Genomic DNA, 113926 nt, shown 5'->3' on the forward strand with positions numbered 1-113926 from the left:
ATTGGCGGAGACGGTTCGCGACGTCAGTAGGTTGAAGTGCTGAAAGATCATACCAATACCGTGACGCGCTTTGTTTAAGGCGTCGCGAGACAGTTGAGTCAGTTCTTGACTGTCAACTGTGACGGTACCCGTTGTTGGGCGTTCCAGTAGATTGACGCAGCGGATCAGCGTTGATTTTCCCGCACCAGATAAACCGATTACGCCATGGATCTGGCCTTTAGGCACATGAAGGCTAGTCGCCTTGAGTGCTTCAACAGGCGCACCTTTTTTTGATTCGTAAGTTTTAGAAACGTTATGCAGTTCTATCATTCGGGCCACCAAAATGGCGCCTGGTTAGCTGCGGGCATGTGCTGGGCTGTCATAGAGGGAATTGGCTTGTTGAAAAGCCACCTCAAGAAAGGGTGGCCGTTATGCAAGACACACCCGTTTAGCTGCACTTCACACGCAGAAATATCAGCGTGCTGGCGCCCGCAATCTGGGGGTCAAATCGGCGCCGACAAAAGAGGTCGACAAGCCTAGGGTTCAGGGGCGAGCTTGTCAATTATAACCGCCATAACGTACATGTTTTGTAGGGGAAAACGTGGCCGGCGACTATTTATACCGTTATCTATTCAGCCGTTTCACTCAACGCTAGACTGGATACATGCCTCACAGCTCTCTAAACTATCAGCATATTAGTTAATTATTAAGTTATCGCTAATTTTACCGTTAACAGATGACGCTTAGCAGGTACTCTGTTAGGCAAACAGGAGAACAACGCATGTTTACCGGCATTGTGCAGGGCACCGCTGAACTCGTCACAATTAATGAAGCCGATGCTTTTCGCACCCATGTGCTGGCGTTGCCAGGCGCGATGCGCGATGGGCTCGAGGTCGGTGCGTCAGTCGCTCATAACGGTGTTTGCTTAACCGTAACGCACATTGACGGCGAGCACGTCAGCTTTGATTTGATGCGTGAAACCTTGCGTGTCACCAATCTAGGGGCGCTTGGCGTTGGTGATAAGGTGAATATTGAGCGGGCGGCGCGCTTTGGTGATGAAATTGGCGGTCACGCCATGTCAGGGCATGTAATGGCGATGGCTGAGCTGATTGAGATTGATGCGGCACCGAATAATCGTCGTATATGGTTCAGGCTACCTGCAGAGCTAAGGCGTTTTGTGTTTGCCAAGGGGTACATCGGTGTGGATGGCGCGAGTTTAACAATTGGTGCAGTAAGAGAGTCTGAATCGAACCAGAGTGGCCAACAGGGGTTAGAGTTTTGTGTCGACCTGATACCAGAAACTCTGGCGCGTACCATAATGGCGGAGCGAGGCGTGGGGGAGCAGGTCAATATCGAAATTGACCCGCAAACCCAGGCAATCGTCGAGACTGTCGAACGTGTCATGGTCGCTCAGCGTCACGAGTAAAAAAGCCCCGCTAATGCACACTGTGAAGATGCCAACAGTCACGTCATCCGGTACCATGTGCGGCTTTCTCGCCTTTGGGTTTCCTTTCGCCTACGCAGGAACGACCTCATGCTGAATCGCCTGTTTGAGAAGCACTTTAAGCTTACCGAGCACGGGACTGACGTTAAAACAGAAGTTATCGCCGGTATTACCACTTTTCTTACCATGGCCTACATCATTTTCATCAACCCGAGTATTCTCTCGAAGTCGGGAATGGATTACGGCGCGGTATTTGTGGCGACTTGTCTGGCAGCAGCCATTGGGTGTTTGGTGATGGGGATTTATGCCAACTACCCCATTGCTCAGGCACCAGGCATGGGCCTGAATGTATTCTTCACGTACAGCGTAGTGTTAGGAATGGGCTATAGTTGGGAAACGGCGCTAGGTGCGGTGTTTCTGTCGGGCTTTACCTTCTTTCTTTTGAGTATCTTTCGCATTCGTGAATGGATCATCAATTCAATTCCGATGTCGCTGCGGCTGGGAATCGCTGCGGGTATTGGTTTGTTTCTGGGCATGATTGCGCTTAAAAATGGCGGTATTATTGTTCAGCATCCTGCTACCTATGTGGCGCTTGGTGATATGACCCAGCCTGCAGCGCTGTATTCGCTGGCGGGGTTTTTCGTGATTACGGCGTTGTCGTACCTACGGGTTACTGGTGCGGTGATGATAGGAATTCTCGGTGTTACCGTGGTTGCCATTATCTTGGGCCATAACACCTTTGGCGGCTTGGTATCGATGCCACCATCCATCATGCCCACACTGCTTAAGTTAGACCTAGCAGGTGCGTTTGATGTGGCGATGCTTAGCGTTATTTTTGCGTTCTTGTTTGTCGATTTATTTGATACCTCTGGCACATTAATTGGTGTTGCCCACCGAGGAGGCCTGCTCGACAAAGACGGTAAATTACCGCGTATTGGGCGTGCCATGATGGCAGACAGCACTGCTTCCATGGCCGGGGCTGCATTAGGTACGTCAACGACAACAAGTTATGTCGAGTCGACGGCAGGTATTGCTTCTGGCGGAAGAACAGGGCTTACCGCGGTTGTTGTTGCGATCCTGTTCCTGCTCAGTTTGTTTTTTGCGCCGCTGGCTGGTTCGGTTCCCGCCTACGCGACCGCTGGTGCATTGTTGTATATCGCGGTGCTGATGGCGGGTAGTTTGGCTCATGTCGACTGGAATGACCCCACGGAAGCGGCGCCAGTGCTAGTTGCGGCACTGGCGATGCCGTTAACGTTTTCTATTGCTGAAGGCATTGCACTGGGTTTTATCAGTTTTGTGGCGATTAAAACGTTATCTGGCCGTTTTCGCGACCTCAATCCTGCGATTGTTATTCTGGCCCTTTTGTTTGCTGCCAAGTTTTTGATGTTTAATTAATCTTTGATCGTTGCGGAAAGGATTCGAAAGCTCGATGAGTATCTACGGTGATTATATTAAATCAGTGATTCGTACCGTACCCGACTGGCCGCAGTCGGGTGTGAATTTTCGCGATATCACACCACTTTTGCAGAACAGCTCTGCTTTTCGCAAACTGATTGATGGTTTTGTGCATCGCTATCAGGAGATGAATCTTGATGCGATTGCCGCTATTGATGCGCGTGGCTTTATTGTTGGTGCGCCGTTGGCTTACGAGCTGAACTGTAGCTTTGTGCCGGTGCGCAAAAAAGGTAAGTTGCCATTTTCTACCATCAGCGAGACTTACACGCTGGAGTATGGAGAGGCGGAAGTTGAGTTACATGCTGATGCCTTTAAAAAAGGCGATCGCATCTTGGTCATGGATGACCTGATTGCTACGGGTGGCACCATGTTGGCTGCTGCCAAACTGATCACCCGTAGTGGTGGCCTGGTGGTAGAAACCGCCACAATTATTGACCTGCCGGAGCTCGGCGGTTCCAAACGCATTCGCGAAGAAGGCTATGATGTTTTCGCGGTGTGTTCCTTTAACGAAGACGAGTAACTCGCCCATGACCAGCCAACGCTATCACCAGCATTTCATCGTTTCCTGGGATCAGCTCCAGCGCGATGTTCGTGAACTGTGCCATCAACTGGTAGAGCGCGACTTCAAGGGCATTGCGGCCATCGCTCGCGGGGGGTTAATTCCGGCCGCTCTGATTGCTCGTGAGCTGAATGTACGCCTGATCGACACCGTATGTATTAAAAGCTATGACCGCATGGATCAAAGCAGCCTTGAGGTGCTTAAAGGGGTTGAGCATGACGGAGAAGGCTGGCTACTGGTGGATGACCTGGTGGATACCGGAAAAACAGCGCTTAAAGTCCGTGAAATGATGCCTAAAGCACATTTTGTGACGATCTATGCCAAGCCGGACGGAAGACCTTTGGTGGATCAGTACTTGACCGAAGTGGCTCAAGACTGCTGGATTCGTTTTCCGTGGGACATGGGCGTGGCTTATGTTGAGCCGCTGGTTGACCAAGTTCGGCGCTAAGTGATGAGCTATCTTCTGCCTGCTAGCTGGCAAGCACATTTAGGCGCCGAGTTTACGGCACCTTATATGCAGCAATTACGTGAATTTCTGGCGCACGAGAAGGCCGCTCACAAGGTGATTTATCCGCACTCCAGTGAGTGGTTTCGTGCTTTTGAGTTGACACCACTGGATGATGTTCGCGTCGTTATTCTTGGTCAGGACCCGTACCATGGGCCGAACCAGGCTCACGGGTTATGCTTCTCGGTGCGCCCGGGGCAGCGTGTTCCGCCATCCCTGGTCAATATCTATAAAGAGCTGAATAACGACTTGGGTATTCCGCCCGTGAAACATGGTTGTTTGGAGAGTTGGGCGCGTCAGGGGGTGTTGCTGCTTAACACGGTGTTGACGGTGGAGCAGGGGAAGGCGGCTTCGCACCGTGGCCAAGGGTGGGAAACATTGACTGATTGCGCTATTGCGGCGGTAAATGCTGAAGCTAAGCCGTCGGTGTTTCTGCTGTGGGGCGGTCATGCGCGGCAAAAGAAAGCGCTGATTGATACCCGCCGCCATCTCGTGTTGGAGTCACCTCATCCTTCGCCGTTATCGGCTTATCGTGGTTTCTTTGGTAATCACCACTTCTCTCAGGCGAATGCCTTTTTGCAACAGCATGGGCGTAGGCCTGTTGATTGGCAGCTACCGGACTCACCCTGAGCCGCACGATTTTTGGCTTGGTTGTTTGTGAGTCTTGGTATCTGGCGATTGTTCGTTCTACACCTCAAGGCAGTATACGGTTAATATATCGCGCCAGAAGCGGGTCGCTGCTGTCAGGCAGTGCCCGTGGTTCTGTCAGACTGTCTATTGCCCTGTCTTCCGCGAGGTTTTTTTATGAGCGTTCACTCTATTCAACACCCACTGGTTCAACACAAGCTGGGATTGATGCGTAAGGCTGGTATCAGTACCAAAATATTTCGCGAACTGGCGGGTGAAGTCGCCAAGCTGCTGACTTACGAAGCTACCAGTGATTTACAGTTGGAAGATACAAGTATTGATGGCTGGAGTGGTAAGCCGATTGCCGTTCAGCAGCTTAAAGGTAAAAAGGTGACAGTGGTGCCAATTTTGCGTGCCGGGCTCGGTATGCTGGATGGTGTCACGGATTTAGTGCCTAGCGCGCGCATTAGTGTGGTTGGGCTTTATCGTGATGAGGAAACGCTACAGCCGGTGCCTTATTTTTCGAAGTTGGCAGGGGATATGTCCGAACGCCTGGCCATTGTGATTGACCCGATGTTGGCTACCGGCGGCTCCATGCTTGCTACGCTCGATATGCTGCGCGATAGCGGTTGTACTCAAATGAAAGTGATTGTGCTGGTTGCGGCGCCTGAAGGTATCGCTCTGGTGCAGAAGTCTTACCCAGACATTGAGATTTATACTGCGTCAGTGGACGAGGGGCTGGATGAAAACAGCTATATCGTCCCTGGGCTGGGAGACGCTGGCGATAAAATTTTTGGTACGCGCTGAATTGAGCAGGTACTAGTCTGTGGTGCCTGGCGCTGTGATGCCTAGTGCTGAGCTATTTTACGTCATGTTACTTGACCCGGCCTGGAGTTACTTATGTCTCTAAAAACAGGTGCTTCACGCGCCACTGGTGAATCTCCGCTGCATACGTTGCTAACTGGCGCGCAGATGCTGTTTGTGGCTTTCGGCGCTTTGGTGCTGGTGCCTTTACTGACGGGGCTTGACCCTAATGTTGCGCTGTTTACTGCTGGCGTTGGCACGTTGGTATTTCATGCCGTTACTGGCGTTAGCGTGCCGGTATTTCTGGCATCGTCATTTGCTTTTATCGCGCCGATTCAAAGTTCGGTGGCCAATTTTGGTATTCCTGCCACCATGGGGGCATTAATGGCGGCAGGCGTGGTTTATGTCTTGCTGTCGCAGTTGATTCGTGTGCGTGGTACCGCATTACTGCATCGTCTGTTGCCTCCCGTGGTGGTCGGGCCAGTGATCATGGTAATTGGCCTAGCCTTAGCGCCTACAGCGGTAAGTATGGCGGTGGGTGAAACCAGTGAGCATATAACGACAGGGGCAGCCATGCTGTTGTCGATGTCGAGCCTTTTAGTCACCCTGGTGTTAGCGGTGTTTGGCCGTGGGCTGCTTCGGCTGGTGCCAATTATGGGCGGTATCGTTAGCGGTTATGTGTTGGCTATGCTGATGGGGGTTATAGACTACTCGTCAATTCAACAGGCTGACTGGTTTGCATGGCCAGACTTTGTTGCTCCTAGCTTCAACTGGGCAGCGGTACTATTCATGATTCCCGTGGCGATTGCGCCAGCCGTTGAGCATATCGGCGATATGGTGGCCATTGGTTCGGTAACGCGTAAAAACTACCTGGAAACGCCGGGGTTACATCGCACGCTGCTGGGTGATGGTTTGGCGACTTGCACGGCGTCGCTGTTTGGTGGGCCGCCTAATACGACCTATTCTGAAGTGACTGGTGCGGTGACACTGACTCGGGCCTTTAACCCGTGGATTATGATAATTACCGCGGTCATCGCGATCTTGGCATCGTTTGTCGGCAAGCTTGGCAGCTTGCTGCAAACTATCCCGGGGCCTGTGATGGGTGGCATTATGACCCTGCTATTTGGTTCGATTGCCGTGGTGGGTATGAACACCCTGGTGCGTGCAGGAAAGCCACTGACCTCGCCGCGCAACCTGGTTGTTGTGTCGCTGATTCTGGTATTCGGCATTGGCGGAATGCAGGTCGGCGGCGGTCAGTTTACCTTACAAGGCGTCGGCTTGGCCGCCGTTGTTGGTATCGTCCTTAACTTCGTATTGCCACGCAGCGAAGAAGACTGAATATCGGCGCTGTGGGCAGTATTTATGCTGGTTTGCTGTCAGGGTCGTGCCCATGGTGTAACCCTTCTCCGCCGTCAGAAAATGAGGGTGGTGTATTGGCGCTGACAATGACAGCCTCCGTATTGCCTGTATTGCGAAAACGGTGGGGCAAGCGCGAATCAAAGTAGTAGGCATCGCCGGTGCTGAGTGTTGCGACCTCACCGTTGACGGTGACTTCGATTTCACCGGCGATGACAACGCCGCCTTCCTCGCCGTCGTGTTCTAGCATATCGGCTCCGCTATCCGCCCCTGGCGGATAGCGTTCGTGAAGCACTGACATACGTCTGTCGGGCCGGCCCGCAGCGACCAGTCGCCACGAGAGATTGCCGTCGCCAATCTCGGTTAGCTGACTGGCTCGGTAGAAAGGGCTGGGGTGGCTGGTTTCTTCACCTGCAAAGAAAGCGCTGATGGAAACCGACATGGCATCCAAGATTTTTTTCAGCGAACTAACAGATGGGCTGACACTGTTCTGTTCGATCAATGAAATGCTGCTGTTAGTCACGCCTGCACGTTTGGCAAGCTCACGCTGAGATATATCACGTTCTTGGCGTAGTAAACGTAGCTGGGTGCCGACATTGAATCCTTCACTCATGAGTCTGTCCGTAGAGAATAGTTGACACATCATACCGCTTGAGAGGGGTTGAGATAACGCCCAATTGTTAACTCTCCTCGATGATGTCATGGCGAGTCGTGTTTGTATGAGGCATTATATATTTAAAAATACAACGCTTTAACGTCATAAGTCGTAGCGAGGCAAGCAGCACTCATGCAGCAAGATTCAGTCAGCCGATTAGCGCTAGGCTTAGATTCGCCACAAGCAGTCACTGGCTTGGTTCTGGCAGGCGGCCGTGGGCAACGCTTAGGCGGGAAAGACAAGGGGTTGGTTAACCTCAATGGCTGGCCGATGGTGAGTTACGCCATGGCTGTTCTTAGCGGGCATGTGGCTGAAGTGCTCATTAGTGCCAATCGTAACCTCACAGAATATGACGCATTGGGTGGCCGAGTCGTGCGTGATGCCGAGCCCGGCTACCCTGGGCCATTGGCCGGCTTGCTGGCAGGGCTTGAGGCAGCTCACACGCCGTGGCTTGCCGTGGTGCCTTGTGACACACCTTTGCTTCCACACTCCTTGTTACCAAGGCTGGCAACGACTATCGGCGATGCAGATATTGCTGTGGCCCATGACGGTGAGCGCCTGCATCCGGTTATTGCGCTGATGAGAACCGCCCTGGCAGATGATCTTGGCCAATATCTGGCGTCCGGTAGGCACAAAGTCCGTGACTGGCACCAACGCCACCGTTGTGTGACGGTCGATTTTTCTGACTGTTATGACGCGTTTGCCAACCTCAATGCTGAGCAAGACCATACTCGCATTAACGCACAGCTCAATGCAGTAAGTGCTAAGAAGCACCAATAACCGTGGGGTCAATTACATTATGCATGAAATCGCAGCCCACACCGTAGCAGGTGCGCTTGACTGGGACGGTATGCCACCGTTACTCGGTATCGCTGCCTGGAGTGGCACCGGTAAGACGACGCTGCTTGAGCAACTGTTGCCTCGGCTTCGAGCACAGGGTCTGAAAGTGGCCGTCATCAAACATGCTCATCACGATTTTGATATTGATATTCCTGGAAAAGACAGCTATCGGCTGCGTGAGGCAGGCGCCGTGCCGATGTTGATCGCGTCTCGCGCACGCGTTGCAATGATGATTGAAACGCCGGGTAACAACGAGGCTGATTTACCTGAGCTGCTGGCAATGGTACGTCCGCATCAGCCTGACCTGATATTGGTAGAAGGCTTTAAACACTGGCCGTTGCCTAAGCTTGAAGTGTATCGGCCATCAGTGGGCAAGCCGCTGAGTGCAGAGTCCGATCGCTGGGTTGTGGCGGTTGCCAGTGATGTAGAGCTTGAGTTGCCCGTTGAGCTGGAGCAGCTTGATCTGAATGATATTGATGCCCTGAGTCAGTGGGTTGCCGCGTGGCCGATGCGCTGGGCCGCCGGTTTGCAGACAAAGGCAATGCCATGAGTCGGAACCTGAACTGTGTTGAGTCGCCGTCGAATGTTAACGCCCACTGTTGCTTAGCTGAAACGGACGGCCTGCTGTCTCCACAAGAAGCCCGAGAGCGCTTACTTTCGCTGATTACTGGGCCACTTGAGGCCGAGTCGGTTGCGCTTGAGGCTCTGCATGGGCGCGTGCTGTCAGCGCCGGTTATTTCTCCTATGGCGGTCCCCAGGCATACCAATTCAGCCATGGACGGTATTGCACTGGCTTGGCCGGAGGCTGGTACAGGCAACATTGATGAGGGGTGGTTATGCGTGGGCAGGCAGTTGGCGGGAATGCCGTTGCCGCACGCTATCGGCCATGGCGAGTGCATCAAAATTACCACCGGCGCGCCGCTGCCCTCTGGTGTTGATACCGTTATCATGCAAGAGCGCCTGCAATGGCAGGGTGACCGAGTGTACGTTCAACAGCCGCAGAGTGTGCGTCAAGGTCAGAATGTAAGGCAGGCAGGTGAAGATATTACGGTTGGCAGTAAGGTGCTGAATGCTGGAACACGCCTTAATGCTGCACAGCTGGGTATTTTGGCCTCGCTGGGGCTAACCAGGTGTGACGTACACCGCCGCCCTCAGGTGGCGGTGTTCTCCACCGGCAATGAAGTGACAGCACCAGGTCAGCCGTTGGGTGAATCAGGTATCTACGATGCGAATCGTTATGCATTAATGGCGCTGGTTCGTGAGCACGGTGGTGACGTGCTTGACTTGGGCATTCTTCCTGATCGCCAGCAGGATATCCGTGATGCTCTATGTCAGGCAGCTGAGCAAGCCGACTTGGTGCTGACCAGTGGTGGTGTGTCGGAGGGTGACGCGGATATGACCCAGCGAGCCTTGCGCGCTGAGGGGCAGATGGCTTTTTGGCAGCTCGCCATGAAGCCTGGAAAACCCATGGCTTGTGGGTACCTTGGGTCACGGCGTGCGGTATTTCTTGGCTTGCCTGGTAACCCTGTGGCGGCCATGGTGACGTTCCTGCAGTTTGCGGCACCGTTGCTGGCACGGTTAGAAGGGCAGTTGGCACACCAAGGGCTTCCAGTATGTCGTACAGCGGTGAGTGACCAAGTCATTAACAGCCGCTTGGGACGAACAGATTTTTTGCGTGGCTGTCACTATAGTGATACGGCAGGGCAGTTATGGGTTCGCGAAGCTGGGCCGCAAGGGTCAGGCATTTTGTCATCTATGGCATTAGCCGACTGTTTGATTGAGGTTGGCCCGCAGCAAGACCGAATAGATATCGGTACGCCAGTGACCATTCAATTACTTAAACGCTATTCATAAGGTGCTTAACATGAGCCTGACACACCTTGACGCCCGTGGTGCGGCCCATATGGTTGATGTGGCTGACAAGCCGGAAAGTCGCCGTGAGGCCAGTGCATCTGGTTATATCCGTATGCGTCCTGCCACGTTGGCACTGTTGGCAGAAGAAGGGTTGCCCAAGGGGGATGTGTTGGCGACGGCGCGTATCGCAGGTATTCAGGCAGCTAAACGCACTCATGAGCTGATTCCCCTGTGTCATGCACTGGCGTTGTCAAAAGTTAGTGTCGATTTCGAACTTGATAGTGTCACATCCTGTGTACGTGTGACGGCTAATTGTCGCCTTAACGGCCGTACTGGGGTGGAAATGGAGGCGTTGACGGCTGTTTCGGTCGCCTGCTTAACACTCTACGATATGTGTAAGGCGGTCGATAAAGATATGCAGATTGGAGATATTCATCTCGATAGCAAACGCGGTGGCGTATCGGGTGACTATAATCGCGCAGACACGTATACCGAGCAGCCGACACCGATTGTTGCTGCCAGTGCTGAAGCCGGGCGGGTGCCATTGGCGCTGGAAGGGGAGCGAACGCCCAGTGTTCGGGTCAAATGCTTGGCTGAGTTACGCGAGCGCTTTGGGGTGAGTGAATTGTCAGTACCTTTTCATGAGCTGGCGAGCGCCAATGTAGCGGGGCTTAAGCTAGCATTGAAGAATCAATATGAGCGTTTCATTGATATTGATGACCAACGGCTGCTGTGCGCGGTAAATCAAAGCATGGCCAATGATGACACGCCGTTAACCCATGATGATGAAGTGGCTTTCTTTCCCCCAGTGACAGGAGGTTGAGCATGATTGATGTGCAATATGAAACCTTCGATGTTGGCGCTGAGCAGCGTGCCATGTTGGCAGGGCGGTGCGATATCGGTGCGGTGGTCAGTTTTACGGGGCTGGTTCGTGACATCAATGAGCGACCCGATGTTCAAGGGCTGATTCTTGAACACTACTCAGGCATGACGGAAAAAGCGCTAAACAATATTGTGTGTGAAGCGAAAGCCCGCTGGCCGCTGCAAGCCGTCCGTATCATTCACCGTATTGGGCATCTTGTTCCTAGTGATCCTATTGTGTTGGTAATGGTGGCTAGCGCTCATCGTCGCGATGCTTTTCTGGCCTGTGATTTCCTGATGGACTACCTCAAAACCCGAGCACCATTTTGGAAAAAAGAGCAGACCGCTAGTGGCGATTATTGGGTAGCTGAGCGTGATTCAGATCAGCAAGATGCCAAGCGTTGGCTTGGGCAGCCACAGGCAGGTCCGTGTCAGGAGAGCACGGTATGACGGAACAGCTCATCGATACCTTTGGTCGTCGGGTTGACTATGTCCGTTTATCAGTGACCGATCGCTGTGATTTTCGTTGTGTTTACTGCATGAGCGAAGACATGACGTTTCTGCCACGAAGCGAGGTTCTTACGCTTGAAGAGATCGGCCTGGTAGCCCGAGCTTTTACTGAACTCGGCGTTAAGAAGTTGCGCTTAACGGGTGGAGAGCCGTTGGTGAGGCGTGATATTACCCGGCTAGTTTCACACATTGGCCAACTTCCAGGACTTAATGACTTTGCTATGACGACGAATGGTGCCAGTTTGCGAAAGTTAGCACCTGAGTTGGTAGCAGGAGGGCTTCAGCGCCTTAATATCAGCCTCGACTCGTTGGATGCAGAGCTGTTTCGGCAACTCACTCGAACCGGAAATCTCGATAAAGTCATTGATGGCATTCGTGCTGCTCGTGATGCTGGGTTTCAGCGCATTAAACTTAATGCCGTCATTCTCAAAGGGCGTAATGACAATGAGGTGTTGCCGCTGGTTGAGTTTGCGATAGCTGAAGGTCTCGATATTAGTTTTATTGAGGAAATGCCGCTGGGTGATGTGAGCGATCACTGCCGTAGTGAAACGTACTGTTCCAGTGATGACGTCAAAGAGCGTATTGAATCACGTTATCGGCTGACCGAGAGTGCTGAGACCACGCCGGGACCATCGCGCTATTTTTCTTTGGAGAACAGCCCTACGCGGATTGGTTTTATTTCACCGCACAGTCATAATTTCTGTGGTACCTGTAATCGTGTCAGAGTCACTGTAGAAGGACGCTTATTACTCTGTCTGGGAAATGAGCATTCGGTTGATCTGCGGGCTGTGCTACGTAGCTACCCTGGTAATATTGAACGGCTTAAGCAAGCTATTCTTAATGCCATGCCACTCAAGCCAGAGCGCCATCACTTCACGACAGATGGTGATGTGCAGGTGGTGCGCTTTATGAATATGACTGGTGGCTAATGCGCTGGGCTTTGCTTTAGTAATAGTGTGGTAATGTTATTTTGGTGACTCAGTATTTTAAATACACGCTCTTTTATTTTTTCTTGCCAGCTCATTAAGTAGCATATATCTTGTGGGAATTAAATGTCGATAAAGTAATGGGTGACTAGTTACCTGTATTTGGAGATGTGGCGATGTCTAGTGAAGCGTTAGAGCGTATAGCTCGCAATAAAAATGTTGCTCGCGCAGCCGCACGGCAGCTTAGTGTTGAGCAACTGACTAAACTGATTGAAGTCATCGGTGAGGTTATTGAACAGAAACATGAAGATGAGCGTCAGCGTCAGGCAGAGAATAGTGAAAAGGCCCGCAAGCTTGAAGCGATTCGTGAACAGCTTGAAGAAGCCGGTTTGTCTGTTGACGATCTAGTGCCACAAGAACCAAGTCGAAAGCGTGGTCGTCCGCCGAAGAAGAAAAACCAGTAACGAAAGATACCCCAACACGTACGTCCCACTTTCCGGCAAGCTTCCAGCCTGTCATTGCGTAATAAATGGGTCCCCAATACCGCGCGACTAACGCGGCTATTGCGGCTCTCCAGGTCAACTGTTGGGTGGGGCTTTTGTCTCGGAAGCCAGTAACTGTAAATGAACACTGGGCATGCGCCGAAGATGCTGATTTAGCCAATACAGCAGGCGTGGTGTGAGCGCGTGACGCAGCTCGGCGAGTGTGTCGGTATGGATCTCCTCAAGGCATTGGTCGATCCAGTCGGCAAAGGCAGATTCATCTAGGGGTGAGGTGAGGCTGCCGTCCGTCAGTAGTTGGCCGATGCGTATCCAGCCATCTCCGCTGGCGCTAATGGTTAGTGCGATAAACAGCTCGCCATGGCGTTGAGCGCCTTCGCCTTCAAGCCCCGCTAAGGCGGCAACTTCATCTTGGCGTATAATGCGCGGCGTTTGTGGGTGGCGTGCTTCGAGAGTCAGCCCTTGGTGGTCGAGGCAAATCAGGTCGCCATTGCGTGGAATGATAGGCACGTCGATACCCATCTTTTTCGCCAACTGCTGATGCGCTTGTTGGTGGCGCGGCTCGCCGTGGACAGGAATTAACTGCTTAGGGCAAACCCATCCATACAGTGTAGTAAGCTCTTCCTGAGCGGGGTGACCTGACGCATGTAATTCGGGGTGTTGAATATCATCCATCAGGTTGACACCAAGGCTGGACAGCCCGCGCTTAACCCGTTCAATTAAGCGTTCATTGCCAGGAATGGCGCGGGACGAAAAGATAACACTATCGCCACTGGTAAGCTCCATATGCGGATGACGGCCTTGGGCCAGTCGCGATAATGCTGCGCGAGGCTCTCCCTGGCTGCCGGTGGCGATGACCAATACCTCCTCTGGCGGCAAATAGCCAAGATCTCGTGTAGGTACCAGAGGTGGCATATCGTCAAGGTAACCAAGGCCGCGAGCGACACTAACCATGCGCTCCATGGATCGCCCCATGAGACTGACACGCCGTCCGGATTTCTCGGCGGCTTGGCTGATCGCCAGTATACGCGCTAAATTGCTAGCAAAGCAGCTGACAATGACTCGGCCCTTACAGCGGCCAATGGCCGACATCAGTGCCTGAGCGACAACCCCTTCACTACGTGAATGGCCGGGTTGTAATGCATTGGTTGAGTCACCGACGACTAGGTCAAGGGGGGCCAACGCTTGATACAGCTGGGGGTCTACCGCCGGCTCGATCAGCGGTTCAGGATCGAGTTTCCAGTCGCCGGTATGCAGAATTCGGTAACCGCCGGCAGACAGCAATAGTGCACAGCTTTCAGGGATGGAGTGGGTCATCGGCAGATAACGCAGGGCGAAGGGGCCAAGATCCAGCGCTTCCCCGGGCTCAATGACATGAATGGCTTGCGGAGAGAGTCCGCGCTCGGCAAATTTTGCACGAAGCAGCCCCGCAGCCAATGGCGTGGCATAGATTGGGCATCCCCACTTTGGCCACAACCAAGCAGCGGCGCCGATGTGATCTTCATGGCCGTGGGTAATCACTAACGCGGCAGGTCGGATACCTAACGTTTCCAGCGTGCTTAGGTCAGGAACCTGCAGTGGACTGTCGGGTAGGTCCTGGCGAATCATCATGCCGCAATCTAGGGCTAGCCAGTGGTCGTCATAACCATACAAATTCAGGTTCATGCCAATTTCGCCTGAACCACCCAGCGGCAGAAAATGCAGCGGTGAGCGTCGGCGAGGGCGAATCTGAATGCGTGGTTGTGACATAAGCGTAGGTCGTATCCAAAAGAAGTTTGTAGAATACTATACAGCATGAGCCTGCCAGTCCGAATCGAAGCATTCAGGGCATCTCATTATGAATTCCCGCCAAGCGCGAGGCGTTCTTCGTTATAATCGTGCTTGCGCCGAGAGCTGCCGCCGTCCTTGGCCTGCTTTCATTTATTCACTCTAGGAATTTTCACAGAAGCTTTCGATGTCACATTCTTATCGTTTGGTTGTTTCCTGCCCCGACAATGTCGGGATCGTTGCCCGCGTGTCAGGATTTATCGCTGAGCATGGTGGCTCTATCACCGAAGCCAGCCAACACTCTGACCTGGATGCTGGTCGCTTTTTTATGCGTTATGAGATCAGCGCCGACTCGCTGGATGTAACTAGTGAGCAGTTGAGTGCATCGTTTAAGCCGATTGCTGAATCATTCAACATGAACTGGACGCTTTCTGATTCGAGCATTAAGCAGCGAGTTGTGCTGATGGTTAGCAAAGAAAGCCATTGCTTGGCCGACCTACTATACCGCTGGCGCTCGGGTGAGCTGGACTGCGATATTGTCGGTGTAATATCGAACCATGATGAAATGCGCGCTGTGACTGAATGGCATGATATTCCCTATTATCACGTGCCGGTAGATCCTGAAAATAAAGCGCCAGCCTTTGGTGAGGTGCAGCGTCTGGTGGATGAGCTGCGTGCCGACTGTGTTGTGCTAGCACGCTATATGCAGATTTTGCCGCCAGATGTATGCGAGCGATATTCGGGGCGTGTCATCAATATTCATCACAGTTTTCTGCCGTCTTTTGCGGGCGCCAGACCCTATCATCAGGCCTACCAGCGTGGTGTGAAACTGATTGGGGCGACATGTCATTATGTGACCGAGGCACTCGACGCCGGTCCGATTATTGAGCAAGACATCCATCGTGTTAGCCACTGTCATGCCCCGCAAGATCTGGTGCGTTTTGGCCGCGATGTGGAGAAGGCTGTGTTGGCCAGAGGCTTACGCTGGCATCTGGAAGACCGCGTGATCGTACATGGCAATAAAACGGTTGTTTTTGCCTAATAAACGCGTCGATGCAGCAAACGGAGAGTTTCATGACGTTTTCTGACCCCGTACTTGCTCCGTGGCTATTAGGGCTGTGCTTCGCTGTGTCTGCCGTGTTTTTAGGGGTGGCGCTAAGCCGTCGGCCGTGGCGAGTTCTGCTTGATGATAATCGCCTTCAACACCGCTGGCTCGCAGCAACTGTTGTTGTCATGTTGATGTGGCAGTTGCGTGCTCAGGCAGTGGATTGGCTGACGCTGCACCTGATGTTTACAGCATTGTTGACGCTGATATTTAAAGCACCTTTGGCGCTGATCACTGTAACGTTAATTAATCTAGCCATGGCAACCATAGGTCGCAGTGACTGGAGCCTGGTTGGCATCAATGTTTTTGTGACTGGTGTTATGCCGGCACTGACAATCAGTATTACTTGGCGACTCGTCGACCGTTTTTTGGCAGATAACTTGATGGTGTTTATTTTTATCTGCGGTTTCTTTGGTTCGGCATTATCTTCGCTATTTGCTGGCTTGAGCGCCGTAGGGCTTGTGCTAATAGGTGCCTCTGACCCTGACGTTGTGCGAAACGCCATCGAGTATGCACGCTTCTTGCCGCTCCTGATGCCATCAGAGGCGTTTATTACCGGCATGCTGCTCAGCATTCTGGTGGTATATCATCCTGAGTGGGTTGCTACCTTCAGCGAGCACCGCTACATCGATACTAAGTAACCGACATGGCGTGGTGGCGCTGTCAGCAGGACTTCGGGTGGCATCATCTCATGGTGGGGGCTGCCCAACCTCATTCTGCAGTAAACCCTGCGTGCCCAGAAGGCCGCGTTTGATCATAGTTTCTACCTAGTCACAGCGAGGAATAATATGGCGGGACGCATAACATCACCTTGTGTTGGGGTCTGTTCAACCACCGTTGGAGATAATGTGTGCCGCGGATGCCAGCGGACCAGTGACGAGATTCTTGACTGGTTTGGTATGACTGCCATGCAGCGTGAGCAGCGAATGGAGCAGCTTGATGCGATGCGCGAGCATGTGGCAGGGCGTTTTTTTTCAGTTGTTAATAGTGAGTTGCTCAATGAGCAGCTTAAACGTCATAGGATACGGGTTCGTCAGAATCAGCCACCGCTTTCGTGTGTTGTTGAGCTGTTGAGAACAGGGCGTCAGCAAATGCGCGACCTTTCTTGTTATGGCCTGGTTGCCCACCAGAGCGGCAGTATTGTGTTTTTGTATGAGCAGTTGTGCGTGGCGTTAGCTGATGCGGCAGACGCGCGCTGCCGTGCGGCTGAAAATCATTTTAATCTGTGAGTTGCTAATGACATCATCACTTGCTGTTTCATCGGTTGAGTCTTTATTGCCTGATGGGCTGCTGGCGTTTCTGGGGTGCTCTACGCCAGACTCTTGGGTAGAGGCCGCTCTGGCGAATCCGGAGCTACTGCTGATCGATCATGCCCAGTGTGAGAAAAAAGCCGCGTCTACTGCCATGAGCTTGTTGTATCGCTATGTGGATTTTCCTGAGCTGCTTAAGTGCATGGCACAGTTAGCGCGAGAGGAGCTGCTACATTTCGAGCAGGTGCTCAAAATCATGGAAGAGCGGGGTATTGTGTATCGTCATTTAACGGCATCACGTTACGCCGAAGGCCTGCGTCGTCATGTGCGTGCTAAGGAGCCTGAGCGGTTGGTGGATATTCTGATAATTGGTGCCTTTATCGAAGCGCGTAGTTGTGAGCGCTTTGCGGCATTGATCCCGCATCTGGATGCTTCGCTGGCAAGATTCTACCGTGGCTTAGTTAAGTCAGAGGGCCGACATTACGAAGACTATTTGATGCTTGCTCGACAGGCATGTGGTGAAGCAGACAGTCAAGCTTTTGCGTCGAGGCTGGCTTTTTTTGCCGCTCGTGAAGCTGAGCTGATCAATACACGGGATCCTGAATTCCGCTTTCATAGTGGTGTGCCAGCCTGAGGGTATTTGCAGTCTGGCAGCCTGTAGGGTGACGTCATGATGGGCGATAACGCGAAAGGCGTGCTGGACCAGAGCAAAGGTTGTCTCACGTTGCTAGGTAGCTTCTCTCTAAGTTTGGGAGGGAATAAGCTGACCCAGTTCAGCTATGACAAGGTTAAGGCCCTGCTGGTTTATCTGTTGTTGCATGATCAACCGGTGAGTCGTCTCACGCTAGCGGAGTTGCTGTGGCCAAACCAGGGTGCCGCTGGGCGTGCTAATTTACGCCATGCGCTGCACTCTCTACGCCAGTCGCTAGGCGAGCATGCTGATCAGTTGTTGTGGGCCTCACGCCACTCTATTGGTTTTGTTAGGCGGGACGACTGGCTGTTTGACCTGCATGACCTTCAGAAATTGCTGGAAGAGCCTCCGTCGCCCGAGGCATGTGAAGCGGTACTGGACTGCTATCGCGGTGACTTAGTCGAGGAGTTGCAGCTTACCGAATGTAACGACTACCAGTGCTGGTTAGTGCAAGTGCGTAACGAATGGCGACATCGGGTGATTCGCTTTACAGAGCAAGTGCTGGATGCCAAGGGCAGTCAGCCGCTAGATGATCATATGATGATGTCGTTGGTTAACCGTTTTTCAAGCTATGGGCCCTTTCGTGAGCGGTTGGTTCGCCAGCTTGTGGATAGTGGGCAGCTAGCAGCGGCGCATGAGCAGCATAGCCGTTATTTGCAACTGCTGGCCTTGACGGGGCAGCAGCCAACCTCTTCGTTTTTACAGCTAGCACATCACTGGTCTCAGCGCTCTCCTGAGTCATCTCAAACTCACAGCACAAGCATTCGTCGTACGCTGGCTGTTGGTAGTGCGCCACTGAAAGAAGAAGAGATTGAGCAGCGGCAACTGTCGGTGATGGCTATTCGCTTGTCGTTAAAGGCTGATCTATCGACACGGGTGTCGGCTCGGGCGGTGCTGTCTCTTCAAACAGGGCTTATGCATTGGCTAGAGCTTCAGTGCCAGCATTTAGGAGGCTTCTGGCTGGCTGGTGCAACGGGAGGCGTTGGTCTGGCCTGTTTTGGGACGAATGGGCCAGCTCATCAGTTAGCCGAGCTGGTGGCTTTGTATGAACATTGCCGAATGCATTTGACAGACGAGTGCTTACGCCACTGGGATCAAGAGAGTGCACCGCCTCGTATTACCTTCGCGGCAGGCCTCAATAGTGGGCAAGTGCTGTATTTGCCGGAGCGCAACATCGTTGATCCACTGGGTCAGGTTATGCAGGAATCCCTGGCTCTGATGGATGCTGCTGAAGGTTGTGAGTTGGTGATATCCCGGCAAGCTAGCGAGCATATGCCGCCAGCGCTTGATTTGCAGCCTCGCCTGTCGTCACGACAGGTGAGTCATGACGGTCGTATTCGCTTACAGGCGCTGGTGCTTATCTCGGCGTCTGGCAGTGGCGAAATGGCTAAGCCAAACCTAGTGGGTCGTGAAGTGGCACTGCGTACGTTAAGGGATGCGCATGCCAGAGCCAGCATTGGCCTATTGCAGAGTGTGTTGGTGAGTGGCCCATCAGGTATTGGGAAATCCGCGTTGCTAGTTGGTTTGCGTCAGTTAGAGCAGGGTCAGCAAACGGCGATCTGTTGGCAACCCGCCACGCGGTTATCAAGTCTTGAACCGTATGCAATGGTGCGCAAAATGTTGCGCTGGCACTTAGCGGGATCCATCGTCGCCTCGGCGGTGATGGAGCTCATGGGGTGGCGTGGTGTTGAGGCTGATGAGCCCCCTGCAGCGAATAATAATACGGCCTCGCACCGTTTGCTTTATGACGCGCTAGGTCTTCGCGATACTGATGAGTCGTTTGCTATTAGCCAGAACAGCGAGGCGCTGGCGCTGGTTGTGGAGTTGCTGCATCGCTTGGTGTTACGCATCACAGCAACGCGCACACTCGTTTTGATGATTGATGACTTGCAGTGGTTAGATGAGCCGTCGCTGAATGTGCTGGCAGAGCTGCAAGCTCGATTGGCAATTAACAGTCCTTTCCTGCTTGTCGCTAGCCACCATGGCCGTGACGCATTACCCGGGCGGATTAACTGGGATCAGCAAATTACGCTACAGCGGTTAGATGATAAGCAATCGTTGCGGTTGCTGAACCATTTGATTAGTCATTATCAGTTGAAGCTAACGCCACTGCTTAAGCAGCAAATCACGGAGCGTTGTGATGGGGTGCCGCTATATCATCAGGAAATCTGTCGGCGTATTGCCCTTGAGCAGCGAGAAGGGCGGCCTGTCAATTTAGATGACCTGCCTAAAGGGTTGCTGGGGTTGCTGGGTAGTCGCATTGACCAGCTGGGAGGTGATCGGCATGTGGCTCAGGTTGCGGCCGTGTTAGGGCGGCGCTTTCGGCTGGATTTTCTGGCGGAGTGCAGTGGCGTTAATGGCGCTGAGCTGGAAAACGCGTTAGCGCATATGGAACGCTTGGAGATTATCGAGCCAGTTAGTCAAGGGCATGAAATACGTGAATATCAATTTACACATCAGCTGCTGCAGGAAGCGGCTTATCTATCATGCCCAAAAGACATTCGGGCTGCCTTGCATACCCAGTTTATTGCCTTGATTGAGCAGCGTTTTCCTGTGTGGATCAGCCGTCGTTCCGGCGAGTTTGCCAGCCACCTTCGGCGCAGCGGCCAATACGTTCGCGCTGCTCGTTATTTTGAGCTAACGGCGAGAGAAGCCATGAATGTGAGTGCTAATCGTACGGCGTTGCGCATGGCTGATGCTGGCCTTGCGAGCCTGCGAGATGCGGATGGTCAATCTGAGCGGGAAATCAGCTTGCATAATGTGAGGGGGCAGGCGGCTTTTGCACTTGAAGGGCATGGCTCACCCACCGCTCACGAGAGCTTTACGCATGCACGCAATCTTTTAAAAAGAGAGCGTGGTGATACGTCAATGGATGTTGGATATTACGAGCAAGTGTTTTTGGTGAAATGGGGCTTGTGGGTAGGCTGCAGCCAGCGTCATGCTCACGGGGAAGCTTTTCAGCTGGCAGAGCGTCTTGCTGAAATTGCAGGCAAGCTTAGCGATGTGCGCTATGGCCGGCTGGCTGATTTTGCGCGAGCTAGCTGCGATTACTGGTCGGGTCGAATCGCCACGGCTGGTCAGCGCTTGGATGCGCTCGACCCGCTCAACTCGCCGATGATGATTAATTCATTGTCATATTCCGAACATCCTCAGGTCACGGCAGCGTGTTATCAGGCGTGGGCGATGTGTCTGCGCGGTGATTATCGCCGGGCGAGTGTACAGATCGAAGCAGCGATTCGTCTCGCCGAGCGAATTAATCACCCAGGTAGCTTAGCCATGGCCTTGTTGTATGCTGCGGCTCAATACCGCCAGTTGGGACATGTTCAATTGGCCGCGCAGCGCGTTGAGCGTGCCTACCACTTAGCAGACTCACCAGATCTGCAGTTATGGCAGATTGCGGCCCGCACTATGCTGGGTTGGCAGTCGGCGCTGAGCGGTGATCCTGCAGGGCTGGAGCGCATGGACTCAGCTCAGCAAGAGCTGGCAGAAACGACTGGACGTGATCCGTACGAATACCCCATTTTGGCGTTGGTTGATGCGCTGTTAGCACTGGAGGAGTTGCCGCGCGCTGAAGGCTATCTGGATCGTTGCCTGGGCATTGCTCGCCAATGTTTGCCACTATTTGTGCCAGAGCTGGCGACTCAATTGGCTCGGGTGCGCAAACAGCGCGGGAGTTGTGCTGTGGAGGTATCTCGGCTGATTCAGCTGGCGCTTGAACAGGCATGTGATGATGGCAACGTGCACCAGCAGTTGTGTGCCCTGGAAGCTTGGCTGACGTTAGTTGACCCTGGTGATATTGAGATGAGAAGCGATTTTCGCCGTCTGCTTGGCGAAGTTAGCTATAGCGATGCACCGATTCTGATTCGTTGGCGAGCCTTGCTTGATCAGATTGAGCCGACGAATTCAGGGGGATGACAACCGATAGGTCAGAAGCCGTTATCAGGTAGCAATCTCTAGTGCGTTAATGCGCTCTAATGCCTCTAGGCGATCGTTGCCACATAGTGCGTTATCGAACAAGAAACGTTCGCAGACTTGTGGGCGACGCGGGTCGTTAAAGAGTCGGCAAAGATTGTTATCGTCGAGCTGAATGCACCGTTGGCCGGCGGGTTTGCCATTAGGCATGCCGGGAATTGCTGAGCTGATTGATGGGGCAATACAACAAGCACCACAGCCAGCGCGGCATGTGGCGTCGAGCTGCGAGGAGGGTGTGTTGCTGGCAAAGCTAATAAGAGCGGGCATGAGCGGAGGCTTTGTAAGTCGCTGTACAGGGGGAAATAGCAAGGCCGCTAGATTAGCGAAATGGATGTCTTGTGGCCAGCACCTTCGCCAGTTGGTAGAATCTCGCGCCTTTCCTTATTCGTGTCGATTTGTGGTGTGGCCTGTACTTTGCCGTGAGGGTGTACCGTAAGGGTTTAGTACACGCACTACGCCGATCGCACCATCGTCCTGACAACGGTGAATATTTCATGAAAGCTCCAGAGCTTCTCTCGCCTGCCGGCACTTTTAAAAATATGCGTTATGCGTTTGCTTATGGCGCCGATGCCGTCTATGCCGGCCAGCCGCGCTATTCATTACGCGTACGTAATAACGATTTCAAGATCGACAACCTGCACCGTGGCATTGCCTATGCCCATGAGCGGGGTAAGCAATTTTATGTGGCGTCGAATATCGCTCCGCATAACAGCAAACTTAAAACGTATCTGCGTGATATGGAGCCGGTTATTGAGGCGGGCCCTGATGCGTTAATTATGTCTGATCCTGGGTTGATCATGATGGTGCGCGAGCAGTGGCCGGAACAGGTGATTCACTTGTCGGTGCAGTCCAACGTCGTTAACTATGCGGCTGCGCGATTCTGGCAGCAGCAGGGAATCAGCCGGATTATTTTGTCGCGGGAGCTGTCGCTGCGTGAGATTGGTGAGATTCGTGCTGAGTGTCCAGACCTTGAGATCGAAACCTTTGTTCATGGCGCGCTCTGCATTGCCTACTCTGGTCGCTGCCTACTGTCAGGTTACTTCAATCATCGTGACCCTAATCAGGGGACCTGCACCAATGCGTGTCGCTGGAAGTACAATACTGTGGCGGCAGCGCAGGATGAAACGGGGGACTTAGTGCCGGCCAACTCAGCGCGTGCACATGCAGCGAGCGGTGTATGGACGCCGGATCAAGGACAGCCGAGCAGCTTGATTGCTTCTGGTGGAGGGAGTGCTGAGTTTGAAAGTAGTGCTACCGCAGGCGGGGTTGAGGGGCAGGGCGAGCTTTCTGCGCTGATTGAAGACCGGACTCGTCCCGGCGAGTTAATGCCGGTGTTCGAAGATGAACACGGCACCTACATTATGAACTCTAAAGATCTGCGTGCTGTGCAGCATGTACCACAGTTGACAGAGATGGGCGTTAGTTCACTCAAAATCGAAGGGCGGACCAAGTCGCATTACTACGTGGCCCGGACGGCGCAAGTGTATCGCCGTGCTATCGATGACGCCGTCGCTGGAAGACCGTTTGATATGCGTCTTATGAACGAGCTAGATAATCTCGCTAATCGTGGCTATACCGAAGGCTTTTACCGCCGCCATGTGCATGATGAGTATCAGAACTATGAGCAGGGCAATTCGATCGGGGTGCAGCAGCAATTTGTGGGTGAAGTTGTTGATTACGACCCACAACAAGGCTGGTTGACGATTGAGGTTAAAAATCGTTTTGAGGTGGGTGACGGTATGGAGCTGATGCTGCCTGGTGGAAATCGTCGCTTCACGCTTGAATATATTGAAAACAAACACGGTGAATCAACCGGCGCGGCTCCGGGGTCAGGCCATGTGGTGCGAATCCCCATTCCAGGAGAGCCGATTGCTGAGGAGCGCATCGCGTATGCACTGCTGATGCGCGACCTGAGTTGATAGCTTACATTGATACCTTAACAAGGCCAGCTGCTCAACAGTGTCGTTAGTTCAACGGCAGTGTTGTGGTTAGCTTAGGGGAAATTCACGCAGGACGGGCTGCTGGTGCGGGCCAATCTCGATTTCCCAACCTTTGCCTGGCTGCCAGTCGCCCAGCACCAGCCGTTGCGCAGGCTGACCATTGACGTCAAGTTCATGTACGGCTGGGCGATGAGTGTGGCCGTGAATCATCGTGGTGACATTGTGCGCTGCCATGGCATCAATGACTGCTTGGGGTGTGACGTCCATGATGTCCTCGGCTTTGTTGGTATTCGCCTCGCCAGATTTTTCGCGCAACTGGTGAGCGAGTGCCAGCCGGTCAGGAATCGGCATAGACAGTATCTGCGCTTGCCAGCGTGGGTCGCGAGCTTGGCTGCGAAACGCCATGTAAGCATCATCTTGAGTGCACAAGCTGTCACCATGCATCAGCAATACACGCTGGTTTCCCCACTCGACCACGCTGGGGTCGCTAAGTAGTGTTGCACCAGCCTGGCGTGCAAACTCTTCCCCCAGTAAAAAGTCGCGGTTGCCGTGCATTAAATAAATCGCGGTGCCAGCAGTGGCGCGTGCCTTCAATGCCTGGGCAATGCGAAGGGCCAGCGTGGCACTGCCTGTGGGGTCAGCCTTGCCAAGGGTAAGCAGGTCGTCACCAATCCAGGCTTCGAAAAAATCGCCGAGAATATATATGGCTTCAGCATCACAGGCGCGACGTTCTAACCAGTCAATAAAACCTTCTGTAATGGCGGGTGCGCCAGGATGCAGGTGCAAATCAGAGATGAGCAGGGTAGACATGACAAAACTCGGTGATGGCAAATGAAAAAAGAAAACCCACCGGTGTAGCGAAACGTACAAAGGGCGGCAGACAAAGTGACATGCTCGCCCTTGTGCAGACCACGGGCTTTTTCTGCTGGGTGTTTATTTGACGTAGGCGCGTTTAATGACGACGTCGTCAGCAGGCACATCAGCGTGCATGTCGCGGCGGGTTGTTGCTACGCCCTTAATGCGGTTGACTACGTCCATGCCATCAACAACTTCGCCAAACACGGTGTATCCCCAGCCCTGAAGGTTCTTGCCGCGATGATTCAGGAAGTCGTTATCGCCGACATTGATGAAAAACTGTGCGGTAGCAGAGTGAGGATCTTGGGTGCGAGCCATGGCCAGCGTGCCGATGGTATTAGCTAGGCCGTTATCGGCTTCGTTTTCAATGGGCTCGCGGGTTGCTTTCTGCTCGAATTTTTCATCAAACCCACCGCCTTGTACCATGAAGCCGTCAATAACACGGTGGAACAGGGTTCCGTCGTAGAATCCGTCACGTACATATTGCTCGAAGTTGGCGGCTGTTTTTGGGGCCTTGTCGTGATTCAGCTCAATGGTGATGTCGCCAAAATTGGTTTCTAGAACGATCATGGGGTCTTCCTGTTTGAAAGAGTAGGTCACGCCCAGTGTATTGATGTGAAGCGCTGCTGGCGCGACGTGGCATCGCTGGGTCTCGAAGCGCTATAATAGCCGCTTTGTGTCGATGCGCGAACCCGTCGTGAAATACAATTGTTAAGCACAGCGGCTACGCTCGAGTAGCCAGCGTTCAATCAGAGGTTGTCGAACCAACATGAGTAGTGAGATCACCAACGCACCGAATTTTATTCGTAACCAGATCAACGAAGAGCTTGAGACGGGCCGTCAAAGCAAGGTTGTGACGCGCTTCCCGCCTGAGCCCAACGGCTTTCTTCATGTTGGCCATGCGAAGTCCATCTGTTTAAATTTCGGGCTGGCTGAGCAGTTTAATGGCGATTGCCATTTGCGTTTCGACGATACCAATCCGGCTAAGGAAGAGCAGCAATACGTCGACTCGATCAAAGAAGATATTCATTGGCTCGGTTTTCAATGGGCCGGTGAGGTGTGCTATGCCTCGGATTATTTCGAACAGCTATATGCCTGGGCTCAGCACTTGATTCGTGAAGGAAAGGCGTATGTTGATGATCTTTCACCAGATGAGATTCGTGAGTACCGTGGGACGTTGACAGAACCGGGACGGCCTAGTCCTTACCGCGAGCGCGGCGTTGAAGAAAATCTTGAGTTACTTGAACAGATGCGCGCTGGCAATGTTGCAGAAGGTAAGAAAGTGCTGCGTGCCAAGATCGATATGTCATCCCCCAATATCAATCTGCGTGACCCGATTCTGTATCGGGTGCGTCATGCTGAGCACCATCAAACCGGCAATACGTGGAAAATTTACCCGTCCTATGACTTTACACACGGGCAGTCTGATGCCATTGAGGGCATCACGCATTCGATCTGTACGCTAGAGTTTGAGGACCATCGGCCACTCTATGAATGGTTCCTGAGTCATCTACCCGTACCCGCTAAGCCGCGCCAAATTGAGTTTGCGCGCCTCAAATTGGGTTATACCTTAACCTCCAAGCGCAAGCTCAAGCTGTTGGTTGATGAAAATATCGTTGATGGCTGGGATGACCCGCGCATGCCAACGATTTCTGGGCTACGTCGCCGTGGTTATACGCCGGCGGCAATTCGCAAGTTTTGCGAGATGATCGGTGTGACCCGTGCTGATAGTGGTGTGGTGGATATCGCCATGCTGACGCATGCGATTCGTTCCGATCTTGAAGATAACGCTCCGCGTGCGATGTGCGTGCTTGACCCCATAAAGGTCGTGTTGACCAACGTTGCTGAAGGGCATCAGGAAGTCTACGAAGTGCCCGGTCACCCAGCACGTGAAGATATGGGGCTGAGACAGGTGCCGTTTGGTCGTGAGTTGTACATCGACCGTGAGGATTTCATGGAGGACGCGCCAAAGAAATTCTTCCGTCTGGCACCGGGCAAAGAAGTACGTTTGCGCAACTCATATGTCATTCGCTGTGATGAGGTCATCAAGGGTAGCAGTGGTGAGATTAGTGAGCTGCACTGTTCTGTGGATTTCGACACCTTGGGCAAGAATCCAGAAGGGCGGAAGGTAAAAGGGGTTATTCACTGGGTAAGTGCTGAGCAGGCGTTACCGATTGAAGTTCGCCTTTATGACAACCTATTTACCGTAGAACAGCCTGATCGTGATAAAGACGCTGATTTTTTTGATCACCTCAACCCTGAGTCGTTAGTGATCGTTCAGGGCATGGCCGAGCCAAGTTTGGCGAAGGCGCAACCCGAGAGCCGCTACCAGTTCGAGCGCTTAGGTTATTTCTGTGCGGACCGTCATGCGTGTATTGATGGAAAACTAGTATTTAACCGTACGGTAGGGCTGCGTGACAGCTGGGCGAAGATCAAGAAAAAGGGGTGATGGGTGAGAATAAAAATTTATAACACGATGACGCGACGTAAAGAGCCCTTGACTCCGCTGGAGCCTGGTAAGGTGCGCTTGTATGTTTGCGGCATGACGGTGTACGACTACTGCCACTTAGGGCATGCGCGGGTGATGGTTGCTTTCGATGTTATTAGTCGTTATCTGCGTGAGCGTGGCTACGACGTGACGTATGTGCGCAACATTACCGATATTGACGATAAGATTCTTAAGCGTGCTGAAGAAAATGGCGAAGCGATTGATGCTCTGACAGGCCGCATGATTGATGCCATGCATGAAGATGAGGCGCGTTTGAGTGTGTTGCCTCCGGACCAAGAGCCGCGTGCCACCCATCATATGGCTGAAATAATCGCTATGATCGAGACGCTAATTGCCAAGGGCTATGCCTATGCAGCAGGCAATGGTGACGTGTATTACCGTGTGCGTCAGTTCGAAGGGTATGGAAAGCTCAATAATCGCGATCTTGATGAAATGCGCTCAGGGGCTCGTATCGACGTTGATGAGCATAAAGAAGACCCGTTGGATTTTGTCTTATGGAAAGCCGCAAAACCTGGAGAGACGCGTTGGCCGTCGCCATGGGGTGAAGGGCGACCAGGTTGGCATATCGAATGCTCAGCAATGTCCAAGTGCTGCCTGGGGGACACCTTTGATATTCATGGTGGAGGGCCAGACTTGACCTTTCCGCACCATGAAAATGAAATTGCTCAGTCCGAAGCGGCGAATGGCAAACCATTTGTGAATACTTGGATGCATGCTGGTGCCGTGCGTGTGGATCAGGAAAAGATGTCCAAGTCGTTGGGTAACTTTTTTACGATTCGCGAAGTGTTGGAGCACCACGCACCGGAAGTGGTGCGTTATCTGTTGGTTGCCAGTCATTACCGCAGTGCAATCAATTACTCTGCTGAGTCCTTGGTGGGTGCGCGAAAGTCATTGGAGCGTTTTTATAGTGCGCTGGAAGGCATTGAACTGCCGACATCCGAAAGCGTGGATGAGAGTGGCGAAACCTTGCCTGAGATAGCGAGCTATGCTGAGCGCTTTTATGCGGCCATGGATGATGATTTCAACACACCGGGTGCACTTTCGGTGCTGTTTGACTTAACGCGCGAGCTTAATCGTGCCAAGACGTCGTCGCCAGATGTCGTGCCTAGGTTGGCGGTAGAATTGAAAAGATTGGGTGGTGTCTTGGGGCTGTTGCAGCAATCGGAGGCATTTTTCAACACTCACGTCTCAGAGTTGCCGCTGTCAGAAGAGGCGATTCAGGAAAAAATCGCGGCACGTGACGCGGCAAAAAAAGCAAAACATTTTGCCGAGGCGGACAATATTCGCGACGAGCTGGCCGCTCTGGGAATCGTGCTCAAAGACTCTCGGGAAGGGACTCGCTGGACCTTCGAACCGTCTTGATTGCTAAGAGGGTTCGATAGAAAAACGTCGTTGATGAAGCACTCAGGTTTTATCCGTATCGAGCAGCACGCTTAGTTGGTGTAACACGTGCTGCCGATAGATGTCTCCACCCAGCTTGGAGGCGCTCATAGAGCGCTTGATAGCGGCCCAGCGTTTGCTTGGGTGTTGCGGCAAGCGGCGCAAGTGAGTATCTATCCAGATCAGCTTGTTGTCGTTTGCCACTAACAAATTGTTGTAGTGCAAGTCGCGAAGCGTATAGCCATGACGAACGATCTGAGCAATGTCTTGGCATAACGTGTTCAGAAATGCTAGGCGTTGTTGATGGTCTAATGTCGCAAATACTTCACTGCTTGGGCGAGCATGCTGGAGATGTTCCATGAGTAATAGGGAGGCATTGGGATTGAATGGGTTCAGCGAGACTCCCCATCCGTAATATTGCGGAGTGGAAAGGCCTAGGCGTTGCAGTATCCGGCCACAGTGGTACTCTTTTCGCGCATCAAACTGGAATAACCAGCGCTTTTCCATATAATCCCGCCCAAGCCACTTGAGTGTCTGATGGGTGCGGTTAAACTTGTCTGGAACGACTTTAGCTAATATTTTATTGTTTTTAGAGAGAAAAAATCGGCTACTGGCGACAGACTCGAAAACGTCGGTAGTCGACGTCGCGCTCAGCTCTAGCGAACCCGACAATTCGTGATCGTGGGCCAATAAGTAACGACAATGCGTCCCATCCAGCGACAGGTTAAGCAGTTTCAAGCACAGGCTCCTATGTGTAACTTTTATGACAACTGCAAAGGTTAGCATAGCGCAATACTCAGTGGCAGAGCGCTAGCCTGGCTAACAAGAGGTGTTGGGTCTTTTGTTGTTCTTATGCAGACGGTAGTGCCCGTGTGAGAGGGTCAAGCATGTTGGGGGTCAGCGCAGCGTCAAGCGCGGAAATACGTAATAGGCGCCCCAGCTCAGGATGTGCTGCTTTGGCGATCAGCCGGCCTGCATTGAGCATGTCGCGGTGGACTTGGTCAGCCAGTTCGGCGCTGGGCAGGCGAAGGGCAACAAAGTTTGTGGCACTGGGCAGCACGTCTGCGCCAAGGTCCGCCAGCTGAGAGGCAAGAGTGTCTCGGCGTTGTTGCACCGCCAAGATATGCGCGCGGGTTTCATCAGGATGATCAAGCACTATTTCGGCGGCAGCTTGGGAGAGTGTAGAAACCGCATAATGAATGCGCACTTTCATCAGTGCTGCCAATACTTCTGGCGAAGCAATGGCATAGCCGACACGTAGCCCAGCCAGGCCATGGGCCTTAGAGAGAGTGCGGCAGCGGATCACTCCAGTAATGGGTTGGTTCGCGCTGGGGCGCTCGGCATCAAGGCGAAAATCATTGTAAGCCTCATCGAGTAATAGCCAGCAGTTGTCGGGTAGCTCAGTGCGTAGCTGGCTGATCGCCGCGTCACTGTGAAGGTGACCACTTGGGTTGTCTGGATTGGCTACGTATACCAAGCGTGCCTTGTGGCGATTTGCTTCGTGTGCAAGCGCCGCTAAATCGGGGGCCAGCCCAGGATGATTCGTATCGTTTGGTTGGGGGGTGGTCTGGTCATAGCCGGTTTCTATTAATCGGCACCCTTGGCCACGTGCAAAGTAGGCGAATGTGGGGTAGGTGCCGGCTGTGGCAATGACACAGTCACCAAGGCTGCAAGTGGCACGAAGTACCAGTGCCAGCAAGCTGTCGCAGCCAGCATCAACCAGTAGTTCATCGCACCTGAAACCGTATCGCTTGGCTAGCCGCTGGCGGATGCCTAGTGCCTCGCTGTCTCCGTAAGAGTAGACATGTTTGACCATATCGTCACCAAAATGGCGTCGCAGGGCGCTATGTGGCATGTCCAGCCCTTCATTGGACCCTAGCTGATGTGGAATAGCATGACCAAGCTGGCGCTCCAGGACACGAACTCCAGGGAATGGGTTGTTGGGCCCAGGAGAGCTAAGGTGTTCGTTGAAACGCGGCATGCAGGCTCCGTAAATTTATGTGTATTGGAAGGCAAATACAGGAAATTCCTGCTGTCTGGAAGAGTGAATACAGGTCGATGCAAAAGCGAGTTATCGCTATGATATCTGGGCATAAGATAGCACTATGTCATATCGATTGTCTGTGGCTGGGCGGATAGCCCCAGACGCTTGATAACACGATAGAACTATTCCGACGATATATGAATACTCACACTTTGGAGGTGTAGGATGGCCCGAGAGATCATCGTTCTTGGCGCTGGTATGGTTGGCGTTTCAGCAGCCTGGCATCTGGCTCGCCGAGGGCACTCGGTAACGCTGATAGACCGCAGAGAGCCAGGGCGTGAAACCTCGTTTGGTAATGCCGGGATCATCCAGCGCGAAGCGGTCGAGCCCTATGCTTTTCCGCAGGACCTGCGCACCATGCTGCGCGTTTTGCCAAATCGCGAGATTGATATTCGTTATCGCGTTAAAGGTATGTTTAAGGCGGCTGTTCCTTTGCTCAAGTACTGGCATAACTCAGGCGGTAGCCGCTACGCAAAAATTGTTGAAGAGTGGGCGACGCTGATCCAGATGTCCTTGGATGCCCATGCGCCGATGATTGAGGCAGCCGATGCAGAGACTCTGGTGCGTCGTGATGGTTGGCTAGAGCTTTATCGCACTCAGGCAAAGTTAGCTGAGCGTGTGAAGAAGGCGGAGATTCTCCGTGAGCGTTACGGTGTAGAGTTTGCCGTGCTGGATGCTAACGCCCTGTCTGAAAAAGAACCGCACCTTGATACAGCCTTGGTGGGAGCCATTCATTGGCAAAACTCCTGGACGGTAGAAAGTCCTGGTGACTTAGTGTTGGCATACGCGCAAGCCTTCGAAAAAGAAGGTGGCAAGGTGATGCAGGCAGAGATTCTTGGGCTAAACGAAGAAGATAATGGCTGGAAAGTCACCACTGACCAAGATGAGTTACATGCCGATGATGTCGTGTTGGCCATGGGGCCTTGGTCCAAACGCTGGCTAGAGCCGCTAGGCTATTCGGTACCGCTGTTTGCCAAGCGCGGTTATCACATGCATTACGGCAGCCAGCAGGGAGCGGTGCTCAATCACTGGATCATGGACGCTGAGACAGGCTTTTTGCTGGCGCCCATGAAGTCAGGCATTCGCCTGACAACAGGGGCCGAGCTTGAGCAGCAGGAGGCACCGCCGCATCTACGTCAGCTGGCTGCTGCGGAAGCTAAGGCGCGTACCCTCTACCCGTTGGCAGAGCCGCTTGATGTGGAGGCTTGGAAAGGTGCTCGGCCTTGTCTTCCGGATATGAAGCCAGTTATTGGCCCAGCGACCAAACACAAGGGCTTGTGGTGTGCTTTTGGCCATGGTCATCAGGGCTTTACGCTTGGGCCGGCCACAGGGCGCTTGTTGGGGCAAATGATAGATGAAGAAACCCCGGAAGTGGACATGCAACCGTTCCGTCTTGATCGCTTCTGATTGCTCGTGATTCAGGCTCGGTACGAGCTGGGCCTGAATGTTTCGGTTGTTTTGTCAGCGGTGCAGCGCGCTACAGAGTGAAAAAAGAAACAGCGATATTGTCGGCGCGCTTAAGATTTCGAAGAAGAAGGTGTTGAAGAAGACACGGTGTGTACGGCCAGTTTAAACAGCAGGGTAACGACAAAGACCAGCCAACCTGCGGTAGCTAGTACGCAGAATAAGAGCATTTTGTTAACGCCTTCAACGGGAAAGAGCAAATAGTCGACAAGTACGGCGAGTAAAAAGGCAAGGGTGATAGGCAGGGCAAGAATATGCATCCACATTTCGGTGCGGCGTTTACGAACGTGATATCTGCCTAGCATGATACGAGCAGGTCGATAGATACTGCTGAAAAGCGTCGCAGTGGCGACGATAAGAAAAGCGATTAGTGCTGGCTCTATGCGGCCATAGGATACGGAATACCAGACTGACCAGTAGAGTACTATCCACATAAGACCAGCTAGACTGGTTACGCTGTCAGCATATTGACGTACCTTTGGCATGTTGTCTCCGCGTATGATTAATCCGGCGATGATACGTCAAACATATGGTACCTGACGAGTGCCTGTGCTGAGGTGTTGACGCAATAAGGTATACTGTGACGGCGAACCCACCGCTGATACAGGATCCGTCGTGAACTTGATTACTCTGACCCGCCCTGATGACTGGCACCTTCACTTGCGTGACGATGACGCGCTTGCGGTAGTCGCTGAAGCGACAGCGCGCCAAATGGGGCGTGCGATTGTTATGCCAAACCTAACACCTCCAGTAACTCACGCCGCGCAAGCGCTGAGCTATCGCGAGCGAATTCTTGCGGTGCTGCCTGAGTCGGTTAACTTTGAACCGTTGATGACATTGTATTTGACCGATCACACCACGGCAGAAAACATTGAGGAGGCGCATAGAACGGGATTGGTCAAGGCGGTGAAGTTGTATCCGGCTGGTGCAACCACCAACTCGGACTCGGGGGTGACGGATATTACGCGATGTGACGAGGCAATAGCGGCCCTGGCTAAGCTTGGTATGCCGTTGCTTGTACATGGGGAAGTGACGGATGCGCACATTGATATCTTCGACCGCGAAGCCGTTTTTATTGAGCGAGTGCTTAAGCCCCTGTTAGAGCGACACCCTACGCTTAACGTTGTCTTTGAGCACATCACGACAGCGGATGCGGTGAGCTTTGTCGGCCAAGCGCCGGCTAATGTGGCTGCTACGATTACGGCTCACCACTTGTTGTATAACCGTAATCATATGTTAGTCGGTGGTATTAAGCCGCATTACTACTGCTTGCCGATTCTTAAGCGTGAGCGTCATCGTCAAGCATTGCTTGAAGCGGCCACGGCAGGTTCTGCTAAGTTTTTCTTGGGTACTGACAGTGCGCCGCATGGGCAGGGTGCCAAGGAAAGTGCTTGTGGCTGTGCAGGTGCTTATACAGCGCCAGCGGCTATCGAGCTATATGCCGAAGCATTTGACAGTGTGGGTGCTATCGATAAGCTTGAACACTTCGCCAGCCATGCAGGTCCCGACTTTTATGGCTTGGCTCGTAATCGTGACACTATCACTCTTGAGCGTAAAGCTTGGACGATGCCAGCAGATCTCCCCTACATCGGTAATGAGCGAATCATTCCGCTGCGAGCGGGCGAGCAGGTTGCGTGGACGATTACGTCAGTGTTGTGACGCCGATGTGTTGTGTGAGGTTACCAGCAGGCCTAGCGGCCTGCATCGTGTAACACATTGCTCACTTGCGAAAGCCTTGCCGATGGCAGGTTTTTTATAGCCAGCGACTCCATTTATCCATTAATTGGCGCTAAGGTGCTGAATCATGGCGCAGACCATGCGGGTTGAGTGGTCTGCGGCTACCTCTAAGAACGCTTCAAATGAAAGGTGGTTGTCTTCATTGCCCGCGATGTCTGAAAGCGCACGGGTGATCACAAAAGGACAGTCATACAAGTGGCATACTTGTGCGATAGCGGCAGCTTCCATTTCGGCAGCAATCATCTTGGGGAACAGTGCGCGTGTTTGAGCGACGCGCTCTGGGCAGGCCATGAACACATCGCCTGTGGCAATTAGGCCTTCTGCTACGTGCACTTCACCAAGTTCCTGAATGCATTTGCGCGCAGCGTCGACCAGTCGGGCATCGGGCAAAAAGGCTTCGGGCATCTGTGGCACTTGCCCGTGAGCATAGCCAAAAACGGTGGCATCAACGTCGTGGTGGCGCACTTCGCTAGAGATGACGACATCGCCAATACTCAGCCCTGCACCGAAGCCGCCGGCTGAGCCCGTGTTAATAATTGCCTCGGGCTGAAACCTTTCCAGCATCAAGGTTGCGCCTACTGCCGCATTGACCTTGCCAATACCTGACTGCAACACCATAACGTCGGCGCCAAATAGCTGACCCTGATGAAAGGTAGAGCCTGCGTGAACCACGCGTGAGCTGTCTTCTAGCATGCCAGCAAGCGACTCAACCTCCTGGGGCATGGCACCGATAATACCGATACGTTTCATTAGGACGGCTCGCCGAAAATCAAGTGCCACTCATCGCGCCTGTTAAGAAAACCTTGAGCAATTTCTTTGGCGCCCTCTAGGCTGTGGCTTGCTGCCCAGCCGCACTGCATTTCGTTGCATGCAGGCACTTCAGTCGCTATTAGTACGTCTTCCAGGGTGTTTTGGACAAGGCCGAGTACCGCGTCGTAGTCGTCGTGGTTAAGTAGGGCAATATAGAAACCTGTTTGGCAACCCATGGGGCTGATATCAACGATTTTATCGGTGTGATTGCGTGAAAGCTCGGCCATTAGGTGCTCTAGCGAGTGCAGTGCTGGCATTTGCATATGGTCTTTGTTTGGCTGGCAGATGCGCATGTCGTATTTGTGAATGACATCGCCGTGCTCGCCTGTTTTGACATCAGCCAAGCGAATGTAGGGGGCTTTCACCTTGGTGTGATCAAGGTTGAAGCTTTCAACGTTCATTTTGTTGCTCATGGCAGTGCCTCATGAATTCAGTGAAAAGCGATAGGGTGCAAACATATTAATTGGCAGTATAACTGAGCCTATGACAAGTAGGCTGCTGAGCTAGTTCATCACATAGCGTTTGATTCGGCGTCTTGAACTTCAGCAGCCCACAGGGTGTTTTCCAGCAAAGATGCGACTGTCATCGGACCCACGCCGCCAGGTACCGGTGTGATATAGCTGGCGCGCTGGGCAGCTGGTGCAAACTCTACATCACCAACTAGGCTGCCATCAGCTTGCCGGTTAATGCCAACGTCGATAACGATGGCGCCTTCGCGAACCCACTCGCCTTTGACAAGCCCTGGTTTTCCCACAGCCACAACCAAAAGTTCTGCGCGGCGTACGTGCTCTTCAAGATCATGGGTAAAGCGATGGCAAACCGTTGTCGTACACCCTGCTAAAACCAGCTCCAAAGCCATGGGGCGACCGACAATGTTGGAAGCGCCTACTACTGTGGCGTTGAGCCCACGAAGCGTTAAGCCCGTATGTTGTAGCAGCGTAATTACGCCTTTGGGCGTGCAGGGGCGGAGTAGGGGGAGGCGCTGTGCTAGGCGACCTAGGTTGTATGGGTGGAAGCCGTCGACATCTTTCTTTGGCGAAATGCGTTCTAAGATAGGGCGCTCGTCCAGGTGTTCGGGTAGGGGGAGTTGAACGAGAATGCCGTGAACATCAGGGGCGTTGTTAAGTGTGTCGACTAGAGATTCAAGCGCTTGCTGAGTGGTGTCAGCGGGCAAGCGGTGCATGAATGAGTTAATGCCCGCCTGTTCGCAAGCGCTTTGCTTGTGGCGTACATAGACAGCGGAGGCGGGGTCGTTACCAACCAACACAACAGCTAGCCCAGGCGTGTGCCCGCCGGCGTCGCCGCGAGCCTGTACTTGACGTTTTACTTGCTGGCGAACTTGGGCGGCAATCGATTTGCCATCGATTAGTTGGGCGGTCATTAGACTTCCTCTAGTGGGCGTTGCTGACGCTGGACGAAAAAATGAAAGTAGCAGTCAAGCATCTTAAAGGTGGTGATTTTCGCATGCTGTACGCATAAGGCAAAGAGCTATGCTTTGAGGAGTGGCCTAATGAGGGCCTTGAATTTTGAATTAAGTGCGCTGGCTTGGCATGGAATTTGGCATGGAAGAAGCGATTGCCAGGGGCTTTGCTCGAGGAAATTACATGGTAAGTGGAAATAGGGGTTGACGTATGAAATCAAACACGTAGAATACGCATCGCTTGGCAAGGCTCCTGTGAAACGGACGCTTTGGTGTAGTGCAGAAGCCGTCGGGGTGTAGCGCAGTCTGGTAGCGCGCCTGCTTTGGGAGCAGGATGTCGGGGGTTCGAATCCCTCCACCCCGACCACAAGCACATAGCAAGAATTAGCTTTATCTCTTGGTAGTGCTTGTTAAGCGGTGGTAGATAGGCTGAGGCCTGATGCGCGCCCATAGCTCAACCGGATAGAGCAACGGCCTTCTAAGCCGTAGGTTGCAGGTTCGAGTCCTGCTGGGCGTGCCATATTATTTGCAGCCCAAGTGGTTCGTTGAATCTAACGTCTGATGAAAAGCGTTTCAGTCAGGCAGCTCGTTTTCGAGCAAGATCAAGTGTCAAAATCAGCATAACTGCGTTGTTATGGTGGGTGTAGCTCAGTGGTAGAGCCCCGGATTGTGGTTCCGGTTGTCGTGGGTTCGATCCCCATCATCCAACACAAAACTGATATTGCTGAATTTTCCCGCATACTTGCATCTCCTTTTTCTTGTGGTGGGTGTAGCTCAGTGGTAGAGCCCCGGATTGTGGTTCCGGTTGTCGTGGGTTCGATCCCCATCATCCACCCCATTTCTTGATATGTCAGTTTTTATTTATGTTGTGAATTTTGCGCTTCCAACTGGTTAGTTGATGGCGTACTTTTTTGCGCGTAGATTTTTTTGGTCAAGCAAGTGAAAAATATTGGCTTTCCCCTTGTTTTTTTGGCGGCTCAACCCGATCTATTATTGCGTTGATGCAGGTCTGAGCTTGCCACTGGCGCTCGGGATTCATAGAATCCCCTCCTTCACACAAACGTCAATTGATTCACGCCCCCGTCGGTAGAGGACATTTCATGCAAGTTTCCGTCGATACGACCTCCCAGATAGAACGCCGTGTCAAAGTTCAGTTGCCGGCAGCCCAAATTGATGACGCGGTTAGCGCTCGTCTCAAGGATGCCGCCAAGAATGTTCGCATTGATGGCTTTCGTAAGGGCAAGGTGCCCATGTCAGAAGTCACCAAGCGCTACGGCTCAGAAGTGCGTAACGAGGTCGTTGGTGAAGCGATGCGTGAGCATTATGTGCGTGCCATCACCGAGCAGGAGCTGAACCCCGCGGGATACCCGCAAATCGAAGCTAGTGTCAATGAAGCAGGCAAAGATCTCGAGTTTGTTGCTGTTATCGAGGTGTATCCGGAAATTGAACTGACTTCCATCGAAGGCACTGACGTTGAGCGTCCAGTCGTTGAAATCACCGATGCTGATGTCGACGAAATGATCGAAACGTTGCGTAAGCAGAATGCCAACTGGGAAGACGTTGAGCGCTCCGCTGAAGATGGTGATCAGCTCAATATCGATTTCCAGGGCTTTTTGGGCGACGAGCCCTTTGAGGGGGGAAGCGCTGAAGGGCATGATCTAGTGATCGGTTCAGGTAGCTTCATTCCTGGCTTTGAAGAGCAGTTGATTGGTGCTAGCGCTGGCGATGACAAAGAAATCAGCGTGACGTTCCCGGAAGACTATCAGGCAGAAAACCTGGCGGGTCAGGAAGCAACGTTCAACGTTAAAGTTCATGCCGTAAAAGGACAGTCGCTGCCAGAAGTGGATGAAGAGTTCGTCAAAAACTTCGGTGTTGAAGACGGCGATCTGGCCAAGTTGCGCAGCGAAATCGGCGACAACATGCGCCGAGAAGCGACGCAGGCGATTGATAATCGGGTCAAGCAGCAGGTGCTCGACGCTCTGCAGAAAGCCAATGAAATTCCTGTGCCTCAGGCGCTGGTTCAGCAGGAAACAGATGGCCTTAAGCGTCAAGCGGCTCAGCAGTTTGGTCTGGGTGAAGACTTTGATGTTAGCCAGTTGCCTAACGAGCTGTTTACAGAGCAAGCCACAACCCGTGTTCAAGTTGGGCTGCTGTTGGCTGAAGTCATCAAGGCGAATGAGCTTGATGCCAGCGATGATGAAATTAAGGCCAAGGTCCAGGATTTGGCCAAGCAGTACCAGGAGCCTGAGCAAGTCGTTGAGCACTATTTGTCTAATGAGCAGATGAAAACTCAGGTCAAGTCGGCAGTGCTTGAAGAAAAAGCCGTCGATGTTCTGTTAGCTCAAGCTAACGTAGCGGACGTGACCATGACGTATCAGGAAGCGCTTGCTGCGGCTCAGCAGCAGGCTGGCGATGCTGAGGAAGATGAGGCTGAAGGCGAAAGCGCCTAAGCGTGATGTAATGGCGCCCCAGTTTCTGGGGTGCTATGCCGTATTACTCCAGTCACCGGATGCAAGGACACTATCTCGATGAGCAACGCGTTTGATATTCAGTCTGCTGGCGGCTTGGTGCCGATGGTGGTTGAGCAGAGTGCCCGTGGCGAGAGGTCTTATGATATTTACTCGCGTCTGCTCAAAGAGCGTGTGATTTTTCTGGTGGGTCCGGTTGAGGACTACACCGCCAACTTGTTGGTTGCCCAGCTGCTGTATCTAGAGTCCGAAAATCCAGATAAGGATATTCACCTGTATATCAACTCTCCAGGTGGAGCAGTTACCGCAGGCATGTCAATTTACGACACCATGCAGTTTATTAAGCCGGATGTGTCGACTGTTTGTATTGGCCAGGCGGCCAGTATGGGGGCACTGTTATTGGCTGGCGGTGCTGCTGGTAAGCGTTATTGCCTACCTAACTCGCGGATGATGATTCATCAGCCCCTTGGAGGGTACCAGGGGCAGGCGTCTGATATTGAAATCCATACTCGCGAGATACTGGGTATTCGTGACCGGCTTAATCAGATTTTGGCGCACCATACGGGTCAAAAAATTGACACCATCGCCAGAGATACTGACCGCGATAATTTCATGAACGGCGAACAGGCAGTAGAGTATGGCCTGATTGACGCTGTGCTGGATAAGCGGCCTGTATCCTGATAGCGTGAATCGCTCATGATTTACGACGTATAGATCGGCGGCCTGTGGGTCGCCGTTGTTAACAGAGGTACGCTAAATGGCTGACGGCAAAGGCAAGGATGACGATGGCAAGCTGCTGTATTGCTCGTTCTGTGGAAAGAACCAGGATGAAGTGCGCAAGCTGATTGCCGGTCCGTCCGTGTATATTTGCGATGAATGTGTCGATTTGTGTAACGACATCATTCGCGAGGAGGTTCTTGATGCCGAGGCTGAGAGCGATGATGCACGTCTGCCAGCCCCTCGTGAGATCCGCCAGACACTTGATGATTATGTGATAGGCCAGGACCGCGCTAAGGTGGTTCTGTCTGTTGCTGTGTATAACCATTACAAGCGTTTGCGCTACGTTGACAAGGAAGAAGTAGAGCTGGGCAAGTCGAATATCCTGCTAATTGGTCCTACAGGAAGCGGTAAAACGTTGCTGGCTGAGACCTTGGCACGGCTATTGAATGTCCCCTTTACCATTGCCGACGCCACAACTCTGACCGAAGCGGGTTATGTGGGTGAAGATGTCGAGAACATCGTTCAAAAGTTGCTGCAAAAGTGCGACTACGATGTGGAAAAGGCCGAGCGTGGCATTATCTACATTGACGAGATTGATAAAATTTCGCGCAAATCTGATAACCCCTCAATTACCCGTGATGTATCAGGGGAAGGGGTGCAGCAGGCGCTGCTCAAGTTAATCGAAGGGACAACGGCATCGATTCCTCCTCAGGGTGGGCGTAAGCACCCTCAGCAGGAATTTTTGCAGGTGAACACCACCAACATGTTGTTTATCGTTGGTGGGGCCTTTGCGGGGCTAGACAAAGTTATTCGTGATCGCTCCGAGACGGGTGGCATTGGCTTTAGCGCCGAGGTTAAGAGTAAAGATGAGAGTCGTGGCGTCGGCGAGTTACTGGCTGAGGTTGAGCCGGAAGATTTGGTTAAGTTTGGCCTTATTCCAGAGTTTGTTGGTCGTCTTCCAGTTATCGCGACGTTGGCTGAGCTCACAGAAGATGCCCTGGTGCAAATTCTAACGGAGCCTAAGAATTCCTTAGTCAAGCAGTATCAGCGCTTGTTTGACATGGAAGGCGTCGAGCTTGATTTTCGTGATGACGCTCTGACGGCAGTGGCAGCTAAGGCCATGACGCGTAAAACGGGTGCGCGCGGGTTGCGTTCAATCATGGAGAGCGTGCTGCTTGATACCATGTACGACATTCCTTCTCTGGAAGGTGTGAGTAAAGTGGTGATTGATGCATCTGTGATTGCCGGTGAAAGCGAGCCGCTGCTGATCTATAGCCAGCAGGACGCAAAGCCAGCAGCCAAAAAAAGCGCGAAAAAAACGGCCAAAAAAGTCACGGCTCCTCGTGATGATGCGCCTCAGGGCGATGCGCGCAGTGATGGAACTGGTGGCTGAGTCTCATGGCTAAATAGGCTTGGCAATACCGATTTTGACACGCCTCTGAATACAGGGCTGCTACGGCGGCCCTTTTTTCTGTCGGGCCCTTGTGTGGCTTGTATTATTGTCGTGTCGCCCCCACACCCTAGGTAACTCCAACGATTTGCTCGAGGTAGGTCTGCGATGCAGCAGAACGATGAAAAGACCCTGAGTCTTCCCCTTTTACCGTTGCGGGACGTGGTTGTTTACCCGCAAATGGTTATTCCGCTGTTCGTTGGTCGCGAAAAGTCCATACAGGCCCTTGATGCGGCAATGGAAGCTGATAAGCGCGTACTCTTGGTAGCGCAACGCGAAGCGAGTGAGGATGAGCCTGATAACCAGGACTTGTTTTCGGTGGGTACCGTGGCTGAAATCATGCAGTTGCTAAAACTGCCTGATGGAACGGTCAAGGTGCTCATCGAGGGTGAGTCTCGGGCTGATATACAGCAGATTACCCATGCTGAAAATGACTACAGTTGCGCTGAGATAGTGCTGCGTGAAAGTGAGCCGCTCAGTGAGCGTGAAAAAGACGCGTTGGTCCGTGTACTACTCAATCAGTTTGAGCAGTACGTCAAGATGTCCAAAAAAGTGCCGAATGAGGTGCTTAGCTCGCTTTCAGGAATCGAAGATCCTAGCCGCCTAGTGGATACCATCTGCGCACACTTGTCGCTTAAAATCAGCGACAAACAGGAACTTCTGGAAATGGATCGGGTGCGGGATCGTATCGAGCACCTGATGGCGCTGATTGAGTCCGAGATAGATCTGCTTCAGGTTGAGAAGCGCATTCGCGCGCGCGTCAAGGAGCAGATGGAAAAATCTCAGCGCGAGTACTATCTCAATGAGCAGATGAAAGCTATCCAGAAAGAAATGGGTGAGCTGGATAATACGCCCAACGAGGCTGAGAAATACGAAAAAGCCATTGAAGAGGCGGGCATGCCCAAGGAAGCCAAAGACAAGGCTATCCAGGAGCTGGGCAAGCTGAAAATGATGTCGCCTAACTCGGCAGAGGCGACGGTTGTGCGCTCGTATCTCGATTGGTTAGTGGCTGTGCCGTGGAAAAAGCGTAGCCGTGTACGCCATGACCTAGTGCATGCTCAGCAGGTGCTTGATGAAGATCACTATGGCCTAGAAGAAGTTAAAGAGCGCATCTTGGAATATTTGGCTGTGCAGAAACGGGTCAAAAAGCTTAAAGGGCCGGTCCTGTGTCTGGTAGGCCCGCCTGGGGTGGGTAAAACCTCGTTAGGGCAGTCGATTGCTCGCGCCACCAACCGCAAGTATGTGCGTCTGGCGTTAGGGGGCGTGCGCGATGAATCAGAAATTCGGGGTCACCGGCGAACTTACATCGGCTCGTTACCGGGTAAAATGATCCAGCGTATGAGTAAATCAGGGGTTAAAAACCCACTGTTTTTGCTTGACGAAATCGATAAGATCGGTATGGATCATCGTGGCGATCCATCTTCAGCGCTACTTGAAGTGCTAGACCCTGAGCAGAATGATACCTTCAGTGACCATTATCTGGAGCTGGATTACGATCTGTCAGAAACGCTTTTCATCTGCACCGCGAACTCGATGAATATTCCTGGGCCGCTGCTTGATCGAATGGAAGTGATTCGTCTGCCCGGTTATACCGAGGATGAAAAGCTTGCCATTGCTAAGCGCTACCTGGTGCCTAAACAGCTCAGTGCTAATGGCCTCAAAAGCGACGAGCTGACGTTCTTTGATGATGCGATCCTTGAGCTGATTCGCTATTACAGTCGTGAGGCTGGCGTGCGCGAGCTTGAGCGCCAGATCGCTAAAGTGTGTCGTAAGGTGTTACGTGAGCGTCTGGAAAAAGAGGCTCAAGAAGGTGCACAAGCGCAAGACACGCTGTGTGCGACTGATATGGAACAATACGCCGGTGTGAGGCGTTACAGCTATGGGTTGGCTGATCAGCAAGATCAGGTCGGGCGTGTAACGGGTCTTGCCTGGACGTCCGTGGGGGGAGAGCTGCTCAGTATTGAGTCTGTGTTAACCCCAGGTAAGGGGCGGATTGACAAAACAGGCTCGCTGGGTGATGTCATGAAAGAGTCAGTCAGTGCCGCTCAGACCGTTGTTCGCGCCCGAGCTGAATCGCTTGGTATTGATCCTCAGCGTTTTGAAAAAGAAGATTTACATATTCATGTGCCAGAGGGCGCTACGCCCAAGGATGGCCCCAGTGCGGGCATTGGTATGGTGACGGCAATGGTCTCCGCTTATACTCAGCGCCCAGTGCGTTGTGATGTGGCCATGACCGGAGAAGTTAACCTGCGTGGCGAAGTGATGCCAATTGGCGGCCTTAAGGAGAAATTGCTGGCAGCCAGGCGGGGTGGTATAAAGACCGTGCTTATCCCTGAAGAAAATCGGCGTGACCTCAAGGAAGTGCCTGATAACATCAAGGATGCGTTGGAAATTCTGCCCGTTCGCTGGATTGACGATGTACTGGAAGTGGCTTTAGCAAAAAAAGCCTTTGTCAGCAATGAAGAAAAGCAGGTAGAAGAAACGACGTCGTCACATACGGTGATCAGTACACACTGAAGGGATTTTGATGTAATGTCGTGGCCTGAAGTCAGGCATTGTCTGGCTTTGGCGCTAATGTTGTTGACAGTGAAATCATCATATTGTTATAAGTTAGCGCCATATCGGTATCGCGATGTATTGTTATGATATTGCATCGTTCATAGTCAAATCTGAAAAAAAGTCAAGGGGTGAAGAGTGAACAAGTCTGAGCTGATTGAAGCGATTGCTGCGTCTGCCGATATTCCAAAAGCCGCCGCAGCTCGGGCGTTGGATGCCATGACTGACGCCGTGGCGGACAGCCTGAAAAATGGAGACAACGTCTCTCTGGTTGGTTTTGGTACCTTTTCTGTCAAGGATCGTGCCGCCCGCACTGGCCGTAACCCGCAGACAGGTGAGCCGATTCAGATCAGTGCCGCCAAAGTACCAAGCTTCAAAGCTGGTAAGGCGCTCAAGGATGCCGTCAACTAAATCAGTCTGCGAAGACGGTTTTATGGTTGATACGGTCATAAATAGGCGCACCGTTTTACGGTGCGCTTTTTCGTATTGATGAAATGACAGCTTCACAGCTTGCCGCTATACCGAACATACAGTGTACGGTTCGTTACAGGTTGGTCTTTGAAGTCTGTCGTCCGCGTTCGATAAGCAGGTGCCTGCATGCTGCAAGATATTCGTGATCGCTCCCAGAGTTGGGTCGTCAAAGTCATCATTGGTGCCGTCATTGTCACTATGGCGCTGTTTGGTGTGGAATCATTGGTGGGGTTGCTGGGGAGCGATGGCGATGAGCTCGTTTCTGTGAATGGGGAGCCGATTTCCCGCCAGCAGCTTGATTTTAGTCTGCAGCGCGCTATTCGCAGCGGCCAGATTGCGCCGGAGCAAGAGCGTCAGGCGCGCTCAGAGCTACTCGAGAGCATGATTAATGATCTCTTGATGGATCAATACATTGAGAAAGGGGGGTTATACCTGTCTGAGGAGCAAATTGACCGGTTTATCGTTACCCTGCCCGAGTTTCAGGATGCTCAAGGGCGTTTCTCAAGCGAACAATTTCGTAATCGTCTCGCCGCTGCTGGGTTTACACCGATGGGGTTCCGACAGCAGTTGCGCGTCGACCTTGAGCGTGGACAGCTGGAAGAAGGGTTGATTAATAGTGACTTTGCCCTTGATGGTGAACGTCAGCGACTGCTTGAGCTGCAACGACAATTACGCACCTTTCGTTATCACCGCCTGAGTCAGGCCGATCTGGATGAGCCTGTAGAGGTCTCTGAAGAGGACCTGGCTAGCTACTATGAGGCTAATCGTGATGATTACCTGCGGCCGGAGCAGGTGATGCTTGATTACCTGATTGTCGACCGTGGTCAGATGGCTGAGGCCGTTGAGGTTGATGAGGACGCCTTGCGTGACGCCTGGCAGGCAGAGTCTGCTGATGCCGACCGTCGCGTGTCGCATATTATGTTGACTCTGAGCGATGAGCGCAGCCGTGCCGATGCTGTGGAACAGCTTGACGCGATTAAGGAGCGTTTGGCCAAAGGCGAGTCATTTGCCGATTTAGCGACAGAGCTGTCTGAGGATGACTCCAGCCGTGATCAGGGCGGAGATATCGGGGTTATCAGTCGTGGCTTTTTAGGTGAGCGTTTTGATCAAGCCGCTTTTTCGCTGAGTAAGGGGCAAGTGTCTGATGTTGTAGAAACAGACAATGGCCTGCACCTGATTCAAGTCACAGAGGTTGAGCAGGAGCCTTTTGATCAGGCTCGCGAGCGGCTGGCCGAACGCTTGGCGCTTGCCGAAGTAGATGATACGTTTAATGAGCGTGTTCAACGGCTAATTGATGAGAGCTTTGCTGCTGATGATCTGGATAGCGTAGCTGAGGCTCTTGGCATTGAGCGTCAGACAACAGATTGGCTAAGCCGTGGCAAGAAGAGTGGCCTCTTTGCTGAGTCGGGTGTGGAGCAGCAGGCATTCTCCGCAGACGTGCTGGTTGAAGGCTTTAACAGTGAAGTCCTTGAGCTGGATAACGATCGCCGTATTGTCATTCGTGTGCGTGAGCATCGTGAAGAAACAACGCTGCCATTGAGTGAGGTACGTGATGAAGTGCTGACGGCCGTTAGCGAGCAGAAAACACGTGATGCGCTGTTGGCGCGCGGTGAGCAAATACTGGCCGAACTACGCGAGGGGGCTAACAGTGCTCCTGCCGACTGGACGCAGGCCAATGTTACTCGTCAACAGAGTGCGCGCTTACCCAACGTGGTGATAGATAAAGTATTTCGTTTGCCTCATCCTGAAGAGGGACAGCCAGTGTTTTCACAGGCCGCCACTGAGAGCGGTGTGATATTGATTGCGCTTGAAAATGTTAGCCTTGAAGACACCAGTCCGCAGACGGAAGCATTTGTTAGTCGTTTGTCTCAACAGGTACGCGCTAATGCTCTGCTTGATGGATTGCTACAGTATCTTCATGATGAAGCCAAGATTGTACGGCACTGATATCAGGCCGACACATGGCTACATAGCGTCATAAGACGAACAGAGCCGGCACCTTGGGTGTACGGCTCTGTTGCATTTTGTTATGAGGAAAAGCAATGGCGACCATTGAACACCGTGCCGTTCTGGAGGCCTCACCTGAGCATGTATTTGCCTTGCTGAGTCGTGTGGAAGACTTTGCGGATTATTCAGACCTTATCCGCGCGATTGAGCGTTTAGATGACGAGCAGTATTGTTGGCATGTGCATGCGGTTGGAATGGATTGGACGTTTACTGTCGTTATTACCGAATCACAGGCTCCTTCCGTGCTGGCTTGGGAGTCGGTGACAGGTGTGCGTAACAGCGGGCGTTATGAGCTGACGGCAGTGCCAGAGGGCACGGAAGTTGTATTGACACTGAGCTATGAGATCAAGGGGCGGCTATTGGAGAAGGCCGTGCGCAAAGCGACGCAACCGTTGGTAAATAAAGTCAGTCAGCAGATTCTGGACCGTGTGGCTGAACGGCTTGAAGCGCCGCCTTATCGCTGACGACGATAGTACCGGCATAGTACCGGCGCGGGCGTAGCAGGTTGCTAGCGGGTTGGTTGTTCAGCGGCGTAGGTTTATCGTTACGAGTTGCCCTTGGGGGTTAGCTTCCATGCGTTGCTGGCGTCCTGCTAGGCAAGCCATGATGGCAGCAAAGCATAGTACGCTCATCAATAATCCAGTGATATGTGTGATGTTAACGTTTGCGTCAAGCATCAGCCCAACCACTAGCGGCCCGATGGATGCCAGTGCATAGCCACCGCCCTGTACCAGCCCTGAAAGCTTACCGGCAATGCTGGCGTCTCCGCTGCGCAATACAATCAACGTAAGCGCTAAACTGAAGGACCCGCCTTGCCCAAGGCCCAGTAAAATGATGCCAGGCCAGCGTACAGATTCTGGGCCAACTAGCAGCAGCAGTAGGCCTGCACCGACCATGGCAAGTACCAACATCAGTGCTGGGCGCTGGTCGCTGTGAATGCGGGCAAAAAAAGGCGCGCCAATGGCAGAAACCAGTTGGGTGAGTACCGAGAGGCTCATTAGCCAGCCGGCTTCGTTCTCACTATAGCCACGTTTGACCAATAGCGTGGGCAGCCAACCGAATACGATATAGGCGAGTGATGACTGGCTGCCCATGAAAAGCATAATCTGCCAAGCTAGTGGCTGGCGAAGTAGTGCGAGAGTGTGGCCGCTTGAGACGCGCGTCGGCTGGTTAGGTGCTGGCTGAGGCATAATGCACCACCAAGCCATCAGCGCCACTAACGCTAAGCTTGCCCATGCCATGAGACTGGCTGACCAACTGCCCAGAGCATTAGCCAGAGGAATGCTCAGCCCAGCTCCCATGGCACCGCCCAAGCACAAGGCCATGGTGTAGACGCCGGTCATTAAATCGGCACTGCCGGCGAGCTCACGCTTTACTAGTGCGGGCAGCAAGGTGCCAGAAATACCAATTGCTGCGCCAGCCAGCAAGGTTCCCAAAAATAGCGCCGGAGCAACCGCCAAGCCACGCATGGCAAGCCCAGCAGTTAGAATGATCATGGCGAGAGCCAGGCTGCGCTCGATGCCCAGCCGATTGGCCAGCCAAGGTGCCAGCGGGGCAAACAGGCCCAGGCATAGCACGGGCAAGGTGGTGAGCGATGACAGCATCAGCACCGACAGTTCGCCTTCGCGCTCAATGCGTGGCACCAGTGGCGCGAGCGATGACAGCGCTGGACGGAGATTCAGCCCGACTAGCACCATTAATACAATAAAGCTGACTCGCCCCGGGCGCTGACGATTGAGGGTAACAGGTAACATGTCGATGGCTTAGCTCATCTGTCGATCGCTGTCGGCGCGAGCGTTGTCAAGCAGCGCAATGAACTGGACATCACCGCTGCGGTCAACGCGATCAACTCGTACGACACTAGCAATACCTGAGCTCACCTTGAGCTGATCGAAGAGTTCTAAGGTGATCTTTTCCACTGGCGCCTTATCCGCGGTCATAACACCGTCGGTTAAGGTGAAGGTTGTCATAAGTGTTGCACGTACCAGGGTTTTCCCTTCTTCTGCCAGTACTCGGCGGACAAATAGCCAGCCTTCACAAGTGGCATGATGGCCGTCTGCGTAAGCACGCTGGAACAGCGTGCGATAACAGGCACGTTCGCTGGCCGCTTTTTCGGCCATGCTGCGATAAGCCTCGATCATTCGGCTCGAAGAAGCGCCCGTTTTATCAAGTTGTGAGATGGCGCCGCGATGCTCGCGGTCAAGTTGTGCCTGGCGTTGAAAGTTGAGCCAGCGATGGTAGTCGTGAATCAGATCGGTTGACATAACGCCTTCCTTTTAATGATGAATGGCGGCCAGTCAGCCGCCAAGCGAGTGAGATTCAAGAGCGTGCGAAGGAACAAGCGGGTGTGAAACTCAGGCTTGCTGACGCTTCTGGCTACGGCGGCGCGGAGGACGTTGTTGTCCATCGCCAGCCCCCTTGCCTTGGCGCTGTCCGCGATTTCCAGCATTTTGGCTGCCACGCCCGCGACCGCCGCCACGCTTATTACGCCCATTTTCGATGGGTTCTGGCTTAGCGTTGGGGTCAGGCTCAAAACCAGGCGCGATGTGCTTGACCAAATCGCGCTTTATCAGGCGTTCAATGCCGTTAAGTAGGCCGTGCTCGTCGACGCACACCAGCGAAATGGCTTGGCCGTCGCTGCCAGCGCGACCGGTGCGACCAATACGGTGTACATAGTCTTCGGCCACATTGGGTAATTCAAAGTTAACCACCTGGGGGAGTTCATCAATATCCAGGCCACGTGCAGCGATATCTGTTGCGACCAGTGCCTGTAATTTGCCCGCCTTGAATGCCCCCAAGGCGCGGGTACGGGCAGATTGGCTTTTGTTGCCATGAATTGCCATGGCTGAAATGCCCTGTTTTTCTAAGTGCTCGGCAAGGCGGTTAGCGCCATGCTTGGTGCGTGTAAAAACGAGAACCTGATACCACTGCTGCTCTTTGATGAGATGCGCCAGTAAGTCACGCTTTTTTTCACGGTCGACATAATAGACGGCTTGGTCAACCGTTTCAGCGGTGGTGTTCCGCCGCGCCACCTCAATCATTGTTGGATTATCCAGCAGGCGGTTAGCCAGCGCTTGGATTTCATTCGAGAAGGTGGCAGAGAACAGCAGGTTCTGGCGTGTTGCTGGCAGCAGGGCAAGCAGCTTGCGAATGTCATGGATAAAACCCATGTCAAGCATTCGGTCAGCTTCGTCCAGCACCAGTATCTCAACATTAGCCAGTGACACATGGCCTTGCTGTTGCAGGTCGAGTAAACGGCCAGGCGTCGCAACAAGGATGTCGAGCCCCTTGCGAATTGCATCCACCTGGGGCTGTTGGCCAACGCCGCCAAAAATAACGTGTGATTTAAGCGGTAATTGTTTGCCGTAATCACGCACGCTATCGCCTACCTGAGCGGCAAGCTCGCGTGTGGGTGTGAGCACCAGTGCTCGGACGCTGCGAGGAGCTGGGCGCGGCCCGTTAGCCAGTCGCTGCAGCATTGGCAGGGTAAAGCCAGCTGTTTTACCTGTACCGGTCTGAGCGCTAGCGAGTAGATCGTTGCCAGCCAATACCGCAGGGATTGCCTTAAGCTGAATAGGCGTAGGTGTCGTGTAGCCTTGCGCTTCAATAGCGTTCAGCAGTTCGGCTCGCAAGCCGAGTTCGGAAAAGGACATGCAGTCTCCGCAACAACGTCCCGGCTCGCATTGACCCGATTAGGGCACGCAGTCCCGAGCAGGACGAGGATAATAAAATAAGGAAGGCTCACAGCAGGAGGGACTTGCAATGCTGTGAGCCGTCACATTATGCCATAGGCTCAGCGTTTCTGCAGCTCACTGGCTTGAGTACTGATCTCGTCTGACAGTTGGTCCAGGCCTCGGGACAACGCGCGGACTAATGCTGGGTAGCCATCGTTGTCTAGCGGCACCTGGATATCAAACTGTTGCTGGGCCAGTGCTTTGTTGGCCGCGTCACTCAACTGCCATTGCCCGCTGACCGCCGCGTAGCCAGAGTAAAGCCCTTGAAACTGATCAACGCTCACCTGCAGGATGAGTTCTGGTGTGTTAGCACCACTATCACGGTTGAGCATAACCAGACTGTGAGGCAGTCGCGTGGATAGCCGGTCTCTTAGCCCTCGTTCGACGATCGCACTCAGTGGCTCAGCCCATTGATGGCCGTTGGCTTCCTGAAGGCGAACATCATCAAGCTGAAAAACAATACCCTTGACCTCAAGAAACGGGGCCAGATTAACAGCGCGGATCGCCAGTGTAGGCGCGGTGCCTGGTGCGACCATTGCGGCGCGGTTGTGAGCGATACCTTGAGCCGGTGGCTGGGCAGGTAACAAGTAGGTGCTGGGCGCTTGGGTACTACTGGCGCAGCCACTTAGCAATGCGCTGACCACCAAGGTGCCGATCACCAATACTCGAGATAGTGATATACCCAGCGTTACGGCATTCTTCATGGCTGTCTCCTCTGGTTCGGTGCTCTAGGCACTGGGTCGCTGGCTCTGGGGCCCTCGAAAATCAGTGAGCGAGGGTCATCGCTGATTTTACGCGCTGCGGGTTGCAAGTCGCGCATCAGTCGCCTGACTTCGTGAAGGGTAGTTGTCAGCTCCTGATAGGCATTAGACTGGGGTGAAATGCCCTTGAGTGTGGCCTGAAGGTCAACGAGGGTGCTATTCAGTGTGGCAGGTAGCTTGCGGGTATCTTCGTCACCGAGCAGGCCGCGCAGCTCGGCGGTCAGTTGATTAATCTGGTTGAGCATTTCCTCAGAGGTGGCCAGATTACGGTCGAGATTGGTCAGAATGGGTTCGACTTCAAGGTTATTGAGTTTGTCGAGAAGGGCGGTTACCTGCCCTTGAATCTGGGCTAGCCCACCTGAGGTGGTTGGGAATACGCTGACACCGGAAAAGGTTTCGGCTACGTAGCTGTCGGCGCGCTGCTCATCAAAGGTGACATCCACAAAGAGCGCACCAGTTAACAGGTTGCCGTTCTTCAGTGACGCTCTCAGCCCGTTTTCGAACAGGTCATCAAAGCGGGTTTTCCATTCAGACAAGTCGATGGGATCATCACCCTCTAGCCGCTCAGGCTCGATATGGATTAATACTGGGATGGCAAGGTGGTCGCGGCCTTGAGGCTGGGGTGCAGTGAACTGCCACGGCACACTTTCCACGGTGCCAACTCGAATTCCGCGGAACTCAACCGGTGCACCTCGTGACAGGCCGCGTACGCTGTCTTCAAATAGCAGGACATATTTCAGGTATCGGTCGTATGTGCCTTCTTGCGCCTCAGTAGCGTCTCCAAACAGCTCAAAGGTGCTGTGCTGTGAAGCGGGCTCACCAGGCGGCATGCCGTCAGGAACGCCAAAAGTGATGCCGCCATCAATGAGAGTTTTAAGCGATGCCATTTGGAACTGGATGCCTTCTGAGCCAAGGCTTAGATCAATGCCAGTCGAAGTCCAGAAACGGGTGTTGGTCGTAACCAGCTCGTCATATGGGCTTCTGATGAACACTTGGTGGTGCATTTCGCGAGAGGTAACATCAAAGTTGGCTTCTTCAATGCGCCCAACAGATAACCCTTGAAAGGTAACAGGGTCGCCAACACTGAGTGAGTTCGCGGCCTGGGTAATCAAATTAAGATGGAGCCCTTTGGCGCCGGGTGGTGCAACAGGCGGTTGGTCACTGACGACGAAATGCCGAGCTTCTTCATGATCCTGGCCAGGTTCAAGCTGAATATACGCACCAGACAATACTGTGCCCAAACCGCTGACTCCGTCGCGGCCAATGCGTGGCCTGACAACCCAGAATGAACTATCTTTCACTAGCAGAGGCTCAGCTTCAGGCTTCATGCGTGCCTGAATGATCACTTGGGTTAGATCATCTGACAGTGACAGTTTTTCGACATTACCAATGTCCACACTACGCGTTTTAATCAGTGTTTTTCCGGCTTCGATGCCTTCGGCATTCTGAGTGGTGAGCGTAATCAGCGGGCCGCGACTCGCATAGTGCTGGTAAGCCAGCCAGGCACCAATCAATAGTGCCACGATAGGGACAAGCCAGATGGGGGATACAGGCGCCTGCCGCGCTGTACGGGCGCGGTGGTTATCCTCGGGTGGTTTTTCTTGGGTTTGCTCATTCATGCAGGCTGTTCCTTGTCTGCGGGTCCTTTTTGTAGGCTGCTTGATGGGGGAGGTAGCGAAGGGTCATTGGGATAACCCTGAGCGCTATTGGCATAGTCCCAAAGCAAGCGAGGTTCAAAGCTTCGGGCGGCCAACATGGTTAGGACCACGACTGAAGCGAAAGCCAAGGCTGCAGGCCCCGGGGTGACAGACATCAGGTTGCCTGCGCGTATTAGTGCAACCAAGATAGCTACCACAAAAATATCGACCATCGACCAGCGTCCAATGAATTCGGTGAGTCGGTACAGACGGGTTCGGGATAGGGCATTCATCTGCGCCGCGCGTGGGGCAACACTACACAGCCATACTAAAGCAATCAGCTTGCCCAGTGGCACAATAATGCTGGCAATCAATATAACGATGGCGACCGGCCAAGAACCCATTCGTGCTAGCTCAATGACGCCACCAAGGATGGTGTTGGATGTACTGCTGCCAAGGCTGGTGGTGGTCATAATCGGATAGACGTTGGCCGGAATATACATGATCGCTGATGCAGCCAACAAGGCCCAGGTACGCTGAAGGCTATAGGGGCGACGCAGGTGTAGGGGCTCGTGACAACGCTGGCAACGACCTTTTTCGTTAGCACCCAGAGCGTTGACCAGTCCACAGGTTGAGCATCCGCTCAAACCCTGAGGTGCTGCGGGCTCTCCGGTTCGGGCGCTATCTGGCGCGGCAGGCTCACCGGCGAGAGCGAACCATAGCCAATCACGGTCGACTGACTGAGTGGTCGCCAGCAGTAATAAGGCATAGGCGCCAAAGGCCCAGAATGATGGGCCAAGAACGATGTCGGCTAGGCTGGCAATCTTGATCAAGCTGACCAAGGTACCGATGAGAAAGACATCAACCATCATCCATGGGTAGAGGTGAATCAGTGAGCGGGTAATGAGTCGGCTCAAGGGAAGAACGTTGCCTGTCAGCAGACCTGCCTGAACCCAAATGATGCCAACCAAGTAAACGGTTGGCAGTACGATGGTTGTCAATAATACAGCGATAGCCACCAACGGTTCATGGAAATGAATCAGTTCGGTGGAGGCATCAAGTAGCTCGATGTGGTTACTGACGCCACTGGCGCTGAACGATAGGAACGGGTAACCCAACGCCATGCTGAGTAAAATCAGTGTGGTAATGGCGAGTGCCATGCTGCGCTGAGCCGGATAGCGGTGGCGTGTTACGGCGGCGTGGCCGCAACGTGGGCACAGCGCCTGCTGGCCGGATGACAGCGGCGGCAAAGCCATTACCCAGTCACATTCATGGCAGGCGCGTAGTCGACGCCGAGAAATGCGTCGCTCGGGCGGCATACGGTCTACATAGGGTGCCCTCTGGGGCAATGTGATCTTGCGTGGTCTGAACGTTGCCACGTTGCAGTAATCCTTGGGTGTCTGAAATGAAATTACACACTGATATGTTGACGGCAACGCTACCATAGTCAAGGATTTGCGGCCTTTAGTTCCCTTTTCAGGAGATAATAAATGTTACTTGCGCTAGCGGCGGTAGTGGCTGGGCTGATTTTACTGGTATGGAGTGCTGACCGTTTTGTGGACGGTGCGGCCGCGACATCAGCTCGCCTGGGGGTGCCTAGTCTACTGATCGGTTTGCTGGTGATTGGTTTTGGCACCTCTGCGCCAGAACTCGTCGTATCAGCCATCGCGGCAAGCGATGGTAACCCAGGGCTAGCGCTGGGTAATGCCTATGGTTCGAATATTGCCAATATCGGACTGATTTTGGGCCTTGTTGCCGTGGTGTCTCCGCTGACGGTCAACTCCAGTGTTATTAGGCGTGAGCTGCCGCTGCTTGGTTTGGCGACGCTGGTATCGGCGCTATTTATGATGGGAGGAGCGTTTACGCGACTTGAGGGTGCGCTACTTCTGTTGGGGTTAGCTGCTTTCATTGGTCTGAGTATCGCTATTGGTTTGAAAAATGGCAGAGATTCCCAGGACATCGAAAAAGATGTGGTGGTAGAGCATGTTATGAGTCTGCGTGCAGGCTTGATATGGACCTTGGCTGGTTTGGTGTTGCTGATAGCGAGCTCGCGAGTGCTCGTGTGGGGTGCGGTTGAAATTGCCGAAGGCTTTGGCGTTAGTGACCTGATTATCGGGCTCACAGTGGTTGCCATCGGCACGTCATTACCAGAGCTTGCATCATCAATCAGCGCCTTGCGTCGTAAAGAGCACGACATGGTGCTAGGTAATGTGGTGGGCTCCAACCTGTTCAATACCTTGGGCGTAGTAGGGTTGGCTGCGGTTATTTCACCAATAGAGGTTGGGCCAGATGTGCTGCTGCGTGACTGGGGGGTAATGACCGCGATGACTGTGTTGCTGGGGTTATTCACCATTGCGTGGCGTAAGGGGCGTCCAGGGCGTATCAACCGACTGGAGGGCGCAGTATTACTAGGGATGTATTGTGCCTATACCGCGCTGATGGTCTACCTAGTGATTTCCGCCGTTAACGCATGACGCCAGTCAGTCGTTGTGGCGTGCTTGGCTGTTGAATCGCGCTTGCCGGTATTAAGTAAGAGGGCTAGAGCCATCGTGGTGTAATGACATAGTGGCATAGTGTCGCGATATGAAAACAGCTTTTGCTGATCGCTATAGGATCATGCAGACTTGCATCAATTGGTTACCCTGCAAACGTTAGACCACTCAGGTAAGTCAGGCGGGTATGGCTAGGGTGGGCTCTTGAAAAGGTCAGCTGATGGGCAGTTCCTCATACGAAAAAGCCAAGCCTTCTAAACGCAGCGCTCAACAACGCATTATCGCACCAATATCACCTCAGCTGCGTCGTGCTAGTGTGCTGTCGTTGCTCGCGGGTCTAATTTGGCCTGCCCAGGCAGCACTGGTGGCTTGGGCAATTTCTGGCTGGGTGATGGGCGAGATGGACCGTACCTTGTGGGCGGCTGGGCTGTTTGTTTTCGGTGGGCTGATACGTGCCATGTTGGACCGTCGAGCTGGTGCTTATCTGTTTGGGGCTGCTGATCAAACTATTCAGCGTGAACGCGAGTTGTTGATCACACGCGAGGCGCGTGCTCGGGCTAGTACTAGCTCAGCTGAAATTGCCGCTCTGCTGGTACAGAAACTGCCTTTGCTTCAGCCGTGGGTCACGCGTTATTACGTTGCGATGACGCGGGTGTCTGTGCTGCCACTGGTGCTGCTTGGATTAACCTTTTATGTGTCATGGGCTGCTGGGTTGGTGCTATTGGTGGCGGGGCCGCTGATTCCCGTCTTTATGGCGCTGGTTGGTATGGCCGCCGAAGACGCCTCGCGTAAGCAGATGAATGAAATTAGCACCATGAACAGTATGCTCATGGAGCGTCTGTCTGCGATGCTAGATATTCGCCTGTTGGGCGCCACTGAACGTGCCGCTGACAGTTTTGCTGAGCGCGCAGAGGCGCTGCGAACTCGAACCATGGCGGTGTTGCGCGTCGCTTTTCTTTCCTCCACCGTGCTTGAGCTGTTTAGTGCCCTTGGCGTCGCCATGTTGGCGGTGTTTATTGGCTTCTCGCTGCTGGGTGAAATCACCTTTGGTAGTTGGAGCGTGCCACTGACGCTCGGGGAAGGGCTGTTTGTCCTGCTGATTGCCCCAGAGTTCTTTCAACCATTTCGCGACCTTGCCGCCGCTTGGCATGATCGCGCCGATGGGTTGGCTGTGGTTGCCGAACTCGAAGAACTGGATAGCGCCGAGCGAGTGCGCTTTGTCGGCTCTGCAGAAATGGTTGCGCCACTACCCGGTGAGTTGAGCGTGTCACTTCACGGGGCGGTCGCTGCGTTACCAGGCCGTCAGGTGGCTCTGCCGGACTTCATTCTTCGTGCTGGGCAGTCGTTAGCTATTACTGGCCCCAGCGGGGCAGGAAAGACCACCGCACTGGCGGCAATTGCTGGGCTAGTACCTGTTGCGCATGGGCAAGTCTTTGTTTGTGGTGGCGCGCTAGACGACACCTCCGCAGATGCTTGGCGACGACGCATCAGCCTGATTCCCCAGACCCCTCACTTTTCAGACCATACCTTGCGCGAATGGCTGGACCCAGAAGGCCATGGGGCTGACCCCTGGCCGGCGCTTACCTTAGCTGAGGCGCGTTCTTTGGTTGAGCGGTTGCCCGATGGCCTGGATTCGCGGCTGGGCCAGAGTGGTGGTGGCGTCTCTGGCGGTGAGGCGCGGCGGCTAATGATTGCTCGTGCCGTTCTTAGTGGCCGTGAACTGATTCTTGCAGATGAGCCTACCGCAGATCTTGATCCAGTAACGGCGGCACAGGTAATACGTGCGCTGCGTCGTTTAACTGATGATGGGCACAGTCTACTTGTTGCCACCCATGACCCTGCTTTGGTTGAGGCCATGGAATTCGTGGTGGAGATAGCCCCAGTGAGCCCAGAGCAAGAAGAGGCGTTGTGATGAAATCATTACTACCGATTGTTCGCTTGCTGATATCGGCCTCGCCCTGGAGTATGGCGCGTGGGGCGCTATTGGCCATCGTCGTTCTATTAATGGGCGCGGGGTTACTTGGGCTGTCAGGTTGGTTTATTACCGCCACGGGAATTGCGGGCATCACAGGCGTTGGTATTGCATTTGATGTGTTTCGACCGTCGGCAGGCGTGCGCTTTCTGGCGTTGGGAAGAACAGTGTCGCGTTATGGTGAGCGCCTGTTGACCCATGACGCGACTTTGCGTGCCTTGGCGGCGCTGCGTGTCACCTTGCTGAGACGCCAATCATCGTTGCATAGCAGAGCGCTGGCTCGTCTGCGTAGCGAAGCAACATTGACGCGTATTGTGTCAGATGTCGATGCGCTGGATGGTGTTGTGTTGAGACTGCTGTTGCCGGCTTTAGCGGCGCTTATCACGCAGGTTGTCGTGTTCATGATGATGGGGTGGTTGACCGACTGGTGGATGGCCTGGGCGCTGCTAGCCGGATATTTGCCCTTATCGGGGCTGATTTTCTGGTGGCTGGCTCAGCAAAGTATGGTTCCTTCCGTAAATGTGGAGGCCAACGCGCAAGCACTTCGCCGAGCCGCTATTGATATGCTGCGAGATCGTCAGGCCGTTATTCTGGGAGGTGTTCTGGGACAGCGTGAAGCTGGTCTGCTCAATATGGATAGTCAGTCGCGCCAGGCGGCTCGTAAACTGGACCGTGCAGAACGTTCGGCTCAGGCGAGCATTGCTTTTCTGGTTTCTGTCGTGGCAGGGCTGGCGCTGATCGTCGGCGGTTATTTGGTGGCGCAGGGTGTTGTTAGCCCAGCTGTTGGTGGCATGGGGATATTTGTCGCGCTGGCGCTGGCCGAGACAATTCTGCCGCTTAAGCGCGGTGTAGCCGAGGTTGGCCGGATGAGTAGTGCCGCGCAGCGCATTAATGAAAGCTTGCAGTCATCTATCGCCAAGACGCTTAATCCGGTCAACACAGACCCGTCTGCACCGTTGCTTGTGGTAAATACGGGTCAGCTCACGCTAACGCTTAACCCTGGTGATACTGTCGCCTTGACTGGTGCTAGCGGTAGTGGAAAAAGTACCTTGTTAATGCAGATTGCCGGGTTGGAAGCGTGCCCGATACAACCAGATGGCAGCGCAAGCCTTACGATTAAAGGCGTGCCCCCTTGTGACTGGGCGGAACCTGCGCTGCGAAAGTTGGTTGCAGTGGTACCGCAGCGCAGTACGCTAATTGCTGGGAGTATTCGTGACAACCTGTGCCTTGCCAGAAACGCCAGTGATGAACTGTTGTGGAAGGCGCTGACGGCGGTGGCGTTGCAACAGGTGATTGCTGAACGTGGTGGGCTTGATGCGCAGCTAGGAGAAGGGGGAAGCGGTCTTTCGGGTGGTCAGTCTCAGCGGTTATGTCTAGCGCGAGGTATTCTGAATCGTCCCGAACTGTTGTTGCTGGATGAACCAATTGAAGGATTAGACGCGCAAACCGCTGATCAAGTTCTTGTTGGAATACGTCGTTATCTTCCTGATGTTGCAATACTTGCGACCTTACACCGCAGTGCTGATCACGCTGTATTTGATAGACAAGTGAGGCTGTCTTTGTGACGATAAGCTTGTCCTAAAAATGAATTAAAAAAACAATAAAGTCGTGTCGGCTTCGTGACCATCAGTATTCGGTATGTCGAAGTCATTCAAAGGTAAGCAAGGGCCTTTAATCCTCGCACTCTGAGTCTCGAGAGGGACAAGTGGATTGGCCCAAGCCTGTCCGCCAACTGTTTTCTGCTCATCAAGGCGTTACGGTGGGTAGACCGGAACAAGGGAGAGCCGAGACATGGATCTCGATATCGTTGAGCTGTCGCGACTGCAGTTTGCGCTGACGGCGATGTATCACTTCCTTTTCGTACCACTGACGTTGGGTCTGTCAGTGATTGTTGCGATTATGGAAACCGTCTATGTTATGACGCGCCGAGTCATTTGGCGTCAAATGACCAAGTTCTGGGGCACGCTGTTTGGCATTAACTTTGCCATTGGTGTTGCTACCGGTATTACCATGGAATTCCAGTTTGGTATGAACTGGTCGTATTACAGTCACTATGTTGGAGATATTTTCGGGGCCCCGCTGGCAATTGAAGGGCTGATGGCTTTTTTCCTTGAGGCGACATTTGTTGGGCTGTTCTTCTTTGGTTGGGACAAGTTAAGTCGAATTGGACACTTGGTTGTGACCTGGTTGGTGGCTATTGGTTCCAACTTTTCTGCGCTGTGGATCTTGATTGCTAACGGTTGGATGCAAAACCCTGTGGGAGCTGCGTTTAACCCTGAAACGATGCGCATGGAGATGACTAGCTGGTTTGAGGTGATGTTCAACCCAGTGGCTCAGGCTAAGTTTGTGCATACGGTGTCTGCTGGTTATGTAACGGCGTCTGTATTTGTGTTGGGCGTTTCAGCCTGGTATCTCCTGAAGGGTCGTCATGTCGACCTGGCGCGTCGCTCGATAGCTGTTGCTTGCTCGTTTGGTTTGGCTGCTGCGTTGTCAGTTGTGGTGTTGGGTGATGAGTCTGGTTACTTGACCACACACGACCAGAAAATGAAGATGGCCGCCATGGAGGCCATGTGGGAGACCGAAGAGGCACCGGCATCGTTCACCCTGTTAGGGGTTCCTGATCGAGAAGCCCGTGAAACGAAATACGCCATTCATATCCCTTATGTTATGGGGCTGATAGGCACCCGCTCGCTGGATACGCCGATAGAAGGCATCAAAGAGCTGCTGCAAGAGTCTGAGCAACGTATTCGCTCGGGTATCGTTGCTTATGATGCACTGATGACAATTCGCGAGGATCGGGGAGAAAGCAGTCCTGAAGTACGTGACACGTTTGAGGAGCACGGGGGTAACTTAGGGTATGCCTATTTGTTGAAGCGTTATGTAGATGATCCGCGTGAGGCGACAGAAGCGCAGATTGCTCAGGCGACAGATGATACGTTACCTGAAGTATTTCCGCTGTTTTGGGCGTTCCGCATCATGGTTGGACTGGGCTTTGGTTTTATCATCATGATGGCTTACTTTTTCTGGCGTACCAGCTTTCGTGGTCGTGATTATCCGCGTTGGGCGTTGCGTTTGGCGGTCATCATTATTCCAGCTCCCTGGATTGCGGCTGAGCTGGGGTGGTTTGTTGCGGAATATGGCCGTCAGCCATGGACAGTCGATGGCGTGTTACCAACTGCGCTATCCGTCAGCCACTTATCAATTGGTGATGTGCTCTTTACGCTGGCGGGCTTTATGCTCTTCTACACCGTGCTATTTATCGTAGAGATGGGGCTGATGTTGAAGTACATCCGTCAGGGGCCAGTTGAAGATGTTAAAGAAACTGACGTTTGGATGGAGCAGCATAAGCGCCGTCTGAGTCGTCCGGACGATAACAGTCACCTTGCGTCTGCGGAGTAACGGCTATGATTTTACATGAACTCATTGGTTACGACGTCCTGCGTGTCATCTGGTGGTTGCTGTTAGGCATCCTGCTGATCGCCTTTGCGATGACCGATGGATTTGATATGGGGGTTGGGGCGCTGTTGCCCTTTGTTGGCAAGACGGATATCGAGCGCCGTGTTGTTATCAATACCATTGGCCCAGTATGGGAAGGGAATCAGGTGTGGTTCATCCTGGGGGGCGGTGCCATCTTTGCCGCTTGGCCGCCGTTGTATGCGGCTAGCTTCTCTGGGTTTTACCTTGCAATGTTCCTGGTATTGGCGGCGCTAATCCTGCGTCCGGTAGCGTTTAAGTATCGCTCCAAGCGTGACTCAGTTGTTTGGCGAACCTCCTGGGATTGGGCGCTGTTTGTGGGTGGCGCCTTGCCAGCACTGTTATTTGGTGTTGCCGTGGGCAATGTGTTGTTAGGCGTACCCTTTGAGTTAACGCCTGACTTGTTCACACTCTACCATGGCACCATGCTGGGTAAGCTGGTCGGTTTGCTACGGCCTTTTGCGCTACTGGCTGGCGTTGTGTCGCTGATGATGCTGATCACGCACGGTGCTGCCTGGCTATCGTTTAAGGCGGAAGGAGCAGTGGCATCGCGTGCGCGTGCTATCGGTAGCGTGACAGGTCTAGTGACAATCGTTGGCTTTGTGCTTGCTGGCCTTTGGCTGATGTTCGGTATTGAAGGGTATCAGCTGGTTAATGCACCTGAGCCTAATGGCCCGTCTAACCCGTTACTGACTGAAGTAGCGCGTACCGCTAGCTGGCTGGACAGCTATTCTGAGCGCCCTTGGGCGGTAGCAGGCCCAGTGCTTGGGTTGATCGGCATGATTATGACCGTGATCGGTCTGCGTGCTGGTCGTGAGGGCTCTACGCTGTTGTGGTCTAAGCTAGGCATTTTGGGTGCCATTTCTTCAGTTGGTATGTTGATGTTCCCATTCTTTATGCCGTCGTCTATTAGCCCTGACTCATCGTTGACCGTGTGGGACAGCTCATCGTCTCACCTGACGCTGTTTGTCATGTTGTTTGCAACTGCCATTTTCTTGCCGCTGATCCTGGTTTATACCGCTTGGGTGTACAAGGTGTTGTGGGGCAAGGTGACGGAAACCGATGTCACTGATGGTCACAGCTATTAAGGAGGTAGAACATGTGGTATTTCGCTTGGATGTTGGGTCTTCCCTTGGCAGCAGTGTTTGCCGTTGTTAACGCCATGTGGCTTGAAATTCAGCACGACCGCGTACTGGAAGGCGATGAGGAAAGTACGCGTGCAGATCGTGACGCATTTTGATATCCGCATGGCGAGAGTGACGAGATAGAAAAAGAGTGGTGCGGTAATTCGCGCTGCGAACCGTAACGCAGACAGGTCGTCAGGATGTGGAATGCACATTTTGTCGGCCTGTTTACTATTGTGGCTAAACGTCACGGAGCCTATAGCGATAAAACCTCGCCTATTAACTTAAGGAAGTGTTGTGAAAATAAAGATGCTGAAATTAACTGCTGCTATCGTTACGTTATCAGTGATGACTGGTTGCGCCTCTATCGTTGGTGAAAGAGAGCAGTCAGTAACAATCAGTAGCAGTCCAAGTAATGCTAGTGTGATGATTACCGATGAGCGTCGGGACGAAGTCTATTCTGGAACGACACCTACCACGGTACAATTGCGTAAGTCCGATGGCAGCTATTTTGGTGGGAAGACATACACAGTCGAGCTTTCTAAAGAGGGTTATGACAACCGCTCGGTGATAATCAACTCTAGGCCTAATGGTTGGTATATCGGCGGCAACCTGGTCTTTGGTGGGCTGATTGGTTGGTTTATTGTCGATCCGCTGACTGGTGCTATGTATAACCTTACGCCGAACTCTATTAATGCAACACTTGGAGAAAAAGTAGTCACGACAGAAGATGGCGGCTCCGAAATTACACTGGTATTGATCGAAGACGTGCCTGCAGAAATGCGCAATAAAATGAAATACATCGGCCAGATGTAACTTGTTTTAGCGCAAGCACCGCCTCAGCGCGGAGCTTTGTTTTTTTAGGGTAGGTTTGAGGAGGAGTGAAACAGCAGCCGGATGAGTTGAAGGTAGCGTGTCGGCGATAGCTTCCCAGCGTTTTACTCAGCACAAAACAAAAAGCCGCCGCTCGGCATGACCCGTAAGCGGCGGCTTTTTATGAATATTTTGGTCGGAACGACAGGATTCGAACCTGCGACCTTTGCAACCCCATTGCAACGCGCTACCAAGCTGCGCCACGTTCCGACATGCTTTCGGTGCTGAACCCTTGGGTTCGTACTGCCCGATAACGAGGCGTATACTAGCGCGTTGAGTGAGAAAATAAAACCCTTCTTTGCGGTTTTATTTCAACTGCTTGGGGCGTCATAGGCGCTGAGTTGCTTTGAGTACTGTTATTAAGGATGTTGTGATGCCACTGATACTGGGGATGAGCGTATTACTCGGTTGCCAGATGCTGGGTGAGTTGCTGACACGGTTACTTTCTGCGCCGATACCGGGGCCAGTATTTGGCATGGTGATTCTGTTGCTCGGGTTATTGGTTCGTGGGCGGGTGCCAAATAGTTTGCGTACGGCGTCAGAAGGGCTGCTGGGGTACCTGACGCTACTGTTTGTTCCTGCTGGGGTGGGGTTGATTATTCATGGGCGGCTGATTGGTGATGACTGGTTAGCTATTGCAGTGACGCTAGTCGTGTCTACGATGTTGACCGTTGTTGTTACGGCGCTGGTGTTGTCTTATTTTCAGAAAAACCAGGGCGAAAACAACGACGTGGTTGATAAATTGGGAGAGTGTGATAAATGAAAGTGGCTGCTCTGGACCAGCTGTGGGTGTATTTGTCGGGCAATCCTCTCTTATCGCTATTGGTGACTTTGCTCGCATTTTTATTGTCGGTGCGGATCAATAAGTTGGCAGGTGGCACGCCAGTGCTGCACCCAGTGATATTAAGTATTGCGATGTTGATTGCTTTTTTGTTGCTAGTGGATATGGACTACGCCACGTATTTTGAGGGTGCCCAGTTTATTCACTTTCTATTGGGGCCAGCCACTGTCGCGTTGGCGGTGCCGTTATACGACCATCGTGAGCGGGTTCGCAGCATGCTTGTTCCACTGGTGCTTGCCTGTCTGGCTGGGATTTTTACGGCGGTATTAACCACCGTCGGTATGGCGCTGGTGATGGGGGCGCAGCGTGCGACGGTGCTGTCATTGGCGCCGCGATCGGTGACTTCGCCAATTGCTATGGGCGTTGCTGAACAGGTCGGTGGCATCCCGTCGTTGGCAGCGGGTCTTGTGCTGTTGACTGGTGCTGTGGGATGTGTCGTAGGGCCGCTATTGTTCAAGATTTTTAAAATCAAGGACCCTGCGGTTAAAGGGTTTACGCTGGGTCTGGCGGCTCATGGTATCGGTACTGCACATTCTTTTGCTCAGATTGGTGCTATTGCCGGGGCATTCTCTGGTCTGGCTATGGGGTTGACGGGTCTATTAACGGCGTTCTTATTGCCCATGATTATTAAACTGGTAGGGCTTTGATGCGTCCGCGCAGAGCGCGTATTTCTGTGTGTGTTTGGTCTGAGCTTTAAGCCACAGCGTCACATGTGGTGACACTGTGGCTTTATGATGTTGAATTTACCAGACTAGCAAAATCAAGCCATAGCTCATTAGGGTGACCAGTACGGTGCTCATCAGGTTGAGGGCAAAGCCCGCGCGGATCATTGATTGAATTTTCATTTGCCCAGTAGCAAATACGATGGCGTTGGGTGGCGTAGCGACTGGCATCATAAAGGCGCAGCTGGCAGCAATAGCGGCCGGCACGGCGATCAGTAGCGGTGAAATGCCCAGCGACAAGGCAAGCGCGCCAAGCAAAGGAAGAAAGGCTGCGGCTGTTGCGGTGTTAGATGTCACCTCGGTGAGAAATATGATGACTAGTACCACCATGCCTATCATCAGCAGCAACGGGAAGGCGGCAAGCATGCCAAGTTGTTCTGCGATCCACTCGGCAAGTCCTGACTTGGTGATGGCGCCGGCCAAGGCGAGTCCGCCACCAAACAGCAGCAGGATGCCCCATGGTAGGTCGTGTGTATCGCCCCAGCTAAGTAGGCGGTTGCCGTTACCGTCTCCTGAGGGCGTGAGAAATAGCAGGATGCCCGCTATGATGGCAATACCAGTGTCGGAGAGCCAGTCGATACCCATGTCATTAAGTAGCGGACGTATTATCCAGCTGATGGCGGCGAGTAAAAAAATCATTCCGACGCGGCGTTCTGCTGATGATATGCGGCCAAGCTTCGCCAGCTCATCGCGAATCAGTGTGGCGCTGTCTTCGGCGGCCTCAAGGGCAAACCCTTTACGTGTTAACCACCACCATGCCACTACCATCATGGCCATGCTGATTGGTACGCCGATCAGCATCCATTGGGCAAAGCCAAGATCGATGCCACGACTATCTGACAGGTAGGCGGCTAATAAGGCATTAGGGGGCGTGCCAATCAACGTTGCTACGCCTCCGATACTGGCAGAGTAAGCAATGGCGAGTAATAGGGCGGTGGCATAGCGCCGACGGGCCTCAGGGTCGCCATTTTCAATCAGGCTGATAACTGACATGCCAATGGGTAGCATCATAATGGCTGTGGCGGTATTTGATACCCACATGCTAAGGAAGCCAGTGGCTATCATGAATCCCGCAATTTGGCGACGTGGCTCCTGACCTACCACTCGTAATACCATAAGAGCAATGCGTCGGTGTAGGTTCCAGCGCTGCATCCCAATACCTAGCAAAAAACCACCGAGAAACAGGTAGATGATGGGGTGTGCATAGTTGGAGGCGACGCTTTTGATATCGCTGATCGCCAGTGCAGGTGCTGCCGCCATTGGCAGAAGTGATGTGACGGGGATGGGAATGGCCTCGGTAGACCACCAAGTGGCCATTAGTAGAGCCAAGCCAACGCAGTACCAAGCTGTTTCGGGCATGCTCCCAGGAGGAGGGATTACAAGAGTCATGAGTAGGAATGCTGGGCCAAGCCAGAGTCCGATGCGCGCTGCCGTTGATGCCGGAGCAGCTGTCTGCGGTTCTCGAGAGTGAGACATGAGTTCTCCCATTCAGGTAAATAATTGCGTAGAGCTGCTAATGGATATGACAGGTGGTTGCCCCTGCACAACACAAAGAGAATGCCCCTGTGCAGTGACTTGCTGGGGGTGTTTGGGCGCCTGGCGGCGGCAGTATAAAATATCTGTAAATTTTTAGAATAGGTATTGTTATGTCAAATAGTTTAGCGATGATTCTTCTGGGTGTCGCCTTGCTGGTAACCGCAGGTTTGGCTGGGTATGCGTTCCTTCTGTGGCGAGAAGTTGGAAAGCGTAAAGCGTTTCGTTACGACGAAGACAGAAGGGCAGTACAGAATAGCTTGGAGAACCTAGAGCTGGTGGCCTCAGCTCTACTTCAGGACCAAGTGGGTATTACAGAGGCTGCCTGGCGCTGTCGAACACTGTTTGATATCATCGAGTCAGGATTGGTTGATGAGCCAGAATTCAAGGCATTTGCAATTGTTCATGCGCGAACTCAGCACTTGCACAGCCACTCTGCGCGTATGGCATTAACAGCAGCTCAGCGGCGAAAGGAAGACCAAGAGCGGCTGGAAGTGGAGGGTGAGATGCGCGAACCTGTGCTCGCTTCGGCTAAGGCAGCGTTGGATTTTGTCGCTAAAAAAAGGCGGCCGTAAAAGGCAGCTAGGGCGAATACCTTAAAACGTTGTAAAAGTTCCATGTTTTATTGCATCATTTGTTAGAATTCGGCAAGCTTGGTACGATGCTGCGGAAGATTAGGAATGCTGAGTAGCCTGAATCATTTTGCGGTGTTATCAGCTTATCTGGTGTTCGAGTGTTTTTAACAGTGGGTGTGTGGTGTTCGTTCCAGGTGCCTGCGCTGAATGCTCGAATATACTGTTTCACTGGATGGCATCTACGAATTTGCCCATGCCAGAGTTATGTTAAGAAGGAGTCTTACATGAAGAAATCTACAACAGGCCTGTTGATCGGTTCTGCTCTGGCAGTAGGCCTTACCGGCTGTGCCAGCTCGGCCTCTCAGTCCTCAGCTGCTGACAGCTCTTCTTCTGCGCGGTCTTGGTACCAGCATCCCGCCGTTTGTGGTGTTGCTGGTGGTTTGATCGGTGGTGGTATTGGCTATGCAACCAGCTCATCAAGCGATGAAGAGCGCGGCGGTGCGGTGGGTGCAACTGCCGGTGCCGCTATAGGTGCGCTGCTGTGTGCCGAGCCGAAGAAAGCCGTTCCTGCGCCTGAGTACAAAGACACCGATGGTGATGGCGTTACTGACAACATCGATGAGTGCCCCGGAACTCCGGCGGGCGTTGCCGTTGATGCTGTGGGTTGCCCGTTGGATTCTGACGGTGATGGCGTGCCAGACTATCAGGACCAGTGCCCCGGAACCCCTGCAGGCGCCACGGTTAACGCTCTGGGCTGTGTAGACAACATGGTTCTGCGTGACGTCAACTTTGAGTTTGACTCCGATCGTCTGACGCCAGAAGCCCAGCAAATCTTGCTGAGCGTGGCTGAGAAACTGCGTGCTAACCAAGGCGTTCGTGTTCGCATCGAAGGGTACACTGACTCTGTTGGTAACGCGGCTTACAACAAGCGCTTATCAAAAGCACGTGCTGACTCTGTTGCTGCCTTCTTGGCGTCTCAGGGTGTTTCTGGCCAGCGCATGACCACCATGGGCTTCGGTGCAGAAAACCCCATCGCGTCTAATCAGACAAAAGAAGGTCGCGCTCTGAACCGTCGCGTAGAAATGGGCGAGTGGAAATAAGATTTCCTGTGTCTTTTTGTTTCGCTGATGCGAGGCGATAAGCACAAAGCTTGCACCAAAAAAGGCGCCTACGGGCGCCTTTCTGTTTTTCTATTTATCTTGTGTGGCGACAATAGCGTTAATAGTCGCTTTTCTGGTAGAATGACCACGGATCTTTTATCGCCTATGGCGTTATGTAAGTCATCTAAGGCGACCCCCAACGACGACATGTGATCCCTGGTATGGATCACCACTGCGTACAAGGAATAATTTTTACATGCCCATCGTGACACTGCCTGACGGCAGCCAAAGAGAGTTTGATAACCCGATTTCCATTATGCATCTGGCTGAAAGTATTGGCCCAGGCTTGGCAAAAGCCTGCGTCGCCGGTCGCATCGATGGGGTGTTAGTGGATGCCGCTGATATTATTGAGCGTGATGCCAAGGTGGCAATCATTACTGCACGTGATGAAGAAGGGGTGGAAATTATCCGCCATTCTTGTGCTCACCTTATTGGTCATGCGGTCAAGCAGCTATACCCTGATGCTAAGATGGCTATTGGTCCGGTTATTACCGATGGCTTTTATTATGATATTGAGTTTGGGCGCTCTGTTACACCTGATGATTTGGAAGCCATAGAAGCGCGCATGAAAGCGCTGATTGATAGTGGCTACGATGTGACGCGTGAATATGTTGATCGCGATAAAGCAATGCTGACTTTTTTACATCGTGAAGAGCCCTATAAGCAGGAAATTGTGCGAGAAATTCCTGAAGGGGAGACAATTCGCCTTTACCATCATCAGGAATACACGGACATGTGTCGCGGTCCTCATGTTCCTAATACGCGACATCTGAAGGCATTCAAGTTAACTAAAATGGCTGGCGCTTATTGGCGCGGCGATGCTAATAATGCCATGTTAACTCGAATTTACGGTACGGCTTGGGCTGACAAAAAGCAGCTTAAGGGGTATCTCAAGCGTCTTGAAGAAGCCGAAAAGCGTGACCATCGTAAATTGGCGCGCCGTATGGATCTCTTCCACCTGCAGGAAGAAGCACCAGGAATGGTGTTTTGGCATCCTAATGGCTGGACTATGTATCAGGCGCTTGAGCAATATATGCGCCGTATACAGATCGAAAATGGCTATCAGGAAATCAAGACGCCTCAGGTTGTTGATTTGTCGCTATGGAAGGCTTCGGGGCACTGGGAGCATTATAGTGAGCTGATGTTCACTACCGAGTCTGAGAAGCGAGAGTATGCTGTTAAACCGATGAATTGCCCCTGCCATGTTCAGGTGTTTAATCAAGGGTTACGCAGCTATCGTGACTTGCCTTTGCGCTTAGCAGAGTTTGGAAGTTGCCACCGTAATGAGCCTTCTGGCTCACTGCATGGTTTGATGCGTGTACGCGGTTTTACCCAAGATGATGCGCATATTTTCTGCACTGAAAAGCAGATTCAGCCTGAGGCTGAAGACTTTATTGCGTTGACGTTGAAAGTGTACAAAGAGTTGGGCTTTGACGATGTTGAGCTTAAGCTTTCGACTCGGCCAGATGATTTTCTCGGCGAGCCTGACGTGTGGGATCGTGCTGAAGCGGGCCTTGAGGCTGCATTGAACACCACAGGACATGCGTGGGAGCTACAGCCGGGTGAGGGGGCATTTTATGGACCGAAAATCGAGTTTTCACTGCGTGACTGCCTGAATCGAGTGTGGCAGTGCGGTACGCTGCAGCTGGATTTCAACCTGCCTGGACGTCTTGATGCGCAATTTGTCGATGAAGACGGTGCCCGCAAGACGCCAGTTATGTTGCATCGTGCTATTCTGGGGTCCTTCGAGCGTTTCTTGGGGATTTTGATTGAGCACTATGCCGGTGCTATGCCGTTATGGCTGGCCCCTCAGCAAGCTGTCATACTTAACATCACTGACGCTCAGCGTGAATATTCGCTCGCAATTGAGTCGCGGATGCAAAAACTTGGCTTTAGAGCTAAAGCAGACTTGAGAAACGAGAAGATCGGCTTTAAGATCCGCGAGCACACCTTGCAAAAGGTCCCTTATCTCCTGGTGGTGGGAGATAAGGAAGTCGAAGCTGACTCAGTCGCTGTGCGTACGCGTACTGGTGAAGACCTCGGCACTATGTCGATCGATGATTTTATTGAGCGCATTCAGGCCGAGTGCAAGTAACGACATCGTCCAACTGAATTGGAGACGGAACCATCAAGAGAAGCAATCCGAGAGGTCGTACGCAAGATAAGCGGCCCCCAATGAACGAGCGCATTATCGAGGATCAGGTACGCCTGATTGGCAGTGACGGTGAACAGCTGGGGGTTGTCGATACAACTGACGCCCTGGAGCGTGCTGAAGCTGAGGATATGGACCTCGTACAGATTTCTAATGCCGATCCAATCGTCTGTAAGATAATGGATTATGGCAAGTTCGTCTTTGAGCAGAAAAAGCAGAAGGCGGTACAGAAGAAAAAGCAGAAGCAAATTCAGGTCAAGGAAGTCAAATTCCGACCTGGCACCGACGAGGGTGACTATCAGGTTAAAATGAAAAACCTGATACGTTTCCTTGAAGGTGGCGATAAGGGCAAAGTGACACTGCGTTTTCGCGGGCGTGAAATGGCTCATCAGGACCTCGGTCGTAAGCTGATGGAGCGTATCGCCGCTGATCTTGAAGAGATTGGTACCGTGGAATCCTTCCCGAAAATGGAAGGTCGGCAGATGATCATGATTATTGCCCCAAAGAAGAAGTGATCCGACGGCGTTGTTAACGAGTGGCTGGCACAGCGGTGCCAGTCACTGGCCTTGGGTTTTCTCAATAACCTCGAGCGGAGTTCATCTCATGCCGAAAATCAAGAGTAACAGTGGCGCAGGCAAGCGCTTCAAGAAGACGGGGAATGGCTTTAAGCATAAGCAGTCATTTCGCAGTCACATCCTGACAAAAAAGTCGACCAAGCGGAAGCGTCAGCTGCGTGGTATGAAACAGATACATGATGCAGACAAGCAGCTCATTGAACGGATGCTTCCGTATCTGTAACCCCTTGGAACACACTTTTTTGTCAGGAGTTAAGCTATGACTCGAGTCAAGCGCGGTGTCGTCGCTCGTCGTCGTCACAAGAAGATCCTTAAGCAAGCCAAGGGTTACTACGGTGCCCGTTCACGCGTATTTCGCGTTGCTAAGCAGGCGGTTATCAAGGCAGGTCAGTATGCCTATCGTGACCGTCGCCAGCGTAAGCGTCAGTTCCGTGCCCTGTGGATCCAGCGTATCAACGCAGGTGCGCGTCAGCACGGCATGTCTTACAGCCGCTTTGTTGGTGGTCTGAAGAAGGCAGGTATCGAGATTGACCGTAAGGTACTGGCGGACCTGGCTGTTCACGAGAAAGCGGCTTTTGCCGCGATTGTCGAGAAAGCTAAGGCTGCTGCTGCCCAGTAAGTCAAGGTGAGCGTATGTGTGTCTGCACGAGATGCTGACACAGATAACGATCGCAGCAGGGGAAGAGCAGCCGCTCTTCCCCTGTTTTTTTTCGACTATAGGCATTTTCTGACTTAGGTTGGCAGAAAGGCTGAGTGCCTGTTGTCATTGTTTTTGGTTACCTTTTTGCCTGGTTGCATGGTGCCGCACTTTTTGCATGAGGCGGTGCATTGCCAGCCCATTATTCTGAATTCGGAGCATCAACGGATGGAGCATCTTCCCACCCTGGTCAGTAAGGCGCGTCAAGCCATTGACGCCGCCGAAGATATCGCGGCTCTCGATCATGTTCGCGTGCACTATCTCGGTAAGAAGGGCGAGATTACAGCGTTGCTCAAAGGGCTTGGCCGTTTGTCGGCAGAAGAACGCCCTGCTGCTGGTGAGCAGATTAACCAGGCAAAACAACAGCTTTTTCAGTTGATTGAGGCGCGCAAGACGTCTCTTGAAACAGCTGCGCTGGCTCAGCGGCTGGCTGCAGAGCGTATTGATGTGACCTTGCCTGGCCGCCATCAGTTAGATGGTGGCTTGCATCCGGTAATGCGCACGTTGGAACGTATCGAAGCGTTGTTTACACGGATTGGTTTTGACGTAGCAACGGGCCCCGAAATTGAAGATGACTACCACAATTTCGAAGCGCTCAATATTCCGGCTCACCACCCGGCTCGCGGCATGGCGGATACGTTTTACTTCGATGCGTCTCGGCTGTTGCGTACCCATACGTCGCCCGTGCAAGTGCGCACCATGGAAACACAGTCACCACCGATCCGTATTGTCTGCCCAGGGCGGGTTTACCGTAGCGATTCTGATCTGACCCATACGCCGATGTTTCATCAGGTAGAAGGGTTGCTGGTCGATGAGAACGTCAGCTTTGCTGACCTCAAGGGAACCGTTGAGGATTTTCTGCAGGCCTTTTTTGAGCGCGATGACCTCTCTGTACGTTTTCGGCCATCATACTTTCCCTTTACCGAGCCGTCGGCAGAAGTAGATATTCAGTGTGTGATGTGTGCTGGCGAAGGTTGCCGAGTCTGTTCGCATACTGGCTGGATTGAAGTGCTTGGTTGCGGCATGGTGCATCCTGCCGTGTTTAATCATGTTGGTATCGATACTGAGCGCTATACCGGTTTTGCCTTTGGTATGGGGGCTGAACGCCTGGCGATGCTGCGCTATGGCGTTAATGACTTGCGGCTGTTCTTCGACAACGACCTGCGCTTTCTGCGCCAGTTCGCCTGATCGTTTGCCAGGTTAAGTACAGCGAATAAGCACAGACAGGAGTTGTCATGAAAGTTTCTGAGCAGTGGTTGCGTGAGTGGGTATCTCCCGCCTTGAGTACTCAAGCATTGGCCGACCAAGTGACCATGGCTGGCCTTGAGATTGACGGTATTGAGCCTGTGGCTGCGGCGTTTAGCGGGGTCGTGGTAGCTAAGGTGTTGGCGTGTGTTCCTCACCCTGACGCAGATAAACTGCGTCTGTGCCAAGTGGATGACGGAAGCGGTGAGCCAGTTCAGGTGGTGTGTGGAGCGCCTAACGTGGCAGCGGGGCAAACAATTGCCTTTGCTCGCGTTGGTGCCGTGTTGCCTGGTGATTTCAAGATTAAGAAGGCCAAATTGCGCGGAGCGGAATCTCGCGGAATGATCTGCTCTGCGTCAGAGTTGGGGCTTGAGGAGGACACGTCCGAGGGCATTCTTGTCTTGTCAGAGACGGCCCCGTTAGGCGAAGACTTTCGTGACTGGATGAAGCTCGACGACCATACGCTCGAGCTCGATCTAACGCCAAATCGTGGAGATTGTCTCAGCCTGAAAGGCCTGGCTCGGGAGGTTGGGGTCTTAAACCGCCAAACGGTAGTGGCACCCGTTATTGAGGCCGTGGAGGCGACGCACTCAGAAAGCTTTGATGTTCGCGTTGAAGATAGCGAAAGCTGTCCTTGTTACGTTGGTCGTGTGATCAAAGGGGTCGACGTTACCGCAGAAACACCGTTGTGGATGGTTGAGCGTCTGCGTCGCAGCGGTATTCGTTCTATTGATCCCGTGGTGGACGTGACTAATTATGTCATGCTGGAGTTGGGTCAGCCGTTACACGCATTCGATCTAGCGAATCTTAATGGCGCAGTGGTCGTGCGGCGAGCCCGCTCCGGTGAGCGATTGATACTGCTGGATGGGCAAGAGCTTTCGCTGGACGAGTCCACACTAGTGATTGCCGATGAACAGAGCCCTCTGGCTATTGCTGGCGTTATGGGGGGAGAGTCTTCAGGCGTTAACACGTCTACCTGTGATGTGTTTCTGGAGGCGGCTCATTTCTCGCCACTGCCTATTGCGAGCCAAGCTCGCCAGCATGGTTTGCATACTGATGCTTCGCACCGCTTTGAGCGCGGTGTCGATCCTGGGCTACCTCGCTTGGCAGCCGAGCGTGCTACCGCGTTGCTGGTCGAGATTACCGGCGGCCAGCCAGGCCCGTTGGTTGAGGCAGGAGAAATCGCCCAGCCACTTGATGAGCAACGCATAATGTTGCGTCGTGCACGTTTGGATCAAGCTCTGAGTAAGGTGATTAATAGTGGTGAGGTAGTCGAAATTTTAGAACGCCTTGGTATGGCTGTCGAAAGTGAGGCGGCGGGTTGGCATGTGAGTGTGCCGAGCTGGCGTTTTGATGTTGCTATCGAAGAAGATTTGATCGAAGAAATTGCACGTATTCATGGGTATAACCAGCTGCCCTCGAATCGCCCTCAGGCAAGCCTGAGCTTCAAGCGCGATGATGAGGCGATTACGCCGGTTGGCTTACTGCGTCGACAAATGGCTGCGCGAGGCTACTTTGAGGCGGTAACTTACAGTTTTGTTGCCCCAGAGCTGCAGAGCACGTTGCTTCCAGATGTGTTGTCACCGGTCTTGGCGAACCCCATTTCCAGTGACTTGTCTGTGATGCGTGCCAGCTTGTTTCCAGGGTTGATACGAGCACTGCAGCATAACCTGAACCGTCAGCAAGCACGCGTTCGCTTGTTTGAAACAGGCTTGGTATTCCAAGGAACACTAGACGCGTTGGATCAGGTATCGATGTTCGGTGGTTTGGCATGTGGTTCTTGCGAAGCTGAAGGCTGGAGCAGTGTTAATTCGCCGGTCGATTTTTTTGATGTAAAGGGTGACTTGGAAAGTCTATTGGCGATGGGTGGCAGCCTTGACGCATGGCGCTTTGAAGCCGCGGAGCATTCGGCACTACACCCAGGCCAGTGCGCACGCTTGCTTTATCATGGTGAGGAAGCTGGCTGGATTGGCACATTGCACCCCGCGGTGCGTGCTGAGCTTGGCTTAAAGAGCGATGCTGTATTGTTCGAAGTGCAGCTTGATAAGCTCATGGCTGGGCAAGTGCCAGCGTTTAATCCCTTGTCGCGCTTTCCTGAAGTGCGTCGCGACCTAGCCTTTTTGGTCGAGACGTCCTGTTCTGTTCAAGCGCTACTGGATCTGGCGAGAGAAGGTGGTGGCGAATGGCTTGCACAGGCGCACCTTTTTGACGTCTACCAAGGCAAAGGTGTTGCTGAGGGCTATAAAAGTGTTGCGCTAGGCTTGACCTGGCAGCATCCTTCACGCACGCTGAATGACGAAGAGATCAACCCGCTAGTTGATACTATTGTTGAAAAATCTCGGCAGGAGCTAGGAGCCAGCCTGCGAGCGTAGCCGCCCGTCGGCGAGGAATAAACCATCAGCGCGAGGAATGCGATATGGGTGCCTTGACCAAGGCCGAGTTGGCCGAACATCTGTATGAAGAGCTTGGCCTGAGTAAGCGAGAGGCGAAAAGCATGGTGGAGTTCTTTTTTGAAGAAATCCGTGCTGCGTTACGCGAAAACGAGCAGGTTAAGCTATCGGGCTTTGGCAACTTTGACTTGCGTGACAAAAGCGAGCGGCCTGGCCGCAACCCGAAAACAGGTGAAGAAATTCCAATCTCGGCGCGTCGAGTCGTGACATTCCGCCCCGGCCAGAAATTAAAACGCTTGGTCGAGAGTCAAGGCACTGTGTCTGATTGACGGTTTGTGAATGGGGGCTCAAGATGCCGATGTTGCTTGATAGCAGCATCGGCATCTTATTGAAAGAGAGGTGCTTGTCTCGTTCAAATGACCTGGGCTTCCAGTAGCCAGGTAATAACTACTTTGAGTACATAGCCCAGCATACCGGCTCCGAGTACAACAAATAACATGATGGTGCCAAATCGTCCGGCTTTGGATTTCTTTGCTAGATCCCAGATAATGAAGCACATGAAAAGGATCAGACCGCCAATCATGATCGGTGTGATCCAGGCTTCGAAGGTCTGTACCATAATGCCTCCGTGTTATGTGTTAGGTGGGGATGTATAATGCCTGACTATTGTACTAGGTTATTAGCACGCGAGACATTGCTTTCTGTCGCATTCCATCATAATGACGACTCATGTTTTCCCGTATCCGCGCTGTTACAGCCGATGAAACGTATTAATAATTGATTGAAATACTTAGGTAAACTTGCGACATGTCCTTAGTGAAAATATTTGTTGGTACTATGTATGGTGGCGCACTGGATGTTGCTGAACAGGTGCAGCCATTGTTTGAAAACGCCGGTTATGACGTCGTGGTTTTTGATCAGCCGACGCTGGCTGATTTGTTGGACACGCCGACTGAGCTGGCGTTGTTCTGTACTTCGACGACGGGCTCTGGAGACTTTCCCGGTAACCTAACTGCGATGCTGCATGATCTGCAAAAGATGAGCCCATCGCTTGTTGGTTTACGTTATGGATTGATTGCGCTGGGTGATAGCTCTTATGTTGATTCGTTTTGTGGGGCGGGTCGCGCACTAGATGAGTTATTGCAAGGGTTTGGTGCTCAACGCCTGGGCGAGCGGCTGGAAATTGATGCAATGGAAACTTTCATGGCAGATGACGTAGCAATTCCTTGGGTGGAGAGCTGGATTGTTGACCAGCAGTTGAGCGTAGCATGAGCCTCAGTCAGCAGCTATCGGCGTCTGCCGAGCGTACCAGCCTGATGACAGGACTGGTCCTGGTCATTCTGTGTAATGTGCCGCGCTTTATGGTGGGAGGGTATGAGACGCGTTTGATATTGGCTGTGGCTTTTGCGGTGGCTGTGGCTATTGCGGGAGCTTTTCAGTGGCGTCAGCTGTCGATAGTGTCTCGCAAGCGCGTGCCAATGTTGGTTAAGCGGCTACTTGGCTGTTTTGTTGGCGGTATCGCGGCCATTGGCCTGATGTATTGGTTTAGTGGTGGCTGGATAGGCTGGGAGCTGTGGCTTGCCTACGGCACCGGCACTGGGCTGATAGGTTTTGCGCTGTGGGTGTGGTGGATGCCCCAGCCTGACTGATGTGTCAGTGGCGGATTGAAAAAGCCGTTTGCTGGGGCGAGTCTGTATCAGACTAGGGTATAGCAAGGTGTGTAGTCGCCTTCAAGCTTCATTCGGCCTTGTGCGACAAATGACGTCAGCAGTGCATCTAGCCGCTGCATAAGATCTGGCTCAGCATGCAGTGGAAAGGGGCCGTGGGCTTCAATTAAGCGTATACCACGCTCCTTGACGTTACCGGCCACAATGCCTGAAAAGGCCCGTCGTAGATTAGCGGCCAGCTCATGGGCCGGCTGGTTACGGTGCAAGGCGAGTGCGCCCATAGTTTCGTGAGTTGGATCAAACGGCTCTTGAAAATCGCGCGCAATGGTCAGCCGCCAGTTGTAATAGAAAGCGTCCTTGCGAGAGATACGGTAGGCCATAACGCGGTCCACACCGCTGCGAACAAACCGTGCAACCTCAACGGGATCATCGATGATGATGTGGTAGTGTTGGCGGACTTCCTCGCCTAGGCTGTAGACCAGAAATTCATCGATACGCTGAAAGTATTCCGCTGATTCGCGCAACCCGGTAAATATTACCGGCAACTCCATGTCGGCGTTGTCTGGGTGCATAAGAATGCCCAGTAAATAAAGGATTTCTTCTGCTGTGCCAACACCGCCAGGGAAGACGATAATGGCATGGCCAAGACGTACGAAGGCTTCTAAGCGTTTTTCAATATCTGGCATTACTACCAGTTCATTGACAATTGGGTTTGGTGCCTCAGCGGCGATGATGCCTGGTTCTGATACACCTAGGTAGCGGCCATTACTACGGCGCTGTTTTGCGTGAGCGACATTGGCTCCTTTCATGGGGCCCTTCATGGCACCTGGGCCACAGCCTGTGCAGATATCCAGTTCTCGTAGCCCGAACTGATAACCAATGGCTTTAGAGTAGTCGTACTCTTCCCGGCTAATGGAGTGGCCACCCCAGCAAACGACAAGGCTTGGGTCGCGATTCGCTTGCAGTGTTCCTGCCTTGCGTAATATATGGAATACGGCGTTGGTGGTGCCTTCTTGCGTTTTTAGGTTGAAGCGATCGTGACCTTGGATCTCGTTATAGACATAGACAATATCGCGCAGCACGGAGGATAAGTGCTCACGAATGCCGCGGATCATCTGGCCGTCGACAAAGGCTTCTGCAGGTGCATTGGTTAGCGTCAGGCGCACGCCGCGGTCTTGTTGATGCACTTCAATATCAAAGTCTGGGTACGCCTCAAGTAGTGCTAGGCCGCTATCACTAGGTTTGCTTGAGCTCAGTACTGCCAGTGCACAGCTACGTAGCACAGCATGCAGGCCGCTACGCGAGGTATCATGTAAGCGGTTGACCTCATGCTTGGAAAGAATCTCAAGACTGCCTTCGGGGGAAATTGTGGTGGAGAGCGTGTTGGCCATTCAGTGATTCCGTATCAATGGGTCTGATTAACCGAACAGGCAGGGAGGCTGGTCGGTAGGTATCCCGATGCTACCATGCCACCAGCAGAGTCACAGCGTCGCTGCTGTTTACAAACGAGTTTTGACCTTTTACTGCTCTGAAGAACGGTCACTCTTGGCTGCCACCTTCCGGTAGCGGGCCAGTCCTTTGAAAAAACTGTTAAATAAGTGCGAGGTTTAAGACGCATGTCGATCATATTGTGGCTAGACAAGCAGCCTCATTTGATGGCTCAAAAATGGTACAGTCCACGCATGGGGCAGCCCAAGTAGATTGATTAAGGAGTGTGAGAATGCCACAACTCAGAACAACACTAGTGCAGGCTGATCAGCGTTGGGAAAATCCGGCAGAAAACAGAGGGCTGCTGGAAAAAATGCTGGGTGATCTGAGTAGTGATGAAACCGACCTGGTTGTGCTACCTGAAATGTTTGCTACAGGGTTTACCATGAACTCCCGCGCCATGGCCGAACCCATGGCAGAGAGTGCAACAGTGGCTTGGCTGCTTGAGCAAGCACAGCAGCGTGGTTGTGTGATGACGGGTAGTGTGGCGGTGGTGGAAGACGAGCGTTATTACAATCGGCTAATTTGGGCGCGACCTGACGGTAGCCTGACGTATTATGATAAGCGCCATCTGTTTCGTATGGCGGGTGAACATACACGTTATGCTATGGGGTTGCCGCGAGTGGTGGTGACGCTCAACGGGTTTCGTATTTTATTGACCGTATGCTATGACCTGCGCTTTCCCGTGTGGCTACGCCAGCGCCCTGTTGAGGGTGAGCACTTTGAATACGATGCCATGCTGTGTGTAGCGAACTGGCCGGCGGCACGCCGTCACCCTTGGCGTGTGTTGTTACAGGCGCGAGCCGTAGAGAACCTGTGCCCAGTGATTGGCGTTAATCGAGTCGGTGTGGATGTTAATGGTATGGAATATTCGGGCGACTCGATGCTGGTCAATATGAAGGGTGAGCCGTTGATTGATGCACCGCGTGACCAACCCTATATGCGTACCGGTGTACTGGACCTCGATGAGATCAATGCGTTTCGCGAAAAATTTCCGGCCTGGCAAGATGCCGACACGTTTTCGCTGCATGAGCCTTCTAATGAACAGGGAATTGAGTAATGCGTTTGGATCGTTTTGTCAGTGAAACCACTGAGCTGACGCGCAGCCTAGCTAAGCGCGCGATTATGCGTGAAGACGTATGGGTCAATGGCAAGCCAGAAAAGCGAGCGGCTCGACACCTGCAGGCTGATGATCAGGTCACGCTGAATGGGCAACCCTTATCCTTAGTTGGCTTGCGTTATGTGATGCTTCACAAGCCAGTGGGCGTTGAGTGTACGGCAAGACGTGCGCTGTATCCGCGCACGGTTGATCTGATTGACTTGCCGTTGGCGGAACGATTAAACCCTGTAGGTCGGTTGGATGTAGAAACATCAGGGCTGATTCTTATGACAGATGATGGTCAGTGGCTGCACCGAGTGACTTCACCTAAAAAAGCTCACCCCAAAGTGTATTTGGCGACGCTGGCGCGCCCGTTAGCTGGTGATGACGCCCAGGCTGCCATTGACGCCTTTGCCCTTGGTGTTGAACTTGAAAGCGATGAAGAGCCCACACGACCGGCAACTCTTGAGCTGATAGATGAGCACCATGCCAGGCTCACGCTTGTTGAGGGCCGCTATCATCAAGTGAGGCGCATGTTTGCTGCTATTGGCAATCATGTGGAGACGCTGCATCGCGCCTCGATTGGTCCGTTGGCGTTAGGCGAGCTAGCAGAAGGTCGCTGGCGTGAGCTGACTGAGCAGGAAGTTGCTAGCTTTTGATTATACTCTGGGTATTCGAATTAATGGGTTGATACGCGCGTTGGCGTTCAAAAGTAGATCTCAGGTGAACGCAAAATAGGGATTATCGTGAGACACACGACATTCCCGTCAAAGTGGCTCCAAGTTCCAGCCTTGTTCAGTAGCACGCAAGCGATCTGTGAGTCCTAGGTTTTCCAGAAATGAGTCATCATGCGACACCACGATTAACGTACCTTGGTAACTACGCAACATGATTTCCAAGGCCTGTACTGAGGGCAAATCAAGGTGGTTGCTCGGCTCATCAAGTAACAACAGTGGCGGTGGTGAGTCGGCGTAAAGCAGGCAAGCGAGAGCTCCCTTCAGGCGCTCACCGCCGCTCAGCGACCCGCTAGGTGTTGCTACCTTCTGCGCGTCAAGCCCTAGTTGAGCCAAACGCATACGTAGGTCGCCTTCAGTCGCTGTTCGATTGGCTAATTGTAACTGCGCTAGTACCGTCTTTTCCGGGGCTAGATTTTCTAACCGCTGATCCAGATAGGCGCTCTCGGGCGTTACCTTGGATACCCCAGCTAAGGGCGCAACTTGGCCTGCAAGCACGCGAAGCAACGTGGATTTACCACAACCGTTCGGGCCGACGACCCCGATACGCTGCTGCCCACTTAAGGTCAGGCTTATGGTACGGGTTGCCTCCGCTACGTACGGCAGCTCCACGCCATTCAAATCTGCCACGCGACGCTTTACAGCCTGCGTGATGGGTATGTCATGCAGGGTTATTTGCGACTGATCCTCAACTTGCTGTTCGGCTTCACGCACGCGTTGGTTGAGTTGTGCCCGACTGTTGGCTTGTTTCTGGCGCAGCGTACCCGACGATGTTTCGCTGCGCTCTTTCTGACGATCCAGCAAGATCTTGGCTTGATTGGCCTCCTTGCCTTGCCGGTTGCCGCGGGCTTGTCGTTGTTCCTGCCGTATACGCTGTTTTTGCATCGCCTGTTCCTGGCGTTGGCGTTCAAGCTTGCGCTCACCAAGGTGTTGTAGGGCGCTCTGTCGTTCGTGTGCCTTAGCCTCGGCGTAAAATGAGTAGTTGCCTCCATAACTGTGAATCCCCAGGGAAGACAATTCCACGATACGTTCCATGGATTCCAGTAATTGCCTATCATGGCTGATCACGATCAGCCCACGCGACCAGCGTTGTAGCTGTTCGATCAGCGCCTGTCGGTTCGGTCGGTCGAGATGATTACTCGGCTCATCGAGAATCAAGAAGTCTGCATCCGAGAGCATGGCACCCATCAGAGAAACTCGCATCGCCTCACCGCCGCTAAGGGTGCTGGCAGGCGTATCGGTTTCAAGGTGGCTCAAGTGATTGCGCTCAAGCTCATAGCGGAGCCGCTGGTGTATGTCCCAGTGATCTCCTACGGCCTCGAAATCCTTCGGTGCTGTACTGCCTGCCTCAATACGTGCTAGCGCATCCAGCATGTGCTTTACTCCCGCCAAGTCGGCCACTGTCGAGCCATCCGGATGCACCACTTGCTGGGCGAGGTAATGCACGCTGCCGGAACATTGGCAGTAGCCGGTGGTGGGTTGTAACCACCCGGCCAGAATATGTGCTAGTAACGTTTTACCGACACCGTTTCGCCCAACCATTCCTGTTGAGCGTCTATCGAATTGTTCGTTTACGTCAGAGAAAAGGGCTCTGCCGTCTGGCAGAACGTAGGACACGTCGTTCAGTACGAGATGGGGTTTCGTCATGCTTTAATCCAAAAATGCCAAGAACTCCCCTGCTATTGGGGCTGGTGGAGACTGGCCGTCATAGCAACGGCGGCATTAATGGCGCATTGGACGAATACCTCATATTGGCAGGAATAGGCTGATTATTTTACAAGCACTTGCAGAAATGGACAATGCAGTAATGTCAACGCATTAAACCAACAAACCGTGATTGGTGTGCCGGGTGAGCTCGTGCCTACAGAGTCGGTTTATTCATCATCTGAAGGTGGCCTCAGACTGGTGGGGGGCTTTGTATCTAAAAGGCCAGCCGCTTCCACCAGCGCGCGTGTATAGGGGTTACTGGGGTGGCTCAATACGTCTAGGCAGTTGCCGCTTTCTAGTACGTTTCCTTCTTTAAGCACCATCACGCGGTGCGCCATAGCGCGCACCACGGTTAGGTCGTGGCTAATAAATACATAACTCAGGCCGCGACGCGCTTGCAGATCACGTAATAGCTCAACGAGCTGAGCCTGTACGGTACGATCCAGTGCTGAGGTGGGTTCGTCGAGCACGAGAAGTTCGGGCTCAAGAATCAAGGCGCGAGCTACGGCGATGCGTTGGCGCTGGCCGCCTGAAAATTCGTGGGCATAGCGTGAGGCAACGTTGTCTGGCAGCCCAACTTCACGAAGCGTCGTGAGCACGCGTTGCTCGACTTCTGCGCGGGATAGCTCTGGATGATGAAAGTGAAGTCCTTCACTGACGATGTCAGCCACTGGCATACGTGGTGAAAGCGAGCCGTAGGGGTCTTGAAAGACAATTTGAAAGCGTCGCCGTTGGCGGCGAAGCGCCTCACCACTTAAGGTATCCAGGCGCTCACCATCGAAATGAATTTCTCCTTGGCTTGGTGTGAGCCGCAATAGTGCGAGCGCCAACGTCGTCTTGCCAGAGCCCGACTCACCTACCACGCCTAAGGTTTCACCTCGTCCTACATGCAGGTTTAGCGGTTGCAGTGCTTGAAATGCTGGCGGACGCTTTGCAAAAAGTCGCTTTGGCCGCTGAAAGTTGACCTCAAGCTCACGCAGCTCAAGCAGCGTATCGGTTGAGGTGGGCGGTGTGGGACGCCCGCTAGGGTCGGCATTCAATAGCTGGCGAGTGTAGCTGTTTTCGGGGTGCTGAAAAACGCGCTGTACGGTGCCGCTTTCCTGCTGTTGGCCGTTTTTCATGACACACACACGATGAGCGTGGCGGCGTACTAGGTTGAGGTCATGGGTAATTAGTAGGATGCCCATATTATGCGTGTCGCGCAGGTCATCCAGTAGAGCAAGAATGTCTTGCTGTACGGTAACGTCCAGGGCGGTAGTTGGCTCATCAGCAATCAGTAGCTCAGGACGATTGGCAATAGCCATGGCGATCATGACCCGTTGCCGCTGCCCGCCGGATAGCTGGTGTGGCCAAGCATCGAGCAGTTCATCAGGGCGGGGCAGCTGCACCTGTACCAGCAGTTCGTGACTTCGCTGACGAGCGGCCTGACCTGATAGCCCTTGATGAAGACGTAACGTTTCACCAATTTGACGACCAATCTTGTGCAGTGGGTTGAGCGAGGTCATCGGCTCTTGAAAAATAAAGCCGACCCGACGGCCAAGAATGCCCTGCCATTCGCGCTTGGTGAGTTGAGTGAGATCGGTGTCACCTAGCCAACGCTGGCCATAGATATTGGCGCTGCTAGGCAGCAGGTTTAAGGCCCCCAGCGCAGTGACCGACTTGCCTGAGCCGGACTCACCCACCAGCGCTAGGGTTTCACCACGCCAAACCTCCAGCGATAAGCTATCAACGACGGGTTTCTCACCAAAGGCAATATCTAGCTGATCTAGGCGTAATAGCGGAGATGCACTCAAGCTGCAGCCTCCTTGTCGTTGCTGTTTTCACCTGCGCCGTCAGTCAGCGGCACATGACGCGGGTCAAAGGCGTCGCGCAAGCCTTCGCCAATGAATACCAGCAGCGACAGCATGATCGCGAGGGTCATGAAGGCTGAGATGCCTAGCCAGGGAGCCTGCAGGTTATTTTTCCCCTGGGCAACCAGCTCACCCAGGGAGGGTTCGCCGGGCGGCAACCCAAAGCCTAAAAAGTCCAGTGCGGTGAGAGTGGTAATGGCACCGGTAAACAAAAACGGAATGAATGTCAGTGTTGCTACCATGGCATTAGGAAGCACATGGCGCCACATGATCAAGCGCGATGGCAGGCCGATGGCTTTGGCCGCCTTGACGTACTCTAAATTACGTGCGCGTAGAAACTCGGCTCGTACGATGTCTACCAAGCCAAGCCACGAAAATAGCAGCATGATGCCTAACAACCACCAGATATTAGGTTCGAACAGGCTGGCTAAAATGATCAGCAGAAACAGTACCGGCATGCCTGACCACACCTCAATAAGACGCTGGCCGATGAGGTCTGTCTTGCCGCCAAAATAGCCTTGTATTCCACCAACTAGTACCCCGAGAACCAATGAGCCGAGTGTTAGTGCTAACGCAAACATGACTGACAGACGGAAGCCGTAAATCACTCGGGCCATAACATCTCGGGCCTGGTCATCGGTACCCAGCCAATGGCGAGCGTTGGGTGGTGAGGGGGCAGGGTGGGTGAGCTGCATGTCCAGCGTATCGTAAGAGTAAGGAATCAGAGGCCATAGCATCCAGCCGCTGGTTTCAATTTCTTCTCGAATATAAGGGTCACGGTAATCGGTAGGTGTGGGCAGAAAACCGCCGAACGTTGTTTCTGGGTAGTCGATCAGTACAGGTACGTACCATTGCCCTTTATAGGACATAACCAGTGGTTTGTCGTTGGCAATGACTTCGGCCAGCAGGCTGATGACTAGCAAGGCGGAAAAAATAACCAATGACCAATGAGCGCGGCGGTTACCGTGGAAGACGGCCATTCGCCGACGTGCCATGGGGGACAGTTGGAGACGTGATTTTGCAAAGTGCATTTCAGGCCTCCCGGGTTGCAAAGTCGATACGCGGATCAATCCACATATAGGTCAAGTCTGAGACCAGTTTGAGCAGTAAGCCGATGAGTGTATACAGGTATAACGTGCCGAAAATGACCGGGTAGTCGCGGTTGATTACGGCTTCAAACCCCATCAGGCCCAGCCCGTTCAGTGAGAAAATCACTTCAATGAGCAGCGAGCCGGTAAAGAAAATACCAATCATTGCTGCAGGCAGGCCTGCGATAATGATCAGCATGGCATTACGAAACACGTGGCCATATAGCACTTGTTTATCGCTAGCGCCTTTGGCTTTGGCGGTTAATACGTACTGCTTGTGAATTTCGTCAAGAAAGCTGTTTTTGGTGAGCATGGTAAGTGTGGCAAAACTACCGATGGTCGAAGCCAGAACGGGCAGGGTGATATGCCAGAAGTAATCTTTGACTTTGCCCCATGTTGATAGTGAATCGAAGTCTGGTGATGTGAGTCCACGCAGCGGAAAAACATCCCAATAGCTACCGCCAGCAAATAGCACAATCAGCAGTATAGCGAACAAAAAACCGGGAATGGCGTAGCCAACAATAACCAAGCCGGAGGTCCAGACATCAAAGCGTGAACCATGTTGCATCGCTTTGCGAATGCCTAGTGGAATAGATATCAAATAAACCAGCAAGAGCGTCCACAGGCCTAGTGATATTGAAACGGGAAGGCGCTCCAGAATCATGACAGTGACTTTTTCACCGCTGATAAAGCTCTTGCCGAGATCGAAGCGAGCATAGTCCTTGAGCATGGAGAGAAAGCGCTCATGGGCGGGGCGGTCGAAGCCGAAGCGTTGTTCGAGGCGTTTGACGAACTGGTCTGATATTCCGTGTGAGTTGCTCGATGACGGCTCGCTGCTATTGGAGCTGCTGACAACGTCACCGCCACGTTGCAGGCGTGTACTGGAATCGCTGGACATGCCTTCAAATCGAGCCAGCATCTGGTCGACAGGGCCGCCAGGGGCTGCCTGAACAATTATGAAATTAAGCAGAAGAATCCCCAGCAGAGTGGGGATAATCATCAGCAAGCGACGCACTACATAAGCAGCCAAGTTGCTTCCTCGCTTAACGGCTGCGCTGACGTGCTTCGATACGCTCCGACTGCTGCGGATCGACCCACCAGGCGTCTAGGTCTATGCCGTATTCTGGATAAGGCTCCTGGCCAGCAAATTTGTCCCAAATCGCAATACGATTGTTACCTAGGTACCACTGAGGAATCACATGAAAACCCCATAGCAGCACACGGTCTAGTGCGCGAGTGGCGTCTTGCAAGGACTCACGAGAGTCAGCGGCAATCAGCGTGTCGACCAGCTCATCGACTACTGGGTCTTCAAGGCCGATTAGGTTACGGCTACGTGGCTGATTAGCGTATTCGCTGGCCCAGAATTCGCGTTGTTCATTCCCAGGGTTGTTGGACTGGCGAAACGAGCCCACGATCATGTCGAAATCAAAGTCACGTAAGCGGTTAAGGTATTGGCTGACATCCACCGTGCGCAGCTTACCTGTTATACCCAGGCGAGAAAGGTTGCGTAGCAGCGGCTGAACGACCCGCTCGAATGTGCTGTCATGTAGTAGCACTTCAAAGCGCAGTGGCTCGCCCGTGTCTTGGTGAACCAGCTCTCCGGCATTGTTGGGTGCATAGCCTGCGTCTTGTAACAGCGCCATGGCTTGGCGAAGGCGTTCGCGCATATCGTCGGGTTGGGCAATAGGTAACGGTGTGTTGAACACGTCGTCAGGCAACTGATCGCGATAAGGCTCCAGCAGTGCCAGCTCACCCCCTTCAGGCAAGCCGCTAGCGGCCATGTCGGAATGCTCAAAGTAACTTTGTGTGCGCTGATAGGCATCGTAAAAGAGGTTCTGGTTCAGCCAGTCGAAATCAAATACCAAGTTGAACGCTTGGCGTACGCGTTTGTCTTCAAATAGTGGGCGACGCTCGTTCATGACAAAAGCCTGCATGCCCGCTGGCTGGCCAGTTGGCACTTCGAGCCGTTTAACCAGGCCGTTACGTGTGGCCGGAAAATCATAGCCAGTTGCCCATTCACGGGCGCTGTTCTCGATGCGCATATCGAGATTGCCGGCTTTGAATGCTTCAAGTGCAACGGTATGGTCGCGGTAGTAGTCAAATATCAGCGTATCGATATTGTAACGCCCACGATTGACGGGAAGGTCTTTGCCCCAATAGTCATCGACCCGTTCATAAACAATACGTCGCCCAGGGTCTACATTAGCGATGCGATAAGGGCCGGAGCCTAATAAAGCATCGCGAGTCGGCACTTCAAAGTCACGATCTTGCCAGTAATGTGCAGGAAGTATCGGTAGCTGGCCAATGATCAGTGGCAACTCACGGGACTCGTTATCGCCCAGAGTGAAGCGCACCGTACTTTCATTCAGTGCGCTTACCTCTGTGACGTCAGCATAGTAAGCCCCATAAAACGGCTGGCCTTTTTCCGTCAGCGTAGTAAAGCTGAAGACCACATCGTCAGCCGTAATGGGTTCGCCATCATGGAAGCGGGCCTGGGGGTGAAGGTCGAATTCGACCCAGCTGCGGTCTGGTGCAAGCCGGATACCCTCAGCCAATAAGCCATACATGCTGAATGGCTCATCGGGGTTGGTGACCATCAAGGTGTCGTAAATACTGCTGAGCCCTACAGCTTGTGTACCTTGAATAATGAAAGGGTTGGTCGAGTCGAAACTACCAATAGCGGCACGTGCCAAGCTGCCGCCCAACGGCGCGTCAGGGTTAGCATAGGGAAAGTGTGTAAAGTCTTCGGCTAATGCCGGTTCGCCATACAGCGATAGTCCATGGCGAACCGGTACATCCTCAGATGCACTGGTAAGCGCAGAGGTGAAACAAAGTGAGAACATCAGTAGGGCGGTTGAACGCATGGCGCAAACTCCTTCTGCAAACCTCGGGCGTCAGGCCTATATGATTATTCTGACGTTGTGAGTTGTTGTCCAGGTTGTAACGTGGCGTTATGACGAATGCCGTTCCAACGTGCCAAGTCTATTGGAGAAACGGCGTGACGCGATGCAATACGACTCAACGTATCACCGCGCTGAACGACATGGATAGCATCAGAGACAGTCTGAGAGGCGGGTACCTGCTGATTAAGTGCAGCAACCAAAAGTGGCTGGCGCTCTACCGGAACCTGTAGCTCACGAACTTGCCGTGGGTGCGCGGTATGACTCTTGAGACCGGGGTTAAGTTCTGCCAGCTGTTGCGAGGTGATGCCTAAGTGTTTGGCAGCAGTATCGAGCGTCAGTGGGGCCGTCACTTTAACACTGGCAAAGGTGGGCGTGGTGTTTATTGCTGGTAGGTCGATACCGTATTTTTCGGGATCGTTGATGATGGATGAAATAGCCAGCAATTTAGGCACGTAGTCCATGGTTTCTGACGGTAGGGCTAAGTCCCAGTAGGTTTCGCCGTTACCTTGGGCAGTCGCGGCGCGACGCGCTTTATTTACCGTGCCAGCCCCAGCGTTATAAGCCGCCAACGAAAGTTCAAGATCACCCTCGTACCACTGCTCGGCCTGAAGCTCGATGTAATCGAGTGCGGCTCGAGTGGAATTCACCACGTCTAAGCGGCCATCCCAACTGCGAGAACGCTGCAGGCCTAGGGCGTCACCGGTACGCGGCATTATTTGCCATAACCCAGCGGCTCCCATGTGGCTTTTTGCATTAGGGTCAAAGGCGCTTTCAACAAAGGGCAGCAACGCGATTTCACTGGGCAGACCGCGAGCTTCGACTTTTTGAATGATCCAACCCAGCCAAGGCCTAGCGCGCTCGCTGATCATGGCAATGTTGCGAGGACTTTCCAGATAGCGGTTGATCCAGTAGCGCACTCGCTGCTCACCCGCTTGGTTTTCCCATGTTTCTTGCCATGCAAAGCCACTGCGAAGGCGTTCCCAGGCATCCGTTGATTCGACTTCCAGCTCGCTCCAGAGTGTGGTCTGAGGACTATTAACACTGCCAGCGCTGTAAGTAGTAGTTGGTGGAATAGTGTGCTGGGTTGAAACGGAGGCCAAGCCATCGAAAGAGGTGGCCATTAACGCGCTGGTAAGGCTTAGGGTGCCGGCAAGACCGAGCAGTCGGCGGCGCTGATAAAAGGTCATTCATGTCTCCAGAAATCGGTCTTGCGCAATTTTTCTTGCTGAGCTTTGGTGTAGCTGAGCTTTGGTGTAAATGGCATTGATACTGAGGTTAATCAGTGATCAAAAACTGTCTTTCCAAGTACGTAACGTAGCAAAAGTCGCCAGTTCGCTGCTGGTATCCCCTTGTGCAGACGCTGTTTGCTGCACATCAGCCAAGTGGCAGCGCAGAAACGGATTGATTCGACGCTCGCGCTCCATACTGCTGGGCAGGGTTGGGCGGTTGAGTTTACGCATTCGGCGGCATTCCGCCAAGGCATGCTGTACATCTTTATTTTTTGGGTCAGCGGCTGAGGCGAACTCAAGGTTAGATAATGTGTACTCGTGGGCTGCAAAAACCAAGGTATCATCGGGCAGTGCTGTAAAGCGTGATAGCGCGCTATGCATCTGTTCGGGGCTGCCTTCAAACAGCCGGCCACAGCCAGCGCTGAATAGCGTGTCTCCGCAGAACAGCATGGCAGGAATGCCACGTGTGAAAAAAGCGATGTGGTCGAGAGTGTGGCCAGGCACTTCGATCACTTCAAACAACCGACCTAGCATGCGTATGTCATCGCCATCACCAACATGCTGGTCAATATTGGCGATCTCTGAATTATGTGGGCCAATGACATGTGGCGCATAACGCTCGACAAGCTCGGGCAGACCGCCAGTATGATCCGCATGATGGTGAGTGATGAGCACACTGGCGAGGGTCAGGTTTTCGGCGTCAAGGGCCGCGATGACCGGTGCCGCATCGCCGGGGTCAACGACACAGACTTCTCGCTGCGAGTCTTGACGCAGCATCCAGATATAGTTGTCATGAAAGGCTGGAATCGGTGTCACGCTCAACATGATAGGCTGTTCCTTGCGCGGACTTCAGTCACTGGTGGCAGCGCTAAATTTTCCATGGGGTTTTTCGTAAAAAAATATGAACGAGTCATTTGTAACGTCACGACTGTGAAGAGAAGCCTGCATCATGTCAAATTCGCTGGAGCGACAGCCTGTGGTTAGGCAAGTACAGAAAGGGCGCGAGTTTTGGTCGTCAGCCCGTGGCTGCGCGCTACAGAAGGCTGAGCGGGCTTGCCTGGGGCCTGTGTCGGACCGCTGGTTCGGGCATCATGGGCTTGAGCTTGGGCTGGGCGCTCAGCTGGCAAATATTTGCTCCGTGCAGCATCTCATGTATTGGGTGCCGTGTGCTGAGCTGGCTGAAACAGCAGAGAGCTTGGTGTGCCACCCTGACACGCTGCCATTGCCAGACGGTTGTCTGGATCTGGTGTTGATTCACCACCTGCTTGAGGTGACGGCAGAGCCACACAGAGTTTTACAAGAAGCCACTCGGGTGTTGGCTGATGATGGCAACTTAATTATTTTCGGCTGGTCGCCGTTGTCGCCGTTGGCTCTTGCAAAACGGCTGCCAAAGCGGCGGAGTGAGCTTTCCAGCCAAGAGCGGTGGCGGGCCCCGAAACAGCTGGCAGAGTGGTTGGCGTTTGTTGATTTTGACGTGCAGCGGGTAGACTACTGCGGTTTTCGACTGCCTAGCCGGCGTGAAAGTAACAGCAGTCTGGAGGCTTTTGGGCGACGTCATAATTTGCCGTTCGGGGAGTGTTATATGATCCACGCACGACGACGTTCACTGCTGATTTTGCCGAATCGTAACAAGTTAGTGTTTGGTAAACCTTTGGTTGGCCGAGCGCTCAACGGTTCGGCTGGGCTCAGCAAGCAGCTTGAGCAGACAACTAACGACAGGAATTGAGTGATGGGTGTTAACGCCACTGACAGCCTGCAGAGTGAGCAGCTTAGTGAAGTGACAATTTATACCGATGGTGGTTGTCGTGGAAACCCAGGGCCGGGCGGCTGGGGTGTGTGGTTATGTTGGGGGGATCATGAAAAGTCCTTGAAAGGTGGCGAGCACAATACGACGAATAATCGTATGGAGCTGATGGCGGCCATTCAAGCGTTGCGCGCGCTCAAGCGACCTTGCAAGGTGGAACTGTGGACGGACTCAGAGTATGTCCGCAAAGGAATTACGGAGTGGATTCATGGCTGGATTAAGCGTGGCTGGAAAACAGCAGCCAAAGCGCCAGTTAAAAATGCTGACCTGTGGCAAAGCCTGTTAGAAGAAACTCAGCGCCATGAGGTGGAATGGCACTGGGTAAAGGGCCATAGCGGTGTGGCAGGTAATGAAAAAGCCGACAGTTTGGCTAACGAAGCGATTGATGAGTTGCGTTAGTTTCGAGCAACTACTTGTTTTAACTTAGCGTTATCGTAATGAATATCATCGGCACCAGTGAATAGCGAGACCGAGCATGCGTCAAATTATTTTAGATACAGAGACTACAGGTATCGATCCTCGTGCAGGGCATCGCCTAATTGAAATTGGTGCGGTTGAGATGGTTAATCGCCGTCTGACGGGTAACACCTACCACCAGTACATTAATCCTGAGCGTGAGATAGAAGCTGAAGCCATGGCGGTGCATGGCATCACGAATGAGCGGGTAGCCAATGAGCCACTGTTTGCTGAAATCGCAGATGCATTTTGGCGCTTTATTGAAGGTGCTGAACTTATCATTCATAACGCCCCTTTTGACGTGGGGTTTATTGATCATGAGACCCAGAAACTTAACAGCGTGCGCGGTGAGCCGGTTTTAGGGCCAGTTGCTGACCGGTGTGATGTTGTTGATACGTTAACAATGGCGCGAAAAATGCACCCTGGGCAGCGCAATAGCCTAGATGCCTTGTGTAAGCGTTACGCCATCGATAACGGCCACCGCGTATTGCATGGTGCGTTACTGGATGCCGAGATTCTGGCTGATGTCTACCTCGCCATGACAGGGGGGCAGACGACGCTCATGCTAGATAGCCGTGGAGAGGACTCTCAGTACGATGGCTCAGGTGGTGCGTCGAATGGTTTTTCGGTTAGGCGGTTGCCAGCAGGGCGTGATCGCTTAAGCGTGATTGCGCCGGATGCTGCTGAATGGCAGGCCCACCTCGATAAACTTGAGCATATTCGTAAGGTCGCAGGTGAGTGTCAGTGGGACCGGCTGGAGAGCCAGGGCCAAGAAGCGGAGAGCCATTGATGCTACGCCGTGAATTACCAATGAAAGAAACGGCTGGACGGCTGATGCTGCTTAATCAAGGGCGTTTGGCTATGGCGCAGGATGACACGCCGCTGTTTCCCCGCTGTAGCTGGGATGAGGATGTCCAACCGCTTTGTTGGTGGAATGATGAGCCCGTGGGGCTGCTCAGTATTGATACGGATAATGCCACGTCTGAGGTGTTGCATAATAGCCTAGCGCGTTGCGAGTGGCTGGATGGTCGGGCTTGGATGGCCAAGCTGCCTGAGTCTTGGTTCCCGTTGTTGTCAACTGCATTGCAGGTTGGGGCGTGGCTTGCTAATCACCGCTTTTGTGGTCGCTGTGGTGTGCCAGCATCACGGCTGAATCATGAGTTTGCGATGCACTGTGATAGTTGTGGTCATCGTAACTATCCGCGTATTTCACCTTGCATCATTACATTGGTGACGCATGGTGAGTCTCTGCTACTGGCTCGTAGTCCACGCTTTCGTCCTGGTCAGTATTCAACACTGGCCGGCTTTATTGAGCCAGGAGAGTCAGCAGAGGAGGCGGTGCACCGTGAAGTTTATGAAGAGGTCGGGCTGTTTCTTGGTGAAATGCGTTATTTCCGAAGCCAGGCATGGCCGTTTCCGCATGCCTTGATGCTGGGCTACTTTGCTGAAGCGGCAAGCCGACGCATTCGTATCGATCAGCGAGAAATTAGCGATGCTGCCTGGTTTTCGCCACGCACCTTGCCTCGGCTGCCGCCACCGTATTCAATCTCTAGAGCGTTGATTGAGACTCACCTGGCCAAGTTGAAAGACCAGTAACGCGTTGATGCAGCCCTTATCAGGGGCTGGGGAACAGTGAGGTCAATTGTGTCGCTAGCATAACGTTACCAGTTGCCTTGATTTTGCCGGTCATAAAAGCGGTCATACCGTTGACCTCGCCTGTCATCAAGCCCTTTAGCACGTCAGTGGACATCGTTAAGCTCACTGACGGGTCATCGTGTTCGCCTTCAGCGACGTCTAGGCTGCCGTCTTTGATGATCAAGTGATGATCGCCCTTGTCGGTGAAATGGAACTGGAAAACTTCATCCATGCCTTGAGCTGCATCAGGGTTGAAACGCGCTTTCAGGCTATCAAGAGTGTTGTCAGACATTATGTTGGTTCGCTTTGTCGATGGTGGTGTATGACGGATAATCAGCAAGAAGCTGGTAGAAATTCAGCCTATTTCAAACAACTGTTTAATTCAAGCATTCGACGTGCCGAGTGTTGTATCAGCAGGTCTTGAGGAGAGAGTGATGAGTGAGGCATTGCAAGAGCTGGCGATGTTTTTTGTCCAGTTGGTATTGGTTGCTGTCGTCGTCGGGGTTTTGGCAAGTCATTTATTACGGCGCCGTGATGATGGGGGCGCGCCAGGGAAATTGCAGTTAGACGATCTCAATGCTCAGTATGATCGGCGACAAAAGCAATTGGAAAAAAGCGTAGAAAATCAGGAAAAATCCGAGGGTTGGCGCAAGCTCACGTCCTGGTTGAAAAAGCGAAGAAATCACAATAACTCACAAAATATGAATCAGGCTGAAGACGAGGCGGAAGCACGCGTCTGGGTGCTAGATTTCAACGGTGATATGAAAGCGAGTAGTGCCGGGCGGTTGGGCGAAGAAATTAGCGCACTGCTTGGTGTTGCTAGCTCTAATGATGAAGTTGTGTTGAGACTTGAGTCTCCCGGTGGGCTGGTGCATGCCTATGGGCATGCCGCCGCTGAGCTTGATCGCCTGAAACAAGCGGGAATATCGACTACCGTTTGCGTTGACCGTGTTGCAGCCAGTGGCGGCTATCTGATGGCATGTGGGGCCGATAAATTGATCGCAGCGCCTTTTGCCGTTCTGGGCTCTATTGGCGTGATTGCCCAAGTGCCAAATATCCACCGGTTGCTCAAGCGCCACGATATTGACGTAGAGCTTCATACTGCCGGACGCTATAAGCGTACGCTGACATTGATGGGTGAAAACGATGAGGCAGGAAGGGAGAAGTTCCAAGAAGATCTGGAGGTCGTACATCAGCTCTTCAAACGTTATGTGGCCGAGCGTCGGCCTGCGCTAGATATAGAGCAAGTGGCTAGTGGCGAAAGCTGGCATGGTTCGGATGCGTTGTCGCTAGGGTTGATTGACGAGCTGGGAACCAGCGAACAATACTTAATCGATAAGCTTAACAATTCTCGAGTGACAGCGGTTCGACTGGTAGAGCGCTCAACGCTGGCATCACGGCTTGGGATGGCAGTATCGTTAGGTGTGGAACGGGGAGCCCAACGCGTCATAGAAAGCCTGGATGCCAGCGGTTGGCATAAGCGTTAGCCTGTTATTAGCTATCTTGGGAACTGTGCCTGTCGTCCAGGTCAAGAGGCTCAAGGTCTAGGTTTGCCAGTGTGCCGATGATGACCCGCGCTAAATCACCCTTCAGCGAATAGTAGATCGTCTGGGATTCGCGGCGTGTGTTGACTAGATTATCACGTCGCAAAATGGCGAGGTGCTGAGAAAGGGCGGATTGACTGATAGTGATCCGCTGATTGATCTCGGTGACTGACAGCTCTTCGGTACACAGCAGTTCAAGCACTCGCAGGCGGTTATAGTTAGCCATTGCCTTCAAAAGGGTAGTGGCTTTACTTAGCGACTCAGTGCCAAGTGTTTCTGATGGTGTTGTCTGGGGGTGGTTCATTTTTGATGTGACTCCGCCACGGTAAAGCGATTGATTTTTACTGGCTAATTATAACAAAAAGAAATAAGGCGTGGCCTTGTTTTTGCGCTCTGCCCGCAAATATTACTGCAATGTGAAACATCTTTCCGTTTATATATCGTTTAATGAAATTTCGGCCCTAGCTGCTTGCGTAGGTGTGACAAATTGTCAACAAACTTTATTTTCTAGAGCGCTGGGTTGCTGATAGGAAACTCCTGAAACAGCGGGCTTGACAGCGTCAGTTCAGCACGCCTCCTTACGTGCGACAAAGAATTTTTACTCTAGTTCATTTGTCTTATCTTTGCCTTAAGTATGACGACGTATGTGCAGCATTGTTCTAGAGTGTCAACAATCTGGCGTCTCTACATATGTTTAACTTACCTGGCGGATTGTCATGAGTACTTATCTAAGTGAGTTTCAACGTTCTACGGAGCATCCCGAGGCATTTTGGGGTGAGCAGGCTAAGCGTATTCCCTGGCTGAAAACGCCACAGACGATACTTGAGTACGATGACCAAGGACATGCGCGCTGGTATGTCGATGGTGAGCTGAATCTTTGCCATGTCGCTATTGACCATCATGTTGAAAATGGTCGTGGCGATCAGCCGGCTATTTATTGGGATTCGCCGGTAACGAACAGTAAGCGTGCGTTGAGCTATTCGGAGGTTAAAGATCAGGTATCACGTTTCGCTGGGGTATTGCGCGGGCTAGGTGTAGAGAAAGGCGATCGGGTGGTGATCTATATGCCCATGGTGCCCGAAGCGCTGGTGGCAATGTACGCTTGCGCGCGTCTAGGCGCTGTTCACTCGGTTGTATTTGGTGGCTTTGCGCCGAACGAGCTGGCGATGCGTATTGATGATGCTGAACCTGTTGTTGTGGTGGCAGCCTCCTGTGGCGTGGAAGTAGATCGCGTCCTGCCCTACAAGCCATTCGTAGATGAAGCGATCAATCTGAGTACCCATAAGCCTACGGCAACGGTCGTTTTTCAGCGCGAGCAATGCATCGCTGAGCTGGGAGACAACGACCATGACTGGGCTACGTTAATGGGTGATGCTGTGCCTGCTGATTGCGTGCCTGTGGCCGCAACTGACCCGCTCTACATATTATATACCTCTGGCACCACCGGTAAGCCTAAAGGTGTAGTGCGTGACACTGGGGGGTATGCGGTAGCGCTTCACTATTCCATGGAAAATATTTATGCCATGCAGCCGGGGGAGGTGTTCTTCTCCGCTTCTGATGTGGGCTGGGTGGTCGGTCATTCTTTTATTACTTATGGGCCGCTAATTAGGGGCTGCACCACGATAGTTTACGAAGGCAAACCGGTGCGAACCCCAGATGCGGGAGCTTTCTGGCGACTTATCTCTGAGTATCAGGTTAAGGGATTTTTTACGGCACCGACCGCATTTCGTGCCATAAAAAAAGAGGACCCAGATGCCAAGCTGTTGGAACAATATGATATTTCTTGCTTGCAGACGGTGTTTTTGGCTGGTGAGCGCCTCGATCCGCCGACCTTCCACTGGCTGGAAGACTTGCTGCCGGTGCCGGTTGTGGACCACTGGTGGCAAACTGAGACTGGCTGGCCAATTGCGGCCAATCTTCAGGGCCTTGAGGCAATGCCAGCAAAGGCCGGTTCGGCAACAGTGCCGGTGCCTGGCTATCAGGTGAAAATACTCGATCGTAACGGTGAGCCAGTTCAACCCTGTGAGCAGGGAAGTGTCGTGATTGCGCAGCCGTTGCCTCCAGGTTGCCTGGCTGGGCTGTGGCAGGATGCAGAGCGTTTCCAGAATTCCTATATGCGAGCGTATCCTGGCCATTACTTGACAGGTGACGGAGGCTATCTGGACGAGGATGGCTATCTCTTTATCATGGGACGGACGGACGATGTCATTAATGTCGCGGGGCATCGTCTTTCTACCGGTGAAATGGAAGAGGTGTTGGGTGAGCACCCTGCAGTGGCGGAGTCAACGGTGATCGGGATTCAAGATGCGCTGCGTGGTCAGGTGCCTGTAGGCATGGTCATACTCAAGGATGGTTTCGACGGCGATGCTGTTACGCTGGAAAATGAACTGATTGAGTGCGTGCGTGCCAAAATTGGCCCTATCGCGTGTCTTCGCCAGGTGCTGATCGTGGACCGTTTGCCTAAAACACGCTCCGGCAAGATACTGCGCAAGCTGTTGCGCACTATTGCAGATGGTGAAGCGTACGGCGTGCCTTCTACTATTGATGACCCGGCCAGCATAGAAGATATTCACACTGCCATGAAAGAGCGTGATATTGGCTTGTCTAATCAAGCCAAAATGGCGTGAATCTCACGTAGTTTCTGAAAAGCGCTGTTCATTTTGAACGGCGCTTTTTCATGGGCTGTGTTCATGGGTTGTGGCGACTGGTGAGCCGTACAGGGTGGAATGAACTTGGCATTTGGCTGAGTAGGCAGGGATGCGTATACTGTCGCGCTTGTATCATACGTATGACACTTGACTCCCGAGGGTTCCCTCACCCCTCTGCAACCAAAAAGGAAGCAATAATGTTGGCTGTTTCAGATAGACAGGCGCGCCGCTGTTTGGTGTTGCTGGTATGTTTTCATATTGCTGTTATTGCTGCCAGCAATTACTTAGTCCAGATTCCTTTCACGCTGTTTGGCGTACATACCACATGGGGCGCTTTCAGCTTTCCCTTCATCTTCTTGGCAACAGACCTGACTGTTCGCGTGTTTGGTAAAGACGCAGCAAGGCAGATTGTATTCAGGGTTATGTTTCCGGCGCTTATCGTCTCTTATGGCGTGTCGGTTATCTTTCCTCAAGGCAGCTTTGCGGGGGTTAACGCGTTGGGGCACTGGAATGTCATCGTCGGGCGTATCGCACTAGCCAGCTTTGTTGCCTACGGTATTGGGCAGCTACTGGATATTACGGTTTTTGATCGTTTGCGTCGGCTTCGCGCTTGGTGGGTAGCACCAGCGTTATCGACTGTTCTAGGTAATCTGGCCGATACCATGGCGTTTTTTTCGGTGGCTTTTTACGCTAGCAGTGACCCGTTCATGGCAGCCAACTGGTTGCAGATTGCCTGGATAGATTATGCCGGCAAGCTAGTCATCAGCTTGGTGTTCTTTTTGCCGCTGTATGGCATTGTGCTGAACTGGTTGAGTCGCCGCTTGGCGGGTATTAACGGCGGCACTTTGTTAATTCATAGCTGATTCTTTTTTCCACTTTGTGAGAGGAAGTGCCATGAGTGTAGTACTGACGCATACCGATACGGGTGGTGACGGTTCGCCACTGATCATTATTCACGGTTTATTTGGTAGTCGTGATAACTGGCGGTCGCATCAGCGCTACTGGCAAAGCAGCCACCGAGTCATCGCAGTGGACCTGCGAAATCATGGTGCTTCACCGCATGTGGCCGGTATGAGTTATGCCGCCATGGCTGAAGATGTACTGGTAGTGATGAACAGTCTAGGCATCGAAAGTGCGCATCTGCTGGGGCACTCCATGGGGGGTAAAGTTGCCATAAGTTTGGCGCGTTTGTTTCCTGAGCGTGTTCGTTCGCTGATAGTGGCCGATATTGCACCGGTAGCCTATGACCACCATGGTCATGAGGATGTTTTTGCTGCACTGAACCGTGTCGCGAAGGCGAACCCTGCCGGGCGTTCCGAGGCCGATGCCTTGATGGCTGAGGATGTCTCGGAACGTGCTGTTCGCTTGTTTCTGGCAACTAATTTGGTTCGTAGCGAGGAAGGTGGCTTGTGTTTGCGAATAGGCCTAAAAGAAATAGAAGCCGGTTACAGCGATATTATTGGCCTTCCTGCAGGGGAAGGCGCGTTTGATGGGCCAGCGCTGGTTGTGCGTGGTGGACGCAGCCCTTATGTGTCTGATGAGAACCTTTCCGCGGTGTATGACGTGTTACCCCAGGCACGCCTCGTTACGTTGGATGGCGCGGGTCACTGGCTACATGCAGAGCAGCCTGACGCTTTTCAGCGCAGCATAGATGATTTTCTCGCTCGTTAATCGCGCATCAAGGAAGGGGTGAGTGTGGTGCGCTGGGGTCAATCGCTAGATGCTCTGGCGCGGTTGCTTTATTGATGATGCCACTATCCAACAGGTATTGCTCGAAGTCTGCATAGCGTCCTTGTGACAGGGCCCCTGGGCTCAGGCTTAACCGGGCGCGGACTTCAGGCCACGCCTGCTGATTGTATCGGCTATCTATTTTCGGCTCGGCGCTGGTCAGTAATTCCCAGCTTTCCTCAGGGTGATCAAGGATCCATGCGGTTGCTTCTTCAAGCGCTTTCACAAAATGGCGAATAGCATTTTGTTGTTCGTCTTGGCGGTCACGGTTAGCAATAACGATTAGCCCGTCATGCAGCGGAATGCCTAGATCTGTCATGGAATAAGCGCGTGTTGCCAACCCCTCGCTGGCTAAAACCGCTACCGTTTGGTGCTGCATGGCACCGATGATGGCATCGATGCGCTCTTCACGAATATCATTTTCAGCGAGAAAGTGAACCTTGCGGTCTTCAACTTGCTCTGGGCGCATTTCCAGGTGGTTAAGTAATGCGGGTAACAGAACCTGTTTGCTGTCACGATCGAAATAGCCAACTCGCGCTCCATTGAGTTGGTTAAGGTCATCGAGTGCTGATGGGTTGACCAGCAAAAAAGATAACGGCAGCCGAATCAGGCTGGCAATACGGATGACGGGCTTTCCTTCGTTAACCAGTAAGTGCAATAACGGCTGACGTGTTAGAGCTAAGTCGACTCGACCCGCAATTAGTAGCTTGGCCGGTGCCTCAGGATCTGCCGGGGTCAGCAATTCGACGTCTAATCCATGCTGTTTGAATAGCTCACGCTGTTGCGCGACGAACAGGGCGGCATGACGAGGGCTTGGGTACCAGTCAAGCATAACGGTAAGTCGTTGAGTCGGGGGGGCAGCCAATGGCTCTGCAGGGCCAATAACACTATTGGGTGCGGCCGACACGGCGGTATAGGGTATTGCCTGGGAGGATGTTATTTCAGCCAGCGGTGCTGCTGGGCTGAAAGTATCGCTATGTTGTTTCAACCATTGCTGAACGGTGCTTAAAACCCAATGGTGAGTATTCAATGTGTGGATTACTGGAGCGACTGGCGAATCTTTAATATTTTCAATGGTCTTATTTGGCAGTTTGTCTCGCGTGAGAGTGGTTTGATCGGAAGATTGCGATTGGGCGCTCGCTGGCTTAGCCAGAGATTCGGCTAGGGAGGCAATAATTTCAAATTGTTGATTTATTTCTTGCTTGTTTGTGGTGCCGTCCGCATGCACCAGCCCCGTGCTTAGCCAGCCGGTGGCCAGTAGCACAATAAACCAAGCAGGGGATGGTGAAAGCATGGCGGTAACTCCGCTAGTAAAGAAACACTGATTAACAATTAGGCAAGTTTAGTGGGGCAAGCAGCTCCTGACTAGTCTCAGCGATGCAGCTAGCTTAATCGGTCGATTATCGCCGTGTTGTGCTCAGCGTGCGATAATCACGGGACTTTTTATTGGCAGGATGTCATGGATACGATCAACAGCCTCTTTCTTCTCAGCGGTTTTCTAATCGCGTTGAGTATTTTTGCTAGTAGGCTTTCGACCCTTGTCGGAGTACCTCTGCTGCTCATCTTTCTGGGGCTTGGCATGCTTGCCGGTGAAGAGGGGCTGCTTGGCATCCAGTTTGATAACTACGATCTGGCATTTGGTATTGGCCACTTGGCACTGGCAATGATTTTGCTTGATGGTGGTCTGCGTACCCGGCTTAAAACGTTCCGAGTAGGATTTCGTCCGGCCTTGGTGCTGGCGACTGTTGGCGTACTTATCACTACTGCCATAGTGGGTGCTGTGGCAATGTTTTTGTTTAACCTTACGCTGTTTGAAGGCCTTTTGGTTGGCGCTATTGTCGGTTCGACGGATGCTGCAGCAGTGTTTTCAATGCTTGGTGGAAGTGGCGTTAATCTGAATGAGCGGGTAAGTGCGACACTTGAGATTGAGTCGGGCACTAACGACCCGATGGCTATTTTTCTTACCGTCATGCTGGTGGAGCTGTTGACCGGTGAAATCGGCTCTCCTTTAGAAACCTTATTGTTTTTTATCCGACAGTTCGGGCTGGGGGTGCTAATTGGTATTTCAGCGGGCTGGTTAATTGCTCGTATTATCAGCTGGATGGATTTGGCGCCAGGCCTTTATTCTTTGTTGGTGCTGGCGCTAGGCTTCTGTGTCTTTGGTATTACCAGTGTGCTGGGCGGTAGTGGTTTTCTGGCAATCTATTTGGCAGGCCTGATGATTGGTAATCGCTCGGGTCGTCATTTGAATTTCATATTGCCGGTGCATGACGGTTTTGCTTGGCTTAGTCAGATAGGTCTTTTTTTGGTACTGGGCATGTTGGTGACACCGAGCAAGATGCTGGACTACGCGCTGCCGGCACTACTGGTCTCAATAACACTCATTCTGTTTGCTCGTCCGCTAGCGGTAATTCTTACCATCAAGCCATTTTTCCGCTTTCGCTGGCGGGAAGTGATCTTTATTTCTTGGGTTGGGTTACGTGGGGCGGTGCCGATCGTTCTGGCTATTTTCCCCGTGATCGGTGGCGTTACGCACTCTGAGCTGTATTTCAATGTGGCTTTCTCGGTCGTGTTCTTGTCGCTGCTGATTCAGGGTGGGTCGCTTTCCTGGGTGGCTAAGAAGCTGAAAATGATCGTTCCAGCAACGGCGGAACCGGATCGACGAGGGCCGCTAGGTATTCAGGCTGATAACGATTACGAAATGTTCGTTTATAAAGTGCAGAACAGTGAGCTTGAAGAGGCGCTGATTCGCCAACTGTATTTTCCGTCCGGCGCGCTGATTGCCTCATTGTTTCGCAATGGGGTTATGTTGCATCCGAAAGGAAATACGGAGCTGCAGCGGGATGATGTATTGTGTGTGATAGGCCGAACAGACGATCTTCCCGCGTTGAACCGCCTATTTAATGGCGATGCCATACTTAAGCAGGAGCGTGCTTTTTTTGGCACCTTTACGTTTGATGGTGATGTATTGATGGGGGATGTCAGCGACACGTATGGCCTGACACTGAGCCCCAGTGAGCGAGATATGACCGTGGCAGAATTCATTTCGCTGCGTGTTGGTGGGTATCCCGTCATAGGTGATGATGTGGACTGGCACGGCATTCACTGGGTTGTCAGCGAGATGGACGGCAATCGAGTGACGCGAGTTGGGCTTCGTCTGTACTAAAGGTTCGATTGAAAAAACGTTGAAGCAGAAGGGCCCCTATACAAACGCTAGGGCCCTCGTTTCTACCACATGGCGGGAAAAGGCGCCTAATTAGCTCTTGTTACTGATCTGTTTGTAGATAAATAACACGATCAGTGCGCCAAGCACAGCAATGCCAATGCTGCCCAAATTCAGGCCATTAACAGAACCAAAGCCTAAACGGGTGCTGATGAACCCCCCGACGACGGCGCCAATGATCCCCAGTACCATGGTCATGATAAGTCCGCCACCGTCTTTGCCCGGCATGATGAATTTTGCTAGTGCCCCAGCTAATAAGCCAAGAATAATCCATGCAAGTATGCCCATCTGATCCTCCTGATCGAAAGTTTAGGTAATTCGCGAATGAAAAGTCGCATACTTTTGACTGAAAACCAATAGCTCGACGTTGCCTTCAGGGCAGGTTTTGCGTGAAAGTCACGTAAAGGAGAAAAGAAAGGAGGTCGGGACACACACAAGAGCGGGCTAGCAGGGCGAGCTAAAAAAAGCCCGCCAGTCATAGACTAGGCGGACTCAAAATAAATAGGTGGCGGAGGGACAGGGACTATCTGATTATCAACGCAAGCTGTTGAATGTGTTGACGTACGGCCATTTCATGCTATTTTGGAACAAATCATTGGTACAAAATGGCAAAAATAAAATGGCAAAAAACCTCATCCTAAAAGGGTCTACTTGGCATGTTCGACTAGTGCTACCTGCCGATGTTCGTCATGTTTTTGGCAACCGTAGCCAGCTAACAAAATCTCTGAAGACGGGGAGCAAAGGAGAGGCAAATGTTAGGAAGCTACCTTTTTTATCTGAATGGAAAACTAAAATTGAAAAAGCCAGAAATGGAGTAAGTGCTACTGAGTTTGAGGAAGAGCTTAATAAACAAAAGCAGGCTAGCGAAACGATTGATGGAATTTTCGAGTCTATGATGCTGGATCACATCAAAGGTGAAAAACTTTTTACTAAAGAAATGGCTCTTCATTTTATCAAACTTTTCGATAAAGATATTTCAGATATATTTAAAAATGATCCAGAAAAAAACAAAGAATGGAAGAAAAGGTTTTATGAGTTTGGTGATAGGTTCTATCGCTTTGACAAAGAGAAGCAAGATATAGAGCTTGTTGTAGATTTTTTGAAAGCGGTTAAAGAGTTTTCAGCTATAAAAACAAAATATATATCTAAGAAGTATGGGTATAATAAAAATCAGTACAAAGAAATAGGTTACGTTTTTAAAAACCCAAGAGATTATTCCTTAAAATCGCCTTTTACGAACAAAAGGCTTGACTTATTCGCTAAGCATCAAGTTGAAATAAAAGGTTTGGCACAAAAAACAGTTGATTCTTTCATTTCCAAACTTAAGGTGTTAAAAAAATATCTTGAAGTTAATGATATTGATTTATCATTTGACAGCTACCATCAATTTTTAGACAGTCTGGATGTGAGCACAAAAACAAAGAAAAACCATATTCATGCCGGTTCAAGTTTTCACAAGTGGGCTTCAAAGTATGATAAAGACTATAAAAACCGATACGACACAAGAGACAATCCTTTCCTCGGGCATGAGTTGCCAAATGACAAAAAGAAAGGCAAGAAAAAAGAAGAGAAGCGACTAGCCTTCAAAGCCGAAGAATTGAAAAAGCTGTATGATTTCGCTATATTGAAGCGAAAGCACCAGGTGGCTTATGCTATCAAAATAGCGGGTTTAACGGGCTGTCGTATAGAAGAGGTATGTAGGCTCACAAAAAATCATATCGTGTCTGAAAATGGGGTTTTAAGCCTATATATAGATGAAGGTAAGACAGATGCGAGCATTAGAAAAATTCCGATTCATCCAAATTTGAAACCGCTTGTTGATCAGCTGGTGAAAAATGCCGATTCCGATAACTATTTAATACATACACCGGGCGGGAATAAATACGGAAGACGTTCCGATTCAGTTAGTAAAGCATTCGGTCGCATCAAGAAAGAGATGGGCTATGATGCTCGCCATGTATATCATAGCATTCGCAAGACAGTTATCACGTCATTACAGCACAACGATGTTAAGCCTCTCGTGATTGCATCAATAGTTGGTCATGAAACCGGCACAGTGACGTTCGATATATATAGCGATGGTGCGAGTGCAAAACAAAAGCTCGATGCTATAAACACACTTCCAGCCATCTAAATATTAGTGTGTTATAATGTATATGACACCATGTAATGGTGGACTTACTCCACCTTGGCAAGCCAAGGTCGCACTTCGTGCGGTAAGTTTTCGCTAAAGCGAAAAGAAACCCCGAGGAAAAAGGGAAATAATAAAGGAGGGCCAAGGAATGGCTGTTTATGCGATATTAAGAACAAAAAAATTAAAAACGGTTCAAGATGTAGCGGGAAGCGGTTCTCATGTTTTCAGGTTGAGAGAAACCCCTAATGCAGACTCGAAACGAAAAAAAGAAAATAAAATATTAGTAAGTATAGAATCAAACTTATTACATCAGCTTGTTAATTCAAGAATTGAGCAGGGACTGAATGAAAAAGCAAAGGTTAGAAAAGACAGTGTACGAGCCATAGAGTTCATACTTACAGCATCACCCGAGTGGTTCGAGAAGGCTACCAAAGAACAATTTGAAGAGTGGCAGGAGGCTAACATTGACTGGCTAAAACTTAAGTATGGAGAAGATAATCTTGTAAGTGCTGTGCTTCATCTTGATGAGCAGACACCTCATATACATGCCCATGTAGTCCCAGTAACGGCTGATGGCAGGCTTTCGGCTAAGGATTTGATAGGTGGCACAAGAGCCAGGCATCGACAGCTTCAAAGCGATTATGCGAAGGCCATGGAAGATCTCGGATTAGAAAGAGGTTCAGAAAAAAGCATCGCTAAGCATCAAGACATCAAAGCTTATTATAATTCAGTAAATAAAGCTAAAAACGAAAAAATAAAAATGCCGAAAATAGAGGAACCGCCTAGGTTCGTCGGAAGAGAAAGATACACAAAAAAATTACGAAAACGTATAAAAAGTATTTTGATACAAGCAAGGTACTGGAAGCATGAGTATTTAAGGCTAGAAGGAAACTCTAACTCAAAAGCAGTTGAGCAAGCAGAGAAAAAGAGAAGAAATACAGAAGTAAAGGTCAGAAAATTGTCTGAAATGTACAATAATCTATTAGATAAAAACCAGAAAATAACTACTGAATACTATGAGTATAGAGAGAAAAAAAAGAAAGAGATGTCAGAGATAAACAATGCTAATGAAAGATTGAAAGAAAAAAATAGATTACTGAATAAGAAAACTAGAAGGAGGCAGGATAAAAGTCTTTCAATTTGAAAGGTGGGGGCTCAGTCGCCCCGCACTTTTTTATTTTTATAACAATTTTTAACTCGTCTTTTTATCAGATGGGTTAAAATAATCTGAGTCTACATCAAAGGGGTATCTGCTGAAAATACCAAAGCCTTCATCCAATTCAAATATCATCTTTCTATGTATATGGACATCCTTTTTCCACAATACACGTGGAGATATAAATATCTTCTCAAAAGCATTGCCCGATCTTATAAAGTGTATAACACTTAATTCTTTAAGTTTTTTAAATGATTTAGAAACGGATGTTGCCTCTAGGCCTAACTCTTCAGCTATTGCTTTCTGAGTCTTTTTAACTCTATTCATATTTACCACATTATGCTTGCTAACTCTATCAACCAAATAGTTGTAAATAGCATTGTCAGTGTTATTTATTAACTTTGTTTTTAAAAAAAGTATTTCTCTTTCCATGATCTTTTTTTCATCATTTGAAACGTTTTTCTTTTCACTTTTTAAATAAATTATTTTTTTCCTTATTTTTGTTTCATAATTTTGTAACCCCATGCTATAACCCCCTTTGTTTTGTCCGTATAGGAAAAACCCCCTATAAAAACCGCCTAGCTTATTCTCACTTTCAACTGTATTGTCATTTTCATGAACTGTGTTAGTATTACTCATGCGTTATCTCCTTTGTAGTTTAAATAAAAACTCTGTGAGTGAGTTGCTTTTATTTTAACACAGAAAAATAAAGTTGTAAGTCTTGCAAGATACATTGCAAGACTTACAACTCCAAAAAGCTATATTTAACGCATAAGTGCTCTAAGAATGACTTTTTTTTGAAATGACCTATTTATATAGTCTTCTATAACTATTTTTTTTATTGAAAACAAACATTAGCCCGCCAATGGCGGGCATTTCATTGTTTTACAACTCTACCGACCGCCAGGGCGGTCTCTCGCTCGCTTCGCTCACTCACAGCGGGGCTTCGCCCCTTTGCTATGGATGAAAGGAGGTATCTATTCTTTTTTTGGTATATATTCTCGTTCTGAGAGATTTTATTGATATGTGAAAAAAATAATAAAGGCAAGAAAAATAAACTTGGATAATCTAAGGGGCAGGGTGATAACCCCGGAGTCACATGCCAAGAACTTTTCGAACCGCCTCATCTAACTCTTCCCCTGACGGTAAACTTGCCCCAGCAATAAATCGGTCAGAAAACTCGCTAAGTCTGAAACGAAGATTTCTATTTAAAATTAACTCTCTTTGTTTCCCATGCGGAACAGGCTCAGACAAAGAATAAGTATGAACAGTCATAACATCTGGAGACTTATAGTCTACTAATGGTATATCATCGCCTATGATATCTTCAAACTTTTTATATACTATATCTGGAACAATAAAATAAAGACCTGATGGGACAAGCTTCGATTGAGAGTAAACAATACCTTTTCGAATAAGCTGAGGGATAAGGCGTTTATGCACATTGGCCCAATTAAGACCATGTTCAGAACGGGGAATCTCCACTTTTTGTGAGTGTGGGAGGTTTTTATAAGTATGCCAAGAGTCTCTATAATTCCCAGTAATATCAATGCTTTGAACTTCAACACCAACATAGCTTTCTAGTTGGCCATTTTTTACCTTTGCAAGCACCCAGTCCATTGAGAGCTGTCTGCCCAGTTTAACCTCTTTACCTGAGGACATTCCCAAGGCAACAATGTACTGTTTTCCGTTGCTTCTTTTGGGTATATATTCGTTGAATGTCATGAACTCAAAATCATAACCAAAGGCATCAATTGCAACGCTTTTAAGAGATGAGTAGTTTTTTTCATATAACCTATTCGGACAAATTACACAATCACCATATGGGCTGGTTACGCTACAAGTTCCGTAAACAATACTTTTATCATGGTTCGCTTTAGTGCATGCAGACTGTGTAAATGGACAGGCTTCCAGGTTCCAAAGCGCTCTGGCTTCTGTACTTAGGTCATCAGGAGCATAACCAAAAATCTCGACTAGATCCCTGCTTGGCCGGTTCACCACTGCAAGTTCTCCTCAATCATCTTTTTAATTTCTTTTCCAATAGCCTTAGCCATCAGTGGAGGAACAGCATTTCCCACCTGCTCATATTGTTGTTGCAAGCTTCCGATGAAACGATAATGGTCAGGAAATGACTGGATACGCCCAGCTTCTCGAACGGAAAGAACACGGTCTTGTGTAGGATGAAAAAAACTTCCCCAATGTGGGTCACATTTTGTAAGAATTGTTGAGCAAAGAGAGTTAGGTGAAAGTCTACCGTACCTTTTTGTATGGTCACTCCGGCGAGCTCTTTTTAAGCCTTTAGGCAACATTTCATGAGGAATGTCTCGCCAGCTCCCACCTTGAGGAATATGTTTTAACCTCTCTAAGTTAACTGGGCCAAGACCGTTACAGCTATGATTTATTACTTTTTTCGATTTCACCCTCAAGTATTTCTGATATTCTCCCTGCGGAGATTTTTCATAATCCATGGGTTCGTTGACTGAACCGCTTTCTATTTCTGGCAAATCAGAAAGCGCATCCCAAACAGTCGTTTGCTCTTTTAGCTCCGAGGAAAACAAAGGGAGAATATTTAAGCATAGTTCTTTTGCACCTGCGAAATTAGCCCTCGCAGTTGAGTTATATTCCGGTTTTGGAAAGTATATATCTTTATCTCTATTTTTAACTGCAAGAATTATTGTTCTAAATCGCAGTTGTGGTACCCCATAATGTCCAGCATAGAGAATCCGGTGATCCACTTTATACCCACGTTTTTCTAGTTCTAAGTATATCTGCTCAATAACAGTCCCTTTGCCAAGTGAAACGATGCCTGGAACATTTTCAATTAGAATGGCTTTTGGCATTAGCTCGAAGGCTATTCGTAAAAAATCTTTGAATAAATGATTTCTTTCGTCATCCAGGTCTCGTATAGGAGCATTTACCGAAAAACCTTGGCAGGGTGGCCCACCGGCTACGAGGTCGAGTTCATTTTCTTCTAATTTTAGTTTTTTCTTAAGGTCTACTTCACAGAGACTGCGAATATCGCCAACCACTACATTCGTGCCGGGGTGATTGTGTTGGAATGTTTCAGCATGGCTCGCCTTCAACTCATTGGCCAATATGGTTTCAAAGCCGGCCATCCCCAAACCACAAGAAAGGCCACCAGCACCACAGAATAAATCTACAGTCTTCATCCCAAGAGCTACCACCGGGTTTATTAGTTATGTTTAAAAAATCAAGTTAAAAAAAGCTATCACAGAAGGCCCCTTGATAGCCCTTGCCTGGGAATTATAGTACCAGACTCGCGAGGACTGCTCTATTTTTCAGTTCTTTTGGGACAAAAGATTGGGACAAATCGAGCAAAGAAAAAGCCCGCAAGTCATTGACTTTACGGGCTTTTTCAGATCTGGCGGAGGGACAGGGATTCGAACCCTGGGTAGGCTATTAACCTACGCCGGTTTTCAAGACCGGTGCATTCAACCGCTCTGCCATCCCTCCGGCTTACGGCGTTGCATACTACCAGAATTTCTTGACCCGTCAAGGAATTATCAATAAATTTTAGGCTGACGCTAACGTAGAAAGCTGCAGTTTAGCCTGGCAAACGCGTAGGACGTGGTTACTGGCTTGATTCATCGAGCAACAGCGGGCATTCTGTACGGCAATCGATTTGATCGACTTATTTCAGGAGTGAGTGACCCATGGCTTTTAATGATACACGTCTTAGTACTCAACAGACGCAGGTGTCCTCAGAGCTGACAACCAAGGTGTTACGTAATACCTACGGGCTGTTAGCGATGACTCTGGTGTTTTCTGCAATGATGGCCGGCCTTTCAATGGTCATGAATTTTGCGCAACCCAATTTCATCATTATGCTGGTAGGGATTTATGGCTTGATGTTTTTGGTCCATAAGACAGCCAACTCGGCAATGGGGCTGGTGTCTATTTTTGCGTTCACTGGCTTTTTGGGCTACACGCTGGGGCCAATTCTTAATACTTACTTGAAGCTACCTAATGGTTCTGAATTGATCATGACCGCTATGGCCATGACAGGTGTCACCTTTCTGGGACTGTCTGCCGTTGCTCTGATCACCCGCAAAGATTTCGGCTTCTTGGCTAACTTCATGTTTGCCGGTTTCATTGTGTTGGCACTTGCTATGCTGGCAGGGCTCTTCTTCCAGATTCCAGCACTGCACTTAATGATTTCCGCAGGCTTTGTACTGTTCTCGTCCGCTGCGATTCTTTATCAGACGAGTGAGATTGTGCATCGTGCTGGCCAGACAAACTATATTTTGGCCACTATCACGCTGTTCGTTTCTATCTATAACTTGTTCCTCGGCCTACTATCGCTGCTAGGTTTCGCTAGCTCAGACTAACAGCCAAGGTATTAACATTTTTTGTTACTGGCCCCGCTTTGGCGGGGCCAGTGCATTGCAGGAAGTAAAACAGGGAGTGATAGCGCCATGCGCTATGCCATTTTGTTACTCGGTGCGCCTTACAGCACTCAGTCAAGTCATTCAGCACTGCGCTTTGCTAAAGCGCTGGTAAGCCGTGGGCATAAGCTGGAAACCGTATTTTTTTATCACGATGGTGTTCACAATGCAGCACGTCTGATGACCCCCCCGCAAGATGAGCTTCACCTTGGTGATGCTTGGCAACAGCTTCATGCTGAGCACGGGGTCGCTCTGCAGGTTTGTATCGCGGCTGCGTTGCGGCGAGGACTGCTGGATGAAAAGGAAGCCGCCCGTCATGGTAAGCAAGGTGTTAGCGTGGCTGCGCCTTTTGAGCTAACGGGCCTTGGGCAACTTATTGATGCTGGGTTGACCTGTGATCGTCTTGTAACCTTTGGTCCTTGATATGGGTGCTGTTTCGATGAATGAGTCATTTGATCTTAATCAGGCAGCAGACACTCAGGTGCTGGTCATTCTCCGCCATGGCCCGCAAGGAGGCAGCTTGCTACGCGAAGGCCTAGATGCGGCACTTGTGGCAGCCGCTTTTGGGCGTAACGTCTCATTGGTTTTTATGGGTGAAGGCGTGATGGCTTTATGTCGCGGTCAAGACGTTGACGCCTTAGGACAAAAGGCCACTGCGGCTACGCTGGAAATGTTGCAGATGTATGATATTACCGATGTGAGGGTTGAGGCAGCAGCCATGACAAGCATGGGGCTTTCAGAAGATGATTTGATATTGCCTGTCTTACCGTTACCAGCAAAAGCACTGGCGACTGTGATTGCTGCCGCTCCTCTGGTGCTAACATTTTGAGTGCGTTAATCCGTGGAGTGACGCTGACATGAAACTGCATATTCTAAATCGTTCTTTGGCAAACTGTGGCGTTTACCGTCAGGCGCTCGATGCCATGGGGCCTGACGACCTACTCCTATTGACAGAGGATGCTGTGCTTGGCGGCATGCCTGAAATGATTAGCTGTTTGTCTGAGGTGGCGGGGCGCGTGTTTGCACTGCGCGAAGATATTGCGGCCCGAGGGCTGGGAGGGCGACTAGACCCTTCGGTTCAGGTGGTAGGTATTGAAGGCTTTGTTGAGCTGACTGAGCAGTCAACACAATCTGTGAGCTGGTACTGATGGCTTCAAAAAGTGTGGCACGGTATTTGACCGTTAATGGGCAGCAGGTAGCACTCGATCCTGAGGGGTATTTGGTCGATTTGAGTGACTGGAGCCATGCAGTTGCTCAAGCATTGGCAGTGGATGAAGGGTTGTTGCTTACCGATGAGCACTGGGAAGTGATTGAAGTGCTCCGTAATTTTTACCAACGTTTTGAGTCAGCTCCCCCGATGCGTCCATTAGTGAAGTTTGTTGGTCAGCAGCTTGGGGCAGACAAAGGGCGCTCTATTTACCTGATGACGTTATTTCCTGGTAGCCCCGCTAAGCGGGCAGCACGTTTGGCAGGGCTGCCCAAGCCAGCTAATTGCTTGTGAGCTTTCGCCCCTTTGGGCACCCGCTATGATGATAGACATGTTTGGGCGAGGTAAGGCGTTGAGTCCTAACGGGTGCTTAGAAGTCGTTTGATAGGGGGAGGCAAATAATATGATCTCCTGGTTCAATACGGGTATTTTCAGGAATCACTGCTAGCGCATCCGCAGCAAAGCATGATGACAATACACCGGAGTCTTGGTTAGCAAAGGCGTCAGCGCACAGACCCTCTTTACCCGCGTGTAGGCGTACGCGCATGTAATGGCGGCGTGGCCCCGTGCGTGTGGAAAAATTGCTGATTGCGGGCCATTCGGGGAGCGATGCCATCTGAGGGGCGCCAAGCAGTGCACCGAGCAGCGGCCTTAGAAATAACCAGGCACCGACAAAACTTGATACGGGATTACCCGGCAGCCCTAAGACACGGCAGATACTGTGATCGCCTCGGCTCATACGGCCAAGTGCCAGTGGCTTGCCAGGGCGTAAGGCCAGTCGCCACAAGTCCAGCCTGCCCAGCGATTCAAGCACGGCTCTTACGTGATCTTCTTCTCCAACACTAACACCGCCTGTTGTCACGATAACATCGGCCAGCTCAGCGGCTTTTTTGAGCTGCTCGCGAGTGGTATCTGCACAGTCTGGCAGGCTGCCGGTGAGTACAATGTCAGCGCCAAAACGGGTCAATATCTCGCTGAGCATTGGGCGATTAGAGTTATAGATTTGTCCCGGTTTAAGGGGCGTTCCAGGGTCAACCAGTTCGTCACCGGTAGACAGCAATGCCACCCTGGGGCGACAGCGCACCTCAACCTGGGTAATTCCTTGGGCGGCCAACATGCCAAGGGCTGCGGCATTTAACTGTGTGCCGGCAGACAATAGTAAGTGACCGGCGGTTATATCTTGGCCACGCAGGCGAATATTATCGCCTGGTGTCAGAGCGGCGGGCATGAGTGCCTGTGGCTCTGAGACACCTTCGCTGAGTTCGACGCGCTCTTGCATAACAACGCAGTCTGCCCCATCGGGGACGGGGCTACCGGTAAAAAGCCGAGCACAACTGCTAGGAGTGAGTGGCAGAGCGGTATCACCCGCCGCAATACGCTGTGAAATAGGTAGCCACGACTCGGCGTGACGATGATCCAGTGCGTAGCCATCCATGGCACTGGCATCAAAGGGAGGTACATCGAGGGTGGCAAGTACGTCAGTGGCAAGAATGCGTCCTGCTGCTGCTTCCAGTGCCAACCACTCTGTTTTTAGTAAGCCGATGTCCTCACGTAACGCCTTGAGTGCGCACTCAACACTGTGCAGCTTATCGTTAGTCGCGGTTGATTCAGCCATGCTGCCCTCTGCCTGGAATGACAAGGTTGGCAAAGTTGCAAGGCGTATGCCGGCTATCGAGCTGCTCAAGCAGAATGTTTTCCCAAGCGGTACGACAAGCGCCGGTGGAGCCGGGCAGGCAGAAAATTACTGTGGCATTGGCCAACCCACCAAGGCAGCGACTCTGTACGGTGGAGCTGCCGACGTCATTGTAAGATAGCTGGCGAAATAGTTCGCCAAAGCCTTCAATACGCTTATCGAGCAGTACGGAGATCGCTTCGGGAGTTGAGTCTCGTCCTGTGAAACCAGTGCCTCCGGTCGTGACAATAACCTGAATACCGCTGTCGGCAATCCAGGCGGATACTTGGGCGCGAATGGCGTAAATATCATCACGGGTTATCTGGCGGTCAGCCAGTCGGTGCCCGGCGCGTTGTAACTGGGTGACTAAATAGTCGCCGCTGGTGTCATTGCTGGTTGTGCGAGTATCAGAAATTGTCAGAACGGCGACGGACAACGGGGTTAAATCATCCATATGGTCGCTCATGTGTCGGCCTTTTTATTCCGCTGAATGGCGTCAAGTGCATCCAGCTGTTCAGGCGTTGCTGGGGCTTGGTAAAGCGCTTTCCAGTCGTTGTAGGGCATTCCATAGACGTATTCGCGGGCTGTCTCGTAGTCTAACGCGAGGCCTTTCTCTTCGGCAGCGGCAACCAGCCACTTTGAAAGACAGTTGCGGCAGAAATCAGCCAGAATCATCAGATCGATATTCTGAACCTTTTTGTGGTCATCAAGGTGTTTTAGCAGCTGACGAAAGGCTGCTGCGTCAAGCTCGGTGCGTGTCGTATCATCAAAGGGCAGCATTCATCATTCCTCGCCAATAAGAGATGTTAAAGTCTGGTGCCATTTTCTCGAGTACAGACTGACAGTACAACCGCATCTTGTGGGCCGACCGATACCAGTGCATGCCCCATGCTGCTGTCAAAGTAGATGCTGTCGCCTTGACTCATCGCCAGCGGTTCATAGAGCTCAGTGAACAGTTGGATCTCACCCTCTAATACCATCAGAAACTCCTCTCCGTCGTGGCGCACCCACTCACTAAAGTCTGTCATACTGCGTGCGCGAACGACCGTCTTAAATGGAATCATGCGTTTCTGCGTGAGTTCACAGCTGATCAACTCGTGCTCGTAGGTCGGGGTCGGGTGAGGCTGGCCTTGTCCATGACGCGTTAGGTCACGACGTCCCAGGGTGTTGGAGTGCTGCCTAGGGGGCGTAAACAGTTGAGGCAGATCAATATTTAAGCCGTTAATTAACTTTTGCACGGCGGTGAAGGTGGGGGATATTTGATCATTCTCTATCTTTGACAGCGTAGAACGCGCCAAGCCGGTTCGCTCGCTAACATCGGCCAAGGTCCACTGATTTGCTAGACGGATTTCGCGCAGACGCGTGCCTAACTGAAGCGGCTCAACAAACGCTTTACGCCCTGAGGCAATCTGCAGGGCGGCATCTTGGTCGTTACTGGAACTCATGGCGGCGATCACTAGGCAAAAACAATCAGCCAAGATTAGCATAAAAATGACTGATTTCTGTCAGTATCACCGCTCCTTGAAGGAGGCAGGCTGATATGGCAACCTGCGGTCCTTAAGCTTGTTCGAACGGCAAGCCCAGCAAGGCAAGTAAGTGTGCTTCCACACTGTGCCCCAGAACATCCAGATTGTAACCGCCTTCAAGAACTGACACTAGACGGCCATCGGCATACAACGACGCAATTTCAAGAGCTCGTTGAGTGACCCAGTAAAAGTCTTCATTTTCTAAGCATATTTCGCCCATGTGGTCTTCTCTATGGGCATCAAAACCCGCTGACACCATTACTAAGTCAGGTTTAAAGGCGTGCAGCTCGGGTAGCCAGTCATTTTCAATGGCCTGACGGAAGGCTGGCCCGTCTGTACCTGCAGACAGTGGCGTATTGATCACGTTATGTGATTCCGTGCGTAGGTAGCGCCATGGGTAAAAAGGGTACTGATAACTGCTGCATATCAACACATTGGGGTCGTCTTTAAAGATATCGATAGTGCCGTTGCATTGGTGCACATCGAAATCCAGGATGGCCACGCGCTGAGCGCCATAATGGGACCGAGCATAAGCTGTAGCGACCGCAATGTTATTGTAGAAACAGAATCCTGTGGCTTCGGCAGCCTCTGCATGATGCCCTGGGGGACGTACGGCACAAAAAACGTTATCGGCCTGGTTACGATACACTTGATCCACGCCTCGGCAGGCGGCGCCAGCGGCAAAGCGAGCAGCAATCAGGCTGCCTGGTGTCATAATAGTTTCGCTATCTAAAGCCACGGTGCCATATTCTGGTACACACTTGGTCAGTGAGTTTAGATGGCGGACGGGGTGCACTCTAGCTAGCTGCTCATCTGTTACCTCGACGGCATCAGATTGCATCGCTTGTTGTAAAAGCCCAGAACGCATGAGGCGGGCCCGAATGGCATCGAGCCTCATGGGGCTTTCAGGGTGGTCGGGGCCCATGTCATGGTGTTGACTACTGGGGTGTGTAATGTATGAAGTGATCATGCTGGCGCTCCGCGTCGATATAACCCACCTTAGGCGTCGTAATGGCCTGTAGAATAGTGTTCTTAAGTCGAATGCATCAGTCAGGCTTGGACATTCGTGGAGGATAGTAATGAGCACTCGCTTTCTGGATCACTTTTTTAAGCCCCGTAGTATCGCGGTGGTTGGTGCCTCTGAACGGCCTAACTCCATGGGTGGCTTAGTCTTGAGAAATCTGCGTGATAGCGGTTTCACAGGCCCCGTCACAGCCGTTAACCCCAAAGGGTATGCCAATGTGTTTGGTGAGCCATGCGTGGCTCGAATATCAAGGCTTCAGGAAGCACCAGACCTTGCGGTGCTCTGCTCGCCGATTGCGACGATTCCTGACGATATCGAGGCACTGGGCGCACTTGGCGTTAAGGCAGCACTGGTGCTGTCTGGCGGAGCCCTGCTAAATGATAAGCGCGGAAAAAAGGGCTCAATCCGCGAGCGAATGCTAGCCGCCGCGTTGCTATCAGGTATTCGTGTGCTCGGCCCTGAGTGTATGGGGCTAATTGTGCCCAGCAGTAAGCTCAATGCGACCTATGTGAGTCAGACGGTGCGTAAAGGCAAAGTGGCTTATCTGGGG

The 113926-nt window shown here is 52.0% G+C and carries 109 protein-coding genes, 6 tRNA genes and 1 pseudogene (2 of these 116 running past the window's edge); 74 read left to right on the plus strand and 42 right to left on the minus strand.

The genetic code is table 11. The features are described 5' to 3' along the window. On the minus strand, window positions 1-309 hold the 5' end (the start) of the coding sequence (locus H616_RS0107055) for a methionine ABC transporter ATP-binding protein (protein WP_027966734.1). Its footprint begins 738 nt before the window's first position; the window shows 309 of its 1047 coding nt (coding positions 1-309); the start codon lies at window positions 307-309; its stop codon lies beyond the left edge, outside the window. Window positions 310-760: 451 nt separating this feature from the next. On the opposite strand from H616_RS0107055, the gene H616_RS0107060 reads away from it, so the two are divergent. The 7 genes from H616_RS0107060 (at window position 761) to H616_RS0107090 (ending at window position 6711) form a co-directional block, all read left to right on the plus strand. Continuing rightward, window positions 761-1405: a riboflavin synthase gene (locus H616_RS0107060; protein WP_027966735.1), complete on the plus strand. Its 645-nt coding sequence runs from the start codon at window positions 761-763 to the stop codon at window positions 1403-1405. Window positions 1406-1513: 108 nt separating this feature from the next. After that, the gene (locus H616_RS0107065) at window positions 1514-2818 is read left to right on the plus strand and encodes an NCS2 family permease (protein WP_035572728.1); all 1305 of its coding nucleotides are present in this window, start codon (window positions 1514-1516) and stop codon (window positions 2816-2818) included. A gap of 34 nt (window positions 2819-2852) precedes the next feature. Beyond that, window positions 2853-3398, plus strand: coding sequence for an adenine phosphoribosyltransferase (locus H616_RS0107070; protein WP_027966737.1), 546 nt, complete (start codon window positions 2853-2855; stop codon window positions 3396-3398). Window positions 3399-3405: 7 nt separating this feature from the next. Next, window positions 3406-3885, plus strand: a complete 480-nt coding sequence (gene gpt, locus H616_RS0107075; RefSeq protein ID WP_027966738.1) for a xanthine phosphoribosyltransferase — start codon at window positions 3406-3408, stop codon at window positions 3883-3885. Between the two features lie 3 nt (window positions 3886-3888). Beyond that, window positions 3889-4572, plus strand: a complete 684-nt coding sequence (gene ung / locus H616_RS0107080) for a uracil-DNA glycosylase (protein ID WP_027966739.1) — start codon at window positions 3889-3891, stop codon at window positions 4570-4572. A 174-nt stretch (window positions 4573-4746) separates the two neighbouring features. Further along, window positions 4747-5376, plus strand: a complete 630-nt coding sequence (gene upp, locus H616_RS0107085) for a uracil phosphoribosyltransferase (protein ID WP_027966740.1) — start codon at window positions 4747-4749, stop codon at window positions 5374-5376. Window positions 5377-5469: 93 nt separating this feature from the next. Beyond that, window positions 5470-6711 carry a uracil-xanthine permease family protein gene (locus tag H616_RS0107090; protein WP_027966741.1) on the plus strand — a complete coding sequence of 414 codons (1242 nt, stop codon included), beginning with the start codon at window positions 5470-5472 and terminating at the stop codon, window positions 6709-6711. Window positions 6712-6733: 22 nt separating this feature from the next. On the opposite strand, the gene H616_RS0107095 is transcribed toward H616_RS0107090, so the two are convergent. After that, entirely contained in the window at window positions 6734-7342 is a 609-nt protein-coding gene (locus tag H616_RS0107095) for a cupin domain-containing protein (RefSeq protein ID WP_027966742.1), read from the minus strand. A gap of 174 nt (window positions 7343-7516) precedes the next feature. Between H616_RS0107095 and mobA the strand changes: the two genes are divergently transcribed. The 7 genes from mobA to H616_RS0107130 all read left to right on the plus strand — a co-directional run bounded on the left by mobA (window position 7517) and on the right by H616_RS0107130 (window position 12839). After that, window positions 7517-8164, plus strand: coding sequence for a molybdenum cofactor guanylyltransferase MobA (gene mobA, locus H616_RS0107100; RefSeq protein ID WP_051234062.1), 648 nt, complete (start codon window positions 7517-7519; stop codon window positions 8162-8164). Window positions 8165-8183: 19 nt separating this feature from the next. Next, window positions 8184-8774, plus strand: coding sequence for a molybdopterin-guanine dinucleotide biosynthesis protein B (gene mobB, locus H616_RS0107105; protein WP_027966744.1), 591 nt, complete (start codon window positions 8184-8186; stop codon window positions 8772-8774). Then, a complete protein-coding gene (moeA, locus tag H616_RS0107110) occupies window positions 8771-10078 on the plus strand; it encodes a molybdopterin molybdotransferase MoeA (RefSeq protein WP_084155765.1) in 1308 nt (435 codons plus the stop codon). The genes mobB and moeA overlap by 4 nt, the downstream gene beginning before the upstream one ends. A gap of 10 nt (window positions 10079-10088) precedes the next feature. Further along, window positions 10089-10901 (plus strand): cyclic pyranopterin monophosphate synthase MoaC, encoded by an 813-nt coding sequence (gene moaC / locus H616_RS0107115; RefSeq protein ID WP_027966746.1) that lies wholly within the window; start codon window positions 10089-10091, stop codon window positions 10899-10901. Window positions 10902-10903: 2 nt separating this feature from the next. After that, window positions 10904-11389, plus strand: a complete 486-nt coding sequence (moaE, locus tag H616_RS0107120; RefSeq protein ID WP_027966747.1) for a molybdopterin synthase catalytic subunit MoaE — start codon at window positions 10904-10906, stop codon at window positions 11387-11389. Further along, window positions 11386-12378, plus strand: a complete 993-nt coding sequence (gene moaA, locus H616_RS0107125; protein WP_027966748.1) for a GTP 3',8-cyclase MoaA — start codon at window positions 11386-11388, stop codon at window positions 12376-12378. The genes moaE and moaA overlap by 4 nt, the downstream gene beginning before the upstream one ends. A 173-nt stretch (window positions 12379-12551) precedes the next feature. Further along, a complete protein-coding gene (locus H616_RS0107130) occupies window positions 12552-12839 on the plus strand; it encodes an H-NS family histone-like protein (RefSeq protein WP_027966749.1) in 288 nt (95 codons plus the stop codon). 114 nt (window positions 12840-12953) lie between these two features. Here H616_RS0107130 and H616_RS0107135 read toward each other — a convergent pair whose 3' ends face one another. Then, window positions 12954-14540 carry a ribonuclease J gene (locus tag H616_RS0107135; RefSeq protein WP_027966750.1) on the minus strand — a complete coding sequence of 529 codons (1587 nt, stop codon included), beginning with the start codon at window positions 14538-14540 and terminating at the stop codon, window positions 12954-12956. Between the two features lie 289 nt (window positions 14541-14829). Here H616_RS0107135 and purU point away from each other — a divergent pair, with 289 nt between their 5' ends. From purU to H616_RS0107160, 5 genes are all read left to right on the plus strand, one after another. Next, window positions 14830-15684 carry a formyltetrahydrofolate deformylase gene (gene purU / locus H616_RS0107140; RefSeq protein ID WP_027966751.1) on the plus strand — a complete coding sequence of 285 codons (855 nt, stop codon included), beginning with the start codon at window positions 14830-14832 and terminating at the stop codon, window positions 15682-15684. Window positions 15685-15716: 32 nt separating this feature from the next. After that, the gene (locus H616_RS0107145; RefSeq protein ID WP_027966752.1) at window positions 15717-16388 is read left to right on the plus strand and encodes an energy-coupling factor ABC transporter permease; all 672 of its coding nucleotides are present in this window, start codon (window positions 15717-15719) and stop codon (window positions 16386-16388) included. Window positions 16389-16535: 147 nt separating this feature from the next. Beyond that, window positions 16536-16976: a DUF1289 domain-containing protein gene (locus tag H616_RS14430; protein WP_035572731.1), complete on the plus strand. Its 441-nt coding sequence runs from the start codon at window positions 16536-16538 to the stop codon at window positions 16974-16976. Between the two features lie 7 nt (window positions 16977-16983). Next, complete coding sequence (locus H616_RS0107155) at window positions 16984-17631, plus strand: MiaE family protein (RefSeq protein WP_027966753.1); 648 nt, start codon at window positions 16984-16986, stop codon at window positions 17629-17631. Window positions 17632-17670: 39 nt separating this feature from the next. Further along, entirely contained in the window at window positions 17671-21603 is a 3933-nt protein-coding gene (locus H616_RS0107160; RefSeq protein WP_027966754.1) for an ATP-binding protein, read from the plus strand. 24 nt (window positions 21604-21627) lie between these two features. Here H616_RS0107160 and H616_RS0107165 read toward each other — a convergent pair whose 3' ends face one another. Then, window positions 21628-21927, minus strand: coding sequence for a YkgJ family cysteine cluster protein (locus H616_RS0107165; RefSeq protein ID WP_051234063.1), 300 nt, complete (start codon window positions 21925-21927; stop codon window positions 21628-21630). Window positions 21928-22154: 227 nt separating this feature from the next. On the opposite strand from H616_RS0107165, the gene trhP reads away from it, so the two are divergent. Continuing rightward, window positions 22155-23579, plus strand: coding sequence for a prephenate-dependent tRNA uridine(34) hydroxylase TrhP (gene trhP, locus H616_RS0107170; RefSeq protein ID WP_027966756.1), 1425 nt, complete (start codon window positions 22155-22157; stop codon window positions 23577-23579). A 69-nt stretch (window positions 23580-23648) separates the two neighbouring features. Here the strand turns inward: trhP and H616_RS0107175 are convergent, their stop codons facing one another. Both H616_RS0107175 and H616_RS0107180 read right to left on the minus strand, forming a co-directional pair. After that, entirely contained in the window at window positions 23649-24410 is a 762-nt protein-coding gene (locus H616_RS0107175) for a UDP-2,3-diacylglucosamine diphosphatase (RefSeq protein ID WP_027966757.1), read from the minus strand. Window positions 24411-24533: 123 nt separating this feature from the next. Continuing rightward, window positions 24534-25025, minus strand: a complete 492-nt coding sequence (locus H616_RS0107180; protein ID WP_027966758.1) for a peptidylprolyl isomerase — start codon at window positions 25023-25025, stop codon at window positions 24534-24536. A gap of 199 nt (window positions 25026-25224) precedes the next feature. On the opposite strand from H616_RS0107180, the gene H616_RS0107185 reads away from it, so the two are divergent. Beyond that, the gene (locus tag H616_RS0107185; protein ID WP_027966759.1) at window positions 25225-26904 is read left to right on the plus strand and encodes a glutamine--tRNA ligase/YqeY domain fusion protein; all 1680 of its coding nucleotides are present in this window, start codon (window positions 25225-25227) and stop codon (window positions 26902-26904) included. Window positions 26905-26913: 9 nt separating this feature from the next. Beyond that, on the plus strand, window positions 26914-28326 hold the full coding sequence (cysS, locus tag H616_RS0107190) for a cysteine--tRNA ligase (RefSeq protein WP_027966760.1): 1413 nt from the start codon (window positions 26914-26916) through the stop codon (window positions 28324-28326). 42 nt (window positions 28327-28368) lie between these two features. On the opposite strand, the gene H616_RS0107195 is transcribed toward cysS, so the two are convergent. After that, window positions 28369-29082, minus strand: a complete 714-nt coding sequence (locus tag H616_RS0107195) for a protein kinase family protein (protein WP_051234065.1) — start codon at window positions 29080-29082, stop codon at window positions 28369-28371. Window positions 29083-29194: 112 nt separating this feature from the next. Continuing rightward, window positions 29195-30325 (minus strand): pyridoxal phosphate-dependent aminotransferase, encoded by a 1131-nt coding sequence (locus H616_RS0107200; protein ID WP_027966762.1) that lies wholly within the window; start codon window positions 30323-30325, stop codon window positions 29195-29197. A gap of 228 nt (window positions 30326-30553) precedes the next feature. Here H616_RS0107200 and H616_RS0107205 point away from each other — a divergent pair, with 228 nt between their 5' ends. Then, window positions 30554-31795, plus strand: a complete 1242-nt coding sequence (locus tag H616_RS0107205) for an NAD(P)/FAD-dependent oxidoreductase (protein WP_027966763.1) — start codon at window positions 30554-30556, stop codon at window positions 31793-31795. 110 nt (window positions 31796-31905) lie between these two features. Here the strand turns inward: H616_RS0107205 and H616_RS0107210 are convergent, their stop codons facing one another. Beyond that, window positions 31906-32337, minus strand: coding sequence for a hypothetical protein (locus H616_RS0107210; protein ID WP_027966764.1), 432 nt, complete (start codon window positions 32335-32337; stop codon window positions 31906-31908). 130 nt (window positions 32338-32467) lie between these two features. On the opposite strand from H616_RS0107210, the gene pyrC reads away from it, so the two are divergent. Then, on the plus strand, window positions 32468-33511 hold the full coding sequence (gene pyrC, locus H616_RS0107215) for a dihydroorotase (RefSeq protein WP_027966765.1): 1044 nt from the start codon (window positions 32468-32470) through the stop codon (window positions 33509-33511). A gap of 120 nt (window positions 33512-33631) precedes the next feature. Here pyrC and mtnN read toward each other — a convergent pair whose 3' ends face one another. From mtnN to folD, 3 genes are all read right to left on the minus strand, one after another. After that, the gene (mtnN, locus tag H616_RS0107220; protein WP_027966766.1) at window positions 33632-34339 is read right to left on the minus strand and encodes a 5'-methylthioadenosine/S-adenosylhomocysteine nucleosidase; all 708 of its coding nucleotides are present in this window, start codon (window positions 34337-34339) and stop codon (window positions 33632-33634) included. Further along, the gene (locus H616_RS0107225) at window positions 34339-34812 is read right to left on the minus strand and encodes an S-ribosylhomocysteine lyase (RefSeq protein ID WP_027966767.1); all 474 of its coding nucleotides are present in this window, start codon (window positions 34810-34812) and stop codon (window positions 34339-34341) included. Before H616_RS0107225 ends, mtnN begins: the two co-directional genes overlap by 1 nt. Before the next feature lie 98 nt (window positions 34813-34910). Further along, on the minus strand, window positions 34911-35780 hold the full coding sequence (gene folD, locus H616_RS0107230) for a bifunctional methylenetetrahydrofolate dehydrogenase/methenyltetrahydrofolate cyclohydrolase FolD (RefSeq protein WP_027966768.1): 870 nt from the start codon (window positions 35778-35780) through the stop codon (window positions 34911-34913). Between the two features lie 329 nt (window positions 35781-36109). On the opposite strand from folD, the gene H616_RS0107235 reads away from it, so the two are divergent. From H616_RS0107235 to H616_RS0107290, 11 genes and pseudogenes are all read left to right on the plus strand, one after another. Beyond that, a tRNA-Pro gene (locus H616_RS0107235) sits at window positions 36110-36186 on the plus strand. 76 nt (window positions 36187-36262) lie between these two features. Further along, a tRNA-Arg gene (locus tag H616_RS0107240) sits at window positions 36263-36339 on the plus strand. 117 nt (window positions 36340-36456) lie between these two features. After that, a tRNA-His gene (locus H616_RS0107245) sits at window positions 36457-36529 on the plus strand. A gap of 53 nt (window positions 36530-36582) precedes the next feature. Beyond that, window positions 36583-36657 (plus strand) — tRNA-His (locus H616_RS0107250). A gap of 262 nt (window positions 36658-36919) precedes the next feature. Continuing rightward, window positions 36920-38269: a trigger factor gene (gene tig, locus H616_RS0107260; RefSeq protein ID WP_027966769.1), complete on the plus strand. Its 1350-nt coding sequence runs from the start codon at window positions 36920-36922 to the stop codon at window positions 38267-38269. A gap of 78 nt (window positions 38270-38347) precedes the next feature. Beyond that, entirely contained in the window at window positions 38348-38968 is a 621-nt protein-coding gene (gene clpP / locus H616_RS0107265) for an ATP-dependent Clp endopeptidase proteolytic subunit ClpP (RefSeq protein WP_027966770.1), read from the plus strand. Between the two features lie 76 nt (window positions 38969-39044). Continuing rightward, window positions 39045-40304, plus strand: a pseudogene (clpX, locus tag H616_RS14435) (ATP-dependent Clp protease ATP-binding subunit ClpX); the annotation flags it as partial. A gap of 261 nt (window positions 40305-40565) precedes the next feature. Beyond that, complete coding sequence (gene lon / locus H616_RS0107275; protein ID WP_027966771.1) at window positions 40566-42974, plus strand: endopeptidase La; 2409 nt, start codon at window positions 40566-40568, stop codon at window positions 42972-42974. Window positions 42975-43151: 177 nt separating this feature from the next. Beyond that, window positions 43152-43424: an HU family DNA-binding protein gene (locus tag H616_RS0107280; RefSeq protein WP_027966772.1), complete on the plus strand. Its 273-nt coding sequence runs from the start codon at window positions 43152-43154 to the stop codon at window positions 43422-43424. A gap of 186 nt (window positions 43425-43610) precedes the next feature. Continuing rightward, the gene (locus H616_RS0107285) at window positions 43611-45431 is read left to right on the plus strand and encodes a SurA N-terminal domain-containing protein (protein ID WP_027966773.1); all 1821 of its coding nucleotides are present in this window, start codon (window positions 43611-43613) and stop codon (window positions 45429-45431) included. 95 nt (window positions 45432-45526) lie between these two features. After that, the gene (locus H616_RS0107290; RefSeq protein WP_027966774.1) at window positions 45527-45955 is read left to right on the plus strand and encodes an SRPBCC family protein; all 429 of its coding nucleotides are present in this window, start codon (window positions 45527-45529) and stop codon (window positions 45953-45955) included. Window positions 45956-46015: 60 nt separating this feature from the next. Here the strand turns inward: H616_RS0107290 and H616_RS0107295 are convergent, their stop codons facing one another. The 6 genes from H616_RS0107295 to H616_RS14440 form a co-directional block, all read right to left on the minus strand. Then, on the minus strand, window positions 46016-47245 hold the full coding sequence (locus H616_RS0107295; RefSeq protein ID WP_035572736.1) for an MFS transporter: 1230 nt from the start codon (window positions 47243-47245) through the stop codon (window positions 46016-46018). A 9-nt stretch (window positions 47246-47254) separates the two neighbouring features. Then, window positions 47255-47755 carry a hypothetical protein gene (locus H616_RS0107300; RefSeq protein ID WP_027966776.1) on the minus strand — a complete coding sequence of 167 codons (501 nt, stop codon included), beginning with the start codon at window positions 47753-47755 and terminating at the stop codon, window positions 47255-47257. Window positions 47756-47845: 90 nt separating this feature from the next. Then, a complete protein-coding gene (locus H616_RS0107305; RefSeq protein WP_027966777.1) occupies window positions 47846-49144 on the minus strand; it encodes a DEAD/DEAH box helicase in 1299 nt (432 codons plus the stop codon). A 140-nt stretch (window positions 49145-49284) separates the two neighbouring features. After that, window positions 49285-49929, minus strand: coding sequence for a PqiC family protein (locus H616_RS0107310; RefSeq protein WP_051234067.1), 645 nt, complete (start codon window positions 49927-49929; stop codon window positions 49285-49287). Next, window positions 49926-51605: an intermembrane transport protein PqiB gene (gene pqiB / locus H616_RS0107315; RefSeq protein ID WP_027966779.1), complete on the minus strand. Its 1680-nt coding sequence runs from the start codon at window positions 51603-51605 to the stop codon at window positions 49926-49928. Before pqiB ends, H616_RS0107310 begins: the two co-directional genes overlap by 4 nt. Then, a complete protein-coding gene (locus tag H616_RS14440; RefSeq protein ID WP_205619073.1) occupies window positions 51602-52942 on the minus strand; it encodes a paraquat-inducible protein A in 1341 nt (446 codons plus the stop codon). The genes pqiB and H616_RS14440 overlap by 4 nt, the downstream gene beginning before the upstream one ends. Window positions 52943-53113: 171 nt before the next feature. Here H616_RS14440 and H616_RS0107325 point away from each other — a divergent pair, with 171 nt between their 5' ends. From H616_RS0107325 to H616_RS0107355, 7 genes are all read left to right on the plus strand, one after another. Next, entirely contained in the window at window positions 53114-54097 is a 984-nt protein-coding gene (locus tag H616_RS0107325; protein WP_027966780.1) for a calcium/sodium antiporter, read from the plus strand. 238 nt (window positions 54098-54335) lie between these two features. Then, on the plus strand, window positions 54336-56027 hold the full coding sequence (locus H616_RS0107330) for an ABC transporter ATP-binding protein/permease (protein WP_027966781.1): 1692 nt from the start codon (window positions 54336-54338) through the stop codon (window positions 56025-56027). Beyond that, on the plus strand, window positions 56027-57652 hold the full coding sequence (locus tag H616_RS0107335) for an amino acid ABC transporter ATP-binding/permease protein (protein WP_027966782.1): 1626 nt from the start codon (window positions 56027-56029) through the stop codon (window positions 57650-57652). The genes H616_RS0107330 and H616_RS0107335 overlap by 1 nt, the downstream gene beginning before the upstream one ends. A 226-nt stretch (window positions 57653-57878) precedes the next feature. Then, a complete protein-coding gene (locus H616_RS0107340; protein ID WP_027966783.1) occupies window positions 57879-59486 on the plus strand; it encodes a cytochrome ubiquinol oxidase subunit I in 1608 nt (535 codons plus the stop codon). A 5-nt stretch (window positions 59487-59491) separates the two neighbouring features. Continuing rightward, a complete protein-coding gene (cydB, locus tag H616_RS0107345; protein ID WP_027966784.1) occupies window positions 59492-60649 on the plus strand; it encodes a cytochrome d ubiquinol oxidase subunit II in 1158 nt (385 codons plus the stop codon). Window positions 60650-60660: 11 nt separating this feature from the next. Further along, window positions 60661-60801 (plus strand): cytochrome bd-I oxidase subunit CydX, encoded by a 141-nt coding sequence (cydX, locus tag H616_RS15395; protein ID WP_084155771.1) that lies wholly within the window; start codon window positions 60661-60663, stop codon window positions 60799-60801. 181 nt (window positions 60802-60982) lie between these two features. Beyond that, window positions 60983-61501 carry a PEGA domain-containing protein gene (locus H616_RS0107355; protein ID WP_240470546.1) on the plus strand — a complete coding sequence of 173 codons (519 nt, stop codon included), beginning with the start codon at window positions 60983-60985 and terminating at the stop codon, window positions 61499-61501. A gap of 190 nt (window positions 61502-61691) precedes the next feature. Here H616_RS0107355 and H616_RS0107360 read toward each other — a convergent pair. Next, window positions 61692-61768, minus strand: a tRNA-Pro gene (locus tag H616_RS0107360). Window positions 61769-61931: 163 nt separating this feature from the next. Between H616_RS0107360 and H616_RS14445 the strand changes: the two genes are divergently transcribed. Then, window positions 61932-62321: a CidA/LrgA family protein gene (locus H616_RS14445; protein ID WP_051234069.1), complete on the plus strand. Its 390-nt coding sequence runs from the start codon at window positions 61932-61934 to the stop codon at window positions 62319-62321. Then, window positions 62318-63046 carry an LrgB family protein gene (locus H616_RS0107370; RefSeq protein ID WP_027966786.1) on the plus strand — a complete coding sequence of 243 codons (729 nt, stop codon included), beginning with the start codon at window positions 62318-62320 and terminating at the stop codon, window positions 63044-63046. The genes H616_RS14445 and H616_RS0107370 overlap by 4 nt, the downstream gene beginning before the upstream one ends. 96 nt (window positions 63047-63142) lie before the next feature. Here the strand turns inward: H616_RS0107370 and H616_RS0107375 are convergent, their stop codons facing one another. Further along, window positions 63143-64597, minus strand: coding sequence for an SLC13 family permease (locus H616_RS0107375; RefSeq protein ID WP_027966787.1), 1455 nt, complete (start codon window positions 64595-64597; stop codon window positions 63143-63145). A 170-nt stretch (window positions 64598-64767) separates the two neighbouring features. Here H616_RS0107375 and H616_RS0107380 point away from each other — a divergent pair, with 170 nt between their 5' ends. From H616_RS0107380 to ihfA, 9 genes are all read left to right on the plus strand, one after another. Continuing rightward, the gene (locus H616_RS0107380) at window positions 64768-65229 is read left to right on the plus strand and encodes a DUF2489 domain-containing protein (RefSeq protein ID WP_027966788.1); all 462 of its coding nucleotides are present in this window, start codon (window positions 64768-64770) and stop codon (window positions 65227-65229) included. A 284-nt stretch (window positions 65230-65513) separates the two neighbouring features. Then, window positions 65514-66329 (plus strand): OmpA family protein, encoded by an 816-nt coding sequence (locus H616_RS0107385; RefSeq protein ID WP_027966789.1) that lies wholly within the window; start codon window positions 65514-65516, stop codon window positions 66327-66329. Window positions 66330-66585: 256 nt separating this feature from the next. Beyond that, complete coding sequence (gene thrS, locus H616_RS0107390; RefSeq protein ID WP_027966790.1) at window positions 66586-68484, plus strand: threonine--tRNA ligase; 1899 nt, start codon at window positions 66586-66588, stop codon at window positions 68482-68484. 32 nt (window positions 68485-68516) lie between these two features. Next, window positions 68517-69056 (plus strand): translation initiation factor IF-3, encoded by a 540-nt coding sequence (gene infC / locus H616_RS0107395; protein ID WP_276195416.1) that lies wholly within the window; start codon window positions 68517-68519, stop codon window positions 69054-69056. Between the two features lie 88 nt (window positions 69057-69144). Further along, the gene (gene rpmI, locus H616_RS0107400) at window positions 69145-69339 is read left to right on the plus strand and encodes a 50S ribosomal protein L35 (RefSeq protein WP_027966792.1); all 195 of its coding nucleotides are present in this window, start codon (window positions 69145-69147) and stop codon (window positions 69337-69339) included. A 36-nt stretch (window positions 69340-69375) separates the two neighbouring features. After that, window positions 69376-69735 carry a 50S ribosomal protein L20 gene (rplT, locus tag H616_RS0107405; RefSeq protein ID WP_027966793.1) on the plus strand — a complete coding sequence of 120 codons (360 nt, stop codon included), beginning with the start codon at window positions 69376-69378 and terminating at the stop codon, window positions 69733-69735. A gap of 246 nt (window positions 69736-69981) precedes the next feature. Beyond that, a complete protein-coding gene (gene pheS, locus H616_RS0107410) occupies window positions 69982-71001 on the plus strand; it encodes a phenylalanine--tRNA ligase subunit alpha (RefSeq protein ID WP_027966794.1) in 1020 nt (339 codons plus the stop codon). Between the two features lie 47 nt (window positions 71002-71048). After that, the gene (pheT, locus tag H616_RS0107415; protein WP_027966795.1) at window positions 71049-73430 is read left to right on the plus strand and encodes a phenylalanine--tRNA ligase subunit beta; all 2382 of its coding nucleotides are present in this window, start codon (window positions 71049-71051) and stop codon (window positions 73428-73430) included. A gap of 44 nt (window positions 73431-73474) precedes the next feature. Continuing rightward, window positions 73475-73777 carry an integration host factor subunit alpha gene (ihfA, locus tag H616_RS0107420; RefSeq protein WP_027966796.1) on the plus strand — a complete coding sequence of 101 codons (303 nt, stop codon included), beginning with the start codon at window positions 73475-73477 and terminating at the stop codon, window positions 73775-73777. Window positions 73778-73860: 83 nt separating this feature from the next. Here the strand turns inward: ihfA and H616_RS0107425 are convergent, their stop codons facing one another. Then, on the minus strand, window positions 73861-74067 hold the full coding sequence (locus H616_RS0107425) for a DUF2788 domain-containing protein (protein WP_027966797.1): 207 nt from the start codon (window positions 74065-74067) through the stop codon (window positions 73861-73863). Between the two features lie 188 nt (window positions 74068-74255). Between H616_RS0107425 and H616_RS0107430 the strand changes: the two genes are divergently transcribed. Both H616_RS0107430 and H616_RS0107435 read left to right on the plus strand, forming a co-directional pair. Next, a complete protein-coding gene (locus H616_RS0107430) occupies window positions 74256-74720 on the plus strand; it encodes a flavodoxin (RefSeq protein WP_027966798.1) in 465 nt (154 codons plus the stop codon). Next, entirely contained in the window at window positions 74717-75097 is a 381-nt protein-coding gene (locus H616_RS0107435) for a hypothetical protein (protein ID WP_027966799.1), read from the plus strand. Before H616_RS0107430 ends, H616_RS0107435 begins: the two co-directional genes overlap by 4 nt. Window positions 75098-75144: 47 nt before the next feature. On the opposite strand, the gene ppnN is transcribed toward H616_RS0107435, so the two are convergent. Beyond that, window positions 75145-76506, minus strand: a complete 1362-nt coding sequence (ppnN, locus tag H616_RS0107440) for a nucleotide 5'-monophosphate nucleosidase PpnN (RefSeq protein ID WP_027966800.1) — start codon at window positions 76504-76506, stop codon at window positions 75145-75147. 329 nt (window positions 76507-76835) lie between these two features. Here ppnN and H616_RS0107445 point away from each other — a divergent pair, with 329 nt between their 5' ends. After that, window positions 76836-77663 carry an amidohydrolase gene (locus H616_RS0107445; protein ID WP_027966801.1) on the plus strand — a complete coding sequence of 276 codons (828 nt, stop codon included), beginning with the start codon at window positions 76836-76838 and terminating at the stop codon, window positions 77661-77663. Continuing rightward, window positions 77663-78361, plus strand: coding sequence for a pseudouridine synthase (locus H616_RS0107450; RefSeq protein ID WP_027966802.1), 699 nt, complete (start codon window positions 77663-77665; stop codon window positions 78359-78361). The genes H616_RS0107445 and H616_RS0107450 overlap by 1 nt, the downstream gene beginning before the upstream one ends. A gap of 108 nt (window positions 78362-78469) precedes the next feature. Here the strand turns inward: H616_RS0107450 and H616_RS0107455 are convergent, their stop codons facing one another. From H616_RS0107455 to gloB, 7 genes are all read right to left on the minus strand, one after another. Next, on the minus strand, window positions 78470-80083 hold the full coding sequence (locus tag H616_RS0107455) for an ABC-F family ATP-binding cassette domain-containing protein (RefSeq protein ID WP_027966803.1): 1614 nt from the start codon (window positions 80081-80083) through the stop codon (window positions 78470-78472). Between the two features lie 227 nt (window positions 80084-80310). Next, the gene (locus tag H616_RS14450) at window positions 80311-81936 is read right to left on the minus strand and encodes an ABC transporter ATP-binding protein (protein ID WP_051234070.1); all 1626 of its coding nucleotides are present in this window, start codon (window positions 81934-81936) and stop codon (window positions 80311-80313) included. Continuing rightward, window positions 81933-83024, minus strand: coding sequence for an ABC transporter permease (locus H616_RS0107465; RefSeq protein WP_027966804.1), 1092 nt, complete (start codon window positions 83022-83024; stop codon window positions 81933-81935). Before H616_RS0107465 ends, H616_RS14450 begins: the two co-directional genes overlap by 4 nt. A gap of 1 nt (window position 83025) precedes the next feature. After that, window positions 83026-84111 (minus strand): microcin C ABC transporter permease YejB, encoded by a 1086-nt coding sequence (locus tag H616_RS0107470; RefSeq protein ID WP_027966805.1) that lies wholly within the window; start codon window positions 84109-84111, stop codon window positions 83026-83028. 13 nt (window positions 84112-84124) lie between these two features. Beyond that, window positions 84125-85945 (minus strand): extracellular solute-binding protein, encoded by a 1821-nt coding sequence (locus H616_RS0107475; RefSeq protein ID WP_027966806.1) that lies wholly within the window; start codon window positions 85943-85945, stop codon window positions 84125-84127. A 44-nt stretch (window positions 85946-85989) separates the two neighbouring features. Further along, window positions 85990-87171, minus strand: a complete 1182-nt coding sequence (locus tag H616_RS0107480; RefSeq protein WP_027966807.1) for a transglycosylase SLT domain-containing protein — start codon at window positions 87169-87171, stop codon at window positions 85990-85992. Between the two features lie 99 nt (window positions 87172-87270). Further along, window positions 87271-88038 (minus strand): hydroxyacylglutathione hydrolase, encoded by a 768-nt coding sequence (gloB, locus tag H616_RS0107485; RefSeq protein WP_027966808.1) that lies wholly within the window; start codon window positions 88036-88038, stop codon window positions 87271-87273. Window positions 88039-88162: 124 nt separating this feature from the next. On the opposite strand from gloB, the gene H616_RS0107490 reads away from it, so the two are divergent. The 4 genes from H616_RS0107490 (at window position 88163) to nudC (ending at window position 91069) form a co-directional block, all read left to right on the plus strand. After that, on the plus strand, window positions 88163-88939 hold the full coding sequence (locus H616_RS0107490) for a class I SAM-dependent methyltransferase (protein ID WP_027966809.1): 777 nt from the start codon (window positions 88163-88165) through the stop codon (window positions 88937-88939). Between the two features lie 3 nt (window positions 88940-88942). Beyond that, window positions 88943-89416 (plus strand): ribonuclease HI, encoded by a 474-nt coding sequence (rnhA, locus tag H616_RS0107495; RefSeq protein ID WP_035572738.1) that lies wholly within the window; start codon window positions 88943-88945, stop codon window positions 89414-89416. A 76-nt stretch (window positions 89417-89492) separates the two neighbouring features. Then, complete coding sequence (gene dnaQ / locus H616_RS0107500; RefSeq protein WP_027966811.1) at window positions 89493-90263, plus strand: DNA polymerase III subunit epsilon; 771 nt, start codon at window positions 89493-89495, stop codon at window positions 90261-90263. Continuing rightward, window positions 90263-91069, plus strand: a complete 807-nt coding sequence (nudC, locus tag H616_RS0107505) for an NAD(+) diphosphatase (RefSeq protein ID WP_027966812.1) — start codon at window positions 90263-90265, stop codon at window positions 91067-91069. Before dnaQ ends, nudC begins: the two co-directional genes overlap by 1 nt. A 19-nt stretch (window positions 91070-91088) precedes the next feature. On the opposite strand, the gene H616_RS0107510 is transcribed toward nudC, so the two are convergent. Beyond that, on the minus strand, window positions 91089-91400 hold the full coding sequence (locus H616_RS0107510) for an SCP2 sterol-binding domain-containing protein (RefSeq protein WP_027966813.1): 312 nt from the start codon (window positions 91398-91400) through the stop codon (window positions 91089-91091). Between the two features lie 142 nt (window positions 91401-91542). On the opposite strand from H616_RS0107510, the gene sohB reads away from it, so the two are divergent. After that, window positions 91543-92595: a protease SohB gene (gene sohB / locus H616_RS0107515; RefSeq protein WP_027966814.1), complete on the plus strand. Its 1053-nt coding sequence runs from the start codon at window positions 91543-91545 to the stop codon at window positions 92593-92595. A 7-nt stretch (window positions 92596-92602) separates the two neighbouring features. Here the strand turns inward: sohB and H616_RS14455 are convergent, their stop codons facing one another. Next, window positions 92603-92956, minus strand: coding sequence for an ArsR/SmtB family transcription factor (locus H616_RS14455; RefSeq protein WP_051234072.1), 354 nt, complete (start codon window positions 92954-92956; stop codon window positions 92603-92605). 412 nt (window positions 92957-93368) lie between these two features. Between H616_RS14455 and H616_RS0107525 the strand changes: the two genes are divergently transcribed. The 3 genes from H616_RS0107525 (at window position 93369) to H616_RS0107535 (ending at window position 96971) form a co-directional block, all read left to right on the plus strand. Continuing rightward, the gene (locus tag H616_RS0107525) at window positions 93369-95279 is read left to right on the plus strand and encodes a propionyl-CoA synthetase (RefSeq protein WP_027966815.1); all 1911 of its coding nucleotides are present in this window, start codon (window positions 93369-93371) and stop codon (window positions 95277-95279) included. Window positions 95280-95497: 218 nt separating this feature from the next. Next, on the plus strand, window positions 95498-96163 hold the full coding sequence (locus H616_RS0107530; protein WP_027966816.1) for a 7-cyano-7-deazaguanine/7-aminomethyl-7-deazaguanine transporter: 666 nt from the start codon (window positions 95498-95500) through the stop codon (window positions 96161-96163). A gap of 31 nt (window positions 96164-96194) precedes the next feature. Continuing rightward, on the plus strand, window positions 96195-96971 hold the full coding sequence (locus H616_RS0107535) for an alpha/beta fold hydrolase (protein WP_027966817.1): 777 nt from the start codon (window positions 96195-96197) through the stop codon (window positions 96969-96971). Window positions 96972-96978: 7 nt separating this feature from the next. Here the strand turns inward: H616_RS0107535 and H616_RS14460 are convergent, their stop codons facing one another. Beyond that, window positions 96979-98322, minus strand: a complete 1344-nt coding sequence (locus H616_RS14460; protein WP_051234074.1) for an ABC transporter substrate-binding protein — start codon at window positions 98320-98322, stop codon at window positions 96979-96981. 165 nt (window positions 98323-98487) lie between these two features. On the opposite strand from H616_RS14460, the gene H616_RS0107545 reads away from it, so the two are divergent. Beyond that, entirely contained in the window at window positions 98488-100194 is a 1707-nt protein-coding gene (locus tag H616_RS0107545) for a potassium/proton antiporter (protein WP_027966818.1), read from the plus strand. Window positions 100195-100284: 90 nt separating this feature from the next. Here the strand turns inward: H616_RS0107545 and H616_RS0107550 are convergent, their stop codons facing one another. Next, on the minus strand, window positions 100285-100539 hold the full coding sequence (locus H616_RS0107550) for a GlsB/YeaQ/YmgE family stress response membrane protein (RefSeq protein WP_027966819.1): 255 nt from the start codon (window positions 100537-100539) through the stop codon (window positions 100285-100287). 286 nt (window positions 100540-100825) lie between these two features. Here H616_RS0107550 and H616_RS0107555 point away from each other — a divergent pair, with 286 nt between their 5' ends. Both H616_RS0107555 and mobV read left to right on the plus strand, forming a co-directional pair. Beyond that, a complete protein-coding gene (locus tag H616_RS0107555; protein ID WP_156906432.1) occupies window positions 100826-102385 on the plus strand; it encodes a tyrosine-type recombinase/integrase in 1560 nt (519 codons plus the stop codon). Window positions 102386-102533: 148 nt separating this feature from the next. After that, entirely contained in the window at window positions 102534-103529 is a 996-nt protein-coding gene (gene mobV, locus H616_RS15210) for a MobV family relaxase (RefSeq protein WP_051234076.1), read from the plus strand. Between the two features lie 48 nt (window positions 103530-103577). On the opposite strand, the gene H616_RS0107565 is transcribed toward mobV, so the two are convergent. From H616_RS0107565 to H616_RS0107580, 4 genes are all read right to left on the minus strand, one after another. Continuing rightward, window positions 103578-104180, minus strand: coding sequence for a helix-turn-helix domain-containing protein (locus H616_RS0107565; protein ID WP_027966821.1), 603 nt, complete (start codon window positions 104178-104180; stop codon window positions 103578-103580). Between the two features lie 456 nt (window positions 104181-104636). Beyond that, window positions 104637-105542 (minus strand): NotI family restriction endonuclease, encoded by a 906-nt coding sequence (locus tag H616_RS0107570; protein WP_240470547.1) that lies wholly within the window; start codon window positions 105540-105542, stop codon window positions 104637-104639. Continuing rightward, on the minus strand, window positions 105536-106711 hold the full coding sequence (locus tag H616_RS0107575) for a DNA cytosine methyltransferase (protein ID WP_035572739.1): 1176 nt from the start codon (window positions 106709-106711) through the stop codon (window positions 105536-105538). Before H616_RS0107575 ends, H616_RS0107570 begins: the two co-directional genes overlap by 7 nt. A 213-nt stretch (window positions 106712-106924) precedes the next feature. After that, window positions 106925-107015: transfer RNA gene (locus tag H616_RS0107580), tRNA-Ser, on the minus strand. A 200-nt stretch (window positions 107016-107215) separates the two neighbouring features. Between H616_RS0107580 and H616_RS0107585 the strand changes: the two genes are divergently transcribed. The 5 genes from H616_RS0107585 (at window position 107216) to H616_RS0107605 (ending at window position 109448) form a co-directional block, all read left to right on the plus strand. Then, window positions 107216-107890 carry a Bax inhibitor-1/YccA family protein gene (locus H616_RS0107585; RefSeq protein WP_027966824.1) on the plus strand — a complete coding sequence of 225 codons (675 nt, stop codon included), beginning with the start codon at window positions 107216-107218 and terminating at the stop codon, window positions 107888-107890. 87 nt (window positions 107891-107977) lie between these two features. Then, window positions 107978-108370 (plus strand): sulfurtransferase complex subunit TusD, encoded by a 393-nt coding sequence (gene tusD, locus H616_RS0107590; protein ID WP_027966825.1) that lies wholly within the window; start codon window positions 107978-107980, stop codon window positions 108368-108370. 16 nt (window positions 108371-108386) lie between these two features. Beyond that, window positions 108387-108776 carry a sulfurtransferase complex subunit TusC gene (gene tusC, locus H616_RS0107595; RefSeq protein WP_027966826.1) on the plus strand — a complete coding sequence of 130 codons (390 nt, stop codon included), beginning with the start codon at window positions 108387-108389 and terminating at the stop codon, window positions 108774-108776. 28 nt (window positions 108777-108804) lie between these two features. Continuing rightward, window positions 108805-109095, plus strand: a complete 291-nt coding sequence (gene tusB, locus H616_RS0107600; RefSeq protein ID WP_027966827.1) for a sulfurtransferase complex subunit TusB — start codon at window positions 108805-108807, stop codon at window positions 109093-109095. Then, entirely contained in the window at window positions 109095-109448 is a 354-nt protein-coding gene (locus tag H616_RS0107605) for a TusE/DsrC/DsvC family sulfur relay protein (protein WP_027966828.1), read from the plus strand. The genes tusB and H616_RS0107605 overlap by 1 nt, the downstream gene beginning before the upstream one ends. A 76-nt stretch (window positions 109449-109524) precedes the next feature. Here the strand turns inward: H616_RS0107605 and H616_RS0107610 are convergent, their stop codons facing one another. From H616_RS0107610 to H616_RS0107630, 5 genes are all read right to left on the minus strand, one after another. After that, complete coding sequence (locus H616_RS0107610; protein WP_027966829.1) at window positions 109525-110769, minus strand: molybdopterin molybdotransferase MoeA; 1245 nt, start codon at window positions 110767-110769, stop codon at window positions 109525-109527. Next, a complete protein-coding gene (gene moaB, locus H616_RS0107615) occupies window positions 110762-111292 on the minus strand; it encodes a molybdenum cofactor biosynthesis protein B (RefSeq protein WP_027966830.1) in 531 nt (176 codons plus the stop codon). Before moaB ends, H616_RS0107610 begins: the two co-directional genes overlap by 8 nt. Next, on the minus strand, window positions 111289-111606 hold the full coding sequence (locus tag H616_RS0107620; RefSeq protein ID WP_027966831.1) for a DUF1244 domain-containing protein: 318 nt from the start codon (window positions 111604-111606) through the stop codon (window positions 111289-111291). Before H616_RS0107620 ends, moaB begins: the two co-directional genes overlap by 4 nt. Window positions 111607-111632: 26 nt before the next feature. Next, window positions 111633-112271: a helix-turn-helix domain-containing protein gene (locus H616_RS0107625; RefSeq protein ID WP_027966832.1), complete on the minus strand. Its 639-nt coding sequence runs from the start codon at window positions 112269-112271 to the stop codon at window positions 111633-111635. Window positions 112272-112383: 112 nt separating this feature from the next. Next, window positions 112384-113322 (minus strand): histone deacetylase family protein, encoded by a 939-nt coding sequence (locus tag H616_RS0107630; RefSeq protein WP_027966833.1) that lies wholly within the window; start codon window positions 113320-113322, stop codon window positions 112384-112386. Window positions 113323-113431: 109 nt separating this feature from the next. Between H616_RS0107630 and H616_RS0107635 the strand changes: the two genes are divergently transcribed. Then, window positions 113432-113926, plus strand: the beginning of a protein-coding gene (locus H616_RS0107635; protein WP_027966834.1) for a bifunctional acetate--CoA ligase family protein/GNAT family N-acetyltransferase. Its footprint extends 2250 nt past the window's final position; the window shows 495 of its 2745 coding nt (coding positions 1-495); it begins with the start codon at window positions 113432-113434; the stop codon falls past the right edge of the window.

Source organism: Halomonas halocynthiae DSM 14573, assembly GCF_000425725.1.
GTDB lineage: Bacteria > Pseudomonadota > Gammaproteobacteria > Pseudomonadales > Halomonadaceae > Halomonas > Halomonas halocynthiae.

What these genes read in the sequence shown, in the direction of transcription:
- H616_RS0107060 (WP_027966735.1), top strand. Translation starts at nt 761, where the DNA reads ATGTTTACCGGCATTGTGCAGGGCACCGCTGAACTCGTCACAATTAAT.
- H616_RS0107065 (WP_035572728.1), top strand. Translation starts at nt 1,514, where the DNA reads ATGCTGAATCGCCTGTTTGAGAAGCACTTTAAGCTTACCGAGCACGGG.
- H616_RS0107070 (WP_027966737.1), top strand. Translation starts at nt 2,853, where the DNA reads ATGAGTATCTACGGTGATTATATTAAATCAGTGATTCGTACCGTACCC.
- gpt (WP_027966738.1), top strand. Translation starts at nt 3,406, where the DNA reads ATGACCAGCCAACGCTATCACCAGCATTTCATCGTTTCCTGGGATCAG.
- ung (WP_027966739.1), top strand. Translation starts at nt 3,889, where the DNA reads ATGAGCTATCTTCTGCCTGCTAGCTGGCAAGCACATTTAGGCGCCGAG.
- upp (WP_027966740.1), top strand. Translation starts at nt 4,747, where the DNA reads ATGAGCGTTCACTCTATTCAACACCCACTGGTTCAACACAAGCTGGGA.
- H616_RS0107090 (WP_027966741.1), top strand. Translation starts at nt 5,470, where the DNA reads ATGTCTCTAAAAACAGGTGCTTCACGCGCCACTGGTGAATCTCCGCTG.
- H616_RS0107095 (WP_027966742.1), bottom strand. Translation starts at nt 7,342, where the DNA reads ATGAGTGAAGGATTCAATGTCGGCACCCAGCTACGTTTACTACGCCAA.
- mobA (WP_051234062.1), top strand. Translation starts at nt 7,517, where the DNA reads ATGCAGCAAGATTCAGTCAGCCGATTAGCGCTAGGCTTAGATTCGCCA.
- mobB (WP_027966744.1), top strand. Translation starts at nt 8,184, where the DNA reads ATGCATGAAATCGCAGCCCACACCGTAGCAGGTGCGCTTGACTGGGAC.
- moeA (WP_084155765.1), top strand. Translation starts at nt 8,771, where the DNA reads ATGAGTCGGAACCTGAACTGTGTTGAGTCGCCGTCGAATGTTAACGCC.
- moaC (WP_027966746.1), top strand. Translation starts at nt 10,089, where the DNA reads ATGAGCCTGACACACCTTGACGCCCGTGGTGCGGCCCATATGGTTGAT.
- moaE (WP_027966747.1), top strand. Translation starts at nt 10,904, where the DNA reads ATGATTGATGTGCAATATGAAACCTTCGATGTTGGCGCTGAGCAGCGT.
- moaA (WP_027966748.1), top strand. Translation starts at nt 11,386, where the DNA reads ATGACGGAACAGCTCATCGATACCTTTGGTCGTCGGGTTGACTATGTC.
- H616_RS0107130 (WP_027966749.1), top strand. Translation starts at nt 12,552, where the DNA reads ATGTCTAGTGAAGCGTTAGAGCGTATAGCTCGCAATAAAAATGTTGCT.
- H616_RS0107135 (WP_027966750.1), bottom strand. Translation starts at nt 14,540, where the DNA reads ATGAACCTGAATTTGTATGGTTATGACGACCACTGGCTAGCCCTAGAT.
- purU (WP_027966751.1), top strand. Translation starts at nt 14,830, where the DNA reads ATGTCACATTCTTATCGTTTGGTTGTTTCCTGCCCCGACAATGTCGGG.
- H616_RS0107145 (WP_027966752.1), top strand. Translation starts at nt 15,717, where the DNA reads ATGACGTTTTCTGACCCCGTACTTGCTCCGTGGCTATTAGGGCTGTGC.
- H616_RS14430 (WP_035572731.1), top strand. Translation starts at nt 16,536, where the DNA reads ATGGCGGGACGCATAACATCACCTTGTGTTGGGGTCTGTTCAACCACC.
- H616_RS0107155 (WP_027966753.1), top strand. Translation starts at nt 16,984, where the DNA reads ATGACATCATCACTTGCTGTTTCATCGGTTGAGTCTTTATTGCCTGAT.
- H616_RS0107160 (WP_027966754.1), top strand. Translation starts at nt 17,671, where the DNA reads ATGGGCGATAACGCGAAAGGCGTGCTGGACCAGAGCAAAGGTTGTCTC.
- H616_RS0107165 (WP_051234063.1), bottom strand. Translation starts at nt 21,927, where the DNA reads ATGCCCGCTCTTATTAGCTTTGCCAGCAACACACCCTCCTCGCAGCTC.
- trhP (WP_027966756.1), top strand. Translation starts at nt 22,155, where the DNA reads ATGAAAGCTCCAGAGCTTCTCTCGCCTGCCGGCACTTTTAAAAATATG.
- H616_RS0107175 (WP_027966757.1), bottom strand. Translation starts at nt 24,410, where the DNA reads ATGTCTACCCTGCTCATCTCTGATTTGCACCTGCATCCTGGCGCACCC.
- H616_RS0107180 (WP_027966758.1), bottom strand. Translation starts at nt 25,025, where the DNA reads ATGATCGTTCTAGAAACCAATTTTGGCGACATCACCATTGAGCTGAAT.
- H616_RS0107185 (WP_027966759.1), top strand. Translation starts at nt 25,225, where the DNA reads ATGAGTAGTGAGATCACCAACGCACCGAATTTTATTCGTAACCAGATC.
- H616_RS0107200 (WP_027966762.1), bottom strand. Translation starts at nt 30,325, where the DNA reads ATGCCGCGTTTCAACGAACACCTTAGCTCTCCTGGGCCCAACAACCCA.
- H616_RS0107205 (WP_027966763.1), top strand. Translation starts at nt 30,554, where the DNA reads ATGGCCCGAGAGATCATCGTTCTTGGCGCTGGTATGGTTGGCGTTTCA.
- H616_RS0107210 (WP_027966764.1), bottom strand. Translation starts at nt 32,337, where the DNA reads ATGCCAAAGGTACGTCAATATGCTGACAGCGTAACCAGTCTAGCTGGT.
- mtnN (WP_027966766.1), bottom strand. Translation starts at nt 34,339, where the DNA reads ATGAAACGTATCGGTATTATCGGTGCCATGCCCCAGGAGGTTGAGTCG.
- H616_RS0107225 (WP_027966767.1), bottom strand. Translation starts at nt 34,812, where the DNA reads ATGAGCAACAAAATGAACGTTGAAAGCTTCAACCTTGATCACACCAAG.
- folD (WP_027966768.1), bottom strand. Translation starts at nt 35,780, where the DNA reads ATGACCGCCCAACTAATCGATGGCAAATCGATTGCCGCCCAAGTTCGC.
- tig (WP_027966769.1), top strand. Translation starts at nt 36,920, where the DNA reads ATGCAAGTTTCCGTCGATACGACCTCCCAGATAGAACGCCGTGTCAAA.
- clpP (WP_027966770.1), top strand. Translation starts at nt 38,348, where the DNA reads ATGAGCAACGCGTTTGATATTCAGTCTGCTGGCGGCTTGGTGCCGATG.
- lon (WP_027966771.1), top strand. Translation starts at nt 40,566, where the DNA reads ATGCAGCAGAACGATGAAAAGACCCTGAGTCTTCCCCTTTTACCGTTG.
- H616_RS0107285 (WP_027966773.1), top strand. Translation starts at nt 43,611, where the DNA reads ATGCTGCAAGATATTCGTGATCGCTCCCAGAGTTGGGTCGTCAAAGTC.
- H616_RS0107290 (WP_027966774.1), top strand. Translation starts at nt 45,527, where the DNA reads ATGGCGACCATTGAACACCGTGCCGTTCTGGAGGCCTCACCTGAGCAT.
- H616_RS0107295 (WP_035572736.1), bottom strand. Translation starts at nt 47,245, where the DNA reads ATGTTACCTGTTACCCTCAATCGTCAGCGCCCGGGGCGAGTCAGCTTT.
- H616_RS0107300 (WP_027966776.1), bottom strand. Translation starts at nt 47,755, where the DNA reads ATGTCAACCGATCTGATTCACGACTACCATCGCTGGCTCAACTTTCAA.
- H616_RS0107305 (WP_027966777.1), bottom strand. Translation starts at nt 49,144, where the DNA reads ATGTCCTTTTCCGAACTCGGCTTGCGAGCCGAACTGCTGAACGCTATT.
- H616_RS0107310 (WP_051234067.1), bottom strand. Translation starts at nt 49,929, where the DNA reads ATGAAGAATGCCGTAACGCTGGGTATATCACTATCTCGAGTATTGGTG.
- pqiB (WP_027966779.1), bottom strand. Translation starts at nt 51,605, where the DNA reads ATGAATGAGCAAACCCAAGAAAAACCACCCGAGGATAACCACCGCGCC.
- H616_RS14440 (WP_205619073.1), bottom strand. Translation starts at nt 52,942, where the DNA reads ATGCCGCCCGAGCGACGCATTTCTCGGCGTCGACTACGCGCCTGCCAT.
- H616_RS0107325 (WP_027966780.1), top strand. Translation starts at nt 53,114, where the DNA reads ATGTTACTTGCGCTAGCGGCGGTAGTGGCTGGGCTGATTTTACTGGTA.
- H616_RS0107330 (WP_027966781.1), top strand. Translation starts at nt 54,336, where the DNA reads ATGGGCAGTTCCTCATACGAAAAAGCCAAGCCTTCTAAACGCAGCGCT.
- H616_RS0107335 (WP_027966782.1), top strand. Translation starts at nt 56,027, where the DNA reads ATGAAATCATTACTACCGATTGTTCGCTTGCTGATATCGGCCTCGCCC.
- H616_RS0107340 (WP_027966783.1), top strand. Translation starts at nt 57,879, where the DNA reads ATGGATCTCGATATCGTTGAGCTGTCGCGACTGCAGTTTGCGCTGACG.
- cydB (WP_027966784.1), top strand. Translation starts at nt 59,492, where the DNA reads ATGATTTTACATGAACTCATTGGTTACGACGTCCTGCGTGTCATCTGG.
- cydX (WP_084155771.1), top strand. Translation starts at nt 60,661, where the DNA reads ATGTGGTATTTCGCTTGGATGTTGGGTCTTCCCTTGGCAGCAGTGTTT.
- H616_RS14445 (WP_051234069.1), top strand. Translation starts at nt 61,932, where the DNA reads ATGCCACTGATACTGGGGATGAGCGTATTACTCGGTTGCCAGATGCTG.
- H616_RS0107370 (WP_027966786.1), top strand. Translation starts at nt 62,318, where the DNA reads ATGAAAGTGGCTGCTCTGGACCAGCTGTGGGTGTATTTGTCGGGCAAT.
- H616_RS0107375 (WP_027966787.1), bottom strand. Translation starts at nt 64,597, where the DNA reads ATGTCTCACTCTCGAGAACCGCAGACAGCTGCTCCGGCATCAACGGCA.
- H616_RS0107380 (WP_027966788.1), top strand. Translation starts at nt 64,768, where the DNA reads ATGTCAAATAGTTTAGCGATGATTCTTCTGGGTGTCGCCTTGCTGGTA.
- H616_RS0107385 (WP_027966789.1), top strand. Translation starts at nt 65,514, where the DNA reads ATGAAGAAATCTACAACAGGCCTGTTGATCGGTTCTGCTCTGGCAGTA.
- thrS (WP_027966790.1), top strand. Translation starts at nt 66,586, where the DNA reads ATGCCCATCGTGACACTGCCTGACGGCAGCCAAAGAGAGTTTGATAAC.
- rpmI (WP_027966792.1), top strand. Translation starts at nt 69,145, where the DNA reads ATGCCGAAAATCAAGAGTAACAGTGGCGCAGGCAAGCGCTTCAAGAAG.
- rplT (WP_027966793.1), top strand. Translation starts at nt 69,376, where the DNA reads ATGACTCGAGTCAAGCGCGGTGTCGTCGCTCGTCGTCGTCACAAGAAG.
- pheS (WP_027966794.1), top strand. Translation starts at nt 69,982, where the DNA reads ATGGAGCATCTTCCCACCCTGGTCAGTAAGGCGCGTCAAGCCATTGAC.
- pheT (WP_027966795.1), top strand. Translation starts at nt 71,049, where the DNA reads ATGAAAGTTTCTGAGCAGTGGTTGCGTGAGTGGGTATCTCCCGCCTTG.
- ihfA (WP_027966796.1), top strand. Translation starts at nt 73,475, where the DNA reads ATGGGTGCCTTGACCAAGGCCGAGTTGGCCGAACATCTGTATGAAGAG.
- H616_RS0107425 (WP_027966797.1), bottom strand. Translation starts at nt 74,067, where the DNA reads ATGGTACAGACCTTCGAAGCCTGGATCACACCGATCATGATTGGCGGT.
- H616_RS0107430 (WP_027966798.1), top strand. Translation starts at nt 74,256, where the DNA reads ATGTCCTTAGTGAAAATATTTGTTGGTACTATGTATGGTGGCGCACTG.
- H616_RS0107435 (WP_027966799.1), top strand. Translation starts at nt 74,717, where the DNA reads ATGAGCCTCAGTCAGCAGCTATCGGCGTCTGCCGAGCGTACCAGCCTG.
- ppnN (WP_027966800.1), bottom strand. Translation starts at nt 76,506, where the DNA reads ATGGCCAACACGCTCTCCACCACAATTTCCCCCGAAGGCAGTCTTGAG.
- H616_RS0107445 (WP_027966801.1), top strand. Translation starts at nt 76,836, where the DNA reads ATGCCACAACTCAGAACAACACTAGTGCAGGCTGATCAGCGTTGGGAA.
- H616_RS0107450 (WP_027966802.1), top strand. Translation starts at nt 77,663, where the DNA reads ATGCGTTTGGATCGTTTTGTCAGTGAAACCACTGAGCTGACGCGCAGC.
- H616_RS0107455 (WP_027966803.1), bottom strand. Translation starts at nt 80,083, where the DNA reads ATGACGAAACCCCATCTCGTACTGAACGACGTGTCCTACGTTCTGCCA.
- H616_RS0107465 (WP_027966804.1), bottom strand. Translation starts at nt 83,024, where the DNA reads ATGCACTTTGCAAAATCACGTCTCCAACTGTCCCCCATGGCACGTCGG.
- H616_RS0107475 (WP_027966806.1), bottom strand. Translation starts at nt 85,945, where the DNA reads ATGCGTTCAACCGCCCTACTGATGTTCTCACTTTGTTTCACCTCTGCG.
- H616_RS0107480 (WP_027966807.1), bottom strand. Translation starts at nt 87,171, where the DNA reads ATGACCTTTTATCAGCGCCGCCGACTGCTCGGTCTTGCCGGCACCCTA.
- gloB (WP_027966808.1), bottom strand. Translation starts at nt 88,038, where the DNA reads ATGTTGAGCGTGACACCGATTCCAGCCTTTCATGACAACTATATCTGG.
- H616_RS0107490 (WP_027966809.1), top strand. Translation starts at nt 88,163, where the DNA reads ATGTCAAATTCGCTGGAGCGACAGCCTGTGGTTAGGCAAGTACAGAAA.
- rnhA (WP_035572738.1), top strand. Translation starts at nt 88,943, where the DNA reads ATGGGTGTTAACGCCACTGACAGCCTGCAGAGTGAGCAGCTTAGTGAA.
- dnaQ (WP_027966811.1), top strand. Translation starts at nt 89,493, where the DNA reads ATGCGTCAAATTATTTTAGATACAGAGACTACAGGTATCGATCCTCGT.
- nudC (WP_027966812.1), top strand. Translation starts at nt 90,263, where the DNA reads ATGCTACGCCGTGAATTACCAATGAAAGAAACGGCTGGACGGCTGATG.
- H616_RS0107510 (WP_027966813.1), bottom strand. Translation starts at nt 91,400, where the DNA reads ATGTCTGACAACACTCTTGATAGCCTGAAAGCGCGTTTCAACCCTGAT.
- sohB (WP_027966814.1), top strand. Translation starts at nt 91,543, where the DNA reads ATGAGTGAGGCATTGCAAGAGCTGGCGATGTTTTTTGTCCAGTTGGTA.
- H616_RS14455 (WP_051234072.1), bottom strand. Translation starts at nt 92,956, where the DNA reads ATGAACCACCCCCAGACAACACCATCAGAAACACTTGGCACTGAGTCG.
- H616_RS0107525 (WP_027966815.1), top strand. Translation starts at nt 93,369, where the DNA reads ATGAGTACTTATCTAAGTGAGTTTCAACGTTCTACGGAGCATCCCGAG.
- H616_RS0107530 (WP_027966816.1), top strand. Translation starts at nt 95,498, where the DNA reads ATGTTGGCTGTTTCAGATAGACAGGCGCGCCGCTGTTTGGTGTTGCTG.
- H616_RS0107535 (WP_027966817.1), top strand. Translation starts at nt 96,195, where the DNA reads ATGAGTGTAGTACTGACGCATACCGATACGGGTGGTGACGGTTCGCCA.
- H616_RS14460 (WP_051234074.1), bottom strand. Translation starts at nt 98,322, where the DNA reads ATGCTTTCACCATCCCCTGCTTGGTTTATTGTGCTACTGGCCACCGGC.
- H616_RS0107545 (WP_027966818.1), top strand. Translation starts at nt 98,488, where the DNA reads ATGGATACGATCAACAGCCTCTTTCTTCTCAGCGGTTTTCTAATCGCG.
- H616_RS0107550 (WP_027966819.1), bottom strand. Translation starts at nt 100,539, where the DNA reads ATGGGCATACTTGCATGGATTATTCTTGGCTTATTAGCTGGGGCACTA.
- H616_RS0107555 (WP_156906432.1), top strand. Translation starts at nt 100,826, where the DNA reads ATGCTATTTTGGAACAAATCATTGGTACAAAATGGCAAAAATAAAATG.
- mobV (WP_051234076.1), top strand. Translation starts at nt 102,534, where the DNA reads ATGGCTGTTTATGCGATATTAAGAACAAAAAAATTAAAAACGGTTCAA.
- H616_RS0107565 (WP_027966821.1), bottom strand. Translation starts at nt 104,180, where the DNA reads ATGAGTAATACTAACACAGTTCATGAAAATGACAATACAGTTGAAAGT.
- H616_RS0107575 (WP_035572739.1), bottom strand. Translation starts at nt 106,711, where the DNA reads ATGAAGACTGTAGATTTATTCTGTGGTGCTGGTGGCCTTTCTTGTGGT.
- H616_RS0107585 (WP_027966824.1), top strand. Translation starts at nt 107,216, where the DNA reads ATGGCTTTTAATGATACACGTCTTAGTACTCAACAGACGCAGGTGTCC.
- tusD (WP_027966825.1), top strand. Translation starts at nt 107,978, where the DNA reads ATGCGCTATGCCATTTTGTTACTCGGTGCGCCTTACAGCACTCAGTCA.
- tusC (WP_027966826.1), top strand. Translation starts at nt 108,387, where the DNA reads ATGAATGAGTCATTTGATCTTAATCAGGCAGCAGACACTCAGGTGCTG.
- tusB (WP_027966827.1), top strand. Translation starts at nt 108,805, where the DNA reads ATGAAACTGCATATTCTAAATCGTTCTTTGGCAAACTGTGGCGTTTAC.
- H616_RS0107605 (WP_027966828.1), top strand. Translation starts at nt 109,095, where the DNA reads ATGGCTTCAAAAAGTGTGGCACGGTATTTGACCGTTAATGGGCAGCAG.
- H616_RS0107610 (WP_027966829.1), bottom strand. Translation starts at nt 110,769, where the DNA reads ATGGCTGAATCAACCGCGACTAACGATAAGCTGCACAGTGTTGAGTGC.
- moaB (WP_027966830.1), bottom strand. Translation starts at nt 111,292, where the DNA reads ATGAGCGACCATATGGATGATTTAACCCCGTTGTCCGTCGCCGTTCTG.
- H616_RS0107620 (WP_027966831.1), bottom strand. Translation starts at nt 111,606, where the DNA reads ATGCTGCCCTTTGATGATACGACACGCACCGAGCTTGACGCAGCAGCC.
- H616_RS0107625 (WP_027966832.1), bottom strand. Translation starts at nt 112,271, where the DNA reads ATGAGTTCCAGTAACGACCAAGATGCCGCCCTGCAGATTGCCTCAGGG.
- H616_RS0107630 (WP_027966833.1), bottom strand. Translation starts at nt 113,322, where the DNA reads ATGATCACTTCATACATTACACACCCCAGTAGTCAACACCATGACATG.